The following is a 115,343-nucleotide window of genomic DNA, read 5'->3' on the forward strand; positions in this document are numbered from 1 at the left end:
TTTTAGTTTTATTTTTCGGTGGTATTTTCTGTCTTAGTTTTTTCGTATCGCTTTATTCCTGCTACCCATGTTTGCAGTACGTTTGTTTTGTATATCTCGTCAACAGGCACTTTAAAGTAGTCTTTATCAATTAAAATAAAGTCGGCCCATTTACCTTTTTCTAAACTACCCACCTTAAATTCTTGATGAGCTGCATAGGCGCCACCAAGAGTAAATGCACGTAATGCATCTTCGCGGCTTAGTACTTCACTTGCGCGCCAGCCGTTTTCCGGTAGTTTGTTATGATCCATGCGTGTAATGGCTGAATACAAACCATCAAATGGATTTGCAAGCTCTACAGGGTAATCAGACCCTGCCGCAACCACCGAACCTTGCTGTAAAAATGTTTGCCACGCGTAGGCGCCGCTTAGTTGTTTTTCAGTTAAACGCTGCTCTGCCATATGCATATCTGAAGTGGCATGCACCGGCTGCATTGAAGGGATTATTTTTAACGCTTTAAAGCGAGGGATATCATCAGGGGTTACAATTTGGGCGTGCTCTATTCGGTTGCGCAGTAATATACCGCCCGTTTTTTTAAACACATTTTGATAGGCATCAAGTACTACTTTATTTGCTTTGTCGCCAATGGCGTGAGTATTTGCGCTAAAGCCGCTTTTAAAACTTTGTGTAAAGAGCGCTTCGAGTTTCTCTTGTGTTTCAAGCATTAAACCATGGTGACCAGGTCTGTCTGCATATTCTTCAATAAGTGCTGCACCACGAGAGCCCAATGCGCCATCGGCATAAACTTTAACACTGCGAATTTCCATAAAGTCATTTTTGTCGTGGTACCGGCCTGCCTTTAACATTGTGTCTAAATCAGGGCTTGCACCACTTAACATTGCCACAATACGTAGTGGTAAATTACCAAGGTCGCCGCGCTCTTTGTAAACCTCCCACGTTGTTTTATCAATGCCTGCATCGTGAGTAGAGGTAATGCCTAAACTTAATAAATGTTTACCTGCTGCATCTAGTGAGTCACTTATATCTTGTTTTGAAGGGGCTGGCATATGTTGGGTAATTAGCGATTCTGCTTTGTCTACAAATATACCCGTAGGATTGCCAAATTCGTCTTTAATTATCTCACCGCCTTCAGGTGCTTTTGTTTGGGCGTTAATCCCAGCAAGTTCGAGCGCTTTTGAATTAACCCAAATGGCGTGGCTATCAACTCGAGAAAGCACCACAGGTCGATCGTTAACTACTTTGTCTAAATCTTTAGCCGTAGGAAAGCGTGTATCAGCCCAAAGCTCTTGGTTCCAGCCTCGTCCTATAATCCAACCTTGTTTGTTATCGGCAAATACTTTTAGTTTATTCGTTACTTCATCAACCGATTTTGCACCGCGTACATCAAGTTGCGATAAATTATCGCCAAGGCCAATAACGTGCCCATGAGCATCAATTAAGCCTGGTAATAAGGTATTACCGTGCGCGTCAATTAGCTTGGCATCTGGGTAGCTATCTTTAAGTGTATCGCTACCTAGTTTTACTACCTTGCCATTTTTAATAACGAGGGTAGTAAATTGCTGTACTTCACCTTGATATAAAGGGGTATAACCATTGGCGTTATAAATTACTTTTGTTTGTGCAAAAGTGTAACTAGAACTAGCGCAAAGGCTGGCTAGTATGAGTGGTTTGATTATTTTTTTGAGCGGCATAAGGCATTATTTTTTATTGTTAGTGCGTTAACACTAGCAAACCCAACTTTATAATACCAATATGTGAGACAAATTATGATGAAGAAAAAAGCAGTAAAGCTAGAACATAAAATATCTAGCTTTTGAAAGGGTTTATTTACTAGCGTATAAACTGTATTCACTTAGCGTTAGCTTGCCGTCTTTGTCTTGATCGTAGCTTGAAAACCGAGACCACAAAGCGGGGTCTACAGCGGTTTCTGAACGTGTTAAAAAACCATCCTGGTTTCTATCAAGTTTTTCAAATTGCTCTGCAACATTGTTGCTTGCAGCAAAGCCTAATGTGCTAAAAATACTAAACGCAAAAAGCGCTATATAGCTTGTTTTTTTCATGAAAAATACTCAGTAGAGGTTATTGGTAAGGTAATTTTTAAATTCGATTAACGAAATTTGGTTATCTTGGTTTTTGTCCCATTTTACAAATGTGTTTAATAGTTGTGGTTGGGGATCAAGTTCGTCATGCGTTAAATAGCCACTTTTGTCGCTATCGAGGTGATCAAAGCGTTGCTTTACATCAAGTGCAGCGGCATCAAAGCTTAATAGCATTAAGATGCTTATAATAAGGGGAAGTATCTTCATGGTGTTCCTTCCAAAAGATGTATTTAAAGTTTGTGGCTAAAATAAAGTGAAAAGGAAAAAGCACTTGCCGTAATTTAACTCCCAACATTAAATCCTTTTACACACTCCCTCAGGGATTATGGCAAATGCTTTTAATTCCAGTTTACCTATAACAAGCTTAAGTAAAGCTTAATCAGTAATTACTCATTAAGGTTTAAAGCTTTCAAATTCTTTTTTTGAGACCTTTTCATCACCGTCTTCATCTAAGTCGGCAAATTGTCTCATTACTTCCTTGTCTTCCTTTGCTTCTGCAATTGATATTTGTCCGTCCATGTCTTTATCTAAGTGGGCAAAACGCACATTTGTTGGCGATGCAATTACGGTGGCACTAATTGCTAAAAACATTAATGAAAAAGCGGCTATAAGTTGTTTCATAATCACGTTCCTTATTAAATGAGTTTATTGAATAAATTTTTTGAATTCATCTAGCGACAATTGCCCATCTTGATTAGTATCAATTTGAGAAAAATTCTCGTGTAACACAGCATCTTCACCTGCTTCGGCTTCACTTAATGTGCCGTTACTGTCTTTATCAAGTTCGTTAAAAGTCGCGTGAACGTCCATTGCGTGTGCATTAGCGCCTAAAAAGCCTAAAGCCAGTAATGATGAAATTACTAAAATGCGTTTGTTCATAATTATTTCCTTATTGATTAAAGTTATTACTCCTATTACAAAAATGGTGCCAATAATAATTGTTGTTATTTTTCAACTGGTTATTGTTTTAGCTTTAAGCCAGTGAGAAGTTTTTACTGGGTTTATTGTAATTTTTGTGCGCCTTTTGCAACACTATTTAATGGGGTTAAAAGGGAGTTTATTAAAATCAACGAGTTACGTTGTCTCTATTTGGCGACACATTGTTTTGTAGTGCTGGCTGTTAATCGTATTAAATATAATTGCTGGTTCAGCTAGTGTATAAGGTAAGCACTTAATAATAGAACGCTTAACTTAAAAGGACTAAACGAAATGCCAGCAACCATAGCTAAAAAATACCAAGCAATGCTTAACTGGCGGCCTAATTTAATTGGGCAATTTGCAATGAGTATGCTGCTTTCGTTACTGCCGCTTTCTATAGTGGTGATCGTATTTTTAAATGCGCTTAATAAGCAATTAGCGGTTACTCAAAGTATTGTGAGTAGCAACTACCAAGTTACCAAATCGTTTAACACTTTAAAGCAAGAACTCAACAGTCTTGAACGCGCCACTAGACAAAACTGGGTATTAAAAAGTGAATCGCTAGATAAGCTCATTGTTGATAAATGGCAATCATCCCTACAAAGCATTGATGAACTCAAATTTGTAAACACGAATAAAGAGTATATCAACCAATGGCAACGCTTATATACCACCTTACAAACCGCGCATGTAAAACTCGTTGAGCAAAAACAACAACAAGCTGAGCTATTTGTGCCAGTGAGCGATTTAATTGCTGAGCTTACTTTATGGTTACGTGATAAAAACGAAGCGCAAATTACCAATAACCAAAATGAGCTTACAAGCCTGCAAGCGTCATTTATAAACTGGCTGGTGGCACTTATCCCACTGACTTTAATTGTTGGGGGAGGTTTTTTATGGCGCATAAGTGGGCGGCTAAAAGGGTTAACTACGGTTATTGATAAGCTTGGGCAGGGGCATTGGCAGCAAAAAATATCTGTGAAAGGTTCAGCTGAGCTTGTTGAGCTAGGAGAAAAGCTCCAATGGGTACAAGAACAGCTTCATATGCTTGAGCAGCAAAAAGATACTTTTTTACGCCATGTAACTCATGAGCTAAAAACGCCGCTTGCTTCAATGGTTGAAGGCACTGACTTATTAACTGATGAAATAGTAGGCCCAATTACTGCTGAGCAAAAAGCGGTGCTTGAGCTCATTAGCCAATCTATGGTGCGCCTTCGCACAATGATTGACAGTTTGCTGAGTTATAATGCGATTCGCACCAGTAAAGACAGCTTAAGCGAAGTTGAATTTAGTCTTCTTATTAATAAAATTAATAGCCATTTTGAGCATCGCTTAACTGCGCGTCAGCAAGCTCTGCAGTGGCAAAATACTTTACCTAACAAACCGCTTGCTTTACCTAGTGAGCTTATTGAGATGATTTTAATTCAGCTTATTTCAAATGGCTTAAAATTTTCAGAAGATAAGCAAAGCGTTACTATTAATTTAGCGCTTGAGCAAAACCAGCTTTGTATCGTTGTGATTGATAAAGGCTGCGGTATTAAAGAGCAAGAAAAAACTCAAATTTTCAGCGCATTTTATCAAGGTAAACACAGTAAAAATGTTACGCTGCAAGGCAGTGGACTGGGTTTAACTATTGTAAAAGAGTCTGTTGAACAGCTAAGAGGTACACTTAGTGTTGAGCATAACGAGCCACATGGTTGCCGGTTTTCAATTAAAATTCCCATAACAAAAAATCTAGGAGTTAATTAACATGCGCTTGCGTTTAATCGCTATTTTATGTGTGCTCAGTAGCAGCATGGTTATATCAGGTTGTGAAATTAATAATGGGCAAGAAGAGCGTGTGTCAATTACACCTGCACCTGTGGTCGATACAAAAAAAGCGAACGATAAAAACAGTAACCCTAGTCCAAAGCCTAGACCAAAAATTGAGCCAAGCTATCCTCCTGCAGAGCAGGTTATTGCATGGCATGCTAATCAGTGTGGTGGATTCAAATTGGTACCTAGCAAAGATGTTTTTACAGGCGAAAACGAGCTTAAACGCTTTTTTAAGTTCATGTGCTTAAACATAAATGATGATCCAAATACGGTAATGACTAAGTTGTTAAAGCTCGATCTTGCTTACTTTTGGCCTGATGACATAAAGCAATATTTATGGCTTCAAAAGCAGCAAGTAACTATGCAAATAAATGCTAAAAAAGAGCAGCAAGCACTTAATAATAAAATGCAAGAAACCCTCTCATCGTTAGCAACGATTGAGCAGCAACTTTTACTACGAGAAGAAACGAAGGAGCAGTAACGATGGCCGCAACTAAAGTACAAGGTGCAAAAGTATTACTCGTAGACGACGACGCTAGCTTATTAAAACTGCTCGCTATTCGTATCGAATCAAAAGGATACGAAGTGACAACCTGCGAAAGCGGCTTAACCGCACTACAAATACTTAAAAGCCAAGTGTTTGACGCCGTAATAACCGACTTACGCATGGATGAAATGGATGGTATGGCACTGCATCGTCAGCTGCAAAGCCGCTACCCAGCATTACCTGTCATTATGATGACAGCGCACGGCTCAATTCCTGATGCCGTAGAGGCAACTAAGCAGGGCATTTTTGCATTTATAACTAAACCAGTGGATAAAGATGAGCTATTTGACAGCCTTGCTAAAGCGATAGAAATTCATGGTGTTAACGCCGATGAAGCTGCACCTAAAAGTAATATAGTTACGCGCAGTGGTGCAATGCTGCACTTGTTAGAGCAAGTAAAACTACTTGGGCCAACGCAAGTTAATGTATTGATTTCGGGGGCTAGTGGTACTGGTAAAGAGCTACTCGCACAGGCGATTCATCAGCATAGCCATGTAAGCAGTGGCCCTTTTGTTGCAATTAACTGCGGCGCTGTACCTGGGGAGCTTTTAGAGTCTGAATTATTTGGTCATAAAAAAGGCTCGTTTACGGGTGCAATTAAAGATCACCAAGGTTTGTTTCAACAAGCACAGGGTGGCACGTTATTTTTAGACGAAATTGGCGATATGCCGCTTAACTTACAGGTTAAGTTACTGCGCGTATTACAAGAAAAAACAATTCGCCCAGTAGGTTTTCAAGAAGAGATAGCAATTGATGTACGCATAGTGTCGGCAACACATAAAAATCTTCCTGAAGCTATTTTAAACCAGCAATTTAGAGAAGATTTATACTATCGCTTAAACGTAGTTAATTTAAAATTACCGCCACTGTGTGAGCGCCGCGAAGATATAAGCTTATTAGCACAGCACTTTAGTGCAAGCATTGCTAAGCGCATGAACCAAACTGAAAAACACTTTGCAAGCGATGCTATGCATGCGCTTGTACGTTACGACTGGCCAGGTAATATCCGCCAATTACAAAACGTAGTAGAGCAGGTTGTAGCATTAACGCCAAGCGATGTTATTTCAGAGCATTTAGTGTTAGCTGCGCTAAATAGTAACGAAACAAACGTAGAACCATTATCACTAAACGACGCTAAAAAAGAGTTTGAGCGCGACTATGTAATTAACACTTTAAAAATGGCAGGTGGTAACGTAGCTGAAGGCGCTAAGCTTGCCAAGCGCAACCGCTCAGATTTTTATAAGTTGATTAAAAAGCATAATATTGATGTTGATAATTTAGGTTAAGGAAAAGCATGCAGTTATTTATGGTGTATTTAGGTGGCCGGATTCAAGGTTGCCACATTGAAATGCATGATATTCGTTTTGTAGTAGGGGAAAATATAGAGCAAACCTACTCAAAGTTAAAAAGCCAATGGGTAGGCGACAGAAGTAGTGTTCACATGGATAGCTACATGGCAATTAATCATATCGATGGCTTTAAAGTAGAAGTTGTTGATAGCTATGTGGAGCAAAATAAACAACTCTATTTTGTAAATTTAGGCGCTTACAGAAGTGATTCCATGGCTGAGCAACATGACTTTGCACTGTATGTTGCAAGCAGTAGCCATGAAGCTAAAGAGCGCGCTAAAAACGATTTGCTCGCAGGGCTTAGTCATATTCATAAAGATGATTTACATGATGTGGACGATTGCTTTGCCATTGATTTACTCGACAGCCAGCTAAACATTAAGCTCACGCCCAGCGGTATATCGCAGCCGATAAAGCCAGATTGGTTTGGGTACCACGTACTTTAAATAAATAGAGCGCTCTAAAAAGATAAAGCAGGATTAAGAATCCTGCTCGTTTTGCTCATCTTTTTCGCTTTTAGCCGCCATTTTAAACGCCACAATAACCAACCCAAACATAGCAAACGGCAGTGCTGCCAACATGTATTCAACCACATTACTGTCTTGAAAATTTGCTTGTAGTAAAAAGTGACCCGCCACACACATCAAAATAACCACTAATAAAATGGGTAGTAACATGAGTTCTTTTTTTGATGAATGGTTTTTCATTAATTGTGAGGCTTTAGCTAAAAATAATGCGCCATTGTAATGAGCTTACTTAAGCTTGGCAAATACCGCAGAATTTTTTAATTAATGATATGATTAGCGTCAAACAATTGGGCAAGTGTTATTGGGAATAAAGTGAAAAGTAACTTAAAACAAGTTTACCTCGTTGGCGGTGCAGTGCGCGACAAACTGCTAAATATAAAATCAAAAGATAACGACTATGTAGTGATTGGGGAAACACCAAAAACGATGGAATCGCTTGGTTTTGTGCCAATAGGTAGTGACTTTCCGGTTTACTTACACCCAAAAACAAAAGAAGAATACGCACTTGGGCGCACAGAGCGTAAAAGTGGCAAAGGCTATACTGGCTTTGTAGTTGATGCCAGCCCAACGGTAACGCTCGAAGAAGATTTAGCAAGGCGCGATTTGACCATAAATTCAATGGCGCTTGATGAACACGGTAATATTATTGACCCGTTTAATGGCCAAACTGACTTACAAAATAAAACACTGCGCCACACCACTGAGGCATTTGTAGAAGACCCTGTTCGAGTACTGCGTATTGCCCGTTTTTTAGCGCGCTATGGCAGTGATTGGCGTATTCACCCAAGTACCTATGCATTAATGCGCGAGCTTAAAAATAAAGGTGAGCTAAATCATTTAGTACCTGAGCGCGTGTGGCTTGAAACTGAAAAAGCACTGGGTGAAAAGCACCCTGAGCTTTATTTTGAAGCACTGCAAGGTTTAGGTATTTTTCCAGAACTTGAGCGCATGGTTAATGTACCGCAACCGGCAAACCATCATCCTGAAGGGGATGTGTTTGTGCATACTATGTTGGTACTTAGGCGTGCAGCCGATTTAAATTTTAACTTAGAAGCACGTTTTGCTGCACTTACCCATGATTTTGGAAAAGCGCTTAGTTTTAAAAAGCATGGAAACCTACGTGGGCACGAACGCGAAGGTGTTGCAGTTATTGAGGCGTTTTGTGAGCGCTTAAAAGTGCCTAACCGTTTTCGTGATGTTGGCGTACTCACCAGTGATAATCACACCCTTTGCCATACAATTGATCAGTTAAGGCCGCAAACCATTCACAAGCTAATAGTGACTAACTTAAATGCGTTGGTACACCCAGAACGTTTTATAGCGTTTACCCAAGCATGCCAATGTGATGCACAAGGGCGTGGTGAAACACTGGTCGATAAGCCATACCCGCAAGCAGCTAAGCTGCGAGCAATTCATACTGAACTGCAAAAAATGGATAAGAAACAAGTAGTGCAAGATGCACTTAAAAATGGCAAAAAAGGCCCTGAAATAGGCGAAGAAGTAAAACTTGCAGAAATAAACTGCATTAAAGCATTTTTAGAACATGAGAAGTCCCAAGCGTAATAAAATTAGACTAAGTAGTGCGATACGCCTTGGTTTTTAGTCGCGTCGTGCTTTCTTAGCTCTTTGTAATTGGTGTTTTTTGGTTTTATCTCTTCAGGCTCAGGTTTTTTAGAGGGCCTGTATAAGTCAAAAATAAAGTCTAGTTCTTCACGCTCTAGTGATGGTTTCATGAGTATTCCTTCAATTTAATACTTTAATATGATGTAGGGTATGGTCATTCGACTGAATAAAAAGTGAATAGTTACATTTGAAGTTGTACTAAATTGTAACCGGCAGGTTTTAAGGGATGAGAGGAGTTTATTTGTTAACTTATATGGAGTTAAGGTAAATTAAAGTAACTCTTTTTAACTAAAAATATACAGCTGAATTTAATTTATTACGCACTTACTATTTGCATATAATGCAGTGGCTATAAATATAACGGTACAAATATAACGGTATAAATACAGCCCTAACCATTAGCTAACGGCAGTGTTACGGTAAACACGACACCATCACCTTGTTCGTTGTTTTGCGCGGTTACACTGCCTTTGTGGTAGTCGCACACCAGCCTTACAATATAAAGCCCTAATCCCAAATGTGGCTGTTGCTGCATTTGCTGGCTACGTACCGACACCATTGAATCAAAAATATGCTCAGTTAATCCTTCGGGTAACGCAGGGCCTGTGTTTCTCACTGTTAATGTTGCTTTATTTTCGCTCTGCTTAAGGCCTACATTAATAGCCGTATTGGCTTCACTAAACTCCAGCGCGTTATTAATAAGTTTATCAAGCAGCTGAGCTATAAACTCCGGTGCACCTTGCATAGGTAATTTGTTTTGGCATACATCAAGCGTAAATAACTGGTTTGGGTAAGTAAGCTGATAGCCTTGCATGCAGCCATTTATTACTTTTTGTAAATCAAAAGACTCAGGCTCGTTGCTTTGAATACTTTGCTCAAGGCGAGTGGCTTCGCTCATGGTGGTTATTATTTTCCCTAAGCGTTCAACGCCTTCACTGGCGCGATCGAGGTATTTTTGACTCAGCTCGTTTTGTGGCAAGCTTTGTAAGTTCTCGAGTGATGAGCGCACTACGGCAACCGGCGTGCGCAGCTCATGTGATAACCGCGACGACATATTTTCTAAGTAATCGGTATAGCCACCAAGTCGGCTCACAATATTTGAAAAACTACGAGACAGGTCGCCAATTTCATCGTTAGCATCGCTGTAATTAATACTCCCTGTAACACGCCCTTGTGCATCAATTGCTTGTTCAGCTGTATCGCGCAGTCGCCTAATTCGGTTCGATATACGTGAGGCAAAAAAGAACAAGGTGACAGTACCAATTAGCATCACAGCTAAAATAACGTTAAAGAGTTTTTCGAGCGATTTGTTACGCAGCGTACGTACGCCGTTTGTGGTTTCCTCTGCTATTACCGCGCCAATTACTTGGTCTTGAATCCAAATAGGGTAAGCGGCCGATAAAATAACGGCTTTACTGTCGGGTGTTAATCGCCAAGACGATGCTGGCTGTCCTTTTAATGCTTTCGCTAAATGTGTGCCCTGCATAGAGGCTACATCGTGCAGGGTATCTAAAAACTCATTTTCGGGGCGCGTTAATATTTTATAGTAAATTGGGTGTAAGTAATTTTGCTCAAAGCGTTGCCACCAAGTTTCAGGTGCTTTATTAGCAAGCCCATCAGCCCATACGCCATCTGCATTTTGAATAGTACCCGATTGCGCAAGTACGCGATGATGGTTATCAACCACCCAAATGCGGCTACCGCTGTGGCCCATGCCTTTTAAAATACGGCTAATTTCTGGGGAAGGGACTAATACCGAGCCCAAATCGTTTGGGTTATTTAAGTTTGAGGTCGACATTATTTTAGGCTCTAGCAATGCCTCTTTACTATCTATATCAACAACAGCAAAGCCAAGCTTGTTGCCCAGCATGCTAATAGGAAAGCGCAGCTCTACGTTATAACCTGATTCGGTACTTTCAAAATAGCCCTGAATTTTTGTAAAAGGGGCTTTGGTATTTGCATCAAACGCATTAACCCAGCCATCTTGGCGTGGCGCAATTATATAGGTATTAAATTGGCCGTCAGGTGTTTTTAAGCCAATTTGTAAATAATCGTTATTGGTAATACTTAAGCTATTTTTAGCGCGATAAATAAGGGTATTGTCGGTTACTTTAAATACGGCGTATAAGTAGTTATCAAATTTTCCCACCATATGATAAAACGATAAGTCACAAGCTTGATGTTTGTTATCTGTTTTTTGTAAGTAGCGCTTATCGTAATGCCAAAATAGCGGTTGGTAGCTGTCCCAATCGTTAAGTTTACCGTCGAGCTGAATAGGGTTTTTAAGATTATAAGCGTATAAATCGCGGCCTTTTACTACTTGGTCTAAAAAGTTAGTTTGCTCGTCAAATAATGCAGGGCGTTCATGTAATGCAGTGGCAAGTGCGCGAGTAGTGCCTACGAGGGTTTTTTCTTGGCCTTGGCGTAAAAACTTTTCCATTTCCCATACGTACTCGTAGCCAAGCCACGGCAGCAAAAACAAAAAACATGAAAGTAATATAAATTTACTGCGCAGACCAAATCGTAGCATTAGTGTTGTTCCCACCGATAGCCCATACCGTACACGGTATCTATACAATCAAAGGTGCTGTCGAGTGCTATAAACTTTTTACGAATACGTTTTACGTGTGAAGTAATAGTGCTGTCGTCTACATAAATTTTTGCATCGCTCATTAAATCGTTACGGCTTTTAACATGGCCTGGTCGCTGGGCGAGTGAATGCAGCATCCAAAATTCGGTTACGGTTAAATCAACTAATTGTTGCTGCCAAAATACCTGCATACGTTGCGTGTCGAGCGTTAAGTGCCCGCGTGTTATGAGGGCGTTTGCATCAGCGGGTTGTTCAAGTGCTTCCATTCGGCGAAACAGCGCACCAATACGTGCAGCCAAGTGAGCCAAGCTTATGTCTTTTGTTAGGTAGTCGTCGGCGCCCATGCGCAGGCCGCATACAGTATCTATTTCGCTATCGCGGGCGGTTAAAAAAATAATAGGCAGTGTTTTAGAAAGCGAACGCAGTGTTTGGCACAGTAAAAAACCACCATCTATTTCATGGCCTAGGCCAATATCAACAATGGCTAAATCGGGCAGGGCGTCTTTAAATGCAGCTTCAGCGCTGGCGCGATTTTCAAAGCCACTTACTTTGTAGCCCTGTGCGCTCAGCATTTCTATGTAGTTTTCGCGGATTGCGGGTTCATCTTCAACGATGGCTATTTTTTTCATTTTAATCATTATCCTATCGGCTCTGTTGTGCACTATATCGAAGTTTTTAAGCTAAGTAAGGTTAAAAAGGCAATTGCCACTTTTTTGCCACAATTGCTCAGCAGTTTGCCATTTTTGATCCCCTTTGCTGCCACTTGAGCTTGTTTTAATACACCCATCAAAACAAAACATCACAAATTAAAAAGTAAGTTTAAGGATCAAATCATGAAGAAGACATTAATTGCGTTAACACTCGTTGCTAGTTTTTGTACTCCAGCAATTGCCTCAACATCTAACACGCCATCAAAAGAAGCCCATAAAGCAACGGCTATTGGGCTAGGTGCAGGCGCTATTATTGGCGGCGTAGTGGGCGGACCAATTGGTGCGTTTATTGGTGCATTTGCCGGTGGCTTAATAGGTGATTCAAAAGTAGCTGATAACAAAATTGCAGAGCAAGAGCGTGCAATTACGGTCATGAAAGAAAAAACCAGCGATTACCAACACGTGCTTAACCACAATAATATGTTAGAGCAACAGCTAGAAGTGCTTGCCAATCAAAATGAGCAGTTAACTCAAGTTCAAATTAATAACTTATTGGCGATGACGGTGCAATTTAAAACAGGTTCAAGTGTTATTGCCCCGCATTTTGCGCTGCAGTTAGACCAACTCGTTACCTTGTTAAACAACCAACCACAACTCGCACTTGATTTAAGTGGCTTTGCCGATCAACGCGGCGATAAGCAAGCTAATCTTTTACTTTCCAGAGCGCGTGTAAATGCCGTGCAAAGCTATTTAATAAAACACGGTGTGAGCCACAAACGCTTAAGTACGCAGGCATTTGGCGAGCAGCAAACATTGGCTAATAGCAACACAGTAGAAGATAACTTTTTTGATAGACGCGTAACGCTTACCACTCGCTCAATGAGCCCAGCAAATGGCCAAACGGCGAGTAACTAAAACTAACTGAATCTAAGTAAAACAAAGCGTTCGATGGAGTGATTTTATGTTGAGTAAACCAACCAAAATGCTTACTAAAGTAAGCATTTTTATATTCATAGCGATTGTGCTGTTAGCGAGCTTCAAAAGCCATGCGCAATCACCCAAGTTAGAGCTTTTTGATAGCAATGGGGCGCCAGCAGGTCCAGCAATAATATTAAAAAGCGACGCCAATATGACCTTAACTGGCCTGATTAATCATGTTGTCGTCACGCAAACCTATCAAAACGAAAACCCGTTTGCGGTTAATGCGCGCTACGTTTTTCCATTGCCTGATGAAAGCGCCGTACATGCGATGACGATGCGTATAGGTGAGCGAGTTATTAAAGGCCAAATTGATAAAAAAGTGGAAGCCGAAAAAAAATACGAGGAGGCTAAAAAAGCAGGTAAGCAAGCGGCTTTAGTTCGCCAACAACGCGCCAATATGTTTATTACGAATGTGGCTAATATTGGCCCTGGGGAGCAAGTAATTATTGAGCTTGAGTATCAAGAAATAATTGACTACAGCAGCGGCACATTTGCTATTAGGTTTCCTACTACTATTACCCCACGTTATCACGCGATTAGTGGTGAAGTTGAGGTGAGTACTCAGAACCAAACGCACGTTAACTCACTCCCAACGGGATGGTTAAGCCCTGTTTACAGTATTAAAAGCAGTAATCAAAATGATAACGTACCAAGCAGCCAATTTAGCTTAAACATTAATATAGACGTAGGTTTAGAGCTGGTGGATATCAGTTCTAAATTTCACAATGTTGATGTGCAAAACACCGCGTTTGGACAATATAAAATAGCGTTAAATGAGACAAATGCAGTTAATCGCGACTTTGTACTTGAGTTTAAACCGCTGCAAAAAGAGCAAGCTCAAGCCGCATTTTTTACTCAGCAGTTTGAAAATGGTGACCGATACGGGCTTGCTATGCTAATGCCACCAGGGGATCACTTTACACAAACACAGCGCTTACCTCGCGAAATGGTATTTGTAGTTGATACGTCAGGGTCTATGCACGGGCAATCTATGGAGCAAGCTAAAAAAGCCTTGTTTTATGCACTGTCATTACTCGATAGCGACGACAGCTTTAACATTATTGGTTTTGACAACATAGTAACTCCAATGAGCGATAAACCACTTATAGCCAGTGACTTTAATTTACGCCGTGCAGAGCGATTTATTTATAGCCTAGAAGCCGACGGCGGCACTGAAATACAAGGTGCGCTAAATGCCGTACTTGATGGCAGCCAGTTTGATGGTTTTGTACGCCAAGTTGTATTTTTAACTGATGGCAGCGTAAGTAATGAATATGCATTATTTAAAAATATTCAAAGTAAATTAGGCGATAGCCGCTTATTTACAGTGGGTATTGGCAGCGCACCTAACAGCTTTTTTATGCGCCGAGCAGCAGATATAGGTAAAGGCTCATTTACGTTTATAGGCAGCACAAGCGAGGTGCAACCTAAAATGCAGCAGTTGTTTGATAAGCTTGCACATCCGGCTATTACTAACTTGGCGCTAAGCGATGAAAGCGGTAATAGCTTAGATTTTTGGCCATCACCACTTCCTGATTTATATTTTGGCGAGCCTATCATGGTCGCTATAAAACTTAATAATGCTAAAAGTGTGGTACTTGCTGGGCAAACAGCACAAGGGCCTTTAAGTATTAAATTAAGTACACAAAATAGCTCAAGCGCTCAAGGTATAGCAAAACTGTGGGCGCGCCAAAAAATCAAGTCATTACTTTTATACAACGAGCAAAGTGTAGTTAAAGGTGAAGTACAGGAGCTTGCGCTTACTCATCAATTACTTAGCCCGTTTACTGCTTTTATAGCGATTGAACAAACTCAAATAAAAGAAGTGGCAGAGCAAACGGCGCAAGCTACTAATGCAGTACCGCAAGGTATGGCAATGCGCTTACCGCAAACCGATGGGCAAAGCAGGTTACATATATTGCTAGGTTGTATTTTATTATTGGGATTTGGCGCCCTTAAAATAAACCGATCATTTAAATTAAGCAGGGCACGTAAATGAAAAAGTGGCTAAGCGCGGGTTTGCTAATAGCTGGGCTTGGATTATTTGGTCACGGTGCTTATATGCAGGCAAAAGCATGGCTTGCTCAAGTATTAATTGAGCAAGCATGGCAAGAGGCGCTTAAATCACCCGGCACTAAAGTAAAGCCGTGGTATTACGCCGACAGCTACGTGACTGCAAAGCTTGATTGGCCAAGTCATAATAAAACATTAAGTGTATTGGCTGGAGCGAGTGGTCGTAATTTAGCGTTTGCGCCTAGCCAATTTTTACCCGCAGGGGAGCTGGGCGGAAAAGAATTTGGAAACGAAAAGGGCTCGCTAATAGCTGGGCATAACGACACCCACTTTGCATTTTTACAAAACGCCAAAGTGGGAGAGGCGTTTACTTTGCAACTGCAAAGTGGGGTGATTCAAAATTATAAGGTAACGGGGATTGAGGTTATTCATCAATCCCAAAACTCATTTTTACAAACACCTGGGCTGTATTTGCTTACCTGTTACCCTTTTGATTCGCTTGCCTCGGGTACTGATTTAAGATTGCTTGTATCTGCGCAAATGTCTTCGCCTGATTCACTAAGCGGTATATCAACCACGAGTTCTTGATGGCGCTGGCTTACCATTACGCCAATAAATACCACAAATATGCTCAGCCATTGCCAAACGTTGAGCACTTCGCCCAAAATAATAGCTGACAAAATAAGTGTAAAAATAGGAATTAAATTAGAGTACGCAGCAGCGGTTAATACCGATACCTTGCTAATTGCATAGTTGTACATGCCGTAGCCGCCAAGGGTTACACACGAACCTAAATACAAAATGCTCATGAGCGCAGTTAAGTCGTGTTGATTTTCGCTTGGTAGGTCGATAAAAAATAAAAACGGCGCAAAAAACAAGCTGCCGCTAATACCTTGCAACGCAATTAAAGTCAGGGGCGAGTAGCGATTAGCTAAATGTTTAATACTTACGGTATAAAATGCAGCGCACACCATAGCCATAAGCTCTAAAAAGTTACCTAGTAACGGATTAGGTGCTTGGTCGGTACTTGGTGAAAGAAGCGTAAGTAAAATACTGCCACCTATACACAGCGTAAAACCGACAACAATGGCTTTGCTTATATGCTCTTTAAGTAATACAAAGGCAAGCAACGCAATAATAATAGGTAAGCAAGAGACAATAACACCGGCCTGCGAGGCTGATGTGTATTCCATTGCATGGCCTTCAAATAAAAAGTATAAGCAAGGCTCAGCAAGCGACATACCCACTAAATACTTCCAGTCACCTTTTAAATACTCAAACCGAATAACGTAGCGCCATAAACAAAGCGACAAAACTAACGTGGTGAGCATGCGTAAAAATATCACCAATGCAGGGTCGTAAATAGCAATGGCGTATTTAAGCGCAATAAAAGAGCTGCCCCATAAAAAGGTGGCAATAATTAAACATAAACTGGCAGGCATAGAGAGTAATTTACTTAATTTAATAAAATCAGATCCTAGCATGAAAATTTTTAACTTGTTCAAAAATACCGAGCTGGTATAAATTAATTCATCTTTAATTAATCAATAGTAAAAAGCACATGCAAAGGGAACAGGTAATAGTTGTAAAGCTTGGTACAAGCGTACTAACTGGCGGCACCGATAAGCTAGACAAAGCACATATGGTTGAATTAGTACGCCAATGCTGCGAGCTTAAAAAGCAGGGGCATCAGGTTATTTTAGTATCGAGCGGCGCGGTAGCTGCTGGGCGCGAACAACTATTAAAACCCTGTGGCAGAAGCTTAATTGATAAACAAATGCTTGCTGCAATTGGACAAGGTCAACTTATTCATATTTGGCAGAGCTTGTTTGCTTTATATGGGGTAAATGTAGGGCAAATGCTGCTTACTCGCGCTGATGTAGACGACAGAGAGCGCTACCTTAATGCCCGCGATACACTCAATGCGTTATTAAATTACGATGTTGTGCCCATCATTAACGAAAATGACGCAGTCGCTACCAGTGAAATAAAAGTAGGCGACAACGATAATTTATCGGCACTTGTTGCTATTTTGGCTAATGCTAATAAATTATTGCTACTTACCGATCAAGAAGGGTTATTTACCAGCGATCCTCGCACAAATGCCGATGCCACCCTCATTGGCGAAGTAACACATATAAACGATGAGCTGCGCCAACTTGCTGGTGGCAGTGGTACAAACTTAGGTACTGGCGGCATGGCGACTAAACTGCAAGCCGCCGACATTGCAAGGCGTGCAGGCGTTGAAGTTATTATTGCTAAAGGCGCAGGTAAAAACGTTATTTTAAAATGTATGAGTGACGAGTTACCAGGCACGCGTTTTTTAAAACTCACCGCTCCAAAAGATGGCCGTAAAAAATGGTTACTAGCCGGGCCTAAAAGTACCGGCCAAATTGTTATAGATGCAGGTGCTATTAGTGCCCTTCAAAATAAAGGTGCAAGCTTACTCGCTAAAGGCGTTACTAATGCATTTGGACATTTTGAACGCGGTGATTTAATTGATTTAATAGATACTAAAAATCAAGTGATTGCACGGGGCTTAACGCGTTTTAGTAGCACCGAGGTAAATAAAATAAAGGGTGCGCATTCTAGTCAAATAGGCCAATTACTCGATTACGATAGTGGCGCAGAAGTACTTCATAGGGATGATATGGTATTGCTATAGCAGCACTTTTAGTAAATTAAATTACGTGAGTGTAATTCTCGCAGTATTACACTTTTTTGATTGTAAATTTATGCTAAAATCTGGCTCCTTAAATTGTTGTAAGCAGAGCACAGAACATGAAATTAGTTCGTTGGTTTTTAGGTTGTATAATCTTATTCTTTAATTTTGTATTTACTCCTCGCAGTAAAAAGCGTGCAAGCGACGAGCAAGCACAGCTTGATCAGCAAACCTCACAATTTAAACTGTACCAATTTAAAGCATGCCCGTTTTGTGTAAAAGTACGCCGCGCTATTAAGCGCGAAGGCTTAAACATAGAAACGCGTGATGCAAAAAATAATGAGCAATATCGTCAAGAGCTTCTTGAGCAAGGCGGCAAAGTTAAAGTGCCTTGTCTGCGTATAGAGAAAAATGGCCAAGTACAATGGCTGTATGAATCAAACGATATTATTGCTTACTTAAACAAAGTAGCTGCATAAACCACTTTTATTATCTCACTTATTTAAAGAGAATTTACCATGACAATTCGCACCCGTGTTGCCCCGTCGCCAACTGGTGACCCGCATCTTGGCACCGCTTATATCGCCTTATTTAACTACTGTTTTGCTAAACAACAAGGCGGTGAATTTGTACTTCGTATAGAAGATACAGACCAAGTACGTAGCACGCCAGAGTCTGAACTTGCGATTATGGATAGCTTACGCTGGTTAGGGCTTGAGTGGGATCATGGTCCTGATGTGGGTGGCGAATTTGGTCCTTACCGTCAATCTGAGCGTAGCGATTTATATAAAAAATACGCGCATCAGTTAGTTGACGATGGTAAAGCGTTTTACTGCTTTGCAACAAGCGAAGAGCTTGATCAAATGCGTGAAGAGCAAATGGCAGAAGGCTTGCGCCCTAAATACGACGGTCGTGGTTTAAACCATACAGAGGAAGAAATTAAAGCAAACTTAGCGGCAGGCAAACCTTACGTTATACGTATGAAAATCCCAAGCGAAGGCACATTTAAGTTTAACGACTACCTACGAGATGAAATTGAGATCCCGTGGGAAAACGTAGACATGCAAGTGCTTTTAAAAGCGGATGGTTTCCCAACGTACTTTTTAGCGAACGTAGTTGATGACCACCATATGCAAATTAGTCATATTTTCCGTGGCGAAGAGTGGATTAACTCAGCACCTAAGTTATTAAAACTTTACGAAGATTTTGGTTGGGAAGCGCCAGTACTTGGTCATTTACCATTACTGCGTAACCCAGATAAATCAAAGCTATCTAAGCGTAAAAACCCAACGTCTATTAACTACTATAAAGAAATGGGTTACCTGCCAGAAGCCGTGCTTAACTACTTAGGTCGTATGGGTTGGTCAATGCCAGATGAGCGTGAAAAGTTCACACTTAATGAGATGATTGAAAACTTTGACATGAAGCGCGTATCGCTTGGTGGCCCAGTATTCGACGTGGATAAATTAAGCTGGTTAAACGGCATGTGGATCCGCGAAAATCTAACCGACGAGCAGTTAATTCAGCGCTTTGTTGATTGGAAGTTTAACGGTGAAATGTTAGCTAAAGTATTACCTGAGGCTAAAACGCGTATTAATACCCTTTCGGATATGGTTGAGCTGGCAGGGCACTTTGTAGGTGGTATTCCAACTTACGATCCTGCGCTATTAACAGCTGGTAAAGCAGACGAAAACGTAATACGCCAAGCACTACAATTTTTTGTATGGCAGCTAGAAGGCTTACGTAGCTTTGATAAGCCCGCTATTTTTGCAATTGCAAAAGAAGTGGCTACATTCCACGAGCTTAAAATCAAAGACTTTTTAGAGCCAATTTTTGTCGCAATTACAGGCAAAACATCAAGTACGTCGGTGCTTGATGCAATGGAAATATTGGGGTCTGACCTATCACGTGCTCGTTTACGTGTAGCACTTGCTCATTTAGGTATTTCTAAAAAGCAGGCTAAAAATATAGAGCGTGCGTACCGCGAATACCCAAGTGCATAATTACTAAACAATGTACTTTTAAAAGCCGAGCTTAGTAAAATAAGTTCGGCTTTTTTGTTTCAGGCTGTTTAGCTATATGACATCGTATTTTGATATTGTTTAGCCTAAGCATTCATAATTTACTAAATGCTACAATGCGGCATATAAACTCATAGGAGACAGTATGATTGCAACCGTTAAAAACAAAGCTATTTTTAGCAGTAATACATTTTCGATAAACCTTGTTACTTACCCAACTAATCACAGCGTAATGAACCATATTGACCCTGTGCAGCAAGGGCGCTATTACAAGCTCAACTTTGTATTAGAAAAACCTAAAGCGGGTGGGGTATTTAAATGCTCAAAATGCATTATAAATTTATTTAATCGCGTGTATTTATTCAGACCCGATAAGTACGAACACAGCGTATCTAAAATCGAGTCTGGAAAGCGCGTACTACTTAGCTTTGCGCTTAATATATAATTTGCACTTTTACTTATTAATAGTCGTAGGCCTGTCCGGTGCATAAAACAGATAGGTCGCAATACGATACAGACGTTTCACTACAAGAATTAATAGTAAAAGCATTTCCGCCTCTGCGCATAGCATCAGCTTTAAGTAAATCAATCGCGTTTGATTTAGAGCGATTGTAACTTACATTATTGCTGCCCATGCCGTCGCCATCACAGCTTTCACCTTCTATTCGGCCTAAAAGTGTTGCGCCACTTTCGTGTGCTTCTTGGTCGCTATAAAATTGCTGTAAATCTCTTTTATTAACGTAGGTGCCAATTTCTTGAGATAAAACACCGTTGTCTATATCTGTATGATAAGTCATGCCTGAACAACCAGTTATTGTGGCCAGCACTGTTATTGCCATTATAAAACGTAGCATATTTATTAGTCCCTTAATTTATTATTTGAAATAGTAAATTACTAACAAAATTAAATGCGGGCAATGTTTACTACTAAGTAAATTGTTAGCATTTGTAAATGTATTTAGATTTTACTGAGCATAGGGTAAGTAAACAAAAAGAAGTGGCAAACATTAACTAACCAATGGCATAAAATAGCCCACGCTAAGCGCTGCGTTTTATAAAAAATATAGCCATATCCTAAGCCTGCAATAAATGAAACCAATACATAGTTAAATCCTCCAGCAATATGCGCCAAAGCAAACACTGCAGCTGTCATTATTGGGGCAAGTAGCGCTAGGCGAGTAGATGTGATTATTTGGCTAAGTTTGGTTTGTAATAAACCTCTAAACAAAGCTTCCTCAGCTACACAGGTAAATAAAAGATTAATAGCAATAAAGGCTAACCAAAAGTTGGGCACTTTTGGGTTAAAGCTTACAAGTCCAAGTGTTAAAGCCGCAGTGAGCGAAGCTAAAACAGTAGCAATAATTATAAAAATAGGTTGTTTAACGTTTAATGGGCCTGCTTTATTAGAGTCTGCTTTTAAAGCTTTTTTATTCGAATAAAAGTAAGCACAAAGGAATAACCCAGCCATAGCTTTATCAAAATTAGCATAAAGGGTAAAAGCAATCGCATCGCTTGTAATACGCTCATCTATAACAATAGGGAGGTTATTAAAACCAGGCACCCAATGAAGTGCTAATGCCAGTGAGGAAATTATAAAAACAGTACTTAAAATAGCGCGTATTATTGCCCACTTTGCATTTAGCACACAGTAGTATAAAACAACGTAAAGCCCAGTGCTGAGCAGAGCATACAAATTTACATAACCTTGAAAATACCCACTTACTACACTTAAAGCCATTAAGTAGTGCCAAAGGGGTTGCCGCATTATTGATATTTTGCAGTACGGAAAAACACATATAATTGATAGTGCTAATAAATAAAAGGTCATTGTTTTTTATTACTCTGTTTTATTTAGCCATTAATCTAACAGATTCGACCTCTCAATATTTTTTTTCTGGTAATATAGATAGGTTATAAGCAGTTTAAGCAGTGAACAAACTATGTTAAGTCCTTTTTTTCAGCAGCATGCTGATTATGTTTCTATCTCTCGTGAGCAGGGTTGTCGCTTCGCTAAATGCGTTGCTGACGATTACAATCCACTTCATGACAAAGATGCCAAAAAGTTTTGCGCGCCAGGAGACTTACTTTTTTCATTGGTACTAGACCGCTACGGTATTAGTGAACAAATGGAATTTACTTTTGCCGGTATGGTTGATGAAAACACCAAACTACATTTCCCTGAGGGAGCAGATGAGTTTGATGTTACCAATGGCGAAAAAGTAATTTTAAAGGTAAAGCGCAGCGGTAAAACCAGCCAATGCCCAGCACTAACTAATAGTCTAATAAAAAATTATGTTGAGTTTTCTGGTACAACTTTTCCGCATGTAATTATTCCATTAATGGGCAAGCAAGAGGTAATGATAAACCCTGCGCGCCCAATGGTAATTTACGAATCAATGCTTATCAATCTTGATAACCTTGATATTACAGCGCCGACACTTGAATTTGCAGAGCCAAGCTTTGAGTACACTGGTAAGCGCGGAAAAATTACACTACGTTTTAACCTGTTAGAAAACGGCGTTAAAGTGGGTAGTGGTGAAAAGCACATGGTGGTTTCGGGTATTCGCGAATACTGCCAAGCAACAGTTGACGATTTAATAGCGTTTTACAACGAACGTAAAGCGACACTAAAGCCAGCTTAAAGCTACAGCAAATTAAAAAAGGCGCTAAATACAACAGTTATTTAGCGCCTTTTTTATTGTTTTAGCGCTAAAGCGAAAGAGAGCAATCACGATTAAATACTTTTCTGGACTGGTTAATTTACGCAGTACAGTAATATGCGTACAATAGCGCTCTTTGTTATTTTAAAGCTAAGCCTATGTCTGCCACTACGTTCTCATCACTTAATCTCGACCCGTTATTATTAACAGCGATTGAGCAAAATAATTACACTCAGCCTACCGCAATTCAGATTAAAACTATTCCGCCTATTTTAGCCGGAAGTGATGTAATGGGCAGCGCGCAAACAGGTACGGGTAAAACCGCCGCCTTTGTTTTACCTATATTACATAAGCTTTTGAATACCCCTAAAAAAGATGAGCAAGGCCTTGCCCGCGTTGTAATTTTAACGCCAACACGAGAGCTTGCTCAGCAAGTATTTGCCAGCTTTGAAAAGTACGCACAAGGCACTAACATCAATGGTGCTTTAGCCTATGGTGGTGCAAGTATTGGCCCTCAAATAAAAGCACTTAAAACAGCACAAGTTATAGTGGCCACACCAGGGCGTTTGCTTGATCATATAGTTAAAGGCAGTGTGGTACTTTCAAGCGTAGACTCTTTAGTGTTTGACGAAGCCGACCGCATGCTTGATATGGGCTTTATTGATGAAATTAGACGTATATTGCGACATATACCGGGCGATCGCCAAACTTTACTCTTTTCAGCTACGTTTGATGACAGCGTGTTTGAACTCAGTAAAAAACTACTTAAAAACCCAGAGCTAATTGAAGTTGATAAACGTAACTCAGCTGCGGTTGAAGTAGAGCAAGTTATTTACGCTGTAGATGAAGACCGTAAGCGCGAACTTGTATCGCATATGATTGGCATGAAAAACTGGCGCCAAGTGCTTATTTTTACGCGCACAAAACAAATGGCCGATCAGCTCGCTAAAGAAATGTGTAAAGACGGTTTAAAAACCGAATCAATCCATGGCGATAAATCGCAAGGCGCACGTGACCGTGCACTGCAAAACTTTAAAGAAGGTATTACACGCGTACTTGTTGCAACCGATGTCGCTGCGCGTGGTTTAGATATTTCTACACTTAGATACGTAATTAATTTTGAACTGCCGTACATTGCCGAGGATTATGTGCACCGTATTGGCCGTACAGGTCGCGCTGGTGAACAAGGGCTTGCTATGTCATTGGTAAGTCTTGATGAGCAATGGCTGCTAGAAGAAATTGAAGTATTACTCGATACGCGTTTAACGCCGCAGTGGTTAGAAGGTTACGAGCCTGACTTAAATAAAAAGCCCAAAGATAATCGTAAAAATACGAATAAATCGCGAAAAGATCGCGATAAAAAACGCATTACAGGTAAAAGAGAGCCAAGTAGACGTCGTAAATAATAGCTTTTACTTTACTTTTTTGCCTATACTGGAGCTATTAAATAGCCGAGGTAAAGTTAATGTTTGAAACTGATAAATGGGCATTCTCTGGTGTTGATGGCCAAATATCTTTGCATAAATGGCAAAAAACAATGGACCTTATCACGGGGCTTTTTTCAGCCCCGTCTGGTTATATAGTTCAGGCAACAAGCAAAGGCTATCGCGTTGTTATTAGAAATAACGAAGGTGGCTCAAGCTTTGAAACCAACCCGATACTTCCCCCTCAAACACCTCTTTTTTGTCGGCACGTCGCTGAAACTAATAATATTTTATATGTTAATGATGCAAGCAATAACGATGCATGGAACACCCTACCAGAAGTAGTTGAGGATGGCGTTGAATCCTACCTAGGCTTACCTATTCATTGGCCAGAAGGTGAAGTATTTGGCACGCTATGCTTAAAAGACACTAAAATAACTAGCTATACCGATGAATACTTTGAGCTCATAGAGCAACTACGCGATTTAATTGAAGACGACCTAGCGCTTGTTTACAGCTATGAACAAATGCGCGAAATAGCCATGTTAGACTCATTAACAGATATTTATAATCGCCGAGCACTTAACTTACTAGCTCAGCAAAAGCTTAATTTAGCACTGCGTTTGGGATTCGACGTATGTTGCTTGTTTATAGATATAAACGACTTTAAAAAATTAAACGACACCTTTGGTCATGAAGTAGGTGACAAAGCCTTAATTATTTTGGCTGATACGCTAAAAAACCATTTAAGAGATGCCGACATAGTAGGGCGTTTAGGTGGTGATGAGTTTGTTGCAGTAATGCAATTAAGTGATAAAAGCAAAATTAACTACATTATGGATAAAATTTCGACTGAGTATACAAATGCTTTACTAAAAGAAGGTGTTTGCGATTTATCGCTCAGCATTGGTTATAGTTTTACTAATAAACAAAAGCAGCCCTTTGAAGCGCTATTGAATGATGCCGACCACGCAATGTATAAAAATAAACAAGCGTATAGGCTCGCTAAAAAAGCACAATAATAAAAGGAAGTTCGTCATGACTCATGCCACAAAAACTTGGCTGGTTTTTTCTGCGATAGGTTTTATTTTTTCATTAGCAATAATAAGCTTATTTGAAGCGCTTCCTAGCATTAGATTTATATCTGATGAGGGAATTATTTTTGGTGTTATGTGCTCCTCTATGGGGTTTGCCTTAAAAAGGCTTGAGAGTAATAACCAAAAAGAGCTTCAATGAATAGCTTAAGCTGCAAATTTTTACTTGTACTTATTAATTTATTTTTCAAAGTACGGACATAAAAAAGCAAGCCATGAGGCTTGCCAAGAAGGGTGTTAATTAGCTCTTACCTAGCCTTTAAGCTATTAGCTTTTCCGCAAGGTTTAATTCCATAATGGCCTTTAATAAACGGTATAGGTTAATTGACGCATCAATTTCTTCTTTACGGTTTGTTAAGCTTTCAATATTTAAGCCCAGTGGCACGTCTAGGTGCGCACAGCTTTTAAGTATTAGGTCGAGGTTTTCGCGGCAAATACGGACCGATTCGCTTAATGTATTGTCTGCATCAAGCATGCGCCATTTAGTTGCCTCTGGCACTGAGATACCCAACCATTGCATAAACTCTAAGGTTTTTTCGCCGCCGCATGGGGTAAACGTTAATATAATACGTTGAGGTGTAATCCCTTTTGCTTTACATGTACGTGCGTAGCTAGTAATTAACTCTATAGTAGCTTGTGCGTCGTAAACAGCTTGCGATATAAAAAACTGACAACCTTGTGCTGTTTTTTCTATTAATCGTTCGTGCTCATTTCGTTTACTTGAATGGCGCTCGGCAATCGTAACGCCACCTAAAAAGAAATCATCTGATTGCTCAGCCAATGCTTTATACGCATCTGGCAGGCTTAGCTTTATATCGCCTATCGATGATGGGCTACCTACTAAAACAACATTTTGTAAATCGTAGTCGTTTTTAGTTTCACTTAGCCAATCTTTAAATTCGCCTACGCCACGCTGCGCCACACTTTTATAAGTAATCACATCTTGTGCAGATAAATTACGAAGTAAATGGCTGTATTCACGCGGATCAACGGTTTGTTTAAACGCAAATGGACGGTCTTGATTAGTTCGGCTGCTTTCGTCTTGAATGTCGTAAATTATCACGCCGTCGTATTCAATTTCGTGTAAGCGACCTAATAGCTTTTCTGCAATGGTTTTTAATTGCGCTTTATCGGTGCCAATTTTAGGCGGGGTAGTACCAATAAGATAAACACCTTGATTGGTGTCCACTATCTTCTCTTTTAGTGATAAAGCCATAATCCTCATTCCAGCTAAGTTTGTTTTGATGGATTTAATATAGCAGCCATTTAGACGTCTAGATAGATTTATTTAATGAAAGTTTTTCAATTAACATGATGTTTATTCATAGTGCTTGTTCCCATTATTTATAATTGACACAGTTGTTTACATAATAAATTCCCTTGGGGCTCTTATATTTATTGGCTTTGGGGCATAATTAAAGAGTTAAATCTGACAACAAATTTGCTCAATTTAAAAAGGGACAACAATGAAATTTAAATTATTAGCAACCAGCTTAGCGGTATCGCTGGCGTTAACAGGTTGCGCCATGCAACAAAACCAAAGCACGCAAACAACAGCACAACAAGAACAAGTAAATAAAGCTGATGACCGTGTTTTTTCACAAGATTACTTAATTGAAGAGCTAGAAAACGGCTTACGTGTCATGGTTGTTAAAACCGATTACCCTGATGTCGTATCGCTGCAAATTCCGGTATCGGTTGGATCGCGTAACGAAGTTGAAGAGGGTAAAACAGGCTTTGCTCACTTTTTTGAACACATGATGTTTAAAGGCTCACAAAAATACCCTGAAGATGTGTACTCAGACATATTAAAAAATTCAGGTGTTGATAACCGCGCTTATACAACAAACGATTACACAAATTACCATTTAAACTTTTCAAAGCAGCATCTTGATAAAGTACTTGAGCTTGAAGCTGATATTTTTCAAAACTTAACTTACACCGAAGAGCAATTTAGAACCGAAGCACAAACGGTAAAAGGTGAGTACTTAAAAAACAACGCGAGTCCAATTCGTAAATTATTAAGCGCTGTACGCGAAGAAGCGTTTGATAAGCACACGTATAAACACACCACTATGGGCTTTTTTAAAGACATAGAAGCCATGCCAGATCAAATGGCGTACGGGAAAGAGTTTTTTGCTAAATTTTATAAACCTGAGTATGTGTCACTTGTTATTGTGGGCGATGTAGACCCACAAGCAACAATGGCAATGGTTAAAAAGCATTGGGGCAGCTGGAAAAAGGGTAACTATGTTGCTGACATTAAAGCAGAACCTGTTCAACAAGCACCAAAATATTTGCACCAGCAAGATGAAGCGCTACCAGGGCATTGGTTACTTGTATCTTACAAAGGCGCTGCGTGGGAGCCTGCTAAAAAAGACAGAGCGGCACTAGATTTAATCTCACAGCTTTATTTTTCAAGTAATTCAGATTTATATCAAGAGCTAGTGGTCGACAAACAAATTGCCAGCCAAATGTTTACCTATAACCCAGAGACTAAAGATCCGGGTTTATTACACGTATTTGTTAAAGTAGAAAACGCAGACGATTTAGCCACTGCGCGCGATGCCATTAATCGAACTTATGCAAAAGCACGCACTGAGCTTGTTGATGAGCAAAAGCTCAGTGATTTAAAATCGAATCTTAAATACAGCTTTATTAATGGCTTAGATTCGTCGCAAGCGATTGCATCAACCCTTGCCAGCTACATGCATTTTGAGCGCGATCCTGAGGTTATAAACCAGCTGTATAAATCGGCAGATAACATCACCAGCGCAGATATCAAAGCCGTTGCTAATAAATACTTTACTGATAACGCACGTACCACATTAACAATGTCGGCACTTGATAAAGCCCCAGGTTTTGAGCAAGAAGTTAATTTAAATGCGCTTACTGCAAAGCTTGAACAAGCACCTGCGAAGCCTGCATTTAAAGTACTTGATAAAACCAATAGCTCGCCATTAATCGATGTTAACTTTTTATTCAATACCGGCGCGGCTGCCGACCCACAAGGTAAAAAAGGTGTTGCTGCACTCACTGCGGCTATGCTTGCACAAGGTGGCTCAGAGGCGACAAGCTATAAAGATATTCAAAAAGCACTTTATCCGCTTGCGGGTAGCTTTGGCTATCAAATAGATAAAGAAATGCTGTCGTTCCAAGGGCGCATTCATAAAGACAATGCAGCGCAGTGGTATTCACTTGTGAGCGATCAATTATTAAACCCAGGCTTTAGAGACGATGACTTTAAACGCCTTAAAAAAGAAATGATCGATGGTATTAAATCAGGCTTAAAAGCATCTAACGATGAAGAGCTAGGTAAAGAAGTGCTATACAGTGCACTTTACAAAAATCACCCTTACGAAAGTTACAACTACGGTGATATTTCGGATTTAGAAGCGTTGACACTAGATGATGTTAAAGCGTTTTATAACAGCGAGCTTACGCAATCTAAACTCACGGTTGGCTTAATTGGGGCTGTGCCTGCAAACCTTAGAGCTAAAATGATGAGCGATTTTGCAACGCTACCAAAGGGTGAGCAAAGCCGTTTAAGTATTCCTGATGCGCCAGCGCTTAAAGGTCATCATGCAACTATTGTAGAAAAGTCAGCGCAATCGACGGCGGTATCGTTTGGTTTCCCTATTGATACAATTAGAAGTAGCGAAGACTGGACAGCCCTTTGGCTTGTGCGTTCGTACTTTGGTGAGCACCGTAGTTCTAACAGCTTTTTATATGAGCGCATTCGTGAAACTCGCGGCATGAACTATGGCGATTACGCATACATTGAATACTTTCCACGTGGTATGTTTCAAACCAAGCCAGATGCAAACCTAGGGCGCTCAGAGCAAATATTTCAAGTGTGGTTACGCCCACTTCGCTCTAATAACGATGCGCACTTTGCAACACGTACCGCTTTGTTTGAGCTAGATAAGCTAATTAAAAATGGTATGAGCGAAGACGACTTTGAAGCTACGCGTAACTTTTTAATTAACTTTGTGCCGCAAATGGTTGCAAGTCAAAATCGCCAATTAGGTTACGCGCTTGATAGCGAATTTTACAACATTGATAGCTTTGTAAGTTACGTAACTAATAAACTTAAAACGCTAACGCTTGCTGATGTTAATCGCGTTATTAAAGAAAACTTACAAACAGACAATGTTCACTATGTATTTATTACTGGTGACGGCGCTGATATGCAAAAACGTTTAGCATCGCAGCAAACATCGCCAATGATTTACAACACTAATAAACCTGCTGAGTTGGTTGCTGAGGATAAAGTAATTGCTGATTATAAATTAGCAATTCCTGCAAAAAATATTGAAGTGATGAAAGTCGATAAAGTATTTCAATAATTTAAGCAGTTTTTAAACTATCTTTAAATGTATAAAAAATGCCCCAGTGCTTAAAGCTCTGGGGCATTTTTATATTAATACTTTAAGCGAAAGCATAGGCTTGTTACTAATATCATAAGCTAGTTATTAATAGCATACAGCCAACTCCGAGTGTAAAGCTAATTAAAGAGCTTATAGCAATAGCTACAATAAACTTTTGCGTTGATTGGGCTTTAACCGTTTCATCTTCTTCTAAGTCGTCCAATTTTATGAGCTCGCCTTGGCGCACTTCAAATACTGCGCATAAAGCCATTGTGGTTTCTTTTGATGCCGCACCTTCTTTTTCTACACGCTGAACGGTACGTAAGCTTACATCGCAGGCATCGGCAAGTTGCTGTTGCGTCCAATTAAATTGCTGCCTAAGTTCTTTTATTGTTTTAGGGTTAAGTTGCATGCGTTTATTTACCTACCACTAAGTCAATTAGCGCAAAGGTTGAATACCCACCTAAGTATCCGGCAAGTACACAGGCAGAAAAAAAGAGGACGGCTCTTTTCGGATCTTTAATAAAAGGAAGTACAGTTTGTTCTTGCTGCTTTATTTGCTCATTATTTTTAAAAAAAGTACATTCAAGCTTGCCAGTGATAATATTTAGCATGTGATATTTAACTTGGTAGTTATGTTCGTTAAATTCAAATGTATGCGTGCTTTTTCTACCAACGCTACGCTTACTACTAACTAAATCGTCGTTGACGTAGATTTCTTCTTTGCCTGTAAAGTAGCTGCCAAAACAGGCTATTTGATTGTCGCCATCTTGAAAGTAAAATTTGTAACCTAATTTTTTTGTATTTAATATATCGTTTTTCATCATCGTTATCCTTGTTGAGTTGATGATGCTAATTTAGCGTTTGTTTTTGTTATTTACGCCGTCAGCTGTACGCCAGTGTGTATTTTGACATATGACAGGATAACTGTCATATGTTGTTAACTACTGATTTTTATTAATTTATTATATTTTAAGTATGCATTGGTCATTTTAGCTACTGTCGTATAACTTAATCTAAAGAATGGGTACGTATTTAAAATATCATTTCTGGGTGCTAGGGCGTGTTGAACTCTGTGGATTGAAATTTGTTCAATCCAAGGGAGATTTAATCGCGGCGCGAGGTTTGTAACCTAGTGGGCTCGATAACTGCTCCTGCGTTATTCTACTGACTTACATCCCTGTAAGAATAAGTAAAAACCGAACAAAGCTTCCGCGTATTGCTCACGCCTCTTACCTACATCCGTGTAGGCAACAAAGAGTTAATCGTCCCTAGTTATATCTAATAACCAGAACAAATAACTAAGGGATTAACACCTTGATGGCTAAATCCGTTAGACTTGGGAAAAGGCTATTTTATATCAACTTAAGGCAGTGCAGTATTATGCGTCATGCAATTTGGCAACAGCTTCGCGACGAAGCTAACGATGTAGTAAAACGTGAACCATTATTAGCAAGTCATGTTTATTCATGTGTTTTAAATCATGATTGTTTAGGTTCGGCATTGAGCTTTATTGTTGCCAATAAGTTGGCTGATGCGGTGGTATCTGCATTCACTATCCGAGAGCTGTTTGACCAAGCATTTGTAAAATGTGACCGTATGCTATCTTTTGTTGCTGAGGATATTAAAGCGGTAAAAGACCGCGACCCTGCATCAGAAACCTATCTTACGGTTATATTAAATCTAAAAGGTTTTCATGCGATTCAGGCGCACCGTTTGGCTAATTGCTTGTGGCAACAAAACCGCAAAGAGCTAGCGCGCTTTATTCAAAGCCGTAACTCTGAAGTGTTTGGGGTCGATATTCACCCTGCATGTAAAGTGGGTAAAGGCATTATGTTTGACCACGCAACCGGTATTGTTATTGGTGAAACAGCGGTAATTGAAGATAACGTATCAATTTTGCAATCTGTAACGCTTGGCGGTACAGGCAATGAGCAGGGCGATCGTCATCCCAAAATTAGAGCGGGCGTATTAATTGGCGCCGGCGCTAAAGTACTGGGTAATATTGAAGTAGGTGAGGGCGCACGAATTGGTGCGGGCTCAGTTGTACTTAGCAATGTTCCACCACACACAACCGCTGTTGGCGTACCCGCTAAAATTATTGGTCGACCGGATTGTGAGTGTCCGGCGCAAAGTATGAACCAAAATTTTTTAGCAAATCCTGAGCCTGAAAACGAATCGCACACGAGTGCAATGTTATAAGTAATTAAAAATAATAAAACTTAAAAGGAATTAACATGAACAAGAATAGTTTATTGGCTCTAGGGATTGGGTTTATTGCGGGTGTAGGTTTAACTTGGAGCTACTTTAACGCAGCTTCAAGTCATCCAGAATCTGTTAAGTCGCAGCCAAGTTATGAAAAACAGCAAAAGCTTCATACTGAACAACAAAGTAATGAGGTATTAAGTAATGCAGACTCTGCAGTACCTGAGCAAGTCGCTAGTATAGAGCCCGCTGAAGTCTCGCCTGCAACCAATTCAGAAACCCAAATGCTTTCTGAACTACCTTTAGAAGAGCAAGTGACTCAGCTTAAGCTGCAACTCGCCGAACAGAAAGCGGCGCTCAAAAGTGTTTTAAAGAAAATGAGGAGCCCTTCAGATTTTGAGCAGATTTTACGTGATAAATTTGAAAATCAAACGCGCGACGAAGAATGGGCTTATCGTACTGAAATGGCATTACAAGATTTTTTATTAACAGCTGATTTATCAATTATTCCTGACGTTGTTAGTGCAAAATGTAAAAAAACAGTATGTGAATTTGAACTTGCCGCTCCCACTGATAACGACACATTTGGTAATGCTCAATGGCGAGAGCTAAACGATAAGTTGATGGAACAAGAGTTTTGGCAACAATTTAAAAGCACTACCTCCACATCGAGCGATAGCGAACTTAAAATGTTGCTAAGTACAGAGCTTTAAATAATTTGTGATTCTATAGAGCCATCAACGAGCTCTGTAACTAAAACATCGCCTGTTTTAATTTGCCCCACAGATTTAACTACTTTCCCTTGCGGTGTTTTAGTGATGCTATAACCGCGCGCTAAAACATTAAGCGGACTTACCGAGTCTAACCTGCTTGCTTGCAGTGCTAAGCTATTATTCGCTTGTTGTAACTGATGCTGTATAGCTTGGTGTAGCCTAGCTTGTAATTGCGAGAGTTGATGGCTTGCTGAAGTGAGTTTTTTATCAGGTGATTGGCGCATCAAACGCGGCGTTAAGTTATTGAGTGTGCGTTCTTGTTGGTATAAACGATTACGCATAGCTTGTTGCAGCGCAATGCTTAGCTCATCCAAACGTTGTGATTTTTGACTCAGCTGATTACGCGGATGACACAAATTAAGGCGGTGTTGTAACTGCGTTGCTAATGCGCGTTTATCGGCAATACCGTGCTTAAACGCGTTAGATAAACGATTAACTAATTGTGTTACTTTGTTGTGTAACTCTTGCGTATTTGGGCTTACAAGCTCAGCTGCGGCTGATGGAGTTGCTGCACGAACATCAGCAACGTAATCGCTAATGGTTGTATCTATTTCATGGCCTACTGCACTTACTATAGGTAATTCACTTTCAAAAATAGCCCGTGCGAGCTGTTCGTGATTAAAGCACCATAAATCTTCAAGTGATCCGCCGCCTCGTCCTAAAATAAGTACGTCTACTTCATCACGAGCATTAGCTAATTCAATTTGATTAATTAAATGTAGGTGTGCTTCTTTGCCTTGTACCATAGCAGGGTAAATGATTACTTCTAACTGCGGCGCACGGCGTTTAAGTACCGTTAAAATATCTTTTATAGCAGCGCCGGTTGCTGAGGTAATAACACCAATACGATTAATATTTTGCGGAAGTGGTTTTTTATACGCAGAGCTAAATAATCCTTCGGCGGCCAAACGCATTTTAAGCGCATCGAATTCTTGTTTTAGCTGACCTTCGCCGGCCGGTTCCATATGCTCAACAATAAGCTGGTAGTCACCGCGAGGTTCATAAAGTGATACACGCGCTTTTACTGTAACTTGCGCGCCATTTGCAGGGCGATAGCTTTGGTTGCGATTATTCCCACGCCACATAGCGGCTTTAATTTGTGCTTTATCGTCTTTTAACGAAAAGTACCAATGGCCGGATGCAGGGGTAATAAAGTTAGAAATTTCGCCCGTGAGCACTAAAGATGCAAAACCTTGCTCAAGGATTGTGCGAATTTCTCTATTAAGGCGCGACACGGTGTAAACCGTCTGCGAAGGCTTCGAAAACATAAAAAACAACCTAAAACTATTTATTGCACTACTTTATCATAAATATTTGCGAAATATTATTTACTCATGCCAACAACGCTGTTAAAATTTGGCCGCAATTCCTTATCTTAGATCCACATGTGAGAAGTTGCCAAAATGCTTAGAATCGCTAAAGAAGCTCTTACCTTTGATGACGTACTTTTAGTACCTGGTCATTCTACTGTTTTGCCACACACGGCAAATATTTCAACTCGCTTAACGCGTGGTATCAAACTTAACTTGCCGCTTATTTCAGCATCTATGGATACTGTTACAGAAGCTCGTTTAGCTATTGCCCTTGCGCAAGAAGGTGGTCTTGGTTTTATTCATAAAAACATGACTATTGAAGAACAAGCGAAAAACGTACGTAAAGTTAAAACCTACGAAGCAGGTATTGTTTCATACCCTGTAACGGTTACTGCCGATTTAACAATTGCAGATGCAATTGAGCTTTCGCACGAAAAAGGTTTTTCAGGCTTTCCGGTTACCGACAGCAATAATGTGCTTGTAGGCATTGTTACTAGTCGTGATATGCGTTTTGAAACTAAGCTTGAACAGCCTGTTTCTACCGTTATGACTAAAAAAGAAAAGCTTGTTACCGTTAAAGAGGGCGCAGCACGCGAAGAGATTTTAGGCTTAATGCACGAACACCGCATTGAAAAAATCTTAGTTGTTGATGATGAATTTAAACTCAAAGGCATGATCACAGTAAAAGATTACCAAAAAGCCCAAGACAAACCTGACGCATGTAAAGATGACCAAGGTCGTTTACGTGTAGGTGCTGCTGTAAGTGTTGGCGCAGGTACTGATGAGCGCATTGCTGCATTAGTAGAAGCGGGTATTGATGTTTTACTTATCGATACATCGCATGGTCACTCTCAAGGCGTTATTGACCGTGTTACTAAAACTCGCAAAGAGTACCCAGACTTACAAATTATTGCAGGTAACATTGCAACAGCTGAAGGTGCGATTGCACTAGCTGATGCCGGAGCGGATGCAGTTAAAGTAGGTATCGGCCCTGGTTCTATCTGTACTACACGTATTGTTACCGGTTGTGGCGTTCCACAAATTACCGCTATTTCAGATGCTGTTGAAGGCTTAAAAGGTCGCGACATTCCTGTTATTGCTGATGGTGGCATTCGTTTTTCTGGTGATATTGTTAAAGCACTTGTTGCGGGTGCATCGTGTGTAATGGTGGGTTCTCTTCTTGCTGGTACAGAAGAAGCACCAGGTGAAGTTGAATTGTACCAAGGCCGTTATTACAAATCTTACCGTGGTATGGGCTCATTGGGCGCGATGGATCAAAAAGAAGGTTCATCAGATCGTTACTTCCAAAAATCAAATGAAGCTGACAAGTTAGTACCTGAAGGTATTGAAGGTCGCGTAGCTTACAAAGGTCCTATTGCAACGATTATTCATCAGCAAGTAGGTGGCTTACGTAGTGCTATGGGCTTAACGGGTTGTGCAACAATTGAAGAGCTTAATACAAAACCACAATTTGTACGTGTTACTTCAGCGGGTATGGGTGAGTCGCACGTTCATGATGTGCAAATCACTAAAGAAGCACCAAATTACCGCTTAGGTTAAGCAGCGTAATTAATTTAATATACTGGGCTTGCTTTGCAAGCCCTCTTTTTAGTCGTTTACATTAACAAACGGCATTTAGCATCAGACTTTACGAGATACTCCATGAGCAAAGATATTCACGATTCACGAATTCTCATTTTAGACTTTGGTTCACAATACACTCAATTAATCGCCCGTCGTGTGCGTGAAATTGGTGTTTACTGTGAACTTTGGGCATGGGATGTGACTGAAGAGCAAATCCGCGAGTTCAACCCACAAGGTATTATTCTTTCTGGTGGTCCAGAATCAACAACACTTGAAAACAGCCCGCGCGCTCCTGAGTATGTATTTAATGCAGGCGTGCCTGTGCTAGGTATTTGCTACGGTATGCAAACAATGGCAGCTCAACTTGGTGGAAGTGTACACAGCTCTGATAAAAAAGAGTTTGGCTACGCACAAGTTGAAAAAGTAGGCAGCTGTGCATTATTTGATGCAATTGAAGACCATATTACTGATGGCGGCAACGGCATACTTGACGTATGGATGAGTCATGGCGATAAAGTAATGGACATTCCAGCTGATTTTACAACAACAGCTAAAACATCTACTTGTCCACATGCTGCAATGTCTAACGAAGAAAAGCGTTTTTACGGCGTACAATTTCACCCAGAAGTAACGCATACTCATCAGGGGTTACGTTTGCTTGAGCGTTTCGCTATTGATATTTGTGGCTGTGAAAAATTATGGACTCCTGCAAAAATCATTGATGATGCTATTGAGCGTATTAAAGAAACTGTAGGTGATGACGAAGTTATTTTAGGTCTCTCTGGTGGTGTTGATTCATCAGTTGTGGCTATGCTTATTCACCGTGCAATTGGCGCAAAGCTAACATGTGTATTTGTTGATAATGGTTTACTTCGTTTAAACGAAGGTCAGCAAGTGATGGACATGTTTGGTAATAAATTTGGCTTAAACATTGTTAAAGTTGAAGCTGAAGAGCAGTTTTTAAATGATTTAGCTGGTAAATCAGACCCAGAAGATAAACGTAAAGCCATTGGTCACACGTTTATTAATGTATTTGATGAGCAAGCCAAAAAGCTTAAAAATGCGAAATGGTTAGCACAAGGTACAATTTACCCTGACGTTATTGAATCTGCGGCATCTGCCACAGGTAAAGCGCATGTTATTAAATCGCACCACAATGTGGGCGGATTACCAGATGACATGAAAATGGGCCTTGTTGAGCCATTGCGTGAATTATTCAAAGATGAAGTACGTAAAATTGGTCTAGAGCTAGGTTTACCGTACGACATGCTTTACCGTCATCCTTTCCCTGGACCAGGTTTAGGTGTACGTGTACTTGGCGAAATCAAAAAAGAGTACTGTGATTTACTACGCCGCGCAGATGCGATTTTCATCGAAGAGCTACACAAAGCTGAGCTTTACCATAAAGTAAGCCAAGCGTTTACTGTATTCTTACCAGTTAAATCGGTAGGGGTTATGGGCGATGCACGTAAGTACGATTGGGTTGTATCACTTCGTTGTGTAGAAACAATCGACTTTATGACAGCACGCTGGTCACATTTACCATATGAGTTTTTAGGTGTGGTTTCAAACCGTATCATTAACGAAATAGATGGTATTTCTCGTGTAGTTTACGATATTTCAGGTAAACCACCTGCAACTATCGAATGGGAATAATTAATTTTAGTTTTAATTAACTAATTTTAAGTGATTAAAAAACGGTGGATTAGCATGCTAATTCGCCGTTTTGTTTATTTAAAAAGCAGTTAAACTAAAAGAGTGATTTTTCTCTTTACCTTTGGCGAAACTTCTCTATAATTCGTCGTCATTGCAGGGGCGTAGTTCCAATTGGTAGAACAGCGGTCTCCAAAACCGATGGTTGGGAGTTCGAATCTCTCCGCCCCTGCCATTTCTTCTTTACATCGTTTTTATTACTTCTTATATTGTTCAAATGTCTAATCTACTGAGTTGTTATGCATCCACGTTACGCAGCTATTTTTGATATAGAAAATCTTGAACTCAATCAGCATTATTGTTCTCAAGCAAATGACCAAGCAGATACTTTATCGCAAAGCACGACAGCTAGTTCTTTAACGATAAATGAGCAACTATTTGCAGACATTAAGCTCAGTGCAGGGGCTATTATTATAAATAGCGTTGTACAGGGTAGTGAGATGCAATTAAACGACAATCAGCTTACATTGCCAACCCCACAGCTCAACGCCTCTGAGAAGCGCGCTTTATGGGCTTTAATGAGTGAACACCTTGATAAACTTTAAATCAGTAGATGAAACTGCAATACCTCAATTAATGGCCATCGAAACAGCATGTCATAGCCATCCGTGGACTTTAAATACAATGAGTTCATGTATAGGCGGGCGCTATTTTAATGTTGCCGCATTTGATGAGGTGAGCATGATTGGTTTTTATATTGGTGAAAAAGCAGGGCCTGATTTTACGCTTATGGATATTTGTGTAACACCAAGCCACCAGGGTAAGGGTATTGCAAGGCAGTTGTTAGCCCAGTTTATTGAATATGGTGAACAGCAAAATGCTGAAAACCTCTTTTTAGAAGTACGCGAATCTAATACGCGGGCTATTGCGCTATACGAGAACGCTGGCTTTACAGAGATGTCAGTGCGTAAAAACTACTATCCAAGTGATAATCCGGCCAAAAATGGCTTTGAAGACGCTATTTTAATGGGCATGGCATTAGGTTTAAACTTTTCATAATTAAAGTCGGTGATTAGCGTTTTAAGCATAGAGCGCTAACGCACCGAACTTGTACTATTTTGTAAATTTTCTTTTAGGTTACTTTGCCACTAATTGCTTGCTCAATGGCTGCTATTAATTTATTTACCAGCTCGTCTCTTGGCACTTTATTGTTACTTTTTAAATTTTCTTCAAGTGCCGCAGCGCTGTGATAAATTTCATCAAAATTAAAGCACCCAGAACTACCTTTAATACTGTGCGCTATACTTCTTAATGCTTCCCAGTCATTACAATGTTTCAGAGTTTTAACTTCTTCTAAATAAGTAGGTAAGTTGGCTAAATAGTTATCAGTAATTTGCTGAAACTTTTCGCTTTTTAATAAGCTGTCCCACTTATTTTGATTATCCTTTTCAAGATGTAGGTAGCTTACGAGTACATTTTCCAGAGCATCTTTATCAATGGGTTTAGCGAGTGCTTTGTTGCAGCCTGCTTCTAGGTAAGTGCCTATATCGTGATTCATTACGTTAGCAGTAAGGGCAATAATGGGGCCATCGTATGCTGCATGACGAAGCATTTTAGTCGCTTCTAATCCGCCCATTACAGGCATTTGCATATCCATTATAATAAGCTGATAGTCGTTAACGAGTGCCATTTCTACAGCTTGTGCGCCATTACTAGCAATATCGGGTTCAAGGCCCCAAGTTTGAAGTAATAATTTAATTAATAGTTGGTTATCAGGGTTATCCTCTGCGACTAAAATATTAGCCTCAAAGTTATTGGTCGCAAACGATAAGAGAGGGTCTTTCTCTGGTATTAACTGGCTTTCTTGCGTTAAAAACTCAAGCATTGGTTGATCATCAGATAACTGACACGACACCCTAATTGTAAAGCGGCTACCAACGCCAACTTCACTTTCAAGCGTTACATCGCCACCAAGTAACAGTGCTAAATTTTTAGAAATACACAACCCAAGACCTGTACCACCAAAACGACGTGTGGTTGTGGCATCGGCTTGCTCAAACGGTTTAAACACACGCTCTATTTGATGCTCAGACATCCCAATGCCGGTATCTTTAATTACAAATTCTAGCTTTTGACTTGCTTGTAAATAATGCACGCAAACAGACACACTGCCATTTTCGGTAAATTTAACAGCGTTATTTGCAATATTTATAAGTATTTGTTTTAAGCGGGTCACATCACTATAAATGGTGCGTGGTAGCGGCAGTTGGTAATCAATATTAAGGGTTAATTGTTTTTCTTGTGCCAGTGGTTGAATAATTGATTCAATGTCATGCACAAGCTGCACTACGTTTAACGCAGACAAATCGACAGCTAGCTTTTCAGCTTCAATTTTAGATAAGTCGAGTATGTTATTTATTAACTCTAGTAAGTGTTTTGAATTACGTAAAATAGTGCTTAGATGTTGTTTGTCGTTGGCTACTTTGTCGTTGTGGAGTAATTGCTCTGTAAAGCCCATAATAGCCGTAAGTGGCGTTCGTATTTCGTGACTCATATTAGCTAAAAAACGACTTTTAAGCTGATTAGCTTGCTCGGCTTGGCCAATTGCAAGCTCTAGTTGGCTGTTCATGGCTTCAAGTGCTTTAGTACGACTTTCTACTTTATCTTCAAGGTGATGTTTATATTCTTCAAGCTGCTGCTGGTAGTGTCTAATTTGATTAACCATGTGGTTAAAGTCGTTAAACAAAACACCCACTTCGTCATTTGTATGAGCTGGTAAGTGCACCGACAAATCGCCATCACCAACACGATGGCTTGCAGCACCTAGTAATTCAATTGGATTAAGTAATAAATTACGTACCACTATAAAAATTAATATTGGCAGGGTGATTATCGAAATAATAACAATTAAGCCTGTTATTAAGCTTATGGCTTTACCAGATTGATAAAGCACACCTTTGGGAATGGTTGAAACGTAATAATATCCACCGGGCATTTGTACGGCAAAAATCATGCGCTCTATTTTATCTATGCTTGAGAGTTCAATGGTAGAAAGCATGCCTATATCGGCAAGATCGTGTACTTGGTTAAGTTCATATTCGCTTATGTATTGGCCGCGCATGTTGTAGTCGGAGCTAAATAAAATTTTCCCGTCTTTGGTCAACATTAAATTAAGTGTGTTGTTATATGGCGCTTCTAAAATACTGGAGTTGAGTATTGAAGGCTCTATATGTATTACAATAAAACCAAGCTGCTGTGGACGTTTCAAGTAGTAATCAACGCTGTCAATTCGTTGAATGAAATATAAGCTCGTGGTGCCATCGTCCTTTTGAATCATAAATTGCTGTGTACTTAAATTACTTTGCAATACTCGATTAAAAAATGGATAGCTTTTGGGCGCTGTTGTTAGGTTATTAGAGTAGTAGGCATCACTTTTCCCACTTGCTGAAACTAAATTAATGCTAATTATATCTGGATAAGCTTCGCTGTAACTGGCAAATACATCCATAAGCGCGCCAAGTTTTCGGGTGTAATTACCGTTGGCGCTAATATCGTTTGCTAAAAAGTCACTAAGTACTGGCGAATTTGAAAGTAGTTTTGCAGTAGAGTGAAAAGAGTCGATATAGTTGAATATTTTTTGCTGTTGTTGCTCAACAAAACGGCTCATTATTAAATCAGCTTGTTTTTGTGTTGAATTAGTGACATTGGTGAGCGTAAAGCCACCTAAAAATAGCAGTGGTAGAATAACAAGAGGTGTTATGTACCATAATAATCTTATACTTAACTTACTGGTTTTCATGACCAAACGACTTATCCTCCATGCAATCTGCCAATAATATGCGTTACGACCTGATTACACAAGCTTATAGCGGTCTTGGTGGCTAAATTACAATCATTAGTTGCATGATCTTTAGCTCTTTTTTTTATGTTTAAGTTATTTAAATTTAACAAATTACACTGAATAATATCAATTCAGTGTTTAAAAAACTTACATAGTTTTACATTTTTTAAAGTTACGAATTTATTGCCAAATTGGGAAGCATCTATTGTAGAGCGAAATTTGCACACAAAACACTCCACATGCTTTTATATTTTTGCCAAGCTGCTCTCCATAGTCGATTTACTGCCACGAGTTTATATATTGATGCATAGGTGAAATAAGGCTGTGAGGCTGAGAAGGCATAGCAAGGTTTAATACGATGATTTTGAGTGTTTGTTTAAAACGAACACGTGTAAGAAATACGCATTCGTAATAATGTTATTACCTATTAAATAATTACATATTTAACAGCCGTATGAGCGTACTAAAAAGTCGATGGTTATTTCAACCCATCGATCAATCGCATCTTTAGTTATTGGTTTATCCGGATGAGTTAGATATAACAAATGCAGTTCGCTGCGCATTAACGCAACAAATACATCGGTAGCTTCTTCAATGCTAATAGTTTCAAAGTTAAGCTCGTTTGAAGCGACTGCATCTGTTAAGTACTTAGAAACTTTACCTTTAACTACAAGCGGACCTGAGTTGTAAAACATATGACCAAGAGCAGGAAAGCGGGGAGCTTCAGCTATTACGACGCGGTATAGCGCCATTGCAGATTCCGCCAAGGCGACTTGTAAGTAGGCATACCCTAAGCGGCGTAAGTTTTCAGTTAAGTTGCCCGGTTTAAAAGTAATATTATGAATTGAAGCCGTAAATACTTCGCATTCACTTTTTATGACTGCTAAAAATAATGTTTCTTTATTTGCAAAGTGAGCGTAAACCGTCGATTTTGATACCCCTGCTTCACGTTGGATCATATCAGTAGTCGCACCGTTAAACCCATGAGTTAAAAATATTTTACGAGCTGCTTGTAATACTGTCCTTGCTTTTGCGCCAAGCTCTAGCTCACTAGGAGGCGTAGTGCTTTGGGAATTAGTAAGCTCTTTTGTCATTACATTTCACCTTGACATGATATTAAATTACGAATAGCATACCAAACCGAGCGGTACAGTTCAATTTAAGCTTTGAGTTTTCTGTAACTAGTCCACTTCAGTAACGCTAATATAACTTAGCTAATTGTTTCTAAAATACATTCATGATTGTGAGCTTGCTAATATTGATTTGTTGAATTTTTCTGTTAACAAGTCAAACCGAGCGGTACAGTACATGTTTGTTGCATTGTTAAATTTGGGATATCGAAATGGCAATTCTGCGTTTTAATAAAAGGCTTTTTAACTATTCACGGCACACAGCCATAGCACTTACGTCAATTGCTATTTTATCGGGGTGTGTTGTAGGTCCTACATTTGAAGAGCCTAATGCAAACATAAATAACACGGTTGTAACGCCTACAGCCGACTTTGGCCAAGGCGAGCAAAGCAACAAAGCTGAATTAGTATGGAACTGGTGGACTATATTAAACGACCCTATTTTAACTGAATTAGAGCAAAAAGCGCAGCTGGGTAATCTTGACTTACAAATGGCTTCAAGTCGAATTGCACAAAGTCGAGCTGCGTTGGGTATAGCATCATCAGAGCGTTTGCCAAACGTATCTGCTGGATTTGATTACAAACGTGAAGGTCTTAGCGAAAACGGTAAATTTGTCGCACTTGGTGCGCCACCAGATGCTGATAACTTTTGGCAACTAGGGTTTGATGCCAGTTGGGAGCTGGATTTATGGGGTCGTAATAAACGAATAGAAGAGGGCGCAATCGCTATGTTGCAAGCGTCATTATTTGAACGTGAAGCTGTGCGGGTCAGCCTCGCGGGCGAAGTTGCTAAAGCCTACTTGTTGCTGCGAAGTGCGCAAACACAATTAGAAATCACACATGAAAATAAAAGCATTGCAGAGCGTATATTAACCCTTGTGCAAAGTCGTGAAAAAAATGGCGTAAGCACGCGGTTTGAAACTATTAGTGCCCAGGCAGAACTAGCAACAATTAATGCGGGATTACCAGAGGTAACACAGCGTCGTAATACTTTAATGAATGCACTTGCATTATTAATTGGAGAGCAACCGCGTGCATTAAATGCTTTATTAGCAGCACGTATACCACAGCCACATATTCCTACTGGCATACCTAAGGTGATCCCATCTGAATTTGTAAAACGTCGCCCAGATATTTTACAAGCTCAGGCAAATTTACACAGTGCCGTAGCCGCTATTGGTGCAGCACAAGCAGATTTTTACCCGCGTATTACGTTAACGGGTACATTAGGTGTTGAAGGTTATGCGCAGCACGATTTATCAACGTGGGACTCACGCGTATTTTCTGTTGGGCCCAATGTATATTTGCCTATTTTTCAAGGTGGACGCTTAAAGTCACAACTTAAATTAACAAAAGAACGCGAGAAAAATGCGGCATTAAATTATCGCCAAACAGTACTCAAAGCATGGCATGAAGTAGATAACGCAGTAGATGGCTGGGCGGCACAGCAAAATCACCACGATAAAGTAGAAATAGCATATAACTTTAATAAACAAGCACTACATAGTGTTGAGCGAGCTTACCAGCAAGGTGCTGCAGATTATCTTAGTGTACTCACTGCACAGCGCCACTTACTGGCAAGCCAAACTAATTTAAACAATAGCGCCACTAATGCATCACTTGCGGTGGTTAGCTTATATAAATCATTAGGTGGAGGCTGGAATCCTGATATTTTGCCTAAAAAAACATCAGCGAGAAATGAAATAGTTGCGGAGGGGGAGTAATGAATGCAGCCACAATTAATGTGCCCATACAAAACGCGGATCCCATTGTAAGACCCGCAGGACCTTCTAAACAAGCAATTGCCGGGCTCTTAGGTATTTTTATTGCGGCAATGATGGCCGGTTTAAATAATCGTGTCGGTTCTTTAGGTCTTGTTGATATTCGTGGCGTGTTGGGCGCAAGCCTTGATGATGCATCGTGGCTATCGAGCGCTTACACCGTAGGAGAATTAATAGCAATGCCGTTTGCTTCATGGTTTGCTATTACGTTATCGGTTAGGCGTTTTCATATTAGTATGGTGACAGTATGTGGTTTTATAGCCGCAATATTGCCGTTTATTCACAACTTAGATTTACTGATCGCTTTACGCTTTATCCAAGGTGTAAGCAGTGGCGCGTTAATCCCTATTTTAATGATGGCCGCACTTAAGTTTCTACCTCCTCATATTCGTTTACATGGTTTAGCTTTATATGCAATGACTGCTACATTTGCACCTAATTTAGCTATTTGGTTAAGTGGCCAATGGGTTGATGGGTTATCTGATTGGCGCTTAATTTACTGGCAAGTTATTCCATTGTGTCTTGTAGCCGGCTCTCTAACAGCATGGGGCTTACCAAAAGAAGGTGTTAAGTATGCTCGCTTTAAAGAAGGTAACTGGTTAGGTCTAATATGCGGGGTTTCATCACTTGCGTTAATTGCTACAGCTCTCGATCAAGGAGTTCGGCTTGACTGGTTTAATTCATCACTTATTACCGTATGCTTTAGTGCTGGAATTGTTTTGTTTGGATGTTATTTGTTTACGGAGTGGCATCATAAAACCCCATTTATGAAGCCTCAGCTAATCGGTAAACGTAATTTAGGTATTGGCGCGGTGATACTAACGTTATTGTTGGTGGTTTTTATGTCGGGTTCAATGCTTCCTTCAGTTCATTTAACAAATTTACATAACTATCGAGCATTACAGTTAGCGCCTATTGGGTTGCTTATTGCTTTACCGCAGTTAGTGCTGGGATCTGTTGTTGCACTTTTTTTATATAAAAAATGGGTTGATGCACGATTTGTTATGGCAATAGGCCTGTTCTTAATTTCTCTTGCTTGTTTTAGTGGTACTCAAATAACGCCGCAATGGCATGGCGATCAATTTTTAACAGCCCAGTTATTGCAGGCATTTGGCCAGCCAATGGCCGTTGTCCCTATATTATTCTTAATGACTAGCGTGTTAGACCCAAGTGAGGGCCCTTACTTTTCGGGAACTATAAATACCTTGCGTGTTTTTGGGTCGCTAATTGGTGGTGCAGTTGTTGGACAGTTGATCGTTGTTCGAAGTCGTTTTCATAACGAAATGTTATTAGATCATGCTTCACTAGTTGGTAACTCTCTACCACAAAGCGCAACACCTGCGGAGCTTGGTAGTGTTATTGCTCAGCAGTCTTTAGTTTTATCTATTGCTGATGCGTATTTAGTGTTGGGAATTATAGCCCTTGTCTTAATTCCGTTGGCACTGTGCATGGACTTTGTACCTGCACCGAATCTAAATAAATCTTAAACCTTATTTTTAAAATTGAGTAATAAATTATGGCATTATCAAAAGCAGTTAAATTTACCGTGGTAGCAACCTTATTTGCTGTTGTTGCAGGTAGTATTGTTTATTTAAATACACCAGAGTCATCGGCTTCAAAGCAAACAACAGATGACGCATATATACAAGCCGACTTTACATTTGTATCGCCTAAAATATCAGGTGTCATAAATGAGGTATTAATTAAAGATAATCAGCGTGTAGAAAAAGGCGATGTGTTAGCAACGATTGATGACCGCGATTATGTAGTTGCTATTGACGTAGCTAAAGCACGGGTTAATAGTGCACAGGCAAATATTAAAAGCCTAAAAGCAAAAATTATTTATCAGGAGTCTGTAATATTACAAGCAGAGGCCGGTATTGAAGCTGAAAAAGCAGGGCTTGAATTAGCAAATGTAAATCTAACTCGATACAGTAATTTAGCGTCTGATGGCTCGGGCACTGTTCAAGCGCTTCAAGAAGCACAAGCAAAGCTAGCAATTCAAAAAGCTAACTTACATAAAAAAGAAGCAGCACTAGTTGCAGCAAAGCAGCAAACAGCTATTTTAAATGCTGATCAAGATAAAGCAAAAGCATTATTAGCTCAGTCAAATGCCTCATTAGAAGAAGCATTATTAAAGCTCTCTTACACAAAAATTAAAGCACCTGTTAGCGGTATTGTTGGTCAAAAGGCTGTGCGTGTAGGTGGCTTTGTAAGCCCAGGTAAGCCACTTCTCGTTATTGTGCCATTGGATAAAGTGTTTATAAGTGCAAATTATAGAGAAACACAACTAGCTAATGTAAAAGTTGGTCAACAGGTTGAAATTAAAGTTGATGCATTGCCAGGCGTGACATTAAAAGGACACGTTGACAGTCTAAGTCCAGCAAGTGGTGTAAGTTACTCCACTATTGGTGCGCATAATGCAACAGGCAACTTTACTAAAATAGCGCAGCGCCTACCGGTGAAGATTAGTTTAGATGCTAAGCAGCCTTTACTTAGTCAACTACGTGTTGGAATGTCGGTTGTACCTACAATTGATGTTGTTAAGTAACTACTCATTTTTATTTAAACGATCTACGAGTAAATTGTAGGTCGTTTAAATATCGCTTGCTGTACACATTTATTTTAAAGCTAAGATATTTTTAAGTAGATAGCACACTTTTATACCGACTCCTGTTACAATTGCCATTATTAAAAAATCAACTATTGACGCTTTATTATCAGCTGTTTGCAACGTGAAAATCAGCGAGAATAGTAGTTAATTACGATCAACATAACGGGTTTACTCGCAGACGCTTATAAAAATGCATTCAACCCCGCATATAAACTAAAAGAATTTATCAATGGCAGACCAGACTATTATCAATGAAATCAGCAAGCGAAGGACCTTTGCTATCATCTCTCACCCGGATGCTGGTAAAACAACGATTACCGAAAAAGTATTGTTATTCGGACAAGCTATTCAAAGAGCTGGTACTGTAAAAGGTCGCGGCTCTAACCAGCATGCTAAATCTGACTGGATGGAAATGGAAAAAGAGCGTGGTATATCAGTTACTACTTCTGTAATGCAATTTCCATATAACGACGCACTTGTTAATTTACTTGATACGCCAGGACACGAAGATTTCTCTGAAGATACGTACCGTACATTAACAGCAGTAGATTCGTGCTTAATGGTTATTGATGCTGCTAAAGGTGTAGAAGACCGTACCCGTAAGCTAATGGAAGTTACACGCCTGCGTACCACACCTATTGTTACATTTATGAACAAATGTGACCGTGATATTCGCGACCCAATGGAAGTGCTGGACGAAGTTGAAACAGAGCTAAATATTGCCTGTGCACCCATTACTTGGCCAATTGGTTGTGGTAAAGAGTTCAAAGGTGTTTATCACATTCATAATGATGAAGCTGTTTTATATAAAACGGGCCAAGGTCATAAAATTCAAGATGTTCGCACAATTAAAGGCCTTGATAATCCAGAGTTAGATATTGCCATTGGTGAAGACTTAGCTGCGCAGTTACGCGATGAGCTTGAGCTTGTTATTGGTGCATCAAACGAATTTGATTTAGATCTGTTTTTAGCCGGTGAGCTTTCGCCAGTTTATTACGGTACCGCACTTGGTAACTTTGGTGTTGATCACGTGTTAGATGGTTTAACTAAGTGGGCGCCAACGCCATTACCACGTGAAACCGAAGACAGACTAATTGTTGCAACTGAAGAAAACTTTACCGGGTTTGTATTTAAAATTCAGGCCAACATGGACCCTAAACACCGTGACCGTATTGCATTTATGCGTATTGTATCGGGTAAGTACAGCCAAGGCATGAAAATGAATCACGTGCGAATTGGCAAGCAAGTGAGCATTTCTGATGCGGTAACCTTTATGGCGGGCGATCGTGAACGTGCCGCAGATGCTTTCGCTGGCGACATTATTGGCTTGCATAACCACGGTACAATTCAAATTGGTGATACGTTCACGCAAGGCGAAAAACTTAAATTTAGTGGTATTCCTAACTTCGCCCCTGAACTATTTCGTCGTATTCGCCTTCGCGATCCGCTTAAGCAAAAGCAATTATTAAAAGGTTTAGTGCAACTCTCTGAAGAAGGTGCTGTACAAGTATTTAGACCACTTATTAATAATGACTTAATAGTAGGCGCGGTAGGTGTACTTCAGTTTGATGTGGTTGTAGCGCGTTTAAAAGCAGAATATAACGTTGATGCTATTTATGAAGGCGTAAACGTGAATACGGCACGCTGGGTAAGCAGTGATGACGTTAAAAAGTTTGAAGAATTTAAACGTAAATGCGAAAGCAATTTAGCTCTCGATGGCGGTGATAACTTAACTTACATTGCGCCGAGCCGTGTAAACCTTAACTTATCGGTAGAGCGTTACCCAGAAGTAACGTTTAGCCATACACGCGAAAATTAGAGCTCATTTACAAGAATTAAAAGAAAACCTGCTTTGGCGGGTTTATAAAGGTAAAAAAATATGAATATTCGTACTATTTTAATTGAAAAAGCCATTGCAGCTATGGTCGGTGCAGGCTTACCTGAAGACACAAACCCGGCAGTAACGCAAAGCACGCGTCCACAATTTGGAGATTACCAAATTAATGCAGCCATGGGCGCGGCTAAAAAAATGAAAAGCAACCCACGTGAGCTTGCACAAAAAATTATTGATAACCTTGATGTAAGCGATATTGCTCAAAAGACTGAAATTGCAGGCCCAGGTTTTATTAATATTCATTTAAAGCCTGAGTTTTTAGCGCAAAGCGTACAAGCCGCTAACAGTGATGCAAAGCTTGCTGTAAATGAGCATGCTAAGCCACAAAAAGTGGTTGTTGATTATTCATCACCAAACCTAGCTAAAGAAATGCACGTAGGTCATTTACGTTCAACCATTATTGGTGACTCAATTGTACGTGCGCTTGAATTTAGAGGCGATACGGTTGTGCGCCAAAATCACATGGGTGATTGGGGTACGCAATTTGGTATGTTAATCGCGCATTTAGAAGATCAAATTAGTCAAGGCGTTGACTTAGATACTGTTGCGCTTGCTGATTTAGAAACTTTTTACCGCGATGCTAAAAAACGCTTTGACGACGAAGAAGGCTTTGCAGATAAAGCACGTGACTATGTTGTTAAACTACAAGGCGGCGATGCGCACTGTGAAAAACTATGGAAGCTATTTATAGCGACCTCAGTTAAGCACTCTGAAGAAGTATACAAGCGTTTAAATGTAACGCTTACTCAAGCCGATATTATGGCTGAAAGTGCTTACAACGCAGAGCTTAACGATATTATTAGCCTATTAAAGGATAAAAACATTGCTGTAGAGTCGCAAGGCGCGCAAGTGGTGTTTTTAGATGAGCTTGCAAATAAAGATGGCGAGCCATCAGCGTTTATCGTACAAAAATCTGGCGGTGGTTTTTTATATGCAACAACAGATTTAGCAGCATGTGACTATCGTTCAAACAAATTAGGTGCTGATCGCATCTTAATTTTTGTAGATGCACGTCAAAATCTACACTTTAACCAAGTAGAGCTAACAGCGCGTAAAGCTGGTTTATTAAGAGACGAAACAAGTTACGAGTTTTGCCCGTTTGGCACCATGATGGGCGCCGATAATAAACCATTTAAAACACGTACTGGCGGCACAGTAAAACTTGCTGATTTATTAGAAGAGTCAATTAACCGCGCAGCCGCAAAATTAGCTGAACGTGAGTCTGATTTAAGTGATAGCGATCGCAGCGAAATTGCCCGTAAAGTAGGTATTGGCGCAGTTAAATATGCCGACCTTTCTAAGCACCGTACCAGTGATTACATTTTTAACTGGGACAGCATGCTAAGTTTTGAAGGCGCAACCGCTCCTTACTTACAATATGCTTATACACGCGTACGCAGTATTTTCCGCAAATCAGGCGTTGATGCTGCTACATTAAATTCAGACGTTGCAATTGTTGAGCCTCAAGAAAAAGCACTTGCACTTAAGCTACTACAGCTCGAAGAAGTACTTGATTTAATGATCAGCGAAGCAACACCGCACGTACTATGTGGTTACTTATATGAGCTTGCAAGCTTATACATGACATTTTACGAAGCTTGCCCAGTACTTAAAGAAGGCGTAGAGCCAAGCGTGCGCGATAGCCGTTTAGTGTTGTGTAATTTGGTTTCAAGAACATTAGAAACGGGATTAGATCTGTTAGGCATTGAAGTCATGGAGCAAATGTAATCTGCTGCGTGTAGTTCGCTTTGACTGCGTTGTCGTGCTTTTTTAGCCTAAGTCACATACTAAATGTATGCTCCTTGGCATAAAAAAGCACTCCGTCTTGTCAGCACTCCTACACTTGCAGATGAAATGTTTTACATTGTAGGTTGGGTTGAGTGAAACGAAACCCAACGATACACCCGAGACTCGGTGCTATTTCTATCGTATATACCTGAGACTCGATACTTGTTATTACTCAATATCTATTGTTTTAAGCTCGCTACTCTAAGCTCTTTTCTAAGTCTTTATTTAAAGGATTTGTTATGAAACTCGAAGATATCCGCCGTGAATACCTGCAAGACGCGTTAAGCGAAGATAACTTGCAAGATGATCCGTTTAAGCAGTTTGAAACATGGCTTGAGCATGCTGTAGCAAGCCAATTACCCGATCCAACAGCGATGGTTGTAGCAACTGTTGATGAAACCGGTCAACCTTCACAGCGCATAGTGCTTTTAAAGCATCTGGATGATAACGGCTTTGTATTTTTTACCAATACAGGTTCGCGTAAAGCGCAGGAGCTTAAAGGCAATAACAAAATTTCCTTGCACTTTCCGTGGCATCACATGGAACGCCAAGTTATTGTTTATGGCGAGGCTAAACCATTACCAACTTCTGCTGTGGCAAAGTACTTTTTATCTCGTCCTAAAGAAAGCCAATTAGCCGCCTGGGCATCAGCGCAAAGCCGTCCGGTGTCATCACGTAAAGTACTAATGGAAACCTTTGCTAATATGAAAAATAAGTTTGCTAAAGGTGAAATTCCATTACCTGATTCTTGGGGCGGTTATTGTGTAGTGCCCACTAAAATTGAGTTTTGGCAAGGTGGGGCGCATCGTTTACATGATCGTTTTATGTATCAGCGCCAAGCAGATAATAGCTGGCAAATTACACGCTTAAATCCTTAATAAATAGATGAGTAAGTAACCGTGCAATTTATTGACTCTCATTGCCACCTCGATTTTAGTGAGTTTGATTCAAGTCGTGAATCGCTCATAACCGAGTGTGTAGCAAAGGGAGTTAATCAGTTTGTTGTACCGGGTATTACGCTTGCTCAATCGCATACTCTTATAGAGCTCAAAGCAACCTATCCAAGTATAAAAATAGCGGCAGGGCTACATCCTTACTTCTTAGATCAACATAAAGAATCGCACATAGAAGCATTATTCGAGTTTGCAACTACAAATAAGCATCAGCTGGTGGCTATTGGTGAGTGTGGGCTTGATAGAAGCATTGAAAACCTCTCTAAACAAACTTATTTATTTGAACAGCAAATAAAGCTTTCTAATGAGCTAAGCTTACCGCTCATTGTGCATCATAGGCAAAGCCATGATTTAATTGCGCAATCGTTTAAACGTTGTAAGCCAAAAAATGGGGGAGTGATTCATGCATTTTCAGGTTCAATCCAACAAGCGAAGTACTATATCAAACAGGGCTTTAAGCTTGGCGTAGGCGGTGTTATTACCTATAAACGTGCAGCTAAAACCCGTGCTGTTATTGCCGCTATTGAGCCCGAGCACTTAGTGCTTGAAACAGATTCACCTTCAATGCCTTTAAGTGGCTACCAAGGGGAGGTTAACACGCCATTGCATATACCTGATGTGTTTGACGCACTATGTGATTTAAAGCCAAACAGCGAAAAAGAGACGCTTGCAAAGCAACTTTATGATTCTTGTTCAGATGTTTTTTGCATATAACGATTTACCTGCCAGCGCTTTAATCCACGGCCTAACTGCCACGTAAAAATACAAGCAATCACTAGCATTAGTAAAACCTGCCTGCCTAAGTCATGAAAATGATTATGGCTGTCGGATATTGCAGCGCGAGTTAAATAAGTAATAGATACAAAACCTATAGGGCGGTCATCATCGCTTATAACAGGTTCCATAAAAGGTGTTTTTAACTTACTTATTCCGGGGGTAGAATCAGAAAGTTGACCATAAACATGGTGCGACTGCCAATTGTCGCTACTGGCTAATAAAATACCCTGTTGATCGTAAATAGTCGCAGAAAGTACAAACTCATCTTTACTTATATCGTTACAAATTGCATTGAGCTGGGGTTTGTTTTTTTCGATTAAAGGTGTTTTAACATTTAAAGCCATAAACTGAGTGAGGCTTTTGGCGGTGCTGTCGGCGCTATCGTAAAGTAACTGGTGACTCTGAAAACTACTATTAACACCCACCCAGCTTAGTAATACAAAACAGCCAGCCGCAAGAATTAAGCGAACGAGTCGCTTTCTTTGGGATGCGCTTATAGGGTTTTTAATATGGTTATTTTTCATAGTCACCGTTTATGCTACTGACAGCATTTTGATTTGATGTTACAACTACACTAACTATAACCTTAAACCCCACCTGATGGCGAATTTAGTGTTGAGAATAGCAGTTTTGAGATGCCAACTATCAGGAAAATAAAAATAAACACGGAGATCCCATGTCGCAAATCAACATGGCACAGCAAGCTGCTGAGCAACCATTACAACACTTAACTCTAAATAAATGGTTTAGCTATAGTGGTGGTGTATCTACACCTCTCGATTATATTCCAAACAAAGCATTAGGGTTATTTAGCATCGCATTTGCAGGTGATTTTGCAGAAAAACACATTGCCAATATTGTTAACTTTTTAGCGACACATAACCAAAACGTCACCGCTATATGCAAATACCAACCTGATTTAGGGCTTGCACCAGCACTGTGTTTTTACGTGCAAAATGCAGATAAAACTATAAACCCGTTAGTACTACAAGAATTTTCAAACACACTTGATTGTCAATTAGTGCAAGTTACTACGCCGCCTAATTTATATGAGCCAGGTTTATTGGTTATGGATATGGATTCAACTGCAATAACTATTGAGTGCATAGACGAAATAGCACGCCTTGCGAACGTATACGATGAAGTTGCCTCTGTAACTGCACTTGCAATGGCGGGTAAACTTGATTTTAGTGAGAGTTTATATCAGCGTGTAGCTAAGCTTGAAGGTATTGAAAAAAGCTTAATTGAAGAACTGAAAAGTACATTACCATTAATGCCTGGTATTAAAATACTGTGCCAAATTTTAAAGCAATATAACTGGTATTTGGCGATTGCCTCAGGTGGTTTTGTGCCTTTTGCAGAGCGTGTACAAGAGCTGATTAATTTAGATGAAGTGCACGCTAATGTGCTCGAATTTAAAGACGACAAGCTAACAGGTAAAGTACTGGGTACGATTGTCGATGCGCAGCAAAAAGCGGTCGTTTTAGAGGTGCTTCAGCAAAAGCTAGGGCTTAAAAAAGCACAAACTGTAGCTATTGGAGATGGCGCAAATGATTTAGTGATGATGGCAAAAGCAGGCCTAGGTGTGGCCGTGCATGGTAAGCCTAAAGTGGTTGAGCAAGCACAAGCGGCTATTTGTGAAGGGTCATTATTGCAATTGTTGTATATGTTGGCTATTCCGTTAGAAAAACAACCAACACTTTAAAATAAATTAAGTTAAACCGCTTAACGTAAGCGGTTTAACCAAATTAGCTTACGGCGGCTCATTTGTGCAACTTGCTCTTTTTTAAGTTCTAAATGGCTTAGCGCTTCTTCAGTTATATCTACTACATCACCCACACCAGCTACGGCCCATAAGGCTTCTTCTAAATCTTTAGCTTTGTGCATTGCGTACTGACTTACGTATTTTAGCTCATTAGAAAGATAATCAGTATCGGGGCGACCTGTGCGCGATATATACAAACGCATTACGAATATAAGTTGCGATGTAATGCCTTTACTAATTTGTTTATAAAAGCTTGAGTAGTCTTCACCTAAAGCGCATTGGCTAACAATAGCCTCTTCAATACTGCCTTTTCGAGGGTCGAAGTTAATAGCAAGTGTAAAAGCAAGTGGTGCATCTTGGCGGCTGCGATCTTTGATATTTGGTGTTATTACATTAATAATTTGCTCTTCAGTCAGAATGCTTGAAAAGTCAGTTTTGTTACTTAATAAACCAAAGTTTTGCAAAATTACGTGAATAGGGCTGGCGTATAACCCATATCCAATTGCGCCGGTTTTAAAGTGTGCAGCTTCTTTGTGTAAATATAGCGGAAATTGGCAAACGCTTTTTGTAACCATATTTCTAAGTGCGGTAGATAAGCCTTCTACTTTAGGTGCTTCTTCAGATACTTTAAGTTTGTCTTTATTACCTTCTATTAGCTGAGTGAAAAAGGTCACGCCAGCATGGGGTAAATCAGCAATACGATTTGCTTTTAGGTTAATAGTAGTAAATGACTTACTGATGGCCATTACTTCGTACTTTAGTTCACTAAGCTTATGCTTTTTAGTTATTTTTTGAAGTTCAGGGAATGCTAAAAGTACTATATCGCCTTTTTTAAATGTGGCAGGTTGTTCGCACTCTAACTGCAAACCCATTACCGAAAAGTCACGTGTATAGCCATTAAATACCTCATCATTAATAGTAACACTAACTGGTGTTTTATAAAGATAGCGCTTATGCGAGCGTAAATTTACGTATTCAAGTGGCACAATATCTAAGTAGGGTGGTGTTTTGTGTTTTGCGTGGCCAAAGTGCTTAAGCTGATTTACTAATGCTTTATCAAAAGTAAGTTGTTTATAATTTTCTTGCTCAGCTTTATTGCCAATATTTGTAAGTACAACAATATACTTAACATCTTTTATAAGGCCTTTTACACGAGGTGAAGGTGGCTTATTTAATTTTTCTATATTTTCACCGGCACTATTGGGTAGTGAAAGCGGTATAAAAGAATCATCTGGATGACTTGGCATTATTTGTATTTTAAAGCACTGCCAGCTCTCTTTTTGGCTACCAAAACCTAAAAATAGATCACGTAATTTAGGGTTGTTATTTAACTCTGTACGCGTCGCTGAGTAGTAATAAATTTTACCTGATGATATATGTGTAAATGTATAGAGGTAATCTTCTTTTACTGCGGTAATTTGAGTTAGTAATTGTGTAATACGCTGATGATTAAGAATATTGTACAAGCACGGTACTTTTTTTTCATCGGTAAAGTAGCGCTGAATAAAAATATTATTTTCAGTGGTAAGGCTGAGGCTTGGGTAATATTGCTCCTTTTTTTTACTTAAAAACACATATAATGACGTTACGCGAGGAATGTAGTACTGCTCATACCCCTTTGATACTACAGCATCGAGCGTATTATCTAGATTTACTTTATAACGACGCTTATTACCATGAATAAAACTTTCTAAAAAGTCATTAAAGGCATCGTTGTTTTCTATATAAGTGCGCTTTAAGCGGATGTGATTAAATTCACGAGAGATATTTTCTACTGCAACAACTTCGTATTGAATACCGTTTTTTAGGCCAAGTTCAAAGTCTTGCTCAAGGCCTACTAAGCGCATTGCGATGAGTTCGCCTTTTTTTATAGAGTAGCGCGTTGCAAGCTTAACTTTACAACCGCTTAAAGATATATCTGAGGTGCTAGCAGCAATGTTCTTTTTATCTTTGTAATCAATCGTTACTTTTATTGAGTAATTCATCCGTTCTTCACGGCGGCTCTCGTAAGAGGCAAACTTAATTACTTCAGTGTTTAAGTTATTTTCTAGCTCTTGTAACTCTGATTTTTCGGCTGCTTGTTTTTGTAATACGCGGTGGTTATTTTCTGTATTCATTACGGCTTCGTAAACAGCTAAGGTGTATTCACCATGTTGTTTAAGCGCTTTTTCAAACACTTCAATGGCTGTGTCATCCATAAAGTGTTGCTTGCCGTTATGCTCATATGGTTTTACTTGGCCTGTCACTAATCCACGAAGATCAACAAAACGTGCCACTGGCTGAGATAAACGCGACATTTCCATTTTCATTAAAAATTGCTCAGGTTTGGTTAACCCTGCGGTTTTTGATTTGAAAATTAGATCAAATTTAGCGTTGCCTAAATATGTTTTTAACTCATTCACGAGGTCTTCGTGTTTGAGCATTATGTCATCAGCCATTTATAAAACCATCACCGTCTAATTGAAAAAGTAGGTATACTGTTAAGTCCATTTATTAGAAGTTCAATAAACGTTAAATCGCTCTATGTTATTAATATAGGTACAATTATTTGAGTTACTACTGTTTAGCTCTTGTTATGTATGTGTTATTTGCCATTTTATTGGCAAGTTACTTTAAACTATTACAAAGCAAAAAGTATGCCCTAAATTATAGCTAAAAAGAAACACCATGTGTATTTATTGATTGTGACGCTAGATTTTTAAGCAGGCAAGAGTTTGTTGCTAAGTAAATGCCTGAAATGGCAAAATAAGCGCTTAATAGTAAGAATTTTTTTAATTTAAAGAATAGTAGGTAAAGTTATCAATGGCTAAAGCGGCAAAAGTAGAATTTGTTTGTACCGAATGTGGCATGAACTATCAACGTTGGCAGGGTCAATGTCGCTGCGGTGCGTGGAACACATTAGCGGAATTTAAGCCTTCAGCAGGGCACAGTAAAAAAGCATCAATACGAGCAAACGTTGGTGGTTATGCTGGTGGTGTTGGTGGTGGCTCTAAAAAAATCAATGATATTGCTACATCAGAGGCTGAAAAGCAGCTAACTGAAATCGGCGAGCTTGATCGCGTACTAAGCGGCGGGGTGACTACTGGCTCTGTTAATATAATTTCGGGCGATCCGGGGGCGGGTAAGACAACTTTGCTATCTGACCTAGTGGCGAGAATGTCACAACGGATGCCGTCACTTTACTGTACGGCAGAAGAATCTTTATCGCAGTTTAAAAACAGGGTAAATCGTTTAAAGTTAAACTATAACCCGGACGAGCTTTATTTACTTTCAGAAACGAGTGTTGAAACCATCATCGAAGAACTCGAGAAAAATAAAATTAAGTTTGCTGTTATTGACTCTATTCAAGCTGTTGTAACCGATACGGCAAATGGTAGCCCAGGTTCGCCTTCGCAAGTAAAAAGCGCCGCCCAAGCATTAACTCAGTACTGTAAGCAAAATGATGTAACCATGTTCATTATTGCTCACGTAAATAAAAATAACGAAATAGCAGGCCCTCAAACACTTGTACATATTGTTGATGCGCTTTTACACATAGATACCAACGATGGGCAAATACGAACCCTTAGGGCAAATAAAAACCGCTTTGGTGATATTGATACTGTTGGCATTTTTAAAATGTGTGAACGTGGGATGTTAAGCGTTGATAATCCAAGTGAAATATTTTTATCGGGTTCAACCACTGACTCACCTGGCTCTACTATTACCTGTATTCGTAAAGGGAATCGTAATTTATTGCTTGAGATTCAATGTTTAACTACCGAAACAGAAGCTGAATTTCCGCAGCGTGTTTGTGTTGGTTTAAATATGAATCGTATAAAAATGCTGACCGGTATATTACGTAAGCATACTAAAACTAAAATATTTCACGATACGTTTTTTAATATTGTGGGTGGTTTAAGAATTGATGAGACAGAAACCTGCATCGATTTAGCATTAGTAACCGCGTTACTTAGCAGTTTAAACGAATTTGTTGTACCTCGTACCACGTGTATTATGGGAGAACTTAGCTTAAACGGCGATGTACGCCCAATAGACAGTGGTGTACCGCGTGTTAAAGAGGCTGCACAACATGGTTTTACAGAAATATATATTCCATTTCGCAATTACCATAAGTCGATGGAAGGGCTAGGCGCTAAAATTACCCCTGTAAAAACCGTACATGAGTTACTTAGTTTGATTAATTAACACTTATCGGTGATGTTCTTCAGTGTTACTCTTAAGTTGAGACACTTTATAGAAAGAATTAAATAAGGAAATGACATGAAAAAATTAGTTATAGTTGCAGCTCTTGTGGCCGCAGGCGTGGGTGGTGTTAGTTACGCAAACTACGTAGCAACTCAAGAAGTGCGTGCAGAAGTAGATAAGCAACTTGCTTTAGTAAGCGAGCAAACTGGCGCTACATTTAAATACGCTGGTTTATCGGCAAGTGTTATTTCAAAGAGTGTAGAAATAACAAATATGGAAGTAATAAGCCCTGAAGGTGACAATGTTGCTAATATTCAAAGCATTGAAATAACTGGCTACGAGCCGGATAAAATATCACCACATACATCATTTGATGTAAAAAGCTTTCAGTTTGATAAAAGCTTCGTATCAAAATTACCAGCTGATACAAACGAAATGTTAGCGTCGGCAAGTTACGACTTACATTCATCACTTGATTACGATGAAGAGTCTGGCAATAGTGATGTAGTAGTTAAGCTTGATGCAAAAGACATTGTTAGTTTTAATATGGATATGGGTTTAGCTAATTCAAAAGCGTTAATGGATGCTTCATTGGCTATTAGCAAGGCGCAGCAAGAAGCGGGTGATCAACCGCTGACGTATGAGCAAGAATTACAGCAGCAAACACTTGTTATGCAAGCAATGAGTAAATTAGAGCCGCGTAATGTTAGCTTTGCCTTAAATAACCAAGGTAAATTAAAAGATTTACTATCAAGCGAGCTTGAAAAGCAAGGTATGACGCTTGAGCAAATGGAAATGACGCTAGAGCAACAGTTACAACAAGCTCCTGTAACTGAAGATATTGCAGAGGCTTTAACTAGCTTTGCGAAAGGTTTAAATTCATTCAGTGTGTCTGCAAAGCTACCTGAAGGTAAAACTATGATGGAAATTAACCAACAAGTTATGATGCTAGTAGGGCAACCTGAAGAACTAGTTAAGTTTATTAACTTAGAAGTTAAAGGTGATTAGGCCTTAGTTCTGTATTAATAAAGGCGCCAATTGGCGCCTTTATTGTAATCTTATTAGCTAAAGCAATTTGCTTTTATAAGATCAGTGATTATTTGTTGTGATGGTTTTATTTTTTCCATCGCTAAAAATTCATCAGGCTGGTGTGCTTGGTTAATTGAGCCTGGGCCCATTACAATCGTTTCACAACCGAGTTGCTGGATAAACGGCGCTTCAGTGCAGTAATTTACTGCGACCGCTTTTTGCCCCGCTATTTTTTCAGCCATTTTTACTAAAGCACTGTCGGTGCTCCCACTAAATGCCGGTATTGGTTCATGTAAATCAATAACGCTCACCGCATTTGGGTATTGCTGATTTATCTCTTTCGTTGCATCGAGTACTAATGCTTGTAGTTCTTGTACACTTAAACCTGGTAATGGGCGCATATCTATATGCATTTCACAGCAACCACAAATTCTATTCGCGTTATCGCCGCCATGAATATTACCTAAGTTTAATGTTGGATAAGGGATTTCGAAGTGCTTTATTGAATACTTATGCTTTAATTGTTCTTTTAAGATCATCAATTTTGTAATCACTTTATGCATTACTTCAATGGCGTTAAGACCACGTTCGGGATCGGAGCTATGCCCAGAGCGACCAACCACTCTTATTGCTGTACTCATATGGCCTTTGTGCATAAATACTGGAGTCATATCAGTAGGTTCGCCTATTATACAACGCGCAGGTTTTAAATTAGGGTGCTTACATATTTGTTGCGCACCAGCCATCGTAGTTTCTTCGTCGGCGGTGGCAAGGATTAAAATAGGCTGAGTTTGCTGCTTTTCATCAAGTTCACTAATCGCTTGTAATACAAAAGCAAAAAAGCCTTTCATATCAATACTTCCTAGCCCATACAATTTGTTATCGAGTTCGGTAAGTTTAAATGGATTATGATTCCAACGACTGTCATCAAAAGGCACTGTGTCGGTATGACCAGCTAGCATTAATCCGCCATCACCTTCTCCGCGTTTTGCTAATAAATTATAGCGCCCTTTACCTCCTTCTAATTCTATAATTTCACACGTAAAACCGATTGTTTCGCACCAACTGGCTAGGAGTTCAATTACGTTTTTATTGCTCATACACAGGTTGTCTTCAATCGCACTAATAGAAGGGGCTGCAATCAATTGTTGGTACATGGAAATAAACGAAGGCAAAGGCATAAAAAAATCCAAAATTATTATTCAATTTAATTGCATAACAATATAAAAGTATTTATGATGAATATCAATTCACTTTTTAAGCATAAATATATTAAAAGTAACGCCATGAAAATAATGCGACGATAATCAAAATTCATTAATAAAAAAGACTTAATTAGCGTCTAAGCTAGTTTAAGCGAACATTATAGATAAGTAGTAATTAATTTTAAGATAACGAGTAACAAATGAATGTAGTGATTATTGGCGCAAGCGGATACAGCGGCGCAGAGTTAGCAAGTTTAGTTGCTAAGCATCCAAACTTAACTTTAACAGGCTGTTATGTATCTGAGGGTAGCCTAGATAAAAATAAATTGCTAAGTGATTTATACCCAGAGCACCTTGGCTTACTAGACTGCCCTTTACTTCCTCTTAGCGTATCAGCTTTTGATGACATTCAAAGTGATGCTGATTACGTATGCTTATGTACCGATCACAAAGTAAGTGTTGATTTAGCGCCGCAATTTTTAGCTATGGGTAAAAAGGTATTTGATTTATCTGGTGGCTATCGTTTAGCAAGCAATGACGACTACGTTACTTACTATGGTTTTGAGCATCAACATCCAGAGCTTTTAAATGAAGCGGCTTACGGTCTAGCTGAGTGGAACCATGATGCTATCGCTAATGCAAAGCTAATTGCTGTTGCAGGCTGTTACCCAACGGCAGCGCTTAATGCGCTAAAACCGCTTAAGCAAGCAGGCTTATTGAGCAGCGAAAGTATTATTATTAATGCGGTTTCGGGCGTTACAGGCGCAGGGCGTAAAGCCAGTGTAGGAACGCATTTTTGTGAAGTGTCGCTTGCACCTTATGGTTTGTTTAATCATCGCCACGGCCCTGAAATTGAACAACACCTTGGCCACAAAGTGTTGTTTACACCGCACTTAGGTAATTTTCCGCGCGGTATTTTAGAAACTATTTATGTACAGCTTAAGCTAGGCGTTACCAAGGAAAACGTTGCATCGGCTTATCAAGTACTTTCGAGTGAGCCATTAATTCGTTTATTAGGCGATAAAGTACCTTCAATTAAAGGTGTAGCTAAGCAGCCATTTGTTGATATTGGCTGGCAGCAACAAGGAACGCAGTTAATTGTGATGTCTGCTATTGATAACTTATTAAAAGGCGCTGCTGGACAAGCTTTGCAGTGTATTAATATTTCTATGAATTTAGATCATACCACTGGTTTAAGAGGAGCGTTTTAAATGAGTAAAAAAACGTGGGTAATTAAATTAGGTGGTGCAGTACTTAATACAGAAAATGCAGCAAAAGCGTTGTTTGATGTATTAAATGAGCAAACAAATGATGAGTTTGTCATTGTACATGGCGGTGGCGCTTTAGTTGATACATGGTTAAAACAAGCGGGTTTTGCCAGTGCTAAACACCAAGGATTACGTATTAGCCCAGCAGAGCAAATGCCTTATATAGTCGGAGCACTCGCAGGTTGCGCTAATAAACAATTAATGACTCAAGCTATTAATGCTGGGCACAAGCCTGTGGGCTTAAGTCTTTTTGAGGCAGGTGTTACTGCCACTCAAAAGCTAAAAGCGCTTTGCTTAGTGGGTAAATGTAAAAGCAACGACGATTCTATTGTTAATGATTTACTTAAAATCGGTCGCCTACCCATTGTTAGCTCTATAGGCTTTGATGAGCAAGGGCTTTGGTACAACGTAAATGCAGATGAAGCAGCAGCGGCTATTGCTAGTAACTTAAATGCTGAGCTTATTTTTATGACGGATGTTGAAGCTGTGCTTGACGAAAATAAACAGCCGTTACATCAACTTGACACAAAACACATTGATACTTTAATTACAAATGGAGTAATTGTGGGCGGGATGGAGGTCAAAGTTAAGACCAGCCTTCACGCTGCCCAACATTTACGACGCGGTGTGTATATTTCCAGCTGGCAAAAGCCAGAAAATTTAACTGCTCTGCTACAAGGTGAGCATGTCGGAACTAAGATTACACCATAGGTTTATTATGTTTGAGAATTTTTTAACGGGTTTAGAGTTAGACCAAGAAGGCGCACTTAATTTATTAAAGTTAGCGCAAGATATAAAAGCAAAACCAGAAAAATATAGCAATGTATTAGCGGGAAAATCAATCGTAACATTGTTTGAAAAACAAAGTTTACGTACTCGCTTATCGTTTGATATAGGTATTAACCGCCTTGGTGGCCATGCAGTTTATTTAGATCAGCAAAATGGCGCTATGGGTGCACGTGAATCAATTAAAGATTTCGCACTTAATATTTCTACTTGGGCCGATGGTATTGTTGCACGCGTAAATCAGCACAGCACATTAACTACATTAGGTGAATACGCATCAGTACCGGTAGTAAATAGTTTGTGTGATTTATACCATCCATGCCAAGCTCTTGCTGATTTTTTAACGCTTCAAGAAGTTCACGGCGATGTGAGCGAGCTTAAAGTGGCTTACTTAGGTGAGGGCAACAATGTAACTCATTCATTAATGCTTTTAGCGGCAACGCTTGGCACTGATTTTGTTGCTGTAACGCCAAAAGGCAGCTCGCCTGATTCGCAAATCCTTAAAAAGGCAGAGCAAATAGCGGCAATGAATGGCGCATCAGTGATGGTAAGTGACCGTGTTGAAGCGGCTGTGGGTGCAAACGTTGTATATGCAGATACATGGGTATCAATGGGTGATACAACACCGCTTGAGCAAGTTAAAGAAAAATATATGCCTTATCAATTAAATCAGGCATTGCTAGATCAAACAGGTGCAACTACGGTATTACATTGCCAACCGGCACACCGTGAATTTGAAATTACCTCTGAGGTAATGGATGGTCCAGCATCGAAAATTATTCAACAAGCAGAGAATCGCATGCACGCGCAAAATGCTTTGCTAGTTACATTACTAAATCCAAATTTTGTTAAGGAACACCTATGAGTTCAATTAAAAAAGTCGTTTTAGCCTATTCTGGTGGTCTTGATACATCGGCTATCGTGCCATGGTTAAAAGAAAACTACGGTTGTGAAGTTGTTGCGTTTGTAGCGGATGTAGGTCAAGGCGCAGAAGAACTTGAAGGCGTAGAAGCTAAAGCAATCGCTTCAGGTGCTTCAGAATGTTACGTAGTTGATTTAAAAGATGAAATGGTAAGTGATTACATTTACCCAACACTTAAAACGGGCTCGATTTACGAAGGTACTTATTTACTAGGTACGTCTATGGCGCGTCCTATTATTGCTAAAGCACAAGTTGAAATTGCACGTAAAGTAGGTGCTGATGCACTTTCTCATGGTTGTACTGGTAAAGGTAATGACCAAGTTCGTTTTGAATCATGTTTTGCGGCCCTTGCTCCAGATTTAAAAGTAATTGCGCCATGGCGTGAGTGGGACTTATCGAGTCGTGAATCATTACTTGATTACTTAGCAGAGCGTGACATTCCGTGTTCAGCATCTGCTACAAAAATTTATAGCCGTGATGCTAACGCTTGGCATATTTCGCACGAAGGTGGTGAGCTTGAAGATCCATGGTGCCAACCAACTGAGCAAGTATGGACTTGGACTAACTCTCCAGAGCAAGCACCAGATAAATCAGAACTAGTAACTTTAAAAGTTGTTGAAGGCGAAGTGGTTGCTGTAAATGGCGAAGAACTTAAACCATATGACTGTTTAGTTAAATTAAACGATATTGCATCGCCTCATGGCGTTGGACGTGTTGATATTGTAGAAAACCGTTTAGTAGGTATGAAGTCACGCGGTTGTTATGAAACACCAGGTGGCACAGTAATTATGGCTGCGCTTCAAGCCATTGACGAGCTAGTGCTTGATAAAGCAAGCCGTAAGTGGAAAGAAGTACTGGGTGGCGAGTTCTCGCATTTAGTATACGACGGACGTTGGTTTACGCCTCTTAAAGATTCTATTTTAGCCGGTGCAGAAGCACTTTCTAAAGTGGCAACAGGTGAAGTGGTACTTAAGCTATATAAAGGTCAAGTAACTGCGGTTCAAAAGCAATCACCAAATAGCTTATACAGCGAAGCATTTGCTACATTTGGTGAAGATGATGTGTATGACCAGTCACACGCTGAAGGCTTTATTCGTTTATTCTCGCTTTCAAGCAGAATTTCAGCATTGGCTAAAAAGTAAATTATTTATAGCCCCTTATAAAAGGGGCATTACAGGGTTTGGAGAGATTTCATGGCATTATGGGGCGGACGTTTTTCTACGGGTCCAGATGAGGCGTTTAAGCAATTTAACGACTCTCTTCCCTTTGACTACCAGTTAGCAGAGCAAGATATTATTGGCTCTGTGGCATGGGCTGGTGCACTTGAACAGGTAAATGTACTTTCAAGTGATGAGCATACAAAATTAGTTGCTACATTAAATGAGCTACTTGAAGAAGTTAAAGCTGATCCACAATCAGTTGCTACTTCAGGTGCAGAAGACATTCATTCACATGTTGAAGCTGCTCTAATTGAAAAAGTAGGTGATTTAGCTAAAAAATTACATACAGGCCGAAGCCGTAATGACCAAGTTGCCACCGATTTTAGACTATGGTGCCGTGATACAGCCGATCATTTACTAGATGCCATTGCACAGCTAAAAGGCGAATTTGTAGCGCTTGCGGAGCGAGAGCTTGGCACAATATTGCCAGGTTACACGCATTTACAGCGCGCACAACCAGTATTGTTTAGCCACTGGTGTATGGCGTATGTAGAAATGCTAGAGCGCGATGAAAGCCGCCTGCAAGATGCTAAAGCGCGCATGAATTTTTGCCCATTAGGCAGTGGTGCATTAGCAGGTACAGCTTATCCGATTGATCGCCAAGCATTAGCCCACGGATTAGGTTTTACAGCGGCTACAAAAAATAGCCTTGATGGCGTATCTGATCGTGACTTCGTGTTAGATCTTTTAAGTTGTGCGTCTATTTCGATGATTCACTTATCTCGTATGTCTGAAGATCTGATTTTTTATAATTCGGGTGAAGCCGGATTTATAGAGCTTGCTGATAACGTCACGTCAGGCTCATCGCTCATGCCTCAGAAAAAAAATCCTGATGCACTCGAGCTTATTCGCGGTAAAACCGGACGTGTATTTGGTGCATTTAGCGCTATGATGATGACATTAAAGGCGCTGCCACTTGCATACAATAAAGATATGCAAGAAGACAAAGAAGGCCTGTTTGACGCTATGCCAACATGGCTTGCATGTATTCATATGGCGCAAGCGTGTATTAAAGGCGTAAAAGTAAATGGTGATAAAACGTTAGCAGCGGCAAAAGGCGGCCACGCTAATGCCACCGAACTTGCTGATTACTTAGTTGCTAAAGGTGTGCCATTTAGAGAAGGGCATCACATTGTGGGTGTACTTGTACAGCTTGCGATTAGCGAAGGTAAAACGCTTGAGGAGCTATCACTTGAGCAGTACAAATCAGTAAACACTGTATTTGAAGACGATGTTTACCCAGTACTTGAAATTGATGCGTGTATAAAAGCGCGTCAAGCGCTTGGTGGGACGTCTATTGAGCAAGTAACTAATGCTGTTAAAGAAGCCAAAAAAAAACAGCAAATAACGGTACGTGATGCAAATTTAGATGATGTAGAGGCAATTGCCACACTTATACAGCATTGGGCAACGGTAGGCGAAAACCTACCTCGTGCAAAAAGCGATATGGTGCACTCTATTAACGAGTTTGCAGTTACTGAAATAAATGGAAAAGTGTCAGGTTGTGCATCGTTATACATTTACGATACCGGCCTTGCTGAAATACGCTCATTGGGTATAGACCCAAAAAGTAAAGTGACGGGGCAGGGTAGACAGCTTGTAGAGCACCTACTTGCTAAAGCCAAAAAATTGGCACTTAACCGAGTTATTGTATTGACCCGTGTACCCGATTTTTTTGAACAACAGCGTTTTACTTTTTGTAGCAAAGACTCTTTGCCTGAAAAAGTAATGAAAGATTGTGAACTTTGCCTTCGTAAAGAAAATTGTGACGAAGTAGCAATGGAATATATTTTGAAGCTAAGTACACGTGCGGAGATCCCGTGTAAATACGTAGCTTAAACTCCCTGGATACAAAAAACGTACGGTTATCCCTGTGCGTTTTTTTATATTTGCAGTAAACTGGTCGGAGTTGTTTGGTTGGGTTATATTTTTTGAGTGAATTTTAATGCGTCAAAAAAAGTTGGCACATTGTTTGCTTTGTATAAGATAGATAGCAAAATAGCTATCACTGCTTAAAACAGGTAATGCATTTATCTACATAATAATGTGGTTAAAAGTTGCACCAAATATAATTAAAACTTTTATAAGGATCAATAACATGCAAGTTTCAGCTAATAGCCAATTACAAATGCAAGCATACAACAAAACACAACAATTAAAGCCTGCAATGGAACAAACTGCTAGCCCTAAAACCCTGCAATCTGATACAGTAAGCTTCTCTCAAGAGGCGATGACTGCTGCGAGTACTGATTTACAGCGTGGTGGAATTATAGTTCCTATAAAACCTAAATAATAAAAGGTTATGAATGTTTTTAACTGAGTTCTTTGGCTTTTTCTCTCTATCGGCCTTTACTATGTGGGGGTTTTTGATGGCCTTCTTTTTTAACGTATTTATTTACTCGATAGGCCTAAAAAGAGAAACAACACTATTACTCAGTTCTTTTATTATGATGGTTTCTTATACTGTATCAGACTATTTTTTTAATTGGTTGTCACTTAAAAGCACTGTTTATCTTGACTGGGCTCTTTATGATTATGCCACGGTTACTGCTTTGTTTCTAGCATACAAACTATTAAAGAAAACATCACCGTCTATGATGTATATAACTTCAGGACTAATAATAAATTCAATTTTTAGTTTGCTGATGTACGGTGATATATTTATAAATGAAACTAATGAACCCTGGTTCTTCTGGGATGTTTATACATTCACAGTTAATATCGTTGACTTTATTATGATTGTTGCATTAATAGTAGATCGAGATTTCCTAGGTCTTCATAAGTTAAAAAACAAAACCCTTAGCTACTTCAAATCAAACGATACCCACAAAGTAATCTAGTTTTAATGTACGTTACTGAACCCCTAATGGTTTATATACAAGCCTTCACTCAGTGGGGCTTTTTAATGGCCTTCCTGTATTGTTTGACCTCTACGATAAATAAAGAAAATAAGTCTCCTGTTTATTTATCTGCGCTTATGCTCTGCTCATATATTTCTAGTGGTTATATAAACTTATTAGAAGGTTTATATTTAAACTCGATGCTCTACGATTTTGTTACTATTTTAGCTTTATTAATTTTAGAGTACTTTAAAGTACTTCACCGCTCTATGGCTTTTCACTTCATCATCTTTGCGTTAATAATAAATGCTGTGCTTACCTTAATATTACATTACGATCTATACGTCTTGTATAACTATGAGCCTTGGTGGTATTGGAGTGTTTATTCTATTGGTGTAAATATGTTCGATGTTTTAATGATTTTGTCACTAGTATTCAACAAAAGTCTCAAAAATAATGGATAATATTCTAGTTAATCCAGCAATTTCTTTTTACATAGGTGCATTTGTACAGTGGGGCTTTTTAATGGCTTTTTTGTACTCATTAGTTATAAGTATTAACAAACCTCGAAAAGAAGCTGTATGGTTATCATTTGTTATGTCAATTTCTTACTCCTCAAGCCTGTTTATAGATATACAACACATATCGTATCTTCAGCTCTTTTTGTTTGATATAACAACTATTTTCGCCATTATTATTTTAAGGTTGTTCATTATTGAAAATCTTATATCGATCTACTTGTTGTTAGGGTTGATTATAAACTCATCATTATTTCTTGGTATGTATATAGATGTGTCAGTTTTTAATAATTACGAACCTTGGTGGTTTTGGTTTTTTTATTCAATTGTTATTAATTTAGCCGACTTTATGATGCTAGCTATATTTTTTATAAACAAAGATTTTTTAGCTTTAGCTGCAATTAAAATATGGTTCCACAATAGTATTAAGAAAAGGAATAATAGTGGTAGCTGACATACTTTGGGCACTGGTAGATTTAGGATATAACGTAGCAATACTATTTACATGGTTCTTCCTAATCGCATTTTTATATAACCTATCAGCGAGTATTAATAAAAATGATAAAAGTAGAGCGCATCTTTCATTTATAATGATGGTTTCATATATATCTAGTCTTTTTATGGATCCACTGATTGAAAATCCTCACCTAAATTACTTCTATTATGATCTTGCTACTATTAGCGCCCTGATACTTTGGCGATTTATATATAAAAAATTAGTACCAATTGCTTTTGACTATTTAATTGTAGGGCTTTTTATTAATGCATGTTTATTTTTAGGTATGCATTACGATATTGAAATTGCAGGTACTCTTTACTATTGGTGGTTTTGGACAGTTTATATTTTTGGAATGTATTTTGTCGACTTTACAATGGCATTGGTATTAATCATCAATAAGGATGTTTTAGGCTTAAACAAGCTTTTAAGGTGTGTTAGAGGGTTAAGTTTAGATCGCTGAGGCAGTAAAGCTCAACTTAAAAGAAGAGTGATTTTGTGCATTTTTTATGTTGCCGTTATATGTTAAGCGGTACAATAACGGTTTATATAGTGTTGGGGTGAGATGATTGAGCTACTTTTAAATACAAATATCTCTTTTTATATAGGTGTTTTTGTACAGTGGGGCTTTTTTATATTCTTTAGTAAGCTCTATAAATAGCGCAGATAAAAGCATTGTTTGGCTATCTTTCATCATGGCACTTTCTTACTCTTCTAGTATGTTTATTGATATGGATTCGATAACTTACTTCGATTTTTTCTTATTCGATAGTATTACTCTATTTGTTATTATTTTATCTGGCTTTTTTATAAAGATTAGCGGTGTATACATTTATTTATTATTTGGTTTAGGTATAAACACCTTATTATTTTTTGCAATGTATATAGATAATGATGTTATGCACCATTATGAATTTTGGTGGTTTTGGTGGGTGTATATAGTAGGTATGAATTTTACAGATTTGACCATGGTTTTGGTTTTCTTTATAGGTAAAGATGTTTTAAAACTTGCTTGGTTAGAAGGAAAGCTAAACAAAGTGTTTAATAAAAGGACCTATTAGTAATGGTTTTCAGTGCTAACAGGCCTTATTTATTATTAACTGGTACCACAGCCCAGTTTAGTTTTTAGAGCTTTGACAATTACAGGATCTACAAACTCGCTTACATCACCATTGTGACGTGCTACTTCTTTAACAAGCGTTGATGAAATAAATGAATTTCGCTCTGCGGGTGTTAAAAATACACTTTCTAAATCAGGATTCAGGCGGCGGTTCATGTTAGCTAATTGAAATTCATAGTCAAAATCAGATACAGCCCTAATACCACGAATAAGCACATTAGCATTGTGATCGCGCGCAAGGTCAGCCAATAAGCCAGAAAAACCAATGACCTTAACATTATCTAAGTGACTTAAAATAGAGTTTGCAAGTTCAACACGTTCTTCAAGGTTAAAACAGGGTTTTTTACTTGGGTTGTTCGCAACCGCAACTAATACGGTATCAAACATTTTAGCTGCACGTTGAATCAGATCTGTATGACCATTGGTTAGTGGATCAAAGGTGCCCGGGTAAATTGCAATAACTTTCATAATGTTCACTATTTATGATTTTAGCGCTAGTTTAACAGTGTTTATGCCACAAAGCAGCCTAGCTAATAAAGCATATAAACACTTACTTTCTTTGAGCAGGTCAGTCCAAGGTTTGAGTGTTTTAATGATTCATATTTGTTTATACTGTTTACCTCTTTTGAGTGTAATGTAGCCTATAGATAATTTGAGTATTAGCATATGAATACCAAGGATAAAATAATACACACCAGTATTTTGTTGTTTAACGAAAATGGTGAGCGTGCAATAACGACAAATCATATTGCATCAAACTTAGGGATGAGCCCGGGTAATCTTTATTATCATTTTAAAAATAAAGAAGACATTATCCGTCATATTTTTGCGCTGTATCGTGATCATTTAAATACTCACTTTAAACCTATTAATAAAGATGATGATGCATTTAATCATTTAACGGCTTATTTAGATTCGTTATTTGAATTGATGTGGCGTTACCATTTTTTTTACGACAATCTTGGCGATATACTCGCCAGAGACACTGAGCTAAAACAAGCTTACATTGATTTTCAGTTAGAGTTATTAGAGCAAGTTCGTAAAATTATTCTAGGTCTTCGCGATAGTGAAATGATTGCTATTGATGAGCAAGATGTCATTGATTTAGCCCATACACTAAAGTTAACTGTTAGCTTTTGGACGCCTTATATTAAGGCTCGTAGGCCAAGCGGTACCCTTGCTGAGCAAGATATATATCACGGTATTTTAAAAGTACTTACATTATTTAGAGCGTACAGTACCGATAAAAGTATTGATAAAATGAACCTGCTACGCGAAAAGTACACCGAGTTAGCGCAACAAGCCCCAACAGTTGTTTAGCCGTTGCCCTTTGGTTGTTTCCTAGACGCTGATTTTTTTGCTATAATCGCGCGCCAAATGCCTGGGAGCGCGAATTCCCGCAGTCTAAGAGTGAACTATGCTTAAATTTATCGTCAAACTACATCCTGAAATAGCCATCAAAAGCCGTTCGGTCCGTAAACGCTTTACTAAAGTGTTAGAAAATAACATTAAAATTGTATTGCGACGTCTTGACGAAAAAGTACAAGTAAGAAATAACTGGGATAATATTTCAGTTGTTACAAAGCTTGAAGATGCACAAGTTCGCCTTGATTTTATCGACAGCCTTAAACGCATACCTGGTATCGTTCAGTTTATTGAAGTAACTGAAACGCAATTTGAAACTCTCGATGATATCTATCAAAAAACAATAGCGTTAGTGGGTCACACAATTGTGGGTAAAACTTTTTGTGTGCGTGCTAAGCGTATAGGCCAACACGACTTTACCTCGACTGATTTAGAGCGTTATGTTGGTGGTGGGCTAAATCAACATATTGAAGGCGCAAGCGTTAAGCTTAGCCGTCCAGAAGTAACAATACGATTAGAAGTAAAAGACGATAAAGCTTACATTGTTTCGCAAACGCATTTTGGTATGGCGGGCTTTCCACTACCAACGCAAGAAGACGTGCTTTCGCTTATGTCGGGTGGTTTTGACTCTGGCGTAGCAAGTTACCAAATGATTCGTAAAGGCGCACGTACGCACTTTTTATTCTTTAATCTAGGTGGCGCAGCGCACGAGATTGGTGTTAAGCAAGCGAGCTATTTTTTATGGAAAAAATACAGCTCAACACATAAAGTGAAATTTATAACAGTTGATTTTGAACCTGTTGTTGCTGAAATTCTAGAAAACGTTGAAAACAGCCAAATGGGTGTTGTGCTTAAACGTATGATGATGCGAGCAGGAAGTGTAGTGGCTGAAAAGTTAAACATTCAGGCGCTTGTCACTGGTGAAAGTATTGGCCAAGTATCTAGTCAAACATTAGCGAACTTAAGCGTGATTGACCGCGTTACTGAAACGCTTATTTTACGCCCGCTAATTCAAAATGATAAACAAGAAATTATTAATCTTGCTCGCCAAATTGGTACAGCTGAAATGGCTGAAACAATGCCTGAATATTGTGGTGTTATTTCTAAAAAGCCGACAGTTAAAGCCAAAATTGAAGTAATAGAAGCCGAAGAAGAAAAGTTCGATTTTGATGTGCTAGATACCGTAGTAAATAACGCGCGCATAATGGATGTACGCGATATTGACGTAGAAGCAAAGCAAGAGCTAAAAGAGGCTGAGTCGGTTGCTGATTTACCTGAAGGCTCTGTAGTAATTGATATTCGCTCACCAGAAGAAGAAGAAGCTGCACCGCTTGCAATCGAGGGTGTTGAAGTGGTGCATTTGCCGTTCTTCCGTTTAGCTACTAAGTTTGGTGATTTACCAAAAGACACTGACTACTATTTATATTGTGACAGAGGCGTAATGAGCCAACTACAGGCACTTATGCTGCACGAACAGGGCTTCGAAACTGTAAAAGTTTATCGCCCGTAAAGTTAAAAGCTTATATAAGCGTGGTTTATACCACGCTTTTTTTTGCCTGAATTTTGACTAACAACTCATCGTTGTAAGGCGTTGGAATACTGTGAAGTTTACCTTGTTGGCTAATATAGCCACATATAGCTGATATTTCAGTTTCTCTATTGTGAGCTATATCTTGCTGCATTGATGAGTAATTATTTGCGGTTAACTCCATTATTTTATAAGCGGTATTGAGAGCTTTAATTAATGGGATATTAAGCCCTTGAGCCTTTGCAATATTGCATGCTTCAGTGAGTGCATTAAAAATTATTGTATTGTACTTAGGTGCACGTAATTCGCCATTTTTTACATTACTTAAAGCGCTTAATGGATTAATGGCAATATTGACGAGTAGCTTTTCAAAACGAAGCTGCTGAATGTTATTAGTAAACTTTAGGTTGGGTATTACTTTAAAAATATCAGCTATTGGCGCACTATTTTGAAGTGCAAGCTCATTACAGCCACCAATAACGCTTTGTCCTTCACCTGTGTGTTGCACAATATATTGGTTTGATTTAAAGCCCGCTATGCTTGTCGTTAAAAAGTAGAGTGTTTGATGGGTGTTTAGCTGGTTATTTATCTCATCAACGTTGCCCATTCCATTATGCGAAAGTACAACAGAGCAATGTGTTGGTAAAAATGGCTTTATTTGAGAAAACGCATCAAGCACTTGAAAAGCTTTAACGGTAAATAAAATTACATCAAATTCAGTTGCTTTATCTAGCTGATTTAATGAAATAAATTTAGCGTCAATTTTTTTTGATGCACCCTTAGCTCTGCTGTAAAAGCGGGTGTTTGTTGGGTTTTTACGAGTTAAAACACTGACATTATGCGATGCGCTCAAAAAGTGGCCCAGCAATAAGCCAATAGCGCCATCGCCAACGATTAAAATATTAGCCATGTGGGTTCTTTTTTCGAGGTGTAAAAATTACTCTAAGTAAAAAGTAGCTTGCAGCCCCTGCAAAATCAGCAAAAAAATCACCAAGTGATGCTTGCCTATAAGGAAGTGCGTCTTGCATTATTTCTATCGAGGCGCCATAGCCTGCTAATAAGAGTATTTGAGCATATAAAGGAAGCTTAAAAGCCTTATCCATTATTATGGCTAATATAAAAAAAATCCCAAAATGGGCGACTTTATCAACATGAGGGAATAAATTTACAACGCCACCTTTTATTTCTTTAGCAAATAAAAAGGTGAAAGCCACTATGCTGATTAAAAAAACTGCTTGATAAACACGCCTTGTCACGACAAATCCTAAAATCGCTTAAAAAAGAGGCGCAAGTATATCAAACTAATTTAGTATCGCACCTGAACAAGATGCAGAAAAATGTAAAGATTTATAATTTTAGCGTTATAATTGCCACATAAAATTAAGATTAAATAGTTAGGAGTATACTAATGCCTTCATTTGATATTGTATCTGAAGTAGAAATGAACGAAGCTAAAAATGCGGTTGATAACGCAAACCGTGAACTAGAGACTCGCTTTGATTTTAGAGGCGTTGATGCATCTATTGAGCTAAACGATAAAACAATTAAGCTTAAAGCAGAAGCTGACTCTCAAGTTATGCAGTTGTTCGATATTTTAGCGGGAAAAATTTCAAAGCGCGGTATGGATGTAGCTAGTTTAGAACTTCAAGATATTAGCCGTGCAGGAAAAAATGTATTTCGTAACGTTGGGTTAAAGCAAGGTATCGAAAAAGACATGGCCAAAAAAGTGGTTAAAGCCATTAAAGATTCAAAAGTTAAAGTACAAGCCGCTATTCAAGGCGAAGAAGTACGTGTGACAGGTAAAAAGCGTGACGATCTTCAAGAGGCAATGCAGGTAGTACGCAGTGCCGATTTAGGTCAGCCTTTTCAGTTTAAAAACTTTCGCGACTAATTTATAAACTGTTTTTAATAAAAGTGCTTTAATTTGTCTATATTTGCAGACAGATTAAAGCTACTTAATCTTTTACAGCTTTCCCACCTTATCCTCTCGTAGTTCTGCATGTATTAATCCACTTTTTGATATTTAAGCTATTATATTTAATTGAATATAATAAAAACTTCACTCTAGAAGGTATTAAAATGAGACCCCATCAATTATTTCTGTTATTTGTTTTGCTTATATTTGCCAAGCCAAGCTTATCAAAGCCAGTTGATATTGATGTATTGGTCGAAGATGGCTACTTTCCGATTATTATTAACGCGCAAAAAAAGCAGGGCTTTGCTCCTGAGTTTATTAATATTTTAAACGACGCACAGGAGGAATTTAACTTTATACTTATTTCTTTACCTGTAAAAAGGCTTACTTTGTCTGTTGAAAAAAATAACTTCGACGTTTTATTTTTAATGGCAATGCAATGGTTGCCAAAAAAAACGCAGAAAAATATTGAAAAAACTGAATTTTATACCATCACCAAAAACGAGCTTTATACACTCAAAGAGAATGCGTCAGAGCAAACTTATTTTGACAATCTGGACAAATTAACCAAAGTTGGGGTTTTAGGGTACTCGTATCAATTTGCAGGATTTAATACAAATGCCGAATACTTGAGAGAAGAGCACCAGGTAAGCCTAACAATTGATGAATTCAATGTAGTTGAAATGCTGCTATTAAGGCGCGCTGAAGTCGGGGTTTTAAACAGTATTGCTTATCAGTATTTTAAAAAGCAGAATATCTTAAATATGGATTTACTATTTAAGAGTGACGTACCAGATGCAGTGTATGAAACACATTTTTTGATTAACTCACAATCAAATAAAATATCTAGTCGTAAAATGGATGAAATATTAAATTTACCTACTACACAAATGCAACTTCAGAAGCTACTTGATAAGTACGGTATTACTTCAAGCTATAATAATACAGCACTGAACTGAAATAGCTTTTAGCTATATAGACGTCCATTGACATTTGTAAACAAAATGCTCACAATGACGGCATATTTTCAAGGTGCTTGCTAGTCACTTCATGTAATGATTTTTTTAGCAGGATAATCGGGAAGTTGGTGAGTTTTCATGATGACTACAAGCCCAACACTGCCCCCGCAACGGTAAAGTATTGCATGTTTTTATATGCTTACTGAGTCCGGAGACCGGCCTTGATGCAATCTTACTTACTTAAATCTTTGCGGTGGGCAAAGGTAGGGGACCTCATGTTAAACAAAACAACTCTAGGCGTTGCAATTTCTGCTGCGCTTTCATTTTCTGTGTCTGGTGCAGAGCAATCAATTGAAAAAATAACCGTTACAGCTAATAAGTTTGAGCAATCAATTAACGACGTTTTAGCGAGTGTAAATGTTATTGAACGTGCTGAAATAGAAGCTAGTAACGTACGCGATTTACCTACACTTTTAAGCACGCGAGTGGGTTTTCAGGTTAATCCAAACGGTGGTTTTGGTCAAAATACAGGTGTGTCACTTCGTGGTACGGGCTCTGGCGATACGTTGATTTTAATTGACGGTGTACGTACAGGCTCAGCAACACTAGGTCAAAAAGCATTAAATAATGTCCCTCTAAATAGTATTGAACGCATAGAAATTATTAAAGGCTCTCGCGCGGCTGTTTATGGCTCTGATGCACTCGCTGGTGTTATTAATATTATTACGCGTGAGTCAGATAACTTATCCCTAAGCGCTACATTTGGTTCTGACTCTTATCAAAATTATCAAGTTGCAGGCTCTGTAAAATCAGATGATATAACAACAGCATTTAACGCAGGCTTTGAAAAAACAGATAACTTTGATGTACTGCAAGGCGTAGCACCTGATGAAGATGGCTATGAAAATAAAAACCTTGGTTTTAAAATAAACTACACCGATGCACATTACGGCGACTTTAAGTTATTAGGCCAATACAGTGAAGGCTATGCAGATTACGACAGTCGCTTTAGCCCTGCAGACAGCACGATTGAACGAGATGATTTTAAAAACTATCAACTTTCTGCAGGTTGGAGTAAAAACTACACTAACCAAACGCATAGTATTGATTTAGCGCTTTCAACAGATGATTCAGATAACACTTATGTTGATTTTTCAGTTGGGCCAACAACAAGTACATTTATAACTAAACGCACACAAATTGATTATAACGGCCAGTACCTGTTATCTAATGAACTTAACATTAGTGGTGGTATTAATTGGTACAACGATGATGTGTCGCATAGTTCGCAACTATTTGTTGAAGACAGCCGCGATGTACTTGCTGTGTTTGTAGGTGCTTACTACGATGCAGATAAAGTATTGGCTAATTTAACTGTTCGCCAAGATGATGACGAGCAATTTGGCGATGAAACAACGTATACAGCCGCTGCAGGTTATCATTTATCTGAAGATGCAACATTTCGTATAAGCCAAAGTACTGGCTTTAAAGCTCCTACATTTAACGATTTATATTATCCACTTTATGGTAACCCTGATTTACAACCTGAAAAATCAGTAAACCGTGAGTTAGGTTTGAGTGTAGATTTTGATATAGCGCAAGTTGATATTGCAATATTTAGAAACGATATAGAAGATAAGATTGATTACGATGCAAACTTTGCATTGGCTAATATCGATGAAGCACGTTACGAAGGGGTTGAATTTAGCTTATCTCAGCAGTTTTTTGGTTTTGATAGCAACCTTAACTTTGCTTACTTAAGCGCTGAAGACGAAGAAACGGGCGCAGAGTTGCGTAATGTTGCTAAACGTACTTTTAACTGGGAACTTGCAAAACAGTTTGGTGCTTTTGACGCAAGCTTAGACATGCAATACCGTAGCGACCGACAAGGTGCTGTGACGCGCTTAGGCTCTTATACACTCTGGAACCTAGCGAGTAATTATCAAGTAAATGAACATATTGAAGTTTCGCTTCGTGTAGAAAACTTATTTGATAAAGAATATAACGCTGTTGATTCAAACACTGATTTTACAACGGGTGAAGTGTATTACTACAACACGGCAGAGCGTCGCTTTTTTGCAGGCGCAAGCTACCAGTTTTAACGGTATTTATTAATATTAAAAAGCCCGACTTATGTCGGGCTTTTTAATGTGTAGCTAAGTTTAACTACTAAAATTAGCTAGTCAGCTAAGAACTCTTTAAATACGGTTTCAAACTTGTGTAACTTAGGTGCTATTAAAATGCTACAGTAACCCTGCTGTGGGTTTTCGTTATAGTAATCTTGATGATAATGCTCTGCTGGATAATACGTAGTGGCAGGGCTGACTTCTGTCACAATTGGCTCAGCGACATGGCTTTGCAGTTGAGCTATCACTTCGTTGGTTTGCTTAAGTTGAGCTTCATCGTGATAGTAAACCACACTTCTATATTGTGTGCCTATATCGTTACCTTGGCGATTCAATTGTGTTGCATCATGCAGTGTGAAAAACATTGCTAAGAGTGTTTCAAAGCTAACTACAGTCGCGTCAAATTCAATTTTAACAACCTCAGCGTGACCGGTTGTGCCTGAGCATACAGAATCATATGTTGGGTTATTTGTTTCACCGCCGGTGTAGCCAGAGCTTACGGTTAGTACGCCATTTACACGTCTAAATGCAGCATCTATACACCAAAAACAGCCACCACCAAATGTTGCTACTTGCGTTGTTGAGCTCATAAGTATTCCTAAAATGTATATGGGGTTTAAAGGCGAGCATAAATTGTATGCGCCGCAACAACAAGGTTACGGCGCAATTAAGAGGCTAGATCTCTTCGAAAGGTTTTTCAGCGGCTTGTTTGTCTAATTTTTGCTGTAAAAATTCAGGTGATTGAGTGTTACGTGCAAGTGCATAATATGCAGCAGGTACAACAAAAAGAGTTAGTAGGGTCGATACAATAACCCCAGTAAACACGACTACACCTATCACCATACGGCTTTCAGCGCCCGGACCTGAAGCAAGTACTAAAGGTACCGAACTCATAACCGTAGTCAGTGAGGTCATAATAATAGGGCGCAAACGCTGAGTTGCTGCTTGCAAAATAGCTTCACTAAATTCAACGCCTTTATCGCGCAGTTGGTTAGTAAATTCTACAATCAAAATACCGTTTTTAGCACTTAGCCCTATGAGCATGACAATACCTATTTGGCTGTAAATATTTAAGGTAAGTCCTGTAGCCCAAAGTCCGAACATAGCGCCCATTAAACCAAGTGGTACGGTAAGCATAATGACGAACGGATGCATAAAGCTTTCAAACTGCGCTGCCAGTACTAAAAAGGTAACAGTGAGTGCAAGTATAAATACGTAGGTCATCGCTGATGCGCCTTCGTAATAAAGCTGCGACTCGCCTTTGTAATCTACGGCGCCATCTATATCGTTTTCTTGCGCGGCTACTTCGTTTAAAAAGTTAAGCGCTTGCTCAAGCGTATAACCGTCGGCTAAGTTGGCGCTTAATGTAATTGCGCGCATACGGTTGTATCGGTTTAAGCGCGATGCGGTTGCTTCTTCTTTTAAGCTGATAAGGCTATCAAGTGGGACTAGTTCACCGCTTCGTGATTTAAGGTATATATTTGAAATGTCAGTAGGGTTAGTAAAGTCTTCTTTCGTCCCTTTTAAAATTACATCGTATTCTTCACCACGGTCAATAAAGGTTGTAACACGGCGCTGGCCAAGCATTGTTTCAAGTGTACGGCCTACATCAGATACAGAAACGCCTAAATCAGCGGCCTTGTTTTTATCTATGCTGACTAAAAACTGCGGAAAGGTTTCTTTATAATCATGATCGATTCTTACTAAACCAGGGTTTTGCTCGGCACGCTTAATTATACGGTCACGCCAATCGGCAAGTTGAGCGTAATCATTACCTTGCAATACAAACTCAATAGGGCGAGATGAACCACCACCGCCAATACCACGGCGCATAATGGCAAATGCACGAACATCGGTAACTTCTTGCATTTTAACGCTTATTTCGTCCATTACTTCCCATGTTGAGCGTTTGCGCTTATCCCAATCGGCCATGCCAACAATTGCAACACCGCCGCTGCCACCCCAGCCAGGTACTCGAACAAGTACGCGACTTAGCTCACCTGCTTGCGAGTAAGGCATTAAGCGTTCTTCAATTTTAGCCATATTAGCGGCATTATTTTCATAACTTGCGCCCTCAGGGCCGCTCATCATAATAAAGAACGTGCCACGGTCTTCTTTTGGCGTTAGCTCAGAGGGAACTTGTAAAAACAATGAGTAACTAACAAAGCCCGCTAATAATAAGCTCACCATTAAGCCCCATTTACGGGTTATGTTAGTGGAGAGCGAATTACGGTAACTTACTTCAATTTTAGTAAACTGGCGGTCCATCCATTGGCTAAATTTATTTGGTTTGTCTGATACTTTAAGTACTTTAGAACACAAAGCTGGTGCAAGTGTAAGCGCTGTAACACTTGAGAAAAATACGGCAGCACTTACCGCCATTGCAAACTCAGTAAATAATGCCCCTATACGGCCATCCATAAACACCAATGGCACAAACACCGATATTAGTACAAGCGTGGTAGCTACTATGGCAAAACCAACTTCACGCGCACCTCTATATGCAGCTAGTAATGGCGGCTCACCTAGTTCAATACGACGGTGAATGTTTTCAAGCATTACAATGGCATCATCTACTACTAAACCAATAGCCAGTACTAAGGCAAGTAAAGTTAGTAAGTTGATTGAGTAACCCATTGCTAATAAAAACATAAAGCTACCAACAAGTGCGACCGGTACGGTAACCGCAGGAATAAGCGTTGCTCGTATATTGCCTAAAAACAAAAATATAACGAGTACGACTAAACCCATAGAGATGGCAAGTGTGCTATAAACTTCATTAATTGATTCTTTAATAAATACAGATGAATCGTAGCTGTCTTGAATTGTGGTGCCTTCAGGTAGGTTACGTTTTATTTTTTCAAGTTCACTGCGTGCGTTATCTACTACGGTAAGCGTGTTTGCTTTAGCTTGTTTTACAATTCCTAGGCCAATCATGTTGCGCCCGTTACCACGAAATAAGCTTTCGTCATCGGCAGCTTCTAATTTTACGTCGGCAACTTCACCTAAACGCACTAAATAACCTTCGTCACCGCGTTTAATAACAAGGTTTTTAAAATCGCGCTGATCTTTATAACTACGTGCAGTACGCACGGTAAAGTCACGATCTATTGATTCTATTTCGCCGGCAGGTAATTCAACGTTTTCTGTACGCAGTGTATTTTCAATATCGCTTGAGGTAATACCGCGTGCAGCCATTGCTTGGCGGTTTAGCCAAATTTTCATAGCGTATTGGCGCTCACCACCAATACGCACGTTAGATACACCATCTACGACGGCTAAGCGGTCAACGATAAAGCGCTGTGCGTAATCAGAGAGCTGTAACGAGTCCATTGTTTCACTGTTTAATACAAACCAGGCGATTGGGCTTTCATCACTATTTGATTTAGACACTTCTGGTGGGCGTACCTGATCGGGTAAACTATCAAGTGCACGTGCTACACGTTCACGTACATCGTTAGATGCAGCATCTATGTCGCGGTTAATATCAAACTCAATGGTAATGTTTGAGCGCCCATTACGGCTCGAAGAGTTAATACTTTTAATACCTTCAATACCGGAAATTCGATTTTCTATTATTTGCGTTATTTTGGTTTCTATAATTTCGGCAGAAGCACCTGTGTATTCAGTGCTGATATTTACTATTGGCGTTTCAATATCAGGGTACTCACGAAGTGGCAGCATAGTAAATGCAACCAGACCAAAAGTAAGAAGCAGTAAATTAATTACTATGGCAAAAACGGGGCGTTTAACGCTAGTATCAGTAATTTTCACGTATTACCCCTTTACGCTTACTTTACTACCAGAGCGAATTTTTATTAGCCCTTCAGTAACAATTTGCTCGCCATCATTTAAACCTTCATCGATAGCAACCCAGCCATTATTTCTGCCAGTAACATGCACTTCAACCTTATTGGCTACTCCGTCTTGAATTTGAAAAACAAAGTGTTTGTCTTGTAAAGGGATAACTGCTTTTTCTGGCACCATTAAAGCTTGGTTACTGCTTAGCTCAAGTGCTGTATTTAGTAACATACCAGGGCGAAGTAATCCTGATTTATTAGCAAAGCTTGCTGTAACTTCAACACTGCGTGTTACCGAATCAATACGCGAGCTAATATGCGTTACCTTGCCGTTAAATGTCTGCCCTGGGTAGGCATCGTTTTGGGTAAGTACTTTCATACCTATGTTTAATTGTGCTAAATATTTCTCAGGTACTTTGAAGTCAACTTTAATAATACTAATATCATCAAGTGTGGTGATTATTGTTGTGTTGCTTACGTAGGCACCAACTGATATTTCACGCTTACCTAACAGGCCTGAAAATGGCGCGGTAATAGTCATTTCATTTAACTTTGTTTTAGCGCTTTCTAGTTGAGCTTCAGTGGCATCAACACGAGATAATTGTTCTTCAAGTAATGACTTTGCCGTTGATTGCGAGCGTGAAAGTTCGGTAAGGCGATCTAACTGGCGTTTTTCCTCACGTAAGTTAATACCGAGTTCTTTAACTGCAAGTTGCTCTTGTTGGCTTTGTAACTGTACTAATTTTTGTCCTTTACTGACTAAGTCGCCATCTTTAAAATATATATCTGTGACATAATCGTTTTGCGCACTTTTTATATAAATAGCTTGGTTTGCACGTGCACTACCGATGGCCTCTATCATCACTGCGTTTTCCTCAGAGGTAACAGTATGAGCCGTTACTTGGGTAGACATTTGTGATGAATCGGCTTGTTCGCCGTGGCTAGCGGGTAAATATAAATAAACGCTAAATATTAGAAGTAACGTAATAATAAATGGAAAAAGTGCTTTACCTGATTGTCTTGAGTACATTGATTTCATACCTGAAAATGAATTGTAAGTATTGTACGAAATAAGACCGTGAAAAGACGGTTATGTATCTCATAAATTTGTGCGTTAAGCGTAAAAGTAAATAAGATTTATTCATTGTTCCTATTTTGTTGAGGAAAAAGCGGTAATGTATGAAATTTAAAACTAGCTGTAACTTATGTATAACAACAAGAAAGGTCATAATTTGGGGCATTATTATGTTTGTTTTTTATATGGTGTTTTACCGATATGGATAAATCTGACAATGTCATTAAGTTTCGGGCACAGGGCGCGCGAAACGCAATTGAGGTGATTGTTGTAGGTGCTATAGGCTTAGTCTTTATTATGTTATTTAATTTACTGAGGCCGGGTGAGATTAGCATACTTGAAATATTTTTAGTGAGCTTGTGCCTTGTGGCTATTTTTATTGGATTTTTAAAATCTCAAGAACCATACCATAGCCTTATATTAAGCGAATCTGAGCTCGTTTATTGCCACAAGTACGGAGCTTGGTGTATGCCTCATAGTAACTTTCATCACAGTGGAATACCCAAAGTAGAAGATGGCTTTGACTATTTAGAATTAAATGCGGTTGGCGTTAAGGTAAATGATATAGACGACTTTTTATCAAGCATAGCGCCTAGAATTGCAGGGAAATTATTAATAGAGCAGCGTAATTTATTTATGCAAGTTGTTCAAAAACATTGCAAAAATGGCAATTGCCCATCAGAATGGTTAATAGAAGATACACATTACACATCCCATAAAGGGATAAGCTATACTGGGCTTATAGCCATGTTTGCTAATAGAACTAAGCACCTTCAGCAGCTAACAGGTTACGATTTATTATTGCCTGCCAGCGTGTTAGATAGAGATATTTGGGCATTTAGTGCTAACTTAAATAAGTGGAAGCGCGAGCCTAGTCAGTTTATAGCGTCGCAGCTTAGTAATTAAGCTACGACTGTAGGAAAGAAAAATGAGTCAAGACAGAGCCTTTTTAAAAAGTGGTCGAAATACCATAATACATAAAGATAAAAAGCATGATTTAGTGATTGTAAACTCTGAAATTCATCCTCGAATTAAAGTAACGCAACATGGCCTGGAGCCATTTAAAGAAGAATTACCTAAAAACCGCCGTGATGCAAAAGAGCGTTATTTAGAAATGGTTTATGTAAGTAGCGCTGATGTATTTGGCGAAGAAAAGCAGTTGCTGTTTATTCAAGCTCTAGACGGGCGTGAATACAAAATAGATTACAGTAAAATCGGTACGAAGTTGTTTGTACGCATTCATCAAGATACATATATGTAGTACTTTAATGGCATCTTTATTGCTAGTGATTACACTATAGTAATTATTTGACATAATAAGGTGCTGCGTATGAAAGCGTTTGCTTTAATCCCCCTCATTTCGTGTGGTTTACTGAGTGCGTGTGGAGGCGGTGGCGGTGATAGCGATAATACAGTTGTTGAAACGTCTGTTAATGCTGGAGCCGATTTACAAATTATCGAAAAATCTGAATTTACCATCACAGCACAAGGTTCCCCCGCTGATGGTACGTTTTCATGGCAACAAGTTAGCGGCCCAAGCATAGAAGGTTTCCCCCTTGAAGGCGCTGAGCAAACACTTACTGCACCTGACGTAAAAACTGATAGTGAAATAATATTAAGAGTGAGCTATCAAAGTACAGGTAGTAGCGCTGTTAGTGACGACATTTCTATTTCAGTGAGCTCTAATAACCAACTACCTCTTGCTGTTGTTACACAAACATCTCCTGAAACACTTCCCTCTGTATACAAAGATACAGTGACTTTGAGTGCCCTAGAGTCGAGCGATCCTGATGATAATGGCCAAATTGATAGTTATTTGTGGCAATTGCTATCGGGTCCTGATTTAGATATTGAGAGTTTTAATGAATCAACTCTTAGTTTCTCTCATCCATTACTTGAAAGTAACGTGAATTTATCTTGGCAGCTAACTGTCACTGATGATGAAGGTGGCGAGGCGAGCACTCAATATTCAATGACACTCAACAAAACAAATGAGTTAGTGGATGCAAATGCAGGCGCAGATCAAAATGTCGAAGAGTTTGAGCAAGTAACGCTTGATGCAACGAATAGCGAAACCGTTACCGATACCTATAAGTGTGAATGGCAACAACTTACCGGTAATACCGAAACATTAAGCAATAGCGACCAATGTATAACGACATTTTTTGCCTCAGATGTTGATACTGAGTCTACATTGAGCTTTGAAGTCACGGTAACCGATTCAAAGGGGCGCACCGATACAGACTCTTTATTTGTTGATGTATCACCCAAAGCACTTGGACTCATCAACGATAGTGGTGTTGGTGAGTGTTATAACAATACTCAACGTATTAATTGTGAGAGTGATGACTTTCCAGCGCAAGATGCAGAGCTTGGACGCGATAGCTATGCAAACCGCTTAGATAAAGTTGGCAAAGGTAATTTAGCGTTTGATTACACTAAACTTAATGAGTTTGCTGATGAAGTTGGTGATGATAGTAGTGACTTTACCTGTATACGCGATAATGTTACTGGGCTTGTATGGGAGGTGAAAAGTGTGGCATCTGGCACGGTACCAAATACTTCGTTACGTGATGGTCAAAATCATTACTTTTGGGATGTAGGGAATACGACTTTTACCGATACCAGTACCGCCAATTCAACGTGTCCGGACAATACAAGTTGTGGAGTACAAAGTTATATAAACGAAGTTAATGATTTAGATTTTTGTGGTGGTACAAACTGGCGATTACCTACTTATACAGAGCTTTTGGGCTTAATTGATTACGGTAAACAAGGGCAAAGTATATTAATTGATGAGGCATTTTTTCCTAATATGCCAAGTGAAAGTGCATTAAGCCATTTACGTTACTGGACCTCTCAAACAGCAGCTGATGGTACCAGTTTATCGCAAGCGTATATCATTGATATGAGTGATGGTAACGACCTTGCTTATCCAAAAGAAAATACTGCTTATGTACGTTTAGTTAGAAGTCGTTAGGAGAAAATAATGAAATTAAAATTACTCTATGCACTAGCAACTATAAGCTTGAGCTTTAATATTGCAGCGGCGCAAACGTGCTACGACGGTGCAGATACCACAACACCGACAGATAGATTTACCATAAATGCAGATGGCACAGTGTCTGATAGCGAAACAGGCCTTATGTGGCAACGCTGTAGTTATGGGCAAACTTATAATACAGAGACACAACTTTGTGAAGGCTCAACACCTTCTCTTACTTGGCAAGAAGCACTTCGTGGTGCTAAAAATGATACAACCGCAGATTACGATGATTGGCAAATGCCTAACATTAAAGAATTGGCGAGTATTTTAGAGCACAGTTGCACAGAGCCGAGTATTAATGAAAACGTATTTTTGGGCACTAAGCTTCAAAACTATTGGTCAAATACATCGGGTGTAAGCACAATGAGCTCAGCGTGGGTTTATCAATTTGATAGTGGGTTGAATAGCTTACATGCTAAAACCAGTAACGTGTATTTACGATTAGTGCGCTACGAAGAGTAAAATGCATACTAAGATTAGACAGACAAAAGTGCAGCCTTAAAACAGCTGCACTTTTTTGTTTTACATAAATTTACGTTATTTCAATAATAAAGCGCTTACAACGTTGTCACTCAGCGCATTTTTTTGCCATTATAGGCCGTGATTTAATTACGAAGGAACATCACGGTGTATTTAAGCTATTTTGGCCTGAACGAAAAACCTTTTTCGATTTCGCCCAACCCTCATTACTTATTTTTAAGTGAACGACATAAAGAAGCCTTAGCACACCTTACCTATGGATTAGGTGAAGACGGTGGTTTTGTATTATTAACAGGTGAAGTAGGTACAGGTAAAACTACTATTACCCGCAGTATGTTAGAGCAGCTCCCTGAAAACACTCAAGTAGCGATGATCCATAACCCAGCGCTTTCAGAGCTGGAGTTATTAGCCAGTATTTGTGATGAGCTCAATATTAGTTACGATGTTAATAATGCGACGCTTAAAAGTCTTACCGATATTATAAAAAAGCATTTAGAGACTAATAATAAATCGGGCGGGCACACTATACTTATTATCGACGAAGCACAATTACTTGCCCCTAACGTGCTTGAGCAATTACGTTTGCTGACAAATATAGAAACCGATCATAAAAAATTATTACAAATAGTGTTGGTTGGTCAACCTGAGCTGCAAGACCTTTTGAAGCGCAACGAATTAAGGCAACTTGCCCAGAGGATAACGGCTCGTTACCATTTATTACCACTTACGCAAGGCCAAACAGTCGCTTACATAAAGCATCGGTTACATATTGCAGGGTGTGATAAAGGAATCTTTTCGATGGATGCCATGCAAGCTGTTCATCAATTAACTGGCGGTGTGCCACGATTAATGAACTTGGTCTGTGAGCGTGCTTTAGTTGGGACTTTTGCAAAACAGCAGTTGATAGTTGATAGCGATATAATAAAAAAATCAGCCCATGAGTCATTACCGATGGACTTTGTAGTACCGGTTAACGAAGCTAACAAAGCAACGTCATTTGTACCCTATAGCCTTGCATTCGCTGCTTTATTTGCCGTAGGCATTGGTCTTTCATTTATTTTATAGTTAGGTAAGTTATGTCTTATTTATTAGATGCGCTAAAGCAGTCGCAGCAATCAGATATGAGTGCTGAACAGTACGACTTACAATCTGAGCAGTTAAAGCAACAGCAAGCACTTAAGCGTTATAGACGATTAGCATTAGTATTTGGTACAAGCTTAGCTGCTTTTATTGCGGTAGCGGGTGGCTTTACCGCCGGAAAGTGGTTTCAAAGTACAACTTTATTAAACGCAGCGGGACCCGCTGTAATTAAGGTGGTGGAAAGCGAAAAATCATCGCCTAACAAAGACGTTAAAGAAGAAGATGCTGAAGCTGAAGCTGAAGCTGAAAAACAGCAAGTAGCTAAGTTGGAGCCTGCTAAAGTAGCTCCAACAAATACTGCAACGATTGAAGGGCAACTTGTGCATGTGCAAACCCCCAATGGTGTACAGCAAATGTTATTAACCCCAAATGGTCAGTATATTCCTATGCCGTCGAGCCAGGTCACGAGCGCAGCAGGTTATAATCAGCAAAACATGCAACAAGTAATGCCTGTTCAAAATTATAATCAGCCAGCGTTTAACCCACAAAGTAATTACAATCCAAACAATCCAAACAATGCACAAAACACTGCGGTATTTGGGCAAAATCAAAATACCGCATCGGCTCAACTTGATATGAGTAAATATAAAGTATTGGGTAAGCCAATTAATGGCAGCACCCAATCCCAACAGACGAGTGACCCTGAGCTTGATGCCGTGCCTACAACTCTTAAAAATGCATTTGCGCAAGCTATACAAGATGTCGAAAAAAACCAAGATTATGAAGTTACTCAAGCGTCAAAAACGTCATCACGTGTTGAGCCTGTAGAGTTACTACCAGATGGTTTGCAATCAATGTTACCTAGTATTAAATATCAAGCGCATATATATTCATCGAGTGCTGATAAACGCTGGATCAAGCTAAATGGCCGAGAATTACATGAAGGAGAAAGCATAGGTGCTCTAACAGTCACAGAAATTACACCTGAGCAAAGTGTGCTAGATTTTGATGGTTATGAGTTTAGCTTAAAAGCTTTGCAAGACTGGCCGCAGTAAGCGCTTAGTTATCATGTTGAGAGCTCGGTAGAATACCGAGCTCTCAATAGTGCTTAGGATAATATTGAATTTTTATAAAAGCGTTCTAAATCAATATTATATTCTTTAGGTTTAACCGCTGACTCAAGAGTGTCTACAGTTTTTTTATTAGATAAATCAATATCTTTTACTTCGGTGTAGCGGCTATGCTTAGCGCTGTAAAATGTTTTAACGACAGGTTTTAGTGGTGCCCCCGGATTACTCTCGGTGACCAAACCTACTCTTTGGCTCGATAACCTTACAAGCGTTCCTACCGGATGGATGCCAATACATTGAATAAATTTATTAAGCAGCACAGGATCAAAGCTATCTGGGCACCCGTCTTTTAATATTTTAAACGCCTTTATTGGCTCCATGCCTGCTTTATAAACACGTTCTGCGGTAAGTGCATCATAAACATCTACAATTGACGCCATACGCACATACTGACTTATCTCGTCACCTTTTTTACCAAACGGGTAGCCTTTACCATCGAGTCTTTCGTGGTGCATACCTGCAATGTCTACCGCGATCCCTGTTAACCCAGAATCTTCTAATATCTCTTTACTGAAAAGCGAATGCATTTTCATTATTTTAAATTCGTCGTCTGTAAAGCGCCCAGGTTTGTTTAGCACTTCATCAGGGATTTTTATTTTACCAATGTCGTGTAATAGTGCGCCGGTAGTCAGCTCAACAATAGTATCTTTCTCTATATTTAAGTGTTTTGCAAAAATACCCATTAATATTGATACATTAATTGAGTGCTCAAGTAGGTAGGCATCTTTTTGGCGCATTTGGGTAAGGCAGGCTAGGGCATCTTGATTTCTAAAAACAGAATCCATAAAACCACTTGCCAGTTCTCTAAACGGCGCTATATCTATATCACGGCCAGCTTTTATATCTTTAAATGCTTTTATTTGCAGTGTTTTTGCTTCGTCATAAAGCTTTTTTGCTTTTCCCATTTCTTGCTCAGCGCTGTTTATTTTTTGCCAAGGATCACGCTTTATTTTTGTTGTAGGTGTAGCGATAGGATCTTTTTCAGGGACTGAATCAATGAGGGTTTTATCTGGGTCGATTTCTACTTCTAAAATACCTGCTTTTATTAGGTTATTAATACCAGCTTGAGTTTTAACCCAGCCTTGGTTTTTAATTTTAATACTGCCAGTTTGTTTGGTAACGCTTTGCACAAACATACCTGGGACTAACTTAGTAATAGGAATGGTTTTCAATTTCACGGCTTCAGTTGTTAATCTACTTTTAAACTAACAAACTTATACGTAACGACCAAATAAAAAAGGCACTTTACAGTGCCTTATTTTATTTTTTAGTGAAAAACTATTAGCTTAATTATTCATCATCTTCAACAAGCGTCATTAGCGAGGTATTACCGCCTGATGCTGTTGTATCAATACTAATTGTTTTTTCAGTAATTAAGCGCTTGATTAATGTATCGTAATACTCAGAGCTAATTACCGGTAAAATTGCGCCTTTACGCTGTGCAAGCTGTTGGCTGAAGTAGCCTAAACGAGACGAGCGAGCGGCAACTACCGCACCAGCTAAATGAGGGTGAGCTAAGATAGCTTGTAACTGATTAGGTTTAGCTACTTGGAAAACACCTTCAGCAACACCTGTAGAGATAAATTTATCTTTAAAGGCAACAGCTTCATCGTAAAACAGCTCAGACGCTACAGTAATTACCGTATTACCTGCGGCAATAGCGGTAATGATAGACAATGCCCAGAAGTTAAATGATGTGCTCTTATCTGCATAACACACTACACAACCACGCGCTTCTAGATGAAGTGTATTAGACTCACCCGTTGGCCCTGGCAGGGTAGTAAATTTACGCATGTGCTTTTCAAGGCGGTTAAGCTGTGCACGAGCTTCTGATAATGTTAATGCTAAATCGTCTGCTAAATCGTCGATAATTTCTACCGTCGCGATTTTAGCAAGCAACTGACGCACAGCTGAAACACGGTCGTTTAGTGGTGTTGCACGCCAGATTTTTTCATCGCGCATTGAGTTAGCCATTAGCTTTTTAACTTGCTCATTTGCACCGCTATAGTGGTGTAAATCAAGCTCATCTGGCGTCAGGTTTGTCATTTGCACGTTATCTGGTGATGCCTTTTCTTTTACTAAACGTTGAAGGTAGTTAGGGCCACCGGCTTTAGGGCCAGTACCTGATAAACCACGGCCACCAAATGGTTGCACACCAACAATAGCACCAATCATGTTTCGGTTAATGTAAACATTACCTGCACGTGACATTTTAGCAAGGTACTCACAGCGCTCTTCAATACGTGAATGTACACCCATTGTTAAGCCATAACCTGTGTTATTAATTTGATCCATCACATCATCAAGTTCGCTTGATTTAAAGCGAACAATATGAACACATGGGCCAAATACTTCACGCTTAAGTACTGATAAATCTTTGATTTCGTATAAACGAGGTGCAAAAAAGTATGCGCCATTTTGAGTGTTATCCGGGATTTTACACTCGTAATGAAGTATAGAATTACCTTTTAAGTACTCAACGTGCTCGTTTAAGTTTTTAAGTGCTTTTTCATCAATTACCGGACCAACATCAGTTGATAGTAACGATGGGTCGCCAATGTGTAGCTCAGCTAGGGCACCTTTAAGCATTTCGATAATGCCATCTGCTACGTCATCTTGAATGAATAAAACACGAAGAGCAGAACAACGTTGCCCAGCACTTTGAAAACCAGAACTGATCACATCGTCAACTACTTGCTCAGGAAGCGCCGTTGAGTCAACAATCATACAGTTTTGGCCACCTGTTTCTGCAATTAACGGTACTTGAATATCGTTACGTGCAGCAAGTGTTTGAGAAATTAATGTGCCTGTTTCAGTAGAGCCTGTAAACATAACCGCTTGAATGCGTTCATCAGGAACAATTGTTTTGCCTACTTCAGAACCACGAGCAATAACCGGTTGAACAACATGCTCAGGTAAACCAACAGACAGCATTAGTTCAATAGCACGAAGGGCGATTAAACTTGTTTGCTCAGCAGGCTTTGCAATTACAGTGTTACCTGTAACAATCGCAGCGGCAACTTGGCCTAAGAATATTGCAAGCGGGAAGTTCCACGGGCTAATACATAAAATAACGCCACGGGCTTCAAAACGCTCATCTTGCGATAGCTCCTCAGCGCGCGCCGCGTAGTAACGGCAAAAATCAACCGCTTCACGTACTTCATCAATACCATCTTGAGCTACTTTACCTGCTTCTTTAATACAAATGGCAACAAGTTCGTCGTGATGACGCTCTAAAATGTCAGCAACGCGACGCAGTAAGTTAGCTCGCTCTCTTACTGGTGTTTGTGACCAGGATTCAAGTGCGGCTTCTGCGTTAGCTAGTAATACTTTCATCTCTTCGCCAGTTTGCAATTTAACGTGGCCGATGATTTCTTTGTGATTTGCTGGGTTTTTAACAGCTAATGAGCCTTCAGGTACTTGGCTTTGCTCAATTAAGTGCTCGTTAAACCATGTTTCAAGATTCTCTTTGAAAGGGGTAATAACGTTAATGTCGGTTAAATCCATGCCTTTAGAGTTAGCACGTTCTTCACCGTATAAATCAATTGGCATTTTGATTTGCGTATTGTACTTGTTACGCAATCCTTGCAATGTTTCTACAGGGTCTGGAAGTAATGATTCAACAGGTTTTGTTGTATCTACAATGGCGTTTACAAATGATGAGTTAGCACCATTTTCTAATAAACGACGAACAAGGTACGCAAGGAGGTCTTCGTGTTGACCAACTGGGGCATATACGCGGCACTGAATTTTCTCTTCGTTAACGATTTGGTCGAATAATGACTCACCCATACCGTGCAAACGCTGAAATTCGAAACCTGTGTTGTCGCCTTTTGCTACTTCTAAAATAGTCGCGGCAGTGTAAGCGTTATGTGTAGCAAATTGCGGATAAAGCACATCGCGCGCTTCAAGCATTTTAATAGCACACGCTTTGTAAGAAACGTCTGTTGTTGCTTTACGGGTAAATACTGGGTAATGATCTAAACCATCTTGCTGTGTGGTTTTGATTTCAGTATCCCAGTATGCGCCTTTTACTAGACGTACCATCATCTTGCGCCCAACGCGGGTTGCAAGGTCAGTTAGCCATTCAATTACAAAAATAGCGCGTTTTTGATAGGCTTGAACCGCTAAGCCAAACCCTTGCCAATCACCAAGATCTTCATCACTGAATACCGCTTCAATTACATCTAATGAAATATCTAAACGGTCTGCTTCTTCTGCATCAACGGTAAAGCCGATATCGTATTTTTTAGCGGCAAGAGCAAGTTCTTTTAACTTAGGGACTATTTCTTCCATCACACGGTCTTTATGAGTGAACTCATAGCGCGGATGAATAGCAGAAAGCTTAACTGAAATGCCAGGGCTCTTAATTGGACCACGACCATTGGCCGCTTTACCAATTGAGTGTATAGCATTCATGTAGCTGTCAAAGTAACGCTTCGCATCTTTCATTGTGCGCGCGCCTTCGCCTAGCATATCGTAAGAATACACATAACCTTTTTGCTCTGTTTCGGCAGCACGTTCAATTGCTTCGTCAATGGTACGACCCATTACGAATTGCTTGCCCATAATTTTCATAGCAAAGTTTACAGACTTACGAATAACTGGCTCACCTAAACGACCAATGGTCTTTTTAAGCATGCCGAACTGTTGTTCTTTAGTTTTGTCTGTGTAGTTAACCATTTTACCGGTAACTAATAATCCCCAAGAAGACGCGTTTACAAATAAAGAATCGCTGCTTCCTAAATGAGAGCTCCAATCACCTTTGGCTAACTTGTCACGAATAAGTACATCTTGAGTTGCTTTATCTGGTACGCGAAGCAGTGCTTCGGCCAAACACATTAATACAACGCCTTCTTCACTAGAGAGTGAAAATTCATTTAAAAGCGCATCAACACCGCCTTGCCCATCTTGCTCTTTACGAATGTTCAAAACAATCTGGCGGGCTCTTTCCCAGGCACGACTTCGTGCTTTTACGCCTACTTCTGCAAGTGGTAAAATATGATCAATAACTGCATTTTCATCTATGCGGTAAAAGTCACGGATTCTTTGTCTGATAGGACAAGTAGTAGTTAAATCGCCGTTGAATAACATAAGCAACCCTCAGGATGTTAAGAATTAAAGTAAAATTAATTACCAATAAATTACCAGTGATATTGTGAGTGCATTCTAATTAAAATTCAGCAGAATATGCTGGTTAAATTTCGCGATTTACGATAATTTACAGGGTATAAATTTAACTTATCCGCATAAAATTCTGTTATGACAATTCCAAATAGATTACGCATGCTAGATCGTATTGATTTAGCCATACTAGACGTTCTTCAAAAGAACGGCAGAATTTCTAATGTTAACCTCGCAAAACAGGTTAATTTGAGTGCCAGCCCGTGCCTAGATCGTGTTAAACGATTAGAGCAAGAAGGGTATATTGAAGGCTATTATGCCAAGCTTAGCGAAGCTAAACTTAATCAGAGCTTAGTAGCGCATGTTCAAGTATCGCTTGTTGCTTCAAATACAGCTGTATTTAAAGTATTTAGAGAGCACATATTAAGGATAGAACAAGTAGTCGAATGTGACATGGTTGCTGGTGGTTATGATTACTTATTAAAAATTCGCGTTTCTAATATGGAAGAATACAGACAAGTTCTTGGCGACTTAGTAGATATTCCCGGCGTGGGTACTCATCATACTTATATGGTGATCGAAAAGATTAAAAAGGACGAAGGATTGCTAATCGATATTTAAGCTTTTCTCAAGTAATAAAAAAACCGCAATTGCGGTTTTTTTATTACTTGAGAAAAGCTATACCAAATAGTTAGTACATCACCTTATACACAATTTATTACGACCTTCCGACTTCGCTCTGTATAAGGCCGTATCCGCCGCGCATATTAATGCCTCAGATGTTCTGTATTGATTATCGTATTCACACGCTAAACCCTGGCTTACACTTATTTTTACATTCGCTGGTAAACCGAGATCTCTAAAATTAATGTTGAGTATTTTTTCTTGAATACGCTTAGCAATCATTTGTGCATTTGAAATGTGCGAACGAGGCAGCACAACAGCAAACTCCTCACCACCATAGCGTGCTACTAAACTGTCTTTAGATGGTAAGCACTCTTCAATTGTACGAGCGACTTTTTGAAGGCACTTATCACCTTTTACATGGCCAAAGTTATCGTTAAATAATTTAAAGTAATCAATATCAATAAGTATAAAGCTAAGAGGCTGCTTGTTAACTATGCACTCTTGCCAATTTTTAATGATGGTTTTTTCTAAAGTACAACGATTAGCAATACCAGTGAGGTGATCAAGTTTGGCTACGTTTTCCAGTACTTTATACTTTTTAACGTGCTTTGAAATATCATGCATTATACAAATAAAAAGTGGGGTACTTGCGACTACCGATTCGGGTAAACATGATATAGATAACTCAACATCTAAACAGTTACCATTGTTTTTTCTTATTTTAACTTCTTTTGGACCATGATTGAGTGGTGTTTGATAGTTGTTTTTCCAACTTTCAAACATGTATTTATAGTCATCGCGATACTGTTCTTGTAAACAATCTTGCCATTTTTTACCTATTAATGAATCAGACGTTACATTGAAAAAACGTGCTGCTACGGGATTTACTGATTCAAACACCCCATCTGCATTAACAATAAAAATAGCATCGGCCATGACATTAGTAACATTAATAATTGCACTTATTTTTTCATTGTTAACGGTATTAGAAATGCTGCTGATTAATGCAGATACAGCGCTGTCGGTGTTGTTTTCTCTGCTATTTTCATTATTGTTAGACATGGTGTTGCTCATTTTTATTGTTAATGAAACTTTATGTCTAGCAGTTTATTCAATTTATGGGTTTTAAACCTTTCGGTAACCTTCTGATTTAAGTTGTTGTTATTTATGTTTATTTAAGGGGCGTTTTTAAATAAATTGCACCGCAATTAATATGCCTGTGCAATTTAAAAATAAGCATTACTAATTAGAGTTCTTTTTCATTCTTAACTTGGGGATCAGCGCTTTCATATTTATTGCCATTACACTCAACGTTGAAGATTAAGCATACAGAGCCATTATTTTCATCTGTGTCGGTAATGATAATTGTGTGGCCGTTGTCACTTACTTTATAGCTGAAGTCTTGGGCGCATGGTTTTTGTGTGTCGATATCGGTGATAGTAGCGCCAGTAAATACGAAACCATTTTGAATTGTGGCGTCGTCTAAATTGTAGTTGCCAGCGGTTTCAGTTCTTACAACACCACCGCCAGTAGCGGGTTCGCCATTTTTTGTATAGCTAAAAATAGCTTTACCGTTGTTAAGTTTAATATTGACTTGAAAGTCGACATTTTCTAGGGTGTTATTCATATCATTTCCTTTATGAGTAATTATAGTTGGAAGTTCGTAATGCCTAATTTAACTAGGCTTGTTTTTATTTCTGATATCTCGTCTTCCCTGTTTAAACAGGTATAAGCTTGTACTAGTGGGTATGTTATTTTTACGCTCTGACTTATTTTTGCAGCTTCAGAAATAGCTTTGATAGCACTTAAGCAAAATTGCTCTCGCTGTTTATTAGTTGTAGCTAAGTTTGCTTTGATTAAGTTTATTCTTGTATGTACTAAGTAATCACCAGTTTTAGTTAGGTTGGCTAATTGATGTTTGTAGTTTTCATTATTCTCAAGCTCAGTTAATAACTCCTGCGCTTTGAGTGGTGATTGTCTATTTATAAAATATTGAATCAGTGTAATTTGTGTATTAATAGTGCTGGTATTTTTAAAATTTTGAGATTTTAAAAAATTAATTATTTTTTCAATTGTTGAGTCAGTAGCTTCATCAGTAGATAGCATTAGTGAATGTGCTAAAGAGCGATAATACATAAGCTGAAATTTATTGTTTTTTGGATCTTGTACTAAAGCTTCATTGATAACTTGATTCGCCAAGCTGGCTTTTTTATGGGCCATCCGTTTATCACTCAAATAGCTCAGTAAATAACTTTGTTGCATATATAGGTTTGCTGACGTGTAAAAAAGGCTTGCATCACTAGGGTAGTCAGCAATCAATTTTGTGATTACGCCAACTGCACCTTCCAATATATTAACTGCTTCATTAAAGTTACTTAGCTTCTCTTCTGTTTTTGCAAGCCAACTAATCGTATCGGATTTATCTCGAAGTAAATCTTTGTTATTAGGTTTCAGTTTAAGCGCTTTATTTTTAAGTAAAAGTGACTCTGCAAAGTTCTTTTTTGCAGCGCTGTAGTTGGATTTTTCTATGTATAAAGAACCTAAAGAATTAGATGAATACGATAATTCCATAATGGAGTTAAAATCATTGGCTGCCAGCGCATACATTTTTTTACTGTAAGCGTGGTATTTTTTAAACATTTGCTCAGTAGCTTGATGATCATTTTGATCATAAGCTAATTGACCTAGCCAAAAGGCATTGGCGCCTGCAAGCGTTAGTAGCTCTAAGTTGTTAGGCTGTATTTTTAATAATGCCTCAAGGCGGGTGCGGGCGTTTTCAAAGGCGGTAAAGGCTTCATCGGTTTTGCCGCGCGAATAAGCTACTTCACCCATTGCTTCGAGGGTTTGTGCGTACTGAAAACGGTTGTTAAATTGTGCTTTATTATCGCTAAAGCTAAAAAGTGAACTTGAATCGTCAGTTTGATCAGTAAAATACTCAAGTGCTTTATTACTAATACCATCAAGTAAGTCCATACGTTCAACGCTACGTAATTTATCGGCAAAGTCGCCGACCATAAACCCTAGTAAGCTTTCGGCCTCAAGCTGCTTTTTTTGCGCATGCTGTTGGGCTTTAAAACTAGTGAAGCTCATTAATAACGCGGTAAATGTAAGTAAGCACAATAAAGCAACGGTCACTCGTTTTGCTCTTATTTTTGTTTTTGTTTTTTTTACAGAGCTTTTGATAAGAGCATGCTCGTTATCATCTAATTTAAACAGCTTGTCGTTAAGTAATAGCTGCGCTTCTTGTAGCGGTTTACCTGGCGCTAGGAGGTAAGCACTACTTTTATCTTCATCTACCCAATTTTGTGCTTGATGTTGTAAACGACTTTTTATTGCTAAGGCATCTTTGTGGTCATTAATCCATTGTTTTGCGCGCGGCCATTGACGCAATAATGCCTCGTGAGCAAGACTAAAACAGGCTTCTTGGTTTTGTAAATGCGATACAAATAAACGGCTATCGACCATGGCTTGCACAAGCTCTTTTTGGCTTGTGTTGGTTAATGTTTGCCAGCGGGCAGCGCGGCTCGTAATGGTTTTACCATCTGGGTTTAAAGTGATCAGTTGTGATAATACGCTTTTTAGTTGCTGCTGTTGCTCATTACTAAGGTCAATAAATATATCTTCTGCTTTTTTGCCTATGGCGCCCTCAATACCCCCGAGTTTTGTGTAAACACTGTGCAGTAGCTCGTTATTATCACTGCGCTGTAAGTACAGCTCTTGCAATGTGTATTGCAGCATGGGTAATGCATCGGGGTTATTGGCGGTATCGGCGCACAATATTTCATCCAGTGGTGTTTGGGTTTGCGGGTCATTGGAGAACGTTAAATTAGCAGTTAACGCTGGCAGGCGAATAATTTGTTGGAGTTCTTGGCGGTTTGGCGGTGTTAAATCGTAGTGCGCGCCATGAGCTTTGCCTGCCATTAAACTTGGTTGTTCAACCACTAAAGGATAAAAGTCGTTACGACACGCACTAAATACAATCACAGCTTTAGAGATTGCTAAGCGTTCAATAACCGATAAAAAATGGCTGCGTGTTTCGCTACTAAATATAGGAGAAGAAAGCAGTACTTCTAAGCGGTCAATAAATAAAAATAACTGGGGTGTTTTAAGTTGTGTAGAGGCTTTACTAAGTGCAGCTTGTATGGCGTTAATTACGCCATCTATTGCCAATTCTAGTTGCTCTGCAAGTGTTTGCGCGCTTAATCCTTCAAACAGAGGCTGGTCGTTTATATCCCAATCAAGTAATGCAGAAGCTAAGTCTAGAAAAAGTCTATTTTTATGCACATCTGCAAAGTCGATCTGGGTGTAGGAAATAACCCCGATGCCGTTATAGCCTCGCTCATCTAGCAGTTTTGGTAAAATTCCAGCATTAACAAGCGAGGATTTACCTGTACCACTAGGGCCAAGTATTAAGCAAAAAGCACGACCGTAATTTACCTGGCTAGATATCCTTTCCAGCAGGGTAGCTATAGATTGGGTACGGCCAAAAAAAACGTGGGTATCATTTGGGTTATATGCACGCAGGCCTAAGAAAGGGGATCCTCCCTGCCATGTACTCTTAGTGCTTGGGATAGGATCTGCTAACGGAAAAGATAATTTTGCAATAATGCGGTAGCCACGTTTACGGATAGTTTCAATGTAATGTGGTTCATTGGCTTTATCACCGAGCGCTTTTCTTAGCTGAGTGATAGTTTTATGTAATGGATTATCGCCAATATCAGTATTTTTCCAGCATTTATTGAGCAATTCATCGCTGCTTACAATGTCGCCATTTTGTTGACACAAATGCAATAAAACTTCCATCGCTTTGGGCTCTAACTGTTTGGCTTTACCAGTGAGTTGAATTGAGTTAGTTGAAGGTGTTACTTGCCAATCGCCTAGGTAGAAGGGGTTGCGCATCATCATTACTCATTATTGTTTTTTTATTATTAAAATTAAGTGCGTATTGATATTTATTAACACTATTTATATGGCAAATAAATCTATAACACAACTATTTGAGTTTATTCTGAGCAGAGGGGGGGTAGTAAAGGATGAGCTTGCAGATATGCAAGCTCAAAATAAAAATAAATTAGCTTTCTAGGTCGGCTTTGTTAATTGTAATGACGCGTTGAGGGAATGGAATTTCAATATCAGCGTTATTAATTGCTTTATAAACACCGCCGTTAATAGCCAGTTTGGTTTCGATAATTTTAGTAGTAGGCACCCAATATCTGTAGCTGATTGTAACACCGCTATCGGCAAAACGTTCAATACCGACCTGCGATAATGGGTTTTGTGCGACCAGTTTGTGCGCTTTAAGTACCTCTTCAATAAGACTAATCGCGTTATCAGAGCATGCACTATAAGCTATATCTATTTCACCTTTGACCAATGAGTAACTAAATGAGTTATGAAGTATTTCACCCACTATGTGCTTATTTGGAATGGTGATTTCTACTTTTTCTTCATTGATTAAAATAGTGTAGCCAAGCTCAATTGTTTTAACTTGGCCGCTTACATTTTTAACTTCAATAGTATCACCAACAACAAAAGGTCGAGTGGCTATAATGGCAAGGCCTGCACCATAATTAGAAAGCATTCCTTGCAGCGCTAAACCTGCACCTAAAGATGCAGCACCAATGGCTGCGACAAATGGCGTAACGCTGATACCTATTTTGCCAAGTGCAATAATTATAACCATTACAATTAGCAGTACTTTTACCACGCTACTGACAAAGTTTGTGAGCGTAATATCAACGTTATGGCGGGTCATTAACGCGGCTACAAATTTGGCAAGCTTTTGTGCTATCCACAAACCAATGAGGACGATAAAAATAGCGCCAACAATTTGCATACTGTAGGTAACCATATACTCAGTAAGCATGGTGTAATATTTTTCAAACTGTTCGATTTCAGAACTGATCATAAAGCGCTCTATGTTAGGGCTATGTTGTATTTTTCCAACTATAGCAAAATGTTGACTAAAAATGGATATAACAGCGGCACTATAATCGCTGTTAATAAAGCACTTAGTGCCATTGCAACCGATGAGTAAGCGCCAACTTTTGGATGCTCGGCAATAGCAGCGGCAGTCCCAATTGCATGACAAGCTGTGCCCATGGCAACGCCTTGAGATTCGTGATTAAAAATATTAACGAGTTTAAAAAGCATAAAACCAAATAAAGCGCCTAGTAAACCAATAAAAATAACTAAAGCTGCAGCAAGTGAACTGATTCCACCTAATGAATCAGTGACGATTAAAGATATAGGTGTAGTGACACTGAGTGCGGCAACCGATGCACTTAGCTGCGCTGGGGCATTAAATAATATGCTTAGCAAAAATGCCACAACGGTTGCGTTAACTATGCCTAAGCTACATGTTGCGACTATAAGTAATAGATTTTTTCGTACGTGTGTAAACTGCTGATATAAAGGAAGCGCTAGAGCCACAATTGCGGGCTCTAATAACCAGCTTAGTAATTTGCTGTGCGTGGCAAATTGCGTATAAGGCAAATTTAGATTAACGAGTAGTAAAGCGATAATACTAATACTTAAAAATACGGGGTTGGTGAGCGATTTAAATACGCTGTTTTTTATACTTTGGTTTACGGCCCTTAGTGCTAAAAATAATACAATAATAAAAGGAATACTTAGCCACCATAAATTAGGCTGTAGCTCTGAAATAGCGGAAAAAGTAAAATTAGTCATTATTTTCTCTTCCCTTAAAGTACGCAATTACACTGCTAACAAGCAATAAGGTAGTTATAGGGACAAGCACCACAACTGATGCTAAAAATGCCCAGTGCGATTTTATAAGACCGAGATGCTCAATAAATCCCACGCCAGCAGGAATGAAAAATATAGGCATAATATTTAAAATAGGGGAGGCGCATGGTTTTATATGTTGCTCTTTTACAATACCCGACAAGAGTAAAACTAATAAAATAACCATAGCGAGTAACGGTGCAGGAAAGCTTCCACCAATAAAGTGCATAATGAGTTTAGCGCAGGCTAAACATAGTAAAATAATAGCGCTACTGAGCAGATATTTCATCAAAGTGGCTCACAGAAAAGATAAGAGCTTAACTTTAACAAATCAAACTCTTTTATGCATTGTGCAATAGTCTACCAGTGCTTTGTATTTGCGTAGGTTATATCCGCTTTTCCTTTTGCTTTAGCAATTGCTTTTTTAGTGTTTGGGTTTAGCAATAAGCGAATTTGGCTAAAGGTTTCTTTAGCGAGTATTTTTCGTTGGTTTGGTTTGTAGCTAAGTTGTGTAACACGTTTAATAGCAGCAAGCGTATCGGGTGAGCGCTCAAGTAATGTATTGAGCATGTTTTGCGTGGCTTGTTGAGTATCATCGGTAAGCTGAGTAACTAAACCTAGCTCATTTGCTTGTTGTGCTGTGATTAGGTTTGCGTGGCTTGCAAGCCAAAGGGCTTGGTCACGCTTAACTAAACCGCTCATCATTACATTTGCGCCCATATCGGGGCACAAGCCCCAACGCGCTTCCATAATGGCAAGCTTGGCATCAATATGAACAATCCTGTAATCGGCACCTAGTGCTATTTGTAATCCTCCGCCTAAACAGTTGCCATCAATTTGTGCAATAACGGGCACACTCAGTGACTGCCAGCCTAATACTACTTTTTGCGCTAAATTTTGATTGCCAGGTAACCATTTAAGCAATAATTTTATAATATTCAATGGTGCCGCCATTACGGCTGATATATCAAGGCCTGCACAAAAATGCTCGCCATCGCCTTTTATTATTACAGCACGAATACTGCGATCTCTTTTTATGTTTTTAATGGCTTTGTTTAGCTCTACAAACATTTCAAAGCTTAATGCGTTTTGTTTTTTTGCTCTGCTAAGCGTGACGGTTGCAATGCCATTTTGTTTTTCTAGTTTTATCATTACACACTCCTCTGACCTGTTAGTTGAGCTTATGTTGTTATAAGAATTAAGTAAAGTGACGGTATTTTTTAAATAAATGGAATTTATTGCTAAAGCTGTAGTCTTAAAGGGTTAGATTTAGATGAGAAAAAGCTAAACAATTAGCACTTGAGATAATAAAATTTTTTACGTTGTTGTTTTAAGCTTAAATTAAAAAAGTAATCTTGATATTCAATGGGTTAGTTAAATTGTTATTTATTGTTTGAGCTGTATGCTGAATAAAGCATGACTCAGTTACAAAAAAGTCAGTGTTTTACGCTTTTTTTTATCAAAATGATGATGAGATTTGATAATATAGCGCAACTTAAAAGCTTAAGGTTAAGCACATATGTCGGGTCCACGTTTATATACGGTAGAAGAAGCTACTCACCAAGCTTATGATATTTTTTTAGAGCTAGCGCCAAATAACTTGAGTGATAAAGATGTTGAAGACTTTAATGAGTTTAGAGAAGACCTAGGCTTTATCGAAGAAGACGAGCCAGACGATCAGTGGCAAGATTTTGTTGCCCTTGAGATTGAGCCAGAGCACTTTATTCAGGTGCTAGTTGGTTTAGAATTTGAAAATGATGATGTTTTGTTTGCTAAAATTTTGATTAGTCGTGATAAAGATGCTCCGTTTTGTCATATTTTATGGAAAGAGAGTGAATAAGCAATACCGCTTATTTTTATAATTGTGTGCAGAGAGAGTGTTGTGCGTAAGTATTTATTTTTAATTTTTTTAATAATTAGCTGCCCAAGTTGGGCTGTTGATCCATTTGAAGATTTTCATGAATATGGCAAGCTCTCTGATGAAGAAATTCATGAGTTACACAAAGGTGATATGCTTTACGGTGATACTGAATTTGGTTTTATTCTAAGTAAAGGTAACACCAATTCGACCAGTTTTAAGCTCAAAGGTAATTTATACCAAGATTTTGAAAAGTGGCGTAACCAATTTAAAATAGACTCTCTTTATAAGCGTGATGAGAACGATGAAAGCGGTGGCACTGATGTTACAGCTAATCGTATTTTTGTATCAGCGCAAGGTAACTATAAAGTAGGTGTTAAAAACTCCTCATTTTTTATTTACGGTGATTACGAAGAAGATGAGTTTAGTGGACTTGATTTTAAAAGCACGGTGGCGACAGGCTATGGTGCGCGTGTATATCAAGGCTCTAAAAACAAAGTAGATATTGATATAGGACCTGGTTTATACCGTTCAGTCGCCGATGAGGATTCGGATGTGAGCGAAGATGAAATTGATAAAACCGGTTATTTAGTACGTGTTGCAATGCAGTGGGAACGTTTGGTCTCTAAGCGTACTCGTTTTAATCAAGATGTGAGTATAGAGCAGTCGCTTTCAGGTCTTAATTCTCGCTTAAAATCGGAAACCGCACTGATAAGCCAAGTGATTGGCGCGGTATCACTCAAATTTACCTACATGTATCGTTATAATTCAAAACCCGAAGATGATAAACTCAAGTTTGACTCAGAGCTGAGTGCTACATTGGTATACAGCTTTTAAGTATTTATTTAATTTAGAGAATATTATGTATCAGCATAAACAGTATGCGGTGTTTATCTTTTTTGTATTAGCGTGGATTGGCGGTTTTGTGGCGCTTGCGTGGAACTTGTTAGGCGCTGATGGACCTTTAATAATATTTACTGGGATTTTAGTGCTGGTGGGCTTTTTGTTCCATGGCCTAACAGTAAAAGTAGATGATAAAAATATTAGCTGGGCGTTTGGTCCAGGCGTTGCTGGGCAAAGTATTGAGCTTAGCGAAGTAGCAGAAGCAAAAGCAGTTCAAAACTCTTACAGGCACGGTATTGGTATGCGAATTACTCATGATGGTTGGGTGTATACAGTATCTGGCTTTAGTGCAATACAGTTAACGCTCAAAGATGGCACCTTGTATAGAGTTGGTACCAACGATCAAAAAGCTTTACTAGCTGCTTTAAAAGAAAAAAACGTATCAATCGCGCTGCCTAGTAAGCCAAAAGCTGAAACGGTTAAGCGTAACAATATGATATAAAAAAAGCGCCTTAGGCGCTTTTTTTATTTGTTTAGCAGTGCATTAGTGGTCGTGGCCACACCCACCTTCGCCATGTACGTGGCCGTGAGTGAGTTCATCTTCTGTAGCATCACGTACTTCGAGTATTTCTACATCAAAGTTAAGTGTTATACCTGCAAGTGGGTTATTACCATCTACAATCACTTCTTCATCTTGGATATCGATGATCATTACTGATTGGTCACCATCATCTGTTGATGCACGAAATTGCATGCCAACTTCAATTTCCATACCTTCAAACATTGATTTAGGTACTGCTTGCATTAGGTTTTCGTGGCGCTCGCCGTAACCTTCTTCAGGTTCAACCTTTACGCTAAGCGTGTCGCCTGGTTGCTTGCCCAGCAAAGCATTTTCTAGGCCTGAAATTAAATAGCCTGTGCCAATGATAAAGTGTAGTGGCTCACCACCGAACGAGTTATCAATGCTATTGCCATCATTATCCATTACTGAATAATGCATTTTTACCACTTTGTTTGCCGCAACGATCATAGTCATTCCTATTTATTCATCTTCAAGAGAGTAGGGTAGAGGCAGAATGCTTAGCTCCACCTGAGGTGTGTGTTTTGCACGAAGTACCTGAGTTACATCAGTATCGTTTGGCAACACAACGAGGCCTGTTAATTTATTTGTTTGCTCATCAAAGCTTTGTGCAATAAGTTTACCTGCACGGCGCCAATTTTCGCCTAATTGGGTTTCTAAATCAGGCTCTGAAAGAATCCCTTCGCTTTGCCCTGAAACGATATACATTGCACGTTTATTTTTACCAAGGTACTTCATACGGGCTACTGTTTCTTGACCGGTATAACACCCTTTTTTGAAACTTATACCGCCAATAGCATGTAGGTTTACCATTTGAGGAACGTACTCGCCAATTGCATCTGCACTTAGCTGAGGCTCACCGGCAAGCATCGCTGCTTGTTGCCAAGGGGCTTCGTTATCAAGTGTGGATACGTTATCAGGCATGCTAAATTGGTTATCAACCATTATTAAAACACGGTTATCAGCTAATTTTAGCGCTTTACCATTAGTAAAATCACACGCGCTTGCATCGCCTTCAAAGCTAATATCAAGTTGTGCCAGTACATCAGATAAATCATCACCAATTAAACCAATTAAACGCTTTGAGCATTCAGTAATATCAACTTTTGCAAATACAGCGTATTTTTTAAGTTCAGCTAATGATTTTTCAACTTCAGCTTGGCTACCCGCAAGGTAGTAACTATCTTGGTAAGAAAATAATTTAAATACACCCCAAAGTTTACCTTTGGCGCTGCAATGGCCAGCCCACAAATAATTACTGCTGGTTAATTTATTTAGATCTTGAGTGATTTGTCCGTGCAAATAAGATAATTTATCAGCACCGCAGAGGCTAATAAGTTGATGAGATAACGGACATGCATAAACGCTCGACATAAAAACCTTCTTTGCAATATAAATGAAGTGACATAATAACGCAGTTGTTACGTATGGTACAGACAAGCGCTTATTGGCGCGGGTTTATTATTTAATGAGAGATTAATAGCTGCTAAATAGGCTTGTGTTTGTTAAACTCGAGTCAATTAAGTATGAGGTTTAAAATGGTTGAAATTCATAGTAAAGCACGTATTCGTTGGGCTTGTCGTCGTGGCATGTTAGAGCTAGATGTTTTGTTTATGCCGTTTGTAGAAGAAGCATACGACTCTTTGAGCGCAGAGCAACAGGCTATCTTTCAGCGTTTGCTAACAGAAGAAGACCCTGACTTATTTGCATGGTTTATGGGTCATGAAGAATGTAAAGACGAGCAGTTAAACGGTATGGTTTCGCTGATCTTAGACCGAGTTCGTGTATAGGTTTACGGTTACAAATAATAAAGCTGACCACAAACCAATTGTGGTCTTTTTTTGTATGCTCAGTTTTATATTATGTTTATTTTTAGATTCACTATTAGCTATGCTTTTTTGTTTAATACTAAATGCACTAGCTGGCTTGATAATGTGGCGCAAAGTATTAGCAATTCACCCACATGAGGGCATTATAATATTAGAACCAAAGTTATTTAGGTTTGAGGGCGAGAGCTTAAAAATTCAGGGTGAAATAAGTAACAAAAGCCGATTTTATGGTAATAATATATGGCTTCATATTAAAGGTTTTAGTAACAACCATTGGCTTATAATTTCAGCCAATGGCGTTAATGAGCAAAGTTATGCGCGTCTAAAACGTGCCACTGTCGGCGCAATTAATTGCGTTTTGGAGTCAAAATAGTCGGCGTTGGGTTTTCACTTTGTTCAGGGTAATCAATAGTGTAATGCAAGCCTCTGCTTTCTTTTCGCTCCATAGCACTTCTAATAATTAGCTCTGATACTTGCACTAAATTACGAAGCTCAAGTAAGTTGTTACTTACTCTAAAGTTTGCATAGTAATCGTGTATTTCTTGCTGTAGCAACTCAACTCTATGCAGTGCTCGTTCTAAGCGTTTAGTAGAGCGTACAATACCTACATAATCCCACATAAATAAACGTAGTTCATGCCAGTTATGGGTAATAACAATTTCTTCATCTGAGTTACTAACACGGCTCTCATCCCAATGAGGAAGCGCCATCGGCTCTGGTGCATGTTCAATTTTACTTAAAATATCTTTAGCTGCAGCGTGGGCAAATACAATGCACTCTAATAGTGAATTACTTGCCATACGGTTTGCACCATGTAAGCCTGTGTAAGCAACTTCGCCAACAGCATATAAGTTATCGAGATCTGTTTTACCGTTAAAGTCGGTCATTACGCCACCACAAGTGTAATGCGCAGCAGGTACAACAGGGATTGCTTCTTTTGTTATATCAAGCCCTACACTTAGGCATTTTGCGTAAATAGTAGGAAAGTGCTCAATAATAAAGTCTTTATCTTTGTGGCTAATATCTAAATAAACACAATTAGCACCTAAGCGCTTCATTTCAAAATCGATTGCGCGTGCCACTATATCGCGTGGAGCGAGTTCTTCACGGCTGTCAAAGTCTTTCATAAAACGAGTGCCATCAGGTCGTTTTAAATAAGCCCCTTCACCGCGCATAGCTTCTGTAATTAAAAAGTTTTGTAGCTCTGGATGATAAAGGCTTGTTGGATGAAATTGATTAAATTCCATATTGGCAACTTTACAGCCTGCGCGCCATGCCATTGCAATACCATCACCACTTGATACATCTGGATTAGAAGTATACAAATACACTTTGCTTGCGCCACCAGTGGCAAGAGCAACAAATTTAGCTGAAATGGTTTCTACCTTTTTAGCTTTTTTGTTCCACACATACATGCCTTCAATGTGTGAGCCTTTTTTTCCGGCGCTTTTATCTGTGATTAAATCAATGGCGTTGTATTGCTCTAAAAGTGTTATATTTTTATGAATTTTAACTTGGCTAATAAGCGTGGTTTGCACAGCTTTGCCTGTTGCATCGGCTGCATGCAAAATACGACGATGGCTGTGACCACCTTCACGTGTTAAGTGAAAACGCTCTTTTCCTTTGCTATCAAACTCCATATCAAAGGGTACGCCTTGGTCGATTAACCACTGTAGGCAATCGTGAGCATTGCTGGCGGTATAATGAACAGCGTCTCTATCGCATAAACCGCCGCCTGCATCGAGAGTATCTTCAACATGAGATTCTATGCTGTCGTTTTGTTTATCAAATACAGCAGCGATACCGCCTTGGGCATATAAAGTAGAACCTTCGGTAAGCGCTCCTTTACTGATCACGGTAACGTTACAATAATTAGCTAGAGATAATGCAAGTGATAAGCCTGCTGCGCCGCTACCTATAATAGCGACATCTGCAATGTGATGTTTATTTTGGTTCATGTCAGAGGTACTTTGCGGTTACAATGCTCATATAGAGCAATATTTGTTTTTAATATCTGTAGTTGTATCATATTTGTCATACTACTACGTAGTGATTTTAAAGGCTTAGCGCCGTTATTATCATCTATTTTATAAAAAAATAATATTAAGCAGAACTTTTTATTCATAAAGAGGTCAGAGTATTTGTGAACAATGACGACAATATGAATAACAAGCAAAAATCAGACATAGGAGTACCGGCTCGAATGAGCGAGCAGGAATTAGATTTAGTGCTAGTAAAAAGGGTCCAGCAAGGAGATAAAAACGCCTTCAACCTATTAGTAAAGAAGTATCAAAACAAAATTGCAGGTTTGATCTCACGTTATGTATCTAACCAAGGCGATATTGCTGATGTAGCACAAGAAGCTTTTATTAAAGCTTACCGTGCACTTCCTAACTTTAGAGGTGACAGCGCCTTTTACACGTGGTTATACCGTATTGCCGTTAATTGTGCTAAAAATTACTTAGTAGCCCAGGGGCGTAAGCCGCCAGCAAATGATATAGACGCTGAAGATGCCGAGTTTTATGATTGTGCAGATTCAATGCGATCGAATGCATCTCCTGAAAACCTACTTTTAAGCGAAGAAGTACGCGCTGTTATTTTTAATACGATTGATAGTTTGCCTGAAGATCTTAAAACCGCAATCACCCTTAGAGAAATAGAAGGGATGAGCTATGAAGAAATAGCAGTGGTAATGGATTGCCCAGTCGGGACTGTGCGTTCGCGTATATTTCGTGCCCGTGAAGCAATAGATAACAAATTAAACCCATTAATAGGCGAGTCTTAGTATGACAAAAGCACACCTTAACAAGTTAGATAACGAAGCGTTATCGGCATTACTTGATGGCGAGCAACATCTAAATGATGCAAAAATTGCAGAGCAAGATGTAACTACGTTTGGCCGTTATGCGTTAATTGGTGATGCGATGCGTGCTCAAAAAAATAATAACGACATACATATTGATATTAGCGATCGCGTTGCATTAGCACTAGAAAGCGAGCCTGTTTATGCTGACTTTAGTCAGTCAAAAACACAGCCTCAAGCAATCACTGGAACAGTACAAGATAATAAAGTAGTCGCTTTTAATTGGCGCAAACCAGTTGCTCAATTAGCTATTGCAGCAAGTGTAGCGATGTTTGCTATTGTGGGCGTTAATACGCTTCCTCAAAGTAACAATGAGCAGCAAAGTGAAATTCCATTACTGCAAACCACACCGCTAGCAGGTATGGCCTCGCCAGTAAGTTATTCGTCTGAGCCTGCGCTTGAAAATGCTGAGCAAGGTTTACGTGAACTACAGCAACAGCGTATCGGTGCGTTAGTTCTTGAGCATCAACGCCAAGCACGAGTTGCGAATTCTTTAGAAACAGCGCAAACTAATACCAAAGCGTCTGAGGAAAAAAACTAATTAAATGAAAGTAATCACTTTTGTTCTGTCGTTGGTAGTAAGCTTTAATGCATTTGCCAACGACACAAATCCTGCCAAAGATTTATTACTCAAAATGGCTAATGCCGTTCACACCCGTAATTTTGACGCCTCGTTTGTGGTTGTCAAAGGTAAAACAATGGAACCCTACCGATGGGTGCATGCTTTACAAGGTGACACCGAACTTGAGCATTTAAGTTTACTTAACGGTGCTGGGCTTGAAATGGTCCGTATCGATAATCAAGTAACTTATTTTGAACCTCAGTCTGAACCATATTCTCTAAAAACAGATTCAATAGCAGGTCCAATCCCTGAAGTACTTTTTAAAGATATAGATCGCTTAAGTGCGCACTATGATTTTGTACTAGGCGGAAAAGGGCGTATTGCAGGGCGCGCAGCGCAACTTGTTCGCATTGAATCTAAAGACGAGTATAAATATAATTATTGGATTTGGCTGGATATGGAATCGTCGTTGTTACTAAAAGCCGCGTACGTTAACCATGAAGGTGAAGCCTTGGAGCAGTTACAGCTTACACACATTAGTGTGACAGAGCAGCCAGCCGGTATGCTAGTTGAAGTGCTCAATCGAAACTTTCCAACGCCTTTGCCAAACGATGCACTTATAAATGAAGATAGTACTGCCACAAACTGGAAAATCAGCTGGTTACCAGATGGCTTTGAGTTGCTAAAATCAGACAGACATAAGCTCGATTTAAATAACGAATTAACTGATTATTACTTGTTCTCTGATGGTTTTGTTGAGGTTTCTGTATTTATTCAGCGCCCATTACCAGGTAAGCGTTTAAGTGGAGCACTCACTTCTGGTGCAACGACAGTATATGTGCATAATGGCGGTAATTTTGATGTATCGGTTGTTGGTAATGTACCGAGTATGACCGCAAAAGCGATTGCAGAGTCAGTTACTCGCGCACTATAGACGATTCCGTAAGGATTGTTATGATTGAACAAACCCTCACTGTTGTGGCCCTCGATGGCCACATTGCTCATTTAGAAGCACAGCAAAAACAAGCTTGTGAAGGCTGCAATGGTCGTTGCGGCTCACAAGTGTTTAGTAAATTATTTGGTACTGCAAAAAAAACCTTTCCTTATAAATTTGAATCCTCTGTAGAAATAGGGCAAAAGGTCACTTTGTCACTAGATGATAGTCATGTTGTTAAGCATGCTTTTGCGGTTTACATGCTACCGCTTCTTTTGAGTCTTGTTTTTGCATTTGTTGCGGCGCAATTGTTTATGACTTCCGAAGGCTGGCAGATTTTAGCTGCTGCTATAGGTGGCGTTACTGGCTTTTTTATAGCTAAAACTCGCGTGAAATCTCTAAAGCACGATATAAAAGTTATAAAAATTCACCCAATTAGTATCCCTTTAACTCAAATAGATGGTGATTGACGCCAATTAAATGTAAAATTGCCGTTTTATACCAAAGTAACTTGGAAATACAGGGAACCGTGGTTTTTTAAATTATTTTATCTGGCTGAATTATTTAAGTTAAGTAAATATAACTTATTGTTATTCAATACATAAAATGGTTATAACCCATCTTAAAAAGCGTAAGTACAGTTTGTTATATACAAATTTAGCTTATGGCATCCTAAAGCAAGTATTTTCAAGTCACTTAGGTATTCATATTTAGTCCATTAAAATAGAAGTATAGAATCCAGTTTATGAAGCATATCCGTAATTTTTCGATCATCGCCCATATTGACCATGGTAAATCGACCCTTTCAGATCGTTTGATCCAAGTTTGTGGCGGTTTAACCGACCGTGAAATGCAAAAACAAGTTTTGGATTCAATGGATATTGAGCGCGAACGTGGTATTACCATTAAAGCGCAAAGTGTAACGTTGAATTACAAAGCGAACGACGGTGAAACCTACCAACTTAATTTCATTGATACTCCAGGACACGTTGATTTTACGTATGAAGTTTCACGATCTTTAGCTGCTTGTGAAGGCGCGTTGCTTGTTGTTGATGCAGGCCAAGGCGTTGAAGCACAAACACTAGCTAACTGTTACACCGCTATTGAAATGGAATTAGAAGTAATTCCAGTACTTAATAAAATCGATTTACCGCAAGCGGATCCTTTACGTGTTGCAGAAGAAATTGAAGAGATTATTGGTATTGATGCCCTTGATGCAGTGCAGTGTAGCGCTAAAACAGGTGTAGGTATTGCCGAAGTTCTTGAAATGATTGTTAAAGATGTACCGCCGCCAGTAGGCGACAAAGATGCACCTTTACAAGCACTTATTATCGATTCTTGGTTTGACCCATACCAAGGCGTTGTATCACTAGTGCGTATTAAGCACGGTGAATTACGCACTGGCGACAAAATAAAAATAATGTCGAACGAGCATATACATACTGCCGACCAAGTAGGTGTGTTCACTCCTAAGCAAACCAACACCGGTATTTTAAGAACAGGTGAAGTAGGGTTTGTTATTGCTGGTATTAAAGAGATACATGGTGCGCCAGTAGGTGACACTATTACTCATCAAAAAAATGCAGCTCCACTTCGCTTACCTGGCTTTCAAAAAATTAAGCCTCAGGTTTATGCGGGTATGTTCCCAATTGCATCAGATGAGTATGAATCGTTCCGTGATGCACTTAATAAATTAAGCTTAAACGATGCGTCGTTATTCTTTGAACCAGAGAATTCAACTGCACTAGGCTTTGGTTTCCGCTGTGGCTTTTTAGGTATGCTACACATGGAAATCATTCAAGAGCGTTTAGAGCGTGAATACGATATTGATTTAATTACAACAGCACCTACGGTAATCTATGAGATAGTTACTAAAGAAGGTACATTTCAGATTGATAATCCATCTGATTTGCCTGCAGTAAACGATATTGTAGAGATTCGTGAGCCGATTGTTGAAGCTAATATTTTGGTACCACAAGAATACCTAGGTAACGTTATTACTTTGTGTATTGAAAAACGCGGTAGCCAAACAAAAATGACTTATCACGGAAAGCAAGTAGCTGTAACGTACGAGTTACCTATGGCTGAAGTGGTGATGGACTTCTTTGATAAATTAAAATCAACTAGCCGTGGTTTTGCGTCGCTTGATTATAACTTTAAACACTTTCAAACATCAGATATGGTGCGTGTTGATATTTTAATCAATGGTGAGCGCGTTGACGCACTTGCGATAATTGTTCACAGAGATGGTGCACAGTCTCGTGGCCGCCAGTTAGCTGATGCGTTAAAAGAGCTTATCCCACGTCAAATGTTTGATATAGCGATTCAAGCTGCTATCGGACAACATGTTATTGCCCGTACTACGGTAAAACAATTACGTAAAAACGTAATTGCTAAGTGTTACGGCGGTGATGTGAGTCGTAAGAAAAAGCTACTTAAAAAGCAAAAAGATGGTAAAAAACGTATGAAGCAAGTAGGTAATGTTGAAGTGCCTCAAGAAGCGTTTTTAGCTATTTTAAAAGTTGGCAAATAAAAACAAAGGATTATAAATGGCTGGTTATTTTTCAGTTTTATTGGTGTTATTAACTTTAGGCTCAGGTTTAATATGGTTAATAGATCACTTAATGTACGCCCCAAAAAGACAGGAGCGCTTAGCGATAGCGCAAACGTCTGCTGGAGCTCCGTTAGATGAAGAAACTGCGGCATTAATTGCACCAGAACCAGTGCTAACAGAAACAGCAAAGTCGATTTTCCCGATGATTGCAGCAATTACTATTTTTAGATCATTTATCTTTGAACCGTTTCAAATTCCATCCGGTTCAATGATGCCTACATTATTAGTAGGTGATTTTATTTTAGTACAAAAGTATTCATATGGAATAAAAGACCCTGTTTGGCGTACTCAATTAGTTGATATTGGGCAGCCTGAGCGTGGTGATATTGTTGTTTTTAAATACCCTTTAGATGAAAATGTTGACTATATTAAACGTACAATTGGTTTACCTGGCGATAAAATTGTTTATCGCGATAAACGTTTATATATTCAGCCAAATTGTAAAGAAGGCGAAACCCAGCAGGGTGAGCTTTTATGTAATGAATTCAATAAAATTGATTTTAAACTAATTAATGATAACGAATTTAAACAAGGCCCAATGCCTCTAGCTCGTGTAAATGAAAATTTAACAACAGTTACGCATGATATATTAATCAACCCACAAGCGCCTGAGAGAAAAGGGCGTTACTACCAGCAACCGGGCACGCCTTCTGATGAATGGACTGTTCCTGCTGATCATTATTTTATGATGGGTGATAACCGCGACAACAGCCAAGATGGTCGCTTTTGGGGCTTTGTACCAAAAGAAAACTTGGTGGGTAAAGCTGTCTTTATATGGATGAGTTTTGAATTTGAGAATGGCCCTGATGATATTTTACCAGGATGGGTTCCAACTGGTGTTCGCTTTGAGCGCCTAGGTAATATTCAGTAACGATGAAAAAAAATGTAACAGAATTATATAAAAAAATTGGCTATGAATTTGCCGATCAAGGTTTACTTGAGCAAGCAATGACGCACCGCAGCCATAAAGGCCAGCATAATGAGCGACTAGAATTTTTAGGCGACTCTATTTTAAGCTTTGTGATTGCCAATGCACTTTATGCCAAATTTCCTAAAGCGCGTGAAGGCGATTTAAGCCGCATGCGCTCAACGCTTGTGCGTGGTCAAACACTTGCCGAGTTTGGTCTTGAATTTGGCCTAGGCGATTATTTACGCTTAGGGCCGGGCGAGCTTAAAAGTGGCGGATTCCGTCGCGAGTCAACGCTTGCTGATGCAGTAGAAGCTATTATTGGCGCTGCATTTTTAGATTCAGGTATTGATAGCTGTGGCGATCTTATATTGTCATGGTACGAATCACGATTAGATGCTATTTCACCAGGGCTTAACCAAAAAGATCCGAAGACCCTGCTGCAAGAGTATTTACAAGCCCGTAAATTATCTTTACCGGGTTACACTGTGGTTGATACCAAAGGCCAAGCACACAATCAAACATTCACGGTCGAATGTATTGTTGATGGAATGGATAGCATAATTTCTGTAGGTAGCTCGCGCCGTAAAGCCGAACAAAAAGCTGCTGAAAAAGCATTGAAGATACTTAAAAATGAACCTTGATACCCTAATACAGCCTCATGAAGGTGATGTAGATACGTTTTGTGGAATGGTTGCTATTGTAGGGCGCCCAAACGTAGGTAAGTCGACTTTGCTTAATGAAATTATTGAGCAAAAAGTGAGTATTACCTCACGTAAACCACAAACCACGCGTCATCGTATTATGGGTATTCATACCGAAGGTAAACACCAAGCGGTATACATAGATACACCAGGTCTACACGTTGAAGAAAAACGTGCGATTAACCGTTTAATGAACCGTGCCGCGTCTAGCTCTATTGGTGATGTTGAGCTTATTATTTTTGTAGTTGAGGGCACTCATTGGAATGCCGATGACGACATGGTACTTAATAAAGTATCGCAAAGTGGTAAGCCGGTATTATTGGTTATTAATAAAATAGACCAAGTTAAAGACCGTGACCTTGTGTTGCCTCATATGAAGTGGTTAAGTGACAAGTTTGATTTTGTTGGAATTATGCCTGTATCGGCAACGCAAGGTAAAAATGTTGATTTAATCAAAGCAGAAGTTACTAAACGCTTACCTCCTTGCGAATTTTACTTTCCGGAAGATTATGTAACTGACCGTTCAATGCGCTTTATGGCAGCTGAAGTAATTCGTGAAAAACTAATGCGTTTTATGGGCGAAGAATTGCCGTATTCTGTAACTGTTGAAATTGAGCAGTTTAAATGGCAAGACAACGGTATTTGGCATATCAACGGGTTGATTCTTGTTGAGCGCGAAACACAAAAACGCATGGTTATTGGTAATAAAGGCGAAAAGCTAAAAACCATTGGCCGTGAAGCCCGTAAAGACATAGAAGAAATGCTTGATAACAAAGTGTTTTTAGAGCTTTGGGTTAAAGTTAAGTCGGGTTGGGCTGACGATGAACGTGCACTAAGAAGCTTAGGTTACAGTGAAGACTAAACCAAGCAGTAGCTTAGTGAATGGATAGCGACTTCTACACCGCGTATTTATTACATCGGCGTCCTTATAGTGACTCCCAAGTAATGTTAGATATGCTTGTAGAAGGCGTTGGTCAGTTAAGAATGCTGGCCCGAATTAGTGGTCGCCAGGCCACTAAACATAAAGCACAACTTCAGCCGTTTCAGGCACTGCTTGTTAATTACAGTGGCAAGTACGATTTAAAATATATCAATAAGTTTGAATTGCATGGGAACTCGCACTTTTTAAAAGGTGATGAGCTTTATTGTGGTTTTTATTTAAATGAGCTTACTAATCGTATCGTTCCTGTTAACGAGCCAATTGAACAAGTATTTGAGCTATATAAAACTCATCTATCAAACCTAAACAGCGGGGCTAATTTACAAGAGGTGCTTCGCTCATACGAGTTTCAACTATTGGAATTACTCGGTTATGGCGTGGATTTTAGTTTTGACGCCAGTGGTGAACCAATAAATGAAAAGCAGACGTATAGTTATTTCCCCGAACTTGGTTTTTTAGTACAAGAAGATACACGTTCTGGATTTAGTGGCAAACAACTCAACGCCATAGCAAATCATGACTTTAGCCAAAATGATGTGCTATATATGGCAAAGCAATTAAGTCGCTATTTATTAAAACCCTTATTAGGTAGTAAACCATTAAAAAGCCGCGAGCTATTTATGGCCTCTCAATAAACGTAATTTTACAGGTAAGAAAATGAAAGATATTCTTTTGGGTGTAAACGTAGATCATATTGCAAC

General features: G+C 39.2%; 108 protein-coding genes, 1 tRNA gene and 1 riboswitch (1 of these 110 only partly in view). Of the genes, 70 read left to right on the forward strand and 39 right to left on the reverse strand.

All coding sequences use genetic code 11. From position 1 onward, the window contains the following. Window positions 1–8: 8 nt before the first annotated feature. The 5 genes from FFU37_RS02300 to FFU37_RS02320 all read right to left on the reverse strand — a co-directional run bounded on the left by FFU37_RS02300 (window position 9) and on the right by FFU37_RS02320 (window position 2,978). Window positions 9–1,691, reverse strand: a complete 1,683-nt coding sequence (locus FFU37_RS02300) for an amidohydrolase (RefSeq protein WP_138488614.1) — start codon at window positions 1,689–1,691, stop codon at window positions 9–11. 132 nt (window positions 1,692–1,823) lie between these two features. Continuing rightward, window positions 1,824–2,060: an EF-hand domain-containing protein gene (locus FFU37_RS02305; RefSeq protein ID WP_002961647.1), complete on the reverse strand. Its 237-nt coding sequence runs from the start codon at window positions 2,058–2,060 to the stop codon at window positions 1,824–1,826. A 9-nt stretch (window positions 2,061–2,069) separates the two neighbouring features. Then, on the reverse strand, window positions 2,070–2,306 hold the full coding sequence (locus FFU37_RS02310; RefSeq protein WP_033021630.1) for an EF-hand domain-containing protein: 237 nt from the start codon (window positions 2,304–2,306) through the stop codon (window positions 2,070–2,072). 186 nt (window positions 2,307–2,492) lie between these two features. Continuing rightward, window positions 2,493–2,720: an EF-hand domain-containing protein gene (locus tag FFU37_RS02315; RefSeq protein WP_024597597.1), complete on the reverse strand. Its 228-nt coding sequence runs from the start codon at window positions 2,718–2,720 to the stop codon at window positions 2,493–2,495. 24 nt (window positions 2,721–2,744) lie between these two features. Then, on the reverse strand, window positions 2,745–2,978 hold the full coding sequence (locus tag FFU37_RS02320) for an EF-hand domain-containing protein (RefSeq protein WP_002961641.1): 234 nt from the start codon (window positions 2,976–2,978) through the stop codon (window positions 2,745–2,747). Between the two features lie 330 nt (window positions 2,979–3,308). Here FFU37_RS02320 and FFU37_RS02325 point away from each other — a divergent pair, with 330 nt between their 5' ends. The 4 genes from FFU37_RS02325 to FFU37_RS02340 are packed head-to-tail and all read left to right on the forward strand — an operon-like array spanning window position 3,309 to window position 7,174. Further along, window positions 3,309–4,766, forward strand: a complete 1,458-nt coding sequence (locus FFU37_RS02325) for a sensor histidine kinase (RefSeq protein ID WP_138488615.1) — start codon at window positions 3,309–3,311, stop codon at window positions 4,764–4,766. A 1-nt stretch (window position 4,767) separates the two neighbouring features. Further along, a complete protein-coding gene (locus tag FFU37_RS02330) occupies window positions 4,768–5,313 on the forward strand; it encodes a hypothetical protein (RefSeq protein ID WP_002961638.1) in 546 nt (181 codons plus the stop codon). 2 nt (window positions 5,314–5,315) lie between these two features. After that, a complete protein-coding gene (locus tag FFU37_RS02335; RefSeq protein ID WP_138488616.1) occupies window positions 5,316–6,665 on the forward strand; it encodes a sigma 54-interacting transcriptional regulator in 1,350 nt (449 codons plus the stop codon). Window positions 6,666–6,673: 8 nt separating this feature from the next. Beyond that, window positions 6,674–7,174, forward strand: a complete 501-nt coding sequence (locus FFU37_RS02340) for a DUF1543 domain-containing protein (protein ID WP_138488617.1) — start codon at window positions 6,674–6,676, stop codon at window positions 7,172–7,174. A 33-nt stretch (window positions 7,175–7,207) separates the two neighbouring features. Here FFU37_RS02340 and FFU37_RS02345 read toward each other — a convergent pair whose 3' ends face one another. Further along, window positions 7,208–7,435, reverse strand: coding sequence for a hypothetical protein (locus tag FFU37_RS02345; protein WP_007581571.1), 228 nt, complete (start codon window positions 7,433–7,435; stop codon window positions 7,208–7,210). Between the two features lie 132 nt (window positions 7,436–7,567). Between FFU37_RS02345 and FFU37_RS02350 the strand changes: the two genes are divergently transcribed. Further along, entirely contained in the window at window positions 7,568–8,818 is a 1,251-nt protein-coding gene (locus FFU37_RS02350; RefSeq protein ID WP_039485010.1) for a multifunctional CCA addition/repair protein, read from the forward strand. A 5-nt stretch (window positions 8,819–8,823) separates the two neighbouring features. Here the strand turns inward: FFU37_RS02350 and FFU37_RS20265 are convergent, their stop codons facing one another. The 3 genes from FFU37_RS20265 to pdsR all read right to left on the reverse strand — a co-directional run bounded on the left by FFU37_RS20265 (window position 8,824) and on the right by pdsR (window position 12,097). Beyond that, a complete protein-coding gene (locus FFU37_RS20265; RefSeq protein ID WP_175413883.1) occupies window positions 8,824–8,988 on the reverse strand; it encodes a hypothetical protein in 165 nt (54 codons plus the stop codon). Window positions 8,989–9,269: 281 nt separating this feature from the next. Beyond that, window positions 9,270–11,408 carry a proteobacterial dedicated sortase system histidine kinase gene (gene pdsS / locus FFU37_RS02355; RefSeq protein WP_138488618.1) on the reverse strand — a complete coding sequence of 713 codons (2,139 nt, stop codon included), beginning with the start codon at window positions 11,406–11,408 and terminating at the stop codon, window positions 9,270–9,272. Beyond that, complete coding sequence (pdsR, locus tag FFU37_RS02360) at window positions 11,408–12,097, reverse strand: proteobacterial dedicated sortase system response regulator (RefSeq protein ID WP_138488619.1); 690 nt, start codon at window positions 12,095–12,097, stop codon at window positions 11,408–11,410. The genes pdsS and pdsR overlap by 1 nt, the downstream gene beginning before the upstream one ends. A 204-nt stretch (window positions 12,098–12,301) precedes the next feature. On the opposite strand from pdsR, the gene pdsO reads away from it, so the two are divergent. From pdsO to FFU37_RS02375, 3 genes are read left to right on the forward strand one after another with little or no spacing between them, the layout of a single operon-like run. Beyond that, a complete protein-coding gene (gene pdsO, locus FFU37_RS02365) occupies window positions 12,302–13,033 on the forward strand; it encodes a sortase-associated OmpA-like protein PdsO (RefSeq protein WP_138488620.1) in 732 nt (243 codons plus the stop codon). Window positions 13,034–13,079: 46 nt separating this feature from the next. Next, window positions 13,080–15,098, forward strand: a complete 2,019-nt coding sequence (locus FFU37_RS02370; protein WP_138488621.1) for a marine proteobacterial sortase target protein — start codon at window positions 13,080–13,082, stop codon at window positions 15,096–15,098. Beyond that, the gene (locus FFU37_RS02375; protein ID WP_138488622.1) at window positions 15,095–15,700 is read left to right on the forward strand and encodes a class GN sortase; all 606 of its coding nucleotides are present in this window, start codon (window positions 15,095–15,097) and stop codon (window positions 15,698–15,700) included. The genes FFU37_RS02370 and FFU37_RS02375 overlap by 4 nt, the downstream gene beginning before the upstream one ends. Here the strand turns inward: FFU37_RS02375 and FFU37_RS02380 are convergent. Continuing rightward, window positions 15,595–16,554, reverse strand: a complete 960-nt coding sequence (locus FFU37_RS02380; protein WP_024597327.1) for a DMT family transporter — start codon at window positions 16,552–16,554, stop codon at window positions 15,595–15,597. The two genes, FFU37_RS02375 and FFU37_RS02380, sit on opposite strands and share 106 nt — an antisense overlap. A gap of 119 nt (window positions 16,555–16,673) precedes the next feature. On the opposite strand from FFU37_RS02380, the gene proB reads away from it, so the two are divergent. From proB to FFU37_RS02400, 4 genes are all read left to right on the forward strand, one after another. Then, window positions 16,674–17,777 (forward strand): glutamate 5-kinase, encoded by a 1,104-nt coding sequence (proB, locus tag FFU37_RS02385; protein WP_138488623.1) that lies wholly within the window; start codon window positions 16,674–16,676, stop codon window positions 17,775–17,777. Between the two features lie 116 nt (window positions 17,778–17,893). Further along, the gene (locus FFU37_RS02390) at window positions 17,894–18,253 is read left to right on the forward strand and encodes a glutaredoxin family protein (protein WP_002961611.1); all 360 of its coding nucleotides are present in this window, start codon (window positions 17,894–17,896) and stop codon (window positions 18,251–18,253) included. Between the two features lie 39 nt (window positions 18,254–18,292). After that, window positions 18,293–19,777 carry a glutamate--tRNA ligase gene (gltX, locus tag FFU37_RS02395; protein ID WP_138488624.1) on the forward strand — a complete coding sequence of 495 codons (1,485 nt, stop codon included), beginning with the start codon at window positions 18,293–18,295 and terminating at the stop codon, window positions 19,775–19,777. A 163-nt stretch (window positions 19,778–19,940) separates the two neighbouring features. After that, window positions 19,941–20,240: a hypothetical protein gene (locus FFU37_RS02400; protein WP_021032137.1), complete on the forward strand. Its 300-nt coding sequence runs from the start codon at window positions 19,941–19,943 to the stop codon at window positions 20,238–20,240. Window positions 20,241–20,256: 16 nt separating this feature from the next. On the opposite strand, the gene FFU37_RS02405 is transcribed toward FFU37_RS02400, so the two are convergent. Further along, entirely contained in the window at window positions 20,257–20,649 is a 393-nt protein-coding gene (locus FFU37_RS02405; protein ID WP_039484976.1) for a hypothetical protein, read from the reverse strand. Between the two features lie 104 nt (window positions 20,650–20,753). After that, on the reverse strand, window positions 20,754–21,623 hold the full coding sequence (locus FFU37_RS02410; protein ID WP_175413884.1) for a CPBP family intramembrane glutamic endopeptidase: 870 nt from the start codon (window positions 21,621–21,623) through the stop codon (window positions 20,754–20,756). Between the two features lie 112 nt (window positions 21,624–21,735). Here FFU37_RS02410 and FFU37_RS02415 point away from each other — a divergent pair, with 112 nt between their 5' ends. The 4 genes from FFU37_RS02415 to FFU37_RS02430 all read left to right on the forward strand — a co-directional run bounded on the left by FFU37_RS02415 (window position 21,736) and on the right by FFU37_RS02430 (window position 25,115). Next, window positions 21,736–22,437: a DUF3581 domain-containing protein gene (locus FFU37_RS02415; RefSeq protein WP_138488626.1), complete on the forward strand. Its 702-nt coding sequence runs from the start codon at window positions 21,736–21,738 to the stop codon at window positions 22,435–22,437. Window positions 22,438–22,613: 176 nt separating this feature from the next. Beyond that, on the forward strand, window positions 22,614–23,861 hold the full coding sequence (locus FFU37_RS02420) for a DEAD/DEAH box helicase (protein WP_138488627.1): 1,248 nt from the start codon (window positions 22,614–22,616) through the stop codon (window positions 23,859–23,861). A 59-nt stretch (window positions 23,862–23,920) separates the two neighbouring features. Continuing rightward, window positions 23,921–24,901, forward strand: a complete 981-nt coding sequence (locus FFU37_RS02425) for a sensor domain-containing diguanylate cyclase (RefSeq protein ID WP_138488628.1) — start codon at window positions 23,921–23,923, stop codon at window positions 24,899–24,901. 16 nt (window positions 24,902–24,917) lie between these two features. Then, on the forward strand, window positions 24,918–25,115 hold the full coding sequence (locus FFU37_RS02430) for a hypothetical protein (protein WP_138488629.1): 198 nt from the start codon (window positions 24,918–24,920) through the stop codon (window positions 25,113–25,115). Window positions 25,116–25,232: 117 nt separating this feature from the next. Here FFU37_RS02430 and FFU37_RS02435 read toward each other — a convergent pair whose 3' ends face one another. Continuing rightward, window positions 25,233–26,189, reverse strand: coding sequence for a methylenetetrahydrofolate reductase (locus FFU37_RS02435; protein ID WP_039484953.1), 957 nt, complete (start codon window positions 26,187–26,189; stop codon window positions 25,233–25,235). A gap of 250 nt (window positions 26,190–26,439) precedes the next feature. Here FFU37_RS02435 and FFU37_RS02440 point away from each other — a divergent pair, with 250 nt between their 5' ends. Further along, window positions 26,440–29,322 (forward strand): M16 family metallopeptidase, encoded by a 2,883-nt coding sequence (locus FFU37_RS02440; RefSeq protein ID WP_138488630.1) that lies wholly within the window; start codon window positions 26,440–26,442, stop codon window positions 29,320–29,322. Between the two features lie 112 nt (window positions 29,323–29,434). Here FFU37_RS02440 and FFU37_RS02445 read toward each other — a convergent pair whose 3' ends face one another. Next, a complete protein-coding gene (locus tag FFU37_RS02445) occupies window positions 29,435–29,755 on the reverse strand; it encodes a helix-turn-helix transcriptional regulator (protein WP_010553167.1) in 321 nt (106 codons plus the stop codon). A 4-nt stretch (window positions 29,756–29,759) separates the two neighbouring features. After that, window positions 29,760–30,167 carry a hypothetical protein gene (locus FFU37_RS02450; RefSeq protein ID WP_175413915.1) on the reverse strand — a complete coding sequence of 136 codons (408 nt, stop codon included), beginning with the start codon at window positions 30,165–30,167 and terminating at the stop codon, window positions 29,760–29,762. Window positions 30,168–30,726: 559 nt separating this feature from the next. On the opposite strand from FFU37_RS02450, the gene cysE reads away from it, so the two are divergent. Both cysE and FFU37_RS02460 read left to right on the forward strand, forming a co-directional pair. Beyond that, entirely contained in the window at window positions 30,727–31,545 is an 819-nt protein-coding gene (cysE, locus tag FFU37_RS02455) for a serine O-acetyltransferase (RefSeq protein WP_002958786.1), read from the forward strand. 35 nt (window positions 31,546–31,580) lie between these two features. Further along, window positions 31,581–32,261, forward strand: a complete 681-nt coding sequence (locus tag FFU37_RS02460; RefSeq protein ID WP_138488632.1) for a hypothetical protein — start codon at window positions 31,581–31,583, stop codon at window positions 32,259–32,261. On the opposite strand, the gene xseA is transcribed toward FFU37_RS02460, so the two are convergent. Further along, the gene (gene xseA / locus FFU37_RS02465) at window positions 32,258–33,589 is read right to left on the reverse strand and encodes an exodeoxyribonuclease VII large subunit (RefSeq protein ID WP_138488633.1); all 1,332 of its coding nucleotides are present in this window, start codon (window positions 33,587–33,589) and stop codon (window positions 32,258–32,260) included. The genes FFU37_RS02460 and xseA overlap by 4 nt on opposite strands. A gap of 135 nt (window positions 33,590–33,724) precedes the next feature. On the opposite strand from xseA, the gene guaB reads away from it, so the two are divergent. From guaB to rimI, 5 genes are all read left to right on the forward strand, one after another. Beyond that, complete coding sequence (guaB, locus tag FFU37_RS02470) at window positions 33,725–35,194, forward strand: IMP dehydrogenase (protein WP_002958783.1); 1,470 nt, start codon at window positions 33,725–33,727, stop codon at window positions 35,192–35,194. A 102-nt stretch (window positions 35,195–35,296) separates the two neighbouring features. Beyond that, window positions 35,297–36,874, forward strand: coding sequence for a glutamine-hydrolyzing GMP synthase (guaA, locus tag FFU37_RS02475; protein ID WP_002958782.1), 1,578 nt, complete (start codon window positions 35,297–35,299; stop codon window positions 36,872–36,874). 155 nt (window positions 36,875–37,029) lie between these two features. Beyond that, a tRNA-Trp gene (locus FFU37_RS02480) sits at window positions 37,030–37,106 on the forward strand. Window positions 37,107–37,170: 64 nt separating this feature from the next. Beyond that, window positions 37,171–37,476, forward strand: coding sequence for a hypothetical protein (locus FFU37_RS02485; protein WP_138488634.1), 306 nt, complete (start codon window positions 37,171–37,173; stop codon window positions 37,474–37,476). Next, a complete protein-coding gene (gene rimI / locus FFU37_RS02490) occupies window positions 37,463–37,930 on the forward strand; it encodes a ribosomal protein S18-alanine N-acetyltransferase (RefSeq protein WP_002958780.1) in 468 nt (155 codons plus the stop codon). Before FFU37_RS02485 ends, rimI begins: the two co-directional genes overlap by 14 nt. Window positions 37,931–38,003: 73 nt before the next feature. Here the strand turns inward: rimI and FFU37_RS02495 are convergent, their stop codons facing one another. Beyond that, window positions 38,004–40,670, reverse strand: a complete 2,667-nt coding sequence (locus FFU37_RS02495) for an ATP-binding protein (protein WP_138488635.1) — start codon at window positions 40,668–40,670, stop codon at window positions 38,004–38,006. Between the two features lie 485 nt (window positions 40,671–41,155). Next, complete coding sequence (locus FFU37_RS02500) at window positions 41,156–41,806, reverse strand: TetR/AcrR family transcriptional regulator (protein WP_039484933.1); 651 nt, start codon at window positions 41,804–41,806, stop codon at window positions 41,156–41,158. A 248-nt stretch (window positions 41,807–42,054) separates the two neighbouring features. On the opposite strand from FFU37_RS02500, the gene FFU37_RS02505 reads away from it, so the two are divergent. The 7 genes from FFU37_RS02505 to FFU37_RS02535 all read left to right on the forward strand — a co-directional run bounded on the left by FFU37_RS02505 (window position 42,055) and on the right by FFU37_RS02535 (window position 51,586). Continuing rightward, the gene (locus tag FFU37_RS02505) at window positions 42,055–43,566 is read left to right on the forward strand and encodes an efflux transporter outer membrane subunit (protein WP_052201190.1); all 1,512 of its coding nucleotides are present in this window, start codon (window positions 42,055–42,057) and stop codon (window positions 43,564–43,566) included. Continuing rightward, window positions 43,566–45,110, forward strand: a complete 1,545-nt coding sequence (locus tag FFU37_RS02510; RefSeq protein WP_138488636.1) for an MFS transporter — start codon at window positions 43,566–43,568, stop codon at window positions 45,108–45,110. The genes FFU37_RS02505 and FFU37_RS02510 overlap by 1 nt, the downstream gene beginning before the upstream one ends. Window positions 45,111–45,139: 29 nt before the next feature. Continuing rightward, window positions 45,140–46,174 carry an HlyD family secretion protein gene (locus FFU37_RS02515; RefSeq protein ID WP_138488637.1) on the forward strand — a complete coding sequence of 345 codons (1,035 nt, stop codon included), beginning with the start codon at window positions 45,140–45,142 and terminating at the stop codon, window positions 46,172–46,174. A gap of 292 nt (window positions 46,175–46,466) precedes the next feature. After that, the gene (gene prfC, locus FFU37_RS02520; RefSeq protein WP_002958776.1) at window positions 46,467–48,056 is read left to right on the forward strand and encodes a peptide chain release factor 3; all 1,590 of its coding nucleotides are present in this window, start codon (window positions 46,467–46,469) and stop codon (window positions 48,054–48,056) included. A 60-nt stretch (window positions 48,057–48,116) separates the two neighbouring features. After that, a complete protein-coding gene (gene argS, locus FFU37_RS02525) occupies window positions 48,117–49,859 on the forward strand; it encodes an arginine--tRNA ligase (RefSeq protein ID WP_138488638.1) in 1,743 nt (580 codons plus the stop codon). A 299-nt stretch (window positions 49,860–50,158) separates the two neighbouring features. Then, complete coding sequence (pdxH, locus tag FFU37_RS02530; RefSeq protein ID WP_138488639.1) at window positions 50,159–50,797, forward strand: pyridoxamine 5'-phosphate oxidase; 639 nt, start codon at window positions 50,159–50,161, stop codon at window positions 50,795–50,797. A 21-nt stretch (window positions 50,798–50,818) separates the two neighbouring features. Continuing rightward, window positions 50,819–51,586, forward strand: coding sequence for a TatD family hydrolase (locus FFU37_RS02535; protein ID WP_138488640.1), 768 nt, complete (start codon window positions 50,819–50,821; stop codon window positions 51,584–51,586). Here FFU37_RS02535 and FFU37_RS02540 read toward each other — a convergent pair. Beyond that, a complete protein-coding gene (locus tag FFU37_RS02540) occupies window positions 51,553–52,173 on the reverse strand; it encodes an AhpA/YtjB family protein (protein WP_002958772.1) in 621 nt (206 codons plus the stop codon). The two genes, FFU37_RS02535 and FFU37_RS02540, sit on opposite strands and share 34 nt — an antisense overlap. Before the next feature lie 152 nt (window positions 52,174–52,325). On the opposite strand from FFU37_RS02540, the gene serB reads away from it, so the two are divergent. Further along, entirely contained in the window at window positions 52,326–53,354 is a 1,029-nt protein-coding gene (serB, locus tag FFU37_RS02545; RefSeq protein WP_138488641.1) for a phosphoserine phosphatase SerB, read from the forward strand. Window positions 53,355–53,374: 20 nt separating this feature from the next. Here the strand turns inward: serB and FFU37_RS02550 are convergent, their stop codons facing one another. Continuing rightward, the gene (locus FFU37_RS02550; RefSeq protein WP_138488642.1) at window positions 53,375–55,852 is read right to left on the reverse strand and encodes a PilZ domain-containing protein; all 2,478 of its coding nucleotides are present in this window, start codon (window positions 55,850–55,852) and stop codon (window positions 53,375–53,377) included. 364 nt (window positions 55,853–56,216) lie between these two features. Between FFU37_RS02550 and radA the strand changes: the two genes are divergently transcribed. Together radA and FFU37_RS02560 are read left to right on the forward strand one after the other, a co-directional pair. Then, window positions 56,217–57,602 (forward strand): DNA repair protein RadA, encoded by a 1,386-nt coding sequence (gene radA / locus FFU37_RS02555; RefSeq protein ID WP_002958769.1) that lies wholly within the window; start codon window positions 56,217–56,219, stop codon window positions 57,600–57,602. 75 nt (window positions 57,603–57,677) lie between these two features. Continuing rightward, entirely contained in the window at window positions 57,678–58,610 is a 933-nt protein-coding gene (locus tag FFU37_RS02560) for an aq_1923 C-terminal domain (protein WP_002958768.1), read from the forward strand. Window positions 58,611–58,663: 53 nt separating this feature from the next. Here the strand turns inward: FFU37_RS02560 and argE are convergent, their stop codons facing one another. After that, a complete protein-coding gene (argE, locus tag FFU37_RS02565) occupies window positions 58,664–59,812 on the reverse strand; it encodes an acetylornithine deacetylase (RefSeq protein ID WP_138488643.1) in 1,149 nt (382 codons plus the stop codon). Window positions 59,813–60,036: 224 nt separating this feature from the next. On the opposite strand from argE, the gene argC reads away from it, so the two are divergent. The 9 genes from argC (at window position 60,037) to FFU37_RS02620 (ending at window position 68,947) form a co-directional block, all read left to right on the forward strand. Then, window positions 60,037–61,047 (forward strand): N-acetyl-gamma-glutamyl-phosphate reductase, encoded by a 1,011-nt coding sequence (gene argC / locus FFU37_RS02570; RefSeq protein ID WP_138488644.1) that lies wholly within the window; start codon window positions 60,037–60,039, stop codon window positions 61,045–61,047. After that, on the forward strand, window positions 61,048–61,815 hold the full coding sequence (gene argB, locus FFU37_RS02575) for an acetylglutamate kinase (RefSeq protein ID WP_138488645.1): 768 nt from the start codon (window positions 61,048–61,050) through the stop codon (window positions 61,813–61,815). 7 nt (window positions 61,816–61,822) lie between these two features. After that, on the forward strand, window positions 61,823–62,755 hold the full coding sequence (locus FFU37_RS02580) for an ornithine carbamoyltransferase (protein ID WP_002958764.1): 933 nt from the start codon (window positions 61,823–61,825) through the stop codon (window positions 62,753–62,755). Then, window positions 62,752–63,954 carry an argininosuccinate synthase gene (locus FFU37_RS02585; protein ID WP_007377844.1) on the forward strand — a complete coding sequence of 401 codons (1,203 nt, stop codon included), beginning with the start codon at window positions 62,752–62,754 and terminating at the stop codon, window positions 63,952–63,954. The genes FFU37_RS02580 and FFU37_RS02585 overlap by 4 nt, the downstream gene beginning before the upstream one ends. Window positions 63,955–64,005: 51 nt before the next feature. Continuing rightward, on the forward strand, window positions 64,006–65,871 hold the full coding sequence (gene argH / locus FFU37_RS02590) for an argininosuccinate lyase (RefSeq protein ID WP_138488646.1): 1,866 nt from the start codon (window positions 64,006–64,008) through the stop codon (window positions 65,869–65,871). A gap of 259 nt (window positions 65,872–66,130) precedes the next feature. Continuing rightward, complete coding sequence (locus tag FFU37_RS02595; RefSeq protein ID WP_138488647.1) at window positions 66,131–66,325, forward strand: hypothetical protein; 195 nt, start codon at window positions 66,131–66,133, stop codon at window positions 66,323–66,325. Between the two features lie 13 nt (window positions 66,326–66,338). Beyond that, complete coding sequence (locus FFU37_RS02600) at window positions 66,339–66,872, forward strand: hypothetical protein (RefSeq protein ID WP_138488648.1); 534 nt, start codon at window positions 66,339–66,341, stop codon at window positions 66,870–66,872. 961 nt (window positions 66,873–67,833) lie between these two features. Next, window positions 67,834–68,349 carry a hypothetical protein gene (locus FFU37_RS02615; protein ID WP_138488651.1) on the forward strand — a complete coding sequence of 172 codons (516 nt, stop codon included), beginning with the start codon at window positions 67,834–67,836 and terminating at the stop codon, window positions 68,347–68,349. A gap of 232 nt (window positions 68,350–68,581) precedes the next feature. Next, a complete protein-coding gene (locus FFU37_RS02620; protein WP_239022711.1) occupies window positions 68,582–68,947 on the forward strand; it encodes a hypothetical protein in 366 nt (121 codons plus the stop codon). Window positions 68,948–68,982: 35 nt separating this feature from the next. On the opposite strand, the gene coaD is transcribed toward FFU37_RS02620, so the two are convergent. Continuing rightward, window positions 68,983–69,474 (reverse strand): pantetheine-phosphate adenylyltransferase, encoded by a 492-nt coding sequence (gene coaD / locus FFU37_RS02625; RefSeq protein ID WP_138488652.1) that lies wholly within the window; start codon window positions 69,472–69,474, stop codon window positions 68,983–68,985. Window positions 69,475–69,672: 198 nt separating this feature from the next. Between coaD and FFU37_RS02630 the strand changes: the two genes are divergently transcribed. Continuing rightward, window positions 69,673–70,326 (forward strand): TetR/AcrR family transcriptional regulator, encoded by a 654-nt coding sequence (locus FFU37_RS02630; protein ID WP_002958757.1) that lies wholly within the window; start codon window positions 69,673–69,675, stop codon window positions 70,324–70,326. A gap of 97 nt (window positions 70,327–70,423) precedes the next feature. Then, window positions 70,424–71,881 carry a tRNA uracil 4-sulfurtransferase ThiI gene (gene thiI / locus FFU37_RS02635; RefSeq protein WP_138488653.1) on the forward strand — a complete coding sequence of 486 codons (1,458 nt, stop codon included), beginning with the start codon at window positions 70,424–70,426 and terminating at the stop codon, window positions 71,879–71,881. Window positions 71,882–71,906: 25 nt separating this feature from the next. On the opposite strand, the gene FFU37_RS02640 is transcribed toward thiI, so the two are convergent. Both FFU37_RS02640 and FFU37_RS02645 read right to left on the reverse strand, forming a co-directional pair. Then, window positions 71,907–72,809 carry a ketopantoate reductase family protein gene (locus tag FFU37_RS02640; protein ID WP_138488654.1) on the reverse strand — a complete coding sequence of 301 codons (903 nt, stop codon included), beginning with the start codon at window positions 72,807–72,809 and terminating at the stop codon, window positions 71,907–71,909. Then, the gene (locus FFU37_RS02645) at window positions 72,802–73,155 is read right to left on the reverse strand and encodes a VanZ family protein (RefSeq protein ID WP_002958754.1); all 354 of its coding nucleotides are present in this window, start codon (window positions 73,153–73,155) and stop codon (window positions 72,802–72,804) included. Before FFU37_RS02645 ends, FFU37_RS02640 begins: the two co-directional genes overlap by 8 nt. Before the next feature lie 152 nt (window positions 73,156–73,307). On the opposite strand from FFU37_RS02645, the gene FFU37_RS02650 reads away from it, so the two are divergent. From FFU37_RS02650 to FFU37_RS02660, 3 genes are all read left to right on the forward strand, one after another. Next, the gene (locus FFU37_RS02650) at window positions 73,308–73,790 is read left to right on the forward strand and encodes a YajQ family cyclic di-GMP-binding protein (RefSeq protein ID WP_002958753.1); all 483 of its coding nucleotides are present in this window, start codon (window positions 73,308–73,310) and stop codon (window positions 73,788–73,790) included. Window positions 73,791–73,978: 188 nt separating this feature from the next. Then, window positions 73,979–74,773, forward strand: coding sequence for a transporter substrate-binding domain-containing protein (locus FFU37_RS02655; protein WP_138488655.1), 795 nt, complete (start codon window positions 73,979–73,981; stop codon window positions 74,771–74,773). Window positions 74,774–74,827: 54 nt separating this feature from the next. Beyond that, window positions 74,828–75,011, forward strand: a riboswitch (cobalamin riboswitch). A 37-nt stretch (window positions 75,012–75,048) separates the two neighbouring features. Further along, window positions 75,049–76,875, forward strand: coding sequence for a TonB-dependent receptor domain-containing protein (locus FFU37_RS02660; RefSeq protein ID WP_138488656.1), 1,827 nt, complete (start codon window positions 75,049–75,051; stop codon window positions 76,873–76,875). Window positions 76,876–76,952: 77 nt separating this feature from the next. Here FFU37_RS02660 and msrA read toward each other — a convergent pair whose 3' ends face one another. From msrA to FFU37_RS02675, 3 genes are all read right to left on the reverse strand, one after another. Then, window positions 76,953–77,489 carry a peptide-methionine (S)-S-oxide reductase MsrA gene (gene msrA, locus FFU37_RS02665; RefSeq protein WP_002958750.1) on the reverse strand — a complete coding sequence of 179 codons (537 nt, stop codon included), beginning with the start codon at window positions 77,487–77,489 and terminating at the stop codon, window positions 76,953–76,955. 85 nt (window positions 77,490–77,574) lie between these two features. Continuing rightward, window positions 77,575–80,673 (reverse strand): efflux RND transporter permease subunit, encoded by a 3,099-nt coding sequence (locus FFU37_RS02670; protein WP_138488657.1) that lies wholly within the window; start codon window positions 80,671–80,673, stop codon window positions 77,575–77,577. 3 nt (window positions 80,674–80,676) lie between these two features. Then, window positions 80,677–81,729 (reverse strand): efflux RND transporter periplasmic adaptor subunit, encoded by a 1,053-nt coding sequence (locus tag FFU37_RS02675; RefSeq protein WP_138488658.1) that lies wholly within the window; start codon window positions 81,727–81,729, stop codon window positions 80,677–80,679. A 246-nt stretch (window positions 81,730–81,975) separates the two neighbouring features. On the opposite strand from FFU37_RS02675, the gene FFU37_RS02680 reads away from it, so the two are divergent. From FFU37_RS02680 to FFU37_RS02705, 6 genes are all read left to right on the forward strand, one after another. Next, window positions 81,976–82,680 (forward strand): DUF2982 domain-containing protein, encoded by a 705-nt coding sequence (locus FFU37_RS02680; protein ID WP_002958747.1) that lies wholly within the window; start codon window positions 81,976–81,978, stop codon window positions 82,678–82,680. 22 nt (window positions 82,681–82,702) lie between these two features. Further along, window positions 82,703–83,035, forward strand: a complete 333-nt coding sequence (locus FFU37_RS02685) for a hypothetical protein (RefSeq protein ID WP_002958746.1) — start codon at window positions 82,703–82,705, stop codon at window positions 83,033–83,035. A gap of 69 nt (window positions 83,036–83,104) precedes the next feature. Beyond that, on the forward strand, window positions 83,105–84,754 hold the full coding sequence (locus FFU37_RS02690; RefSeq protein WP_138488659.1) for an Lcl C-terminal domain-containing protein: 1,650 nt from the start codon (window positions 83,105–83,107) through the stop codon (window positions 84,752–84,754). A gap of 9 nt (window positions 84,755–84,763) precedes the next feature. Next, the gene (locus FFU37_RS02695) at window positions 84,764–85,282 is read left to right on the forward strand and encodes an Lcl C-terminal domain-containing protein (RefSeq protein ID WP_039484834.1); all 519 of its coding nucleotides are present in this window, start codon (window positions 84,764–84,766) and stop codon (window positions 85,280–85,282) included. A gap of 165 nt (window positions 85,283–85,447) precedes the next feature. Further along, a complete protein-coding gene (locus FFU37_RS02700; protein ID WP_138488660.1) occupies window positions 85,448–86,365 on the forward strand; it encodes an ExeA family protein in 918 nt (305 codons plus the stop codon). An 11-nt stretch (window positions 86,366–86,376) separates the two neighbouring features. Next, window positions 86,377–87,435 carry a general secretion pathway protein GspB gene (locus tag FFU37_RS02705; RefSeq protein ID WP_138488661.1) on the forward strand — a complete coding sequence of 353 codons (1,059 nt, stop codon included), beginning with the start codon at window positions 86,377–86,379 and terminating at the stop codon, window positions 87,433–87,435. A gap of 53 nt (window positions 87,436–87,488) precedes the next feature. Here the strand turns inward: FFU37_RS02705 and FFU37_RS02710 are convergent, their stop codons facing one another. After that, on the reverse strand, window positions 87,489–88,682 hold the full coding sequence (locus FFU37_RS02710) for a cyclic di-GMP phosphodiesterase (RefSeq protein WP_002958741.1): 1,194 nt from the start codon (window positions 88,680–88,682) through the stop codon (window positions 87,489–87,491). A 118-nt stretch (window positions 88,683–88,800) separates the two neighbouring features. Further along, window positions 88,801–92,604, reverse strand: coding sequence for a bifunctional proline dehydrogenase/L-glutamate gamma-semialdehyde dehydrogenase PutA (putA, locus tag FFU37_RS02715; protein ID WP_024596881.1), 3,804 nt, complete (start codon window positions 92,602–92,604; stop codon window positions 88,801–88,803). A 168-nt stretch (window positions 92,605–92,772) separates the two neighbouring features. On the opposite strand from putA, the gene FFU37_RS02720 reads away from it, so the two are divergent. Then, window positions 92,773–93,255 (forward strand): winged helix-turn-helix transcriptional regulator, encoded by a 483-nt coding sequence (locus tag FFU37_RS02720; protein ID WP_024596882.1) that lies wholly within the window; start codon window positions 92,773–92,775, stop codon window positions 93,253–93,255. A gap of 78 nt (window positions 93,256–93,333) precedes the next feature. On the opposite strand, the gene FFU37_RS02725 is transcribed toward FFU37_RS02720, so the two are convergent. The 7 genes from FFU37_RS02725 to FFU37_RS02755 form a co-directional block, all read right to left on the reverse strand. Beyond that, window positions 93,334–94,323, reverse strand: a complete 990-nt coding sequence (locus FFU37_RS02725) for a sensor domain-containing diguanylate cyclase (protein ID WP_002958738.1) — start codon at window positions 94,321–94,323, stop codon at window positions 93,334–93,336. Window positions 94,324–94,507: 184 nt separating this feature from the next. Further along, window positions 94,508–94,888: a DP-EP family protein gene (locus tag FFU37_RS02730; RefSeq protein WP_039484816.1), complete on the reverse strand. Its 381-nt coding sequence runs from the start codon at window positions 94,886–94,888 to the stop codon at window positions 94,508–94,510. Between the two features lie 20 nt (window positions 94,889–94,908). Beyond that, complete coding sequence (locus FFU37_RS02735) at window positions 94,909–98,163, reverse strand: nSTAND1 domain-containing NTPase (protein ID WP_138489997.1); 3,255 nt, start codon at window positions 98,161–98,163, stop codon at window positions 94,909–94,911. A 169-nt stretch (window positions 98,164–98,332) separates the two neighbouring features. Then, the gene (locus tag FFU37_RS02740) at window positions 98,333–99,169 is read right to left on the reverse strand and encodes a mechanosensitive ion channel family protein (RefSeq protein WP_138488662.1); all 837 of its coding nucleotides are present in this window, start codon (window positions 99,167–99,169) and stop codon (window positions 98,333–98,335) included. A 38-nt stretch (window positions 99,170–99,207) separates the two neighbouring features. After that, window positions 99,208–99,951 (reverse strand): LrgB family protein, encoded by a 744-nt coding sequence (locus FFU37_RS02745; RefSeq protein WP_138488663.1) that lies wholly within the window; start codon window positions 99,949–99,951, stop codon window positions 99,208–99,210. Continuing rightward, the gene (locus FFU37_RS02750) at window positions 99,944–100,297 is read right to left on the reverse strand and encodes a CidA/LrgA family protein (RefSeq protein ID WP_002958731.1); all 354 of its coding nucleotides are present in this window, start codon (window positions 100,295–100,297) and stop codon (window positions 99,944–99,946) included. The genes FFU37_RS02745 and FFU37_RS02750 overlap by 8 nt, the downstream gene beginning before the upstream one ends. A gap of 71 nt (window positions 100,298–100,368) precedes the next feature. Then, window positions 100,369–101,160, reverse strand: a complete 792-nt coding sequence (locus FFU37_RS02755) for a crotonase/enoyl-CoA hydratase family protein (RefSeq protein WP_138488664.1) — start codon at window positions 101,158–101,160, stop codon at window positions 100,369–100,371. A 367-nt stretch (window positions 101,161–101,527) separates the two neighbouring features. On the opposite strand from FFU37_RS02755, the gene FFU37_RS02760 reads away from it, so the two are divergent. From FFU37_RS02760 to FFU37_RS02770, 3 genes are read left to right on the forward strand one after another with little or no spacing between them, the layout of a single operon-like run. Next, a complete protein-coding gene (locus FFU37_RS02760) occupies window positions 101,528–101,848 on the forward strand; it encodes an HI1450 family dsDNA-mimic protein (protein WP_002958729.1) in 321 nt (106 codons plus the stop codon). A 42-nt stretch (window positions 101,849–101,890) separates the two neighbouring features. Next, a complete protein-coding gene (locus tag FFU37_RS02765; RefSeq protein WP_024597159.1) occupies window positions 101,891–102,703 on the forward strand; it encodes a DUF481 domain-containing protein in 813 nt (270 codons plus the stop codon). 25 nt (window positions 102,704–102,728) lie between these two features. Continuing rightward, window positions 102,729–103,211, forward strand: coding sequence for a hypothetical protein (locus FFU37_RS02770; RefSeq protein ID WP_138488665.1), 483 nt, complete (start codon window positions 102,729–102,731; stop codon window positions 103,209–103,211). A gap of 42 nt (window positions 103,212–103,253) precedes the next feature. On the opposite strand, the gene FFU37_RS02775 is transcribed toward FFU37_RS02770, so the two are convergent. Together FFU37_RS02775 and ygfZ are read right to left on the reverse strand one after the other, a co-directional pair. Continuing rightward, a complete protein-coding gene (locus FFU37_RS02775; RefSeq protein ID WP_002958726.1) occupies window positions 103,254–103,739 on the reverse strand; it encodes an FKBP-type peptidyl-prolyl cis-trans isomerase in 486 nt (161 codons plus the stop codon). A 12-nt stretch (window positions 103,740–103,751) separates the two neighbouring features. Further along, window positions 103,752–104,663 (reverse strand): CAF17-like 4Fe-4S cluster assembly/insertion protein YgfZ, encoded by a 912-nt coding sequence (ygfZ, locus tag FFU37_RS02780; protein WP_002958725.1) that lies wholly within the window; start codon window positions 104,661–104,663, stop codon window positions 103,752–103,754. Window positions 104,664–104,827: 164 nt separating this feature from the next. Between ygfZ and FFU37_RS02785 the strand changes: the two genes are divergently transcribed. Then, window positions 104,828–105,079, forward strand: a complete 252-nt coding sequence (locus tag FFU37_RS02785; RefSeq protein WP_002958724.1) for an FAD assembly factor SdhE — start codon at window positions 104,828–104,830, stop codon at window positions 105,077–105,079. A gap of 55 nt (window positions 105,080–105,134) precedes the next feature. After that, the gene (locus tag FFU37_RS20360) at window positions 105,135–105,491 is read left to right on the forward strand and encodes a hypothetical protein (protein ID WP_039484806.1); all 357 of its coding nucleotides are present in this window, start codon (window positions 105,135–105,137) and stop codon (window positions 105,489–105,491) included. Here the strand turns inward: FFU37_RS20360 and nadB are convergent. Then, window positions 105,466–107,076 (reverse strand): L-aspartate oxidase, encoded by a 1,611-nt coding sequence (nadB, locus tag FFU37_RS02795; protein ID WP_138488666.1) that lies wholly within the window; start codon window positions 107,074–107,076, stop codon window positions 105,466–105,468. The genes FFU37_RS20360 and nadB overlap by 26 nt on opposite strands. A 245-nt stretch (window positions 107,077–107,321) precedes the next feature. Between nadB and rpoE the strand changes: the two genes are divergently transcribed. The 10 genes from rpoE to pdxJ form a co-directional block, all read left to right on the forward strand. Then, window positions 107,322–107,903 carry an RNA polymerase sigma factor RpoE gene (rpoE, locus tag FFU37_RS02800; protein WP_002958721.1) on the forward strand — a complete coding sequence of 194 codons (582 nt, stop codon included), beginning with the start codon at window positions 107,322–107,324 and terminating at the stop codon, window positions 107,901–107,903. A gap of 1 nt (window position 107,904) precedes the next feature. Further along, a complete protein-coding gene (locus FFU37_RS02805; RefSeq protein ID WP_138488667.1) occupies window positions 107,905–108,522 on the forward strand; it encodes a sigma-E factor negative regulatory protein in 618 nt (205 codons plus the stop codon). 4 nt (window positions 108,523–108,526) lie between these two features. Continuing rightward, the gene (locus tag FFU37_RS02810) at window positions 108,527–109,477 is read left to right on the forward strand and encodes a MucB/RseB C-terminal domain-containing protein (RefSeq protein WP_002958719.1); all 951 of its coding nucleotides are present in this window, start codon (window positions 108,527–108,529) and stop codon (window positions 109,475–109,477) included. 20 nt (window positions 109,478–109,497) lie between these two features. Continuing rightward, window positions 109,498–109,947 (forward strand): SoxR reducing system RseC family protein, encoded by a 450-nt coding sequence (locus FFU37_RS02815; RefSeq protein ID WP_002958718.1) that lies wholly within the window; start codon window positions 109,498–109,500, stop codon window positions 109,945–109,947. 275 nt (window positions 109,948–110,222) lie between these two features. Next, window positions 110,223–112,010, forward strand: coding sequence for a translation elongation factor 4 (lepA, locus tag FFU37_RS02820; protein WP_002958717.1), 1,788 nt, complete (start codon window positions 110,223–110,225; stop codon window positions 112,008–112,010). A 16-nt stretch (window positions 112,011–112,026) separates the two neighbouring features. Continuing rightward, a complete protein-coding gene (gene lepB / locus FFU37_RS02825) occupies window positions 112,027–112,962 on the forward strand; it encodes a signal peptidase I (RefSeq protein WP_002958716.1) in 936 nt (311 codons plus the stop codon). A 2-nt stretch (window positions 112,963–112,964) separates the two neighbouring features. Beyond that, entirely contained in the window at window positions 112,965–113,642 is a 678-nt protein-coding gene (rnc, locus tag FFU37_RS02830) for a ribonuclease III (RefSeq protein ID WP_002958715.1), read from the forward strand. Further along, the gene (gene era / locus FFU37_RS02835) at window positions 113,632–114,564 is read left to right on the forward strand and encodes a GTPase Era (RefSeq protein WP_002958714.1); all 933 of its coding nucleotides are present in this window, start codon (window positions 113,632–113,634) and stop codon (window positions 114,562–114,564) included. Before rnc ends, era begins: the two co-directional genes overlap by 11 nt. Window positions 114,565–114,584: 20 nt before the next feature. Further along, on the forward strand, window positions 114,585–115,277 hold the full coding sequence (gene recO, locus FFU37_RS02840) for a DNA repair protein RecO (protein ID WP_138488668.1): 693 nt from the start codon (window positions 114,585–114,587) through the stop codon (window positions 115,275–115,277). Between the two features lie 22 nt (window positions 115,278–115,299). Beyond that, window positions 115,300–115,343 carry the 5' end (the start) of a pyridoxine 5'-phosphate synthase gene (gene pdxJ, locus FFU37_RS02845; protein ID WP_002958712.1) on the forward strand. It continues 688 nt past the right edge of the window, so the window shows 44 of its 732 coding nt (coding positions 1–44); its start codon is at window positions 115,300–115,302; its stop codon lies off the right edge, out of view.

Source organism: Pseudoalteromonas distincta (assembly GCF_005877035.1).
GTDB lineage: Bacteria > Pseudomonadota > Gammaproteobacteria > Enterobacterales > Alteromonadaceae > Pseudoalteromonas > Pseudoalteromonas distincta.

What these genes read in the sequence shown, in the direction of transcription:
- FFU37_RS02760 (WP_002958729.1), top strand. Translation starts at nt 101,528, where the DNA reads ATGTCGGGTCCACGTTTATATACGGTAGAAGAAGCTACTCACCAAGCT.
- FFU37_RS02510 (WP_138488636.1), top strand. Translation starts at nt 43,566, where the DNA reads ATGAATGCAGCCACAATTAATGTGCCCATACAAAACGCGGATCCCATT.
- cysE (WP_002958786.1), top strand. Translation starts at nt 30,727, where the DNA reads ATGCGTCATGCAATTTGGCAACAGCTTCGCGACGAAGCTAACGATGTA.
- FFU37_RS02745 (WP_138488663.1), bottom strand. Translation starts at nt 99,951, where the DNA reads ATGACTAATTTTACTTTTTCCGCTATTTCAGAGCTACAGCCTAATTTA.
- rpoE (WP_002958721.1), top strand. Translation starts at nt 107,322, where the DNA reads ATGAGCGAGCAGGAATTAGATTTAGTGCTAGTAAAAAGGGTCCAGCAA.
- FFU37_RS02740 (WP_138488662.1), bottom strand. Translation starts at nt 99,169, where the DNA reads ATGATCAGTTCTGAAATCGAACAGTTTGAAAAATATTACACCATGCTT.
- argC (WP_138488644.1), top strand. Translation starts at nt 60,037, where the DNA reads ATGAATGTAGTGATTATTGGCGCAAGCGGATACAGCGGCGCAGAGTTA.
- FFU37_RS02735 (WP_138489997.1), bottom strand. Translation starts at nt 98,163, where the DNA reads ATGATGCGCAACCCCTTCTACCTAGGCGATTGGCAAGTAACACCTTCA.
- FFU37_RS02415 (WP_138488626.1), top strand. Translation starts at nt 21,736, where the DNA reads ATGTTAAGTCCTTTTTTTCAGCAGCATGCTGATTATGTTTCTATCTCT.
- FFU37_RS02410 (WP_175413884.1), bottom strand. Translation starts at nt 21,623, where the DNA reads ATGACCTTTTATTTATTAGCACTATCAATTATATGTGTTTTTCCGTAC.
- FFU37_RS02485 (WP_138488634.1), top strand. Translation starts at nt 37,171, where the DNA reads ATGCATCCACGTTACGCAGCTATTTTTGATATAGAAAATCTTGAACTC.
- FFU37_RS02400 (WP_021032137.1), top strand. Translation starts at nt 19,941, where the DNA reads ATGATTGCAACCGTTAAAAACAAAGCTATTTTTAGCAGTAATACATTT.
- FFU37_RS02560 (WP_002958768.1), top strand. Translation starts at nt 57,678, where the DNA reads ATGAAAAAATTAGTTATAGTTGCAGCTCTTGTGGCCGCAGGCGTGGGT.
- ygfZ (WP_002958725.1), bottom strand. Translation starts at nt 104,663, where the DNA reads ATGTCGAGCGTTTATGCATGTCCGTTATCTCATCAACTTATTAGCCTC.
- FFU37_RS02380 (WP_024597327.1), bottom strand. Translation starts at nt 16,554, where the DNA reads ATGCCTGCCAGTTTATGTTTAATTATTGCCACCTTTTTATGGGGCAGC.
- argH (WP_138488646.1), top strand. Translation starts at nt 64,006, where the DNA reads ATGGCATTATGGGGCGGACGTTTTTCTACGGGTCCAGATGAGGCGTTT.
- FFU37_RS02430 (WP_138488629.1), top strand. Translation starts at nt 24,918, where the DNA reads ATGACTCATGCCACAAAAACTTGGCTGGTTTTTTCTGCGATAGGTTTT.
- FFU37_RS02775 (WP_002958726.1), bottom strand. Translation starts at nt 103,739, where the DNA reads ATGATCGTTGCGGCAAACAAAGTGGTAAAAATGCATTATTCAGTAATG.
- FFU37_RS02695 (WP_039484834.1), top strand. Translation starts at nt 84,764, where the DNA reads ATGAAATTAAAATTACTCTATGCACTAGCAACTATAAGCTTGAGCTTT.
- FFU37_RS02420 (WP_138488627.1), top strand. Translation starts at nt 22,614, where the DNA reads ATGTCTGCCACTACGTTCTCATCACTTAATCTCGACCCGTTATTATTA.
- era (WP_002958714.1), top strand. Translation starts at nt 113,632, where the DNA reads ATGAACCTTGATACCCTAATACAGCCTCATGAAGGTGATGTAGATACG.
- FFU37_RS02300 (WP_138488614.1), bottom strand. Translation starts at nt 1,691, where the DNA reads ATGCCGCTCAAAAAAATAATCAAACCACTCATACTAGCCAGCCTTTGC.
- FFU37_RS02335 (WP_138488616.1), top strand. Translation starts at nt 5,316, where the DNA reads ATGGCCGCAACTAAAGTACAAGGTGCAAAAGTATTACTCGTAGACGAC.
- FFU37_RS02705 (WP_138488661.1), top strand. Translation starts at nt 86,377, where the DNA reads ATGTCTTATTTATTAGATGCGCTAAAGCAGTCGCAGCAATCAGATATG.
- FFU37_RS02340 (WP_138488617.1), top strand. Translation starts at nt 6,674, where the DNA reads ATGCAGTTATTTATGGTGTATTTAGGTGGCCGGATTCAAGGTTGCCAC.
- recO (WP_138488668.1), top strand. Translation starts at nt 114,585, where the DNA reads ATGGATAGCGACTTCTACACCGCGTATTTATTACATCGGCGTCCTTAT.
- FFU37_RS02330 (WP_002961638.1), top strand. Translation starts at nt 4,768, where the DNA reads ATGCGCTTGCGTTTAATCGCTATTTTATGTGTGCTCAGTAGCAGCATG.
- argB (WP_138488645.1), top strand. Translation starts at nt 61,048, where the DNA reads ATGAGTAAAAAAACGTGGGTAATTAAATTAGGTGGTGCAGTACTTAAT.
- pdsS (WP_138488618.1), bottom strand. Translation starts at nt 11,408, where the DNA reads ATGCTACGATTTGGTCTGCGCAGTAAATTTATATTACTTTCATGTTTT.
- FFU37_RS02435 (WP_039484953.1), bottom strand. Translation starts at nt 26,189, where the DNA reads ATGGCTTTATCACTAAAAGAGAAGATAGTGGACACCAATCAAGGTGTT.
- FFU37_RS02725 (WP_002958738.1), bottom strand. Translation starts at nt 94,323, where the DNA reads ATGTCTAACAATAATGAAAATAGCAGAGAAAACAACACCGACAGCGCT.
- FFU37_RS02320 (WP_002961641.1), bottom strand. Translation starts at nt 2,978, where the DNA reads ATGAACAAACGCATTTTAGTAATTTCATCATTACTGGCTTTAGGCTTT.
- pdsO (WP_138488620.1), top strand. Translation starts at nt 12,302, where the DNA reads ATGAAGAAGACATTAATTGCGTTAACACTCGTTGCTAGTTTTTGTACT.
- FFU37_RS20360 (WP_039484806.1), top strand. Translation starts at nt 105,135, where the DNA reads ATGCTCAGTTTTATATTATGTTTATTTTTAGATTCACTATTAGCTATG.
- FFU37_RS02515 (WP_138488637.1), top strand. Translation starts at nt 45,140, where the DNA reads ATGGCATTATCAAAAGCAGTTAAATTTACCGTGGTAGCAACCTTATTT.
- FFU37_RS02805 (WP_138488667.1), top strand. Translation starts at nt 107,905, where the DNA reads ATGACAAAAGCACACCTTAACAAGTTAGATAACGAAGCGTTATCGGCA.
- FFU37_RS02440 (WP_138488630.1), top strand. Translation starts at nt 26,440, where the DNA reads ATGAAATTTAAATTATTAGCAACCAGCTTAGCGGTATCGCTGGCGTTA.
- gltX (WP_138488624.1), top strand. Translation starts at nt 18,293, where the DNA reads ATGACAATTCGCACCCGTGTTGCCCCGTCGCCAACTGGTGACCCGCAT.
- FFU37_RS02445 (WP_010553167.1), bottom strand. Translation starts at nt 29,755, where the DNA reads ATGCAACTTAACCCTAAAACAATAAAAGAACTTAGGCAGCAATTTAAT.
- FFU37_RS02785 (WP_002958724.1), top strand. Translation starts at nt 104,828, where the DNA reads ATGGTTGAAATTCATAGTAAAGCACGTATTCGTTGGGCTTGTCGTCGT.
- FFU37_RS02305 (WP_002961647.1), bottom strand. Translation starts at nt 2,060, where the DNA reads ATGAAAAAAACAAGCTATATAGCGCTTTTTGCGTTTAGTATTTTTAGC.
- FFU37_RS02770 (WP_138488665.1), top strand. Translation starts at nt 102,729, where the DNA reads ATGTATCAGCATAAACAGTATGCGGTGTTTATCTTTTTTGTATTAGCG.
- pdsR (WP_138488619.1), bottom strand. Translation starts at nt 12,097, where the DNA reads ATGAAAAAAATAGCCATCGTTGAAGATGAACCCGCAATCCGCGAAAAC.
- FFU37_RS02345 (WP_007581571.1), bottom strand. Translation starts at nt 7,435, where the DNA reads ATGAAAAACCATTCATCAAAAAAAGAACTCATGTTACTACCCATTTTA.
- rnc (WP_002958715.1), top strand. Translation starts at nt 112,965, where the DNA reads ATGAAAAAAAATGTAACAGAATTATATAAAAAAATTGGCTATGAATTT.
- FFU37_RS02675 (WP_138488658.1), bottom strand. Translation starts at nt 81,729, where the DNA reads ATGTACTCAAGACAATCAGGTAAAGCACTTTTTCCATTTATTATTACG.
- prfC (WP_002958776.1), top strand. Translation starts at nt 46,467, where the DNA reads ATGGCAGACCAGACTATTATCAATGAAATCAGCAAGCGAAGGACCTTT.
- argE (WP_138488643.1), bottom strand. Translation starts at nt 59,812, where the DNA reads ATGCCTTTGCCTTCGTTTATTTCCATGTACCAACAATTGATTGCAGCC.
- lepA (WP_002958717.1), top strand. Translation starts at nt 110,223, where the DNA reads ATGAAGCATATCCGTAATTTTTCGATCATCGCCCATATTGACCATGGT.
- FFU37_RS02720 (WP_024596882.1), top strand. Translation starts at nt 92,773, where the DNA reads ATGACAATTCCAAATAGATTACGCATGCTAGATCGTATTGATTTAGCC.
- argS (WP_138488638.1), top strand. Translation starts at nt 48,117, where the DNA reads ATGAATATTCGTACTATTTTAATTGAAAAAGCCATTGCAGCTATGGTC.
- FFU37_RS02315 (WP_024597597.1), bottom strand. Translation starts at nt 2,720, where the DNA reads ATGAAACAACTTATAGCCGCTTTTTCATTAATGTTTTTAGCAATTAGT.
- FFU37_RS02685 (WP_002958746.1), top strand. Translation starts at nt 82,703, where the DNA reads ATGAGTCAAGACAGAGCCTTTTTAAAAAGTGGTCGAAATACCATAATA.
- FFU37_RS02540 (WP_002958772.1), bottom strand. Translation starts at nt 52,173, where the DNA reads ATGAAAAATAACCATATTAAAAACCCTATAAGCGCATCCCAAAGAAAG.
- FFU37_RS02600 (WP_138488648.1), top strand. Translation starts at nt 66,339, where the DNA reads ATGTTTTTAACTGAGTTCTTTGGCTTTTTCTCTCTATCGGCCTTTACT.
- FFU37_RS02495 (WP_138488635.1), bottom strand. Translation starts at nt 40,670, where the DNA reads ATGAAAACCAGTAAGTTAAGTATAAGATTATTATGGTACATAACACCT.
- serB (WP_138488641.1), top strand. Translation starts at nt 52,326, where the DNA reads ATGTCGCAAATCAACATGGCACAGCAAGCTGCTGAGCAACCATTACAA.
- FFU37_RS02425 (WP_138488628.1), top strand. Translation starts at nt 23,921, where the DNA reads ATGTTTGAAACTGATAAATGGGCATTCTCTGGTGTTGATGGCCAAATA.
- FFU37_RS02500 (WP_039484933.1), bottom strand. Translation starts at nt 41,806, where the DNA reads ATGACAAAAGAGCTTACTAATTCCCAAAGCACTACGCCTCCTAGTGAG.
- FFU37_RS02460 (WP_138488632.1), top strand. Translation starts at nt 31,581, where the DNA reads ATGAACAAGAATAGTTTATTGGCTCTAGGGATTGGGTTTATTGCGGGT.
- lepB (WP_002958716.1), top strand. Translation starts at nt 112,027, where the DNA reads ATGGCTGGTTATTTTTCAGTTTTATTGGTGTTATTAACTTTAGGCTCA.
- msrA (WP_002958750.1), bottom strand. Translation starts at nt 77,489, where the DNA reads ATGAGCTCAACAACGCAAGTAGCAACATTTGGTGGTGGCTGTTTTTGG.
- FFU37_RS02375 (WP_138488622.1), top strand. Translation starts at nt 15,095, where the DNA reads ATGAAAAAGTGGCTAAGCGCGGGTTTGCTAATAGCTGGGCTTGGATTA.
- FFU37_RS02620 (WP_239022711.1), top strand. Translation starts at nt 68,582, where the DNA reads ATGGCACTTTCTTACTCTTCTAGTATGTTTATTGATATGGATTCGATA.
- pdxH (WP_138488639.1), top strand. Translation starts at nt 50,159, where the DNA reads ATGAAACTCGAAGATATCCGCCGTGAATACCTGCAAGACGCGTTAAGC.
- putA (WP_024596881.1), bottom strand. Translation starts at nt 92,604, where the DNA reads ATGTTATTCAACGGCGATTTAACTACTACTTGTCCTATCAGACAAAGA.
- FFU37_RS02450 (WP_175413915.1), bottom strand. Translation starts at nt 30,167, where the DNA reads ATGAAAAACGATATATTAAATACAAAAAAATTAGGTTACAAATTTTAC.
- FFU37_RS02815 (WP_002958718.1), top strand. Translation starts at nt 109,498, where the DNA reads ATGATTGAACAAACCCTCACTGTTGTGGCCCTCGATGGCCACATTGCT.
- FFU37_RS02690 (WP_138488659.1), top strand. Translation starts at nt 83,105, where the DNA reads ATGAAAGCGTTTGCTTTAATCCCCCTCATTTCGTGTGGTTTACTGAGT.
- FFU37_RS02550 (WP_138488642.1), bottom strand. Translation starts at nt 55,852, where the DNA reads ATGGCTGATGACATAATGCTCAAACACGAAGACCTCGTGAATGAGTTA.
- proB (WP_138488623.1), top strand. Translation starts at nt 16,674, where the DNA reads ATGCAAAGGGAACAGGTAATAGTTGTAAAGCTTGGTACAAGCGTACTA.
- FFU37_RS20265 (WP_175413883.1), bottom strand. Translation starts at nt 8,988, where the DNA reads ATGAAACCATCACTAGAGCGTGAAGAACTAGACTTTATTTTTGACTTA.
- FFU37_RS02655 (WP_138488655.1), top strand. Translation starts at nt 73,979, where the DNA reads ATGAGACCCCATCAATTATTTCTGTTATTTGTTTTGCTTATATTTGCC.
- radA (WP_002958769.1), top strand. Translation starts at nt 56,217, where the DNA reads ATGGCTAAAGCGGCAAAAGTAGAATTTGTTTGTACCGAATGTGGCATG.
- FFU37_RS02310 (WP_033021630.1), bottom strand. Translation starts at nt 2,306, where the DNA reads ATGAAGATACTTCCCCTTATTATAAGCATCTTAATGCTATTAAGCTTT.
- thiI (WP_138488653.1), top strand. Translation starts at nt 70,424, where the DNA reads ATGCTTAAATTTATCGTCAAACTACATCCTGAAATAGCCATCAAAAGC.
- coaD (WP_138488652.1), bottom strand. Translation starts at nt 69,474, where the DNA reads ATGAAAGTTATTGCAATTTACCCGGGCACCTTTGATCCACTAACCAAT.
- FFU37_RS02650 (WP_002958753.1), top strand. Translation starts at nt 73,308, where the DNA reads ATGCCTTCATTTGATATTGTATCTGAAGTAGAAATGAACGAAGCTAAA.
- FFU37_RS02750 (WP_002958731.1), bottom strand. Translation starts at nt 100,297, where the DNA reads ATGAAATATCTGCTCAGTAGCGCTATTATTTTACTATGTTTAGCCTGC.
- FFU37_RS02595 (WP_138488647.1), top strand. Translation starts at nt 66,131, where the DNA reads ATGCAAGTTTCAGCTAATAGCCAATTACAAATGCAAGCATACAACAAA.
- FFU37_RS02640 (WP_138488654.1), bottom strand. Translation starts at nt 72,809, where the DNA reads ATGGCTAATATTTTAATCGTTGGCGATGGCGCTATTGGCTTATTGCTG.
- nadB (WP_138488666.1), bottom strand. Translation starts at nt 107,076, where the DNA reads ATGAACCAAAATAAACATCACATTGCAGATGTCGCTATTATAGGTAGC.
- guaA (WP_002958782.1), top strand. Translation starts at nt 35,297, where the DNA reads ATGAGCAAAGATATTCACGATTCACGAATTCTCATTTTAGACTTTGGT.
- FFU37_RS02680 (WP_002958747.1), top strand. Translation starts at nt 81,976, where the DNA reads ATGGATAAATCTGACAATGTCATTAAGTTTCGGGCACAGGGCGCGCGA.
- FFU37_RS02755 (WP_138488664.1), bottom strand. Translation starts at nt 101,160, where the DNA reads ATGATAAAACTAGAAAAACAAAATGGCATTGCAACCGTCACGCTTAGC.
- FFU37_RS02810 (WP_002958719.1), top strand. Translation starts at nt 108,527, where the DNA reads ATGAAAGTAATCACTTTTGTTCTGTCGTTGGTAGTAAGCTTTAATGCA.
- guaB (WP_002958783.1), top strand. Translation starts at nt 33,725, where the DNA reads ATGCTTAGAATCGCTAAAGAAGCTCTTACCTTTGATGACGTACTTTTA.
- FFU37_RS02405 (WP_039484976.1), bottom strand. Translation starts at nt 20,649, where the DNA reads ATGCTACGTTTTATAATGGCAATAACAGTGCTGGCCACAATAACTGGT.
- FFU37_RS02660 (WP_138488656.1), top strand. Translation starts at nt 75,049, where the DNA reads ATGTTAAACAAAACAACTCTAGGCGTTGCAATTTCTGCTGCGCTTTCA.
- FFU37_RS02390 (WP_002961611.1), top strand. Translation starts at nt 17,894, where the DNA reads ATGAAATTAGTTCGTTGGTTTTTAGGTTGTATAATCTTATTCTTTAAT.
- FFU37_RS02325 (WP_138488615.1), top strand. Translation starts at nt 3,309, where the DNA reads ATGCCAGCAACCATAGCTAAAAAATACCAAGCAATGCTTAACTGGCGG.
- FFU37_RS02630 (WP_002958757.1), top strand. Translation starts at nt 69,673, where the DNA reads ATGAATACCAAGGATAAAATAATACACACCAGTATTTTGTTGTTTAAC.
- FFU37_RS02370 (WP_138488621.1), top strand. Translation starts at nt 13,080, where the DNA reads ATGTTGAGTAAACCAACCAAAATGCTTACTAAAGTAAGCATTTTTATA.
- FFU37_RS02730 (WP_039484816.1), bottom strand. Translation starts at nt 94,888, where the DNA reads ATGAATAACACCCTAGAAAATGTCGACTTTCAAGTCAATATTAAACTT.
- FFU37_RS02580 (WP_002958764.1), top strand. Translation starts at nt 61,823, where the DNA reads ATGTTTGAGAATTTTTTAACGGGTTTAGAGTTAGACCAAGAAGGCGCA.
- FFU37_RS02585 (WP_007377844.1), top strand. Translation starts at nt 62,752, where the DNA reads ATGAGTTCAATTAAAAAAGTCGTTTTAGCCTATTCTGGTGGTCTTGAT.
- xseA (WP_138488633.1), bottom strand. Translation starts at nt 33,589, where the DNA reads ATGTTTTCGAAGCCTTCGCAGACGGTTTACACCGTGTCGCGCCTTAAT.
- FFU37_RS02505 (WP_052201190.1), top strand. Translation starts at nt 42,055, where the DNA reads ATGGCAATTCTGCGTTTTAATAAAAGGCTTTTTAACTATTCACGGCAC.